Origin of the sequence: Aeromonas salmonicida subsp. salmonicida (genome assembly GCF_001643305.1) — a bacterium.
GTDB lineage: Bacteria > Pseudomonadota > Gammaproteobacteria > Enterobacterales > Aeromonadaceae > Aeromonas > Aeromonas salmonicida.
In genome coordinates, this window is record NZ_LSGW01000049.1 from 57,006 (window position 1) to 170,760 (window position 113,755).

Annotated in this window: 106 protein-coding genes, 2 pseudogenes and 1 riboswitch (2 of these 109 only partly in view); of the genes and pseudogenes, 30 read left to right on the forward strand and 78 right to left on the reverse strand. The window is 60.1% G+C overall.

The genetic code is table 11. From position 1 onward, the window contains the following. On the reverse strand, positions 1–404 hold the start of the coding sequence (locus tag AXW79_RS07220) for an NAD+ synthase (protein ID WP_005313432.1). Its footprint begins 1,219 nt before the window's first position; the window shows 404 of its 1,623 coding nt (coding positions 1–404); it begins with the start codon at positions 402–404; its stop codon lies beyond the left edge, outside the window. Positions 405–550: 146 nt separating this feature from the next. On the opposite strand from AXW79_RS07220, the gene tppE reads away from it, so the two are divergent. Beyond that, the gene (tppE, locus tag AXW79_RS07225) at positions 551–1,048 is read left to right on the forward strand and encodes a type IVa pilus pseudopilin TppE (RefSeq protein WP_005313436.1); all 498 of its coding nucleotides are present in this window, start codon (positions 551–553) and stop codon (positions 1,046–1,048) included. Positions 1,049–1,051: 3 nt separating this feature from the next. Here tppE and tapY2 read toward each other — a convergent pair whose 3' ends face one another. The 12 genes from tapY2 to murJ all read right to left on the reverse strand — a co-directional run bounded on the left by tapY2 (position 1,052) and on the right by murJ (position 14,891). Further along, positions 1,052–1,327, reverse strand: coding sequence for a type IVa secretion system protein TapY2 (gene tapY2, locus AXW79_RS07230; RefSeq protein WP_043151118.1), 276 nt, complete (start codon positions 1,325–1,327; stop codon positions 1,052–1,054). Further along, a complete protein-coding gene (locus AXW79_RS07235; RefSeq protein ID WP_011898353.1) occupies positions 1,324–4,935 on the reverse strand; it encodes a pilus assembly protein in 3,612 nt (1,203 codons plus the stop codon). Before AXW79_RS07235 ends, tapY2 begins: the two co-directional genes overlap by 4 nt. 11 nt (positions 4,936–4,946) lie before the next feature. Further along, positions 4,947–5,384 carry a type IVa pilus pseudopilin TppD gene (gene tppD, locus AXW79_RS07240; protein ID WP_005313446.1) on the reverse strand — a complete coding sequence of 146 codons (438 nt, stop codon included), beginning with the start codon at positions 5,382–5,384 and terminating at the stop codon, positions 4,947–4,949. Next, complete coding sequence (gene tppC / locus AXW79_RS07245; protein WP_073531764.1) at positions 5,381–6,367, reverse strand: type IVa pilus pseudopilin TppC; 987 nt, start codon at positions 6,365–6,367, stop codon at positions 5,381–5,383. Before tppC ends, tppD begins: the two co-directional genes overlap by 4 nt. Further along, a complete protein-coding gene (tppB, locus tag AXW79_RS07250) occupies positions 6,364–6,930 on the reverse strand; it encodes a type IVa pilus pseudopilin TppB (RefSeq protein WP_155602333.1) in 567 nt (188 codons plus the stop codon). The genes tppC and tppB overlap by 4 nt, the downstream gene beginning before the upstream one ends. A 3-nt stretch (positions 6,931–6,933) precedes the next feature. Beyond that, on the reverse strand, positions 6,934–7,341 hold the full coding sequence (tppA, locus tag AXW79_RS07255; protein ID WP_005313456.1) for a type IVa pilus pseudopilin TppA: 408 nt from the start codon (positions 7,339–7,341) through the stop codon (positions 6,934–6,936). A gap of 110 nt (positions 7,342–7,451) precedes the next feature. Continuing rightward, a complete protein-coding gene (gene ispH / locus AXW79_RS07260) occupies positions 7,452–8,387 on the reverse strand; it encodes a 4-hydroxy-3-methylbut-2-enyl diphosphate reductase (protein ID WP_005313459.1) in 936 nt (311 codons plus the stop codon). Beyond that, positions 8,387–8,839, reverse strand: coding sequence for an FKBP-type peptidyl-prolyl cis-trans isomerase (gene fkpB / locus AXW79_RS07265; RefSeq protein WP_005313461.1), 453 nt, complete (start codon positions 8,837–8,839; stop codon positions 8,387–8,389). The genes ispH and fkpB overlap by 1 nt, the downstream gene beginning before the upstream one ends. Next, complete coding sequence (gene lspA, locus AXW79_RS07270; protein ID WP_005313465.1) at positions 8,836–9,348, reverse strand: signal peptidase II; 513 nt, start codon at positions 9,346–9,348, stop codon at positions 8,836–8,838. Before lspA ends, fkpB begins: the two co-directional genes overlap by 4 nt. Then, positions 9,348–12,209 carry an isoleucine--tRNA ligase gene (ileS, locus tag AXW79_RS07275; RefSeq protein WP_005313468.1) on the reverse strand — a complete coding sequence of 954 codons (2,862 nt, stop codon included), beginning with the start codon at positions 12,207–12,209 and terminating at the stop codon, positions 9,348–9,350. The genes lspA and ileS overlap by 1 nt, the downstream gene beginning before the upstream one ends. Further along, the gene (gene ribF / locus AXW79_RS07280) at positions 12,209–13,183 is read right to left on the reverse strand and encodes a bifunctional riboflavin kinase/FAD synthetase (RefSeq protein ID WP_005313473.1); all 975 of its coding nucleotides are present in this window, start codon (positions 13,181–13,183) and stop codon (positions 12,209–12,211) included. The genes ileS and ribF overlap by 1 nt, the downstream gene beginning before the upstream one ends. A 139-nt stretch (positions 13,184–13,322) precedes the next feature. Then, a complete protein-coding gene (gene murJ, locus AXW79_RS07285) occupies positions 13,323–14,891 on the reverse strand; it encodes a murein biosynthesis integral membrane protein MurJ (RefSeq protein WP_021138579.1) in 1,569 nt (522 codons plus the stop codon). Positions 14,892–15,082: 191 nt separating this feature from the next. Here murJ and rpsT point away from each other — a divergent pair, with 191 nt between their 5' ends. Continuing rightward, complete coding sequence (gene rpsT / locus AXW79_RS07290; protein WP_005892298.1) at positions 15,083–15,346, forward strand: 30S ribosomal protein S20; 264 nt, start codon at positions 15,083–15,085, stop codon at positions 15,344–15,346. A 49-nt stretch (positions 15,347–15,395) separates the two neighbouring features. Here the strand turns inward: rpsT and AXW79_RS07295 are convergent, their stop codons facing one another. The 8 genes from AXW79_RS07295 to rppH form a co-directional block, all read right to left on the reverse strand. Next, the gene (locus AXW79_RS07295) at positions 15,396–15,698 is read right to left on the reverse strand and encodes an ArsR/SmtB family transcription factor (RefSeq protein WP_005313481.1); all 303 of its coding nucleotides are present in this window, start codon (positions 15,696–15,698) and stop codon (positions 15,396–15,398) included. A 49-nt stretch (positions 15,699–15,747) separates the two neighbouring features. Continuing rightward, on the reverse strand, positions 15,748–16,680 hold the full coding sequence (gene nhaR, locus AXW79_RS07300; protein WP_005313483.1) for a transcriptional activator NhaR: 933 nt from the start codon (positions 16,678–16,680) through the stop codon (positions 15,748–15,750). Next, complete coding sequence (locus AXW79_RS07305) at positions 16,667–17,071, reverse strand: hypothetical protein (protein ID WP_011898350.1); 405 nt, start codon at positions 17,069–17,071, stop codon at positions 16,667–16,669. Before AXW79_RS07305 ends, nhaR begins: the two co-directional genes overlap by 14 nt. Beyond that, positions 17,068–18,285: a Na+/H+ antiporter NhaA gene (gene nhaA, locus AXW79_RS07310; protein WP_005313489.1), complete on the reverse strand. Its 1,218-nt coding sequence runs from the start codon at positions 18,283–18,285 to the stop codon at positions 17,068–17,070. The genes AXW79_RS07305 and nhaA overlap by 4 nt, the downstream gene beginning before the upstream one ends. Positions 18,286–18,519: 234 nt before the next feature. Further along, the gene (gene thyA / locus AXW79_RS07315) at positions 18,520–19,314 is read right to left on the reverse strand and encodes a thymidylate synthase (protein ID WP_005313492.1); all 795 of its coding nucleotides are present in this window, start codon (positions 19,312–19,314) and stop codon (positions 18,520–18,522) included. Then, the gene (gene lgt, locus AXW79_RS07320; protein ID WP_011898348.1) at positions 19,311–20,138 is read right to left on the reverse strand and encodes a prolipoprotein diacylglyceryl transferase; all 828 of its coding nucleotides are present in this window, start codon (positions 20,136–20,138) and stop codon (positions 19,311–19,313) included. The genes thyA and lgt overlap by 4 nt, the downstream gene beginning before the upstream one ends. 67 nt (positions 20,139–20,205) lie before the next feature. Next, complete coding sequence (gene ptsP / locus AXW79_RS07325) at positions 20,206–22,485, reverse strand: phosphoenolpyruvate--protein phosphotransferase (RefSeq protein ID WP_005313495.1); 2,280 nt, start codon at positions 22,483–22,485, stop codon at positions 20,206–20,208. A gap of 12 nt (positions 22,486–22,497) precedes the next feature. Continuing rightward, the gene (gene rppH / locus AXW79_RS07330) at positions 22,498–23,025 is read right to left on the reverse strand and encodes an RNA pyrophosphohydrolase (protein ID WP_005313497.1); all 528 of its coding nucleotides are present in this window, start codon (positions 23,023–23,025) and stop codon (positions 22,498–22,500) included. Between the two features lie 733 nt (positions 23,026–23,758). Between rppH and mutH the strand changes: the two genes are divergently transcribed. Further along, the gene (mutH, locus tag AXW79_RS07335; protein WP_005313499.1) at positions 23,759–24,433 is read left to right on the forward strand and encodes a DNA mismatch repair endonuclease MutH; all 675 of its coding nucleotides are present in this window, start codon (positions 23,759–23,761) and stop codon (positions 24,431–24,433) included. A gap of 83 nt (positions 24,434–24,516) precedes the next feature. Further along, positions 24,517–24,840: an isoamylase early set domain-containing protein gene (locus AXW79_RS07340; protein ID WP_005313501.1), complete on the forward strand. Its 324-nt coding sequence runs from the start codon at positions 24,517–24,519 to the stop codon at positions 24,838–24,840. 128 nt (positions 24,841–24,968) lie between these two features. Here the strand turns inward: AXW79_RS07340 and rplS are convergent, their stop codons facing one another. The 5 genes from rplS to ffh form a co-directional block, all read right to left on the reverse strand. After that, entirely contained in the window at positions 24,969–25,316 is a 348-nt protein-coding gene (gene rplS / locus AXW79_RS07345) for a 50S ribosomal protein L19 (RefSeq protein WP_005313505.1), read from the reverse strand. Between the two features lie 32 nt (positions 25,317–25,348). Continuing rightward, on the reverse strand, positions 25,349–26,098 hold the full coding sequence (trmD, locus tag AXW79_RS07350) for a tRNA (guanosine(37)-N1)-methyltransferase TrmD (RefSeq protein ID WP_005313508.1): 750 nt from the start codon (positions 26,096–26,098) through the stop codon (positions 25,349–25,351). Between the two features lie 34 nt (positions 26,099–26,132). Beyond that, positions 26,133–26,654, reverse strand: coding sequence for a ribosome maturation factor RimM (gene rimM, locus AXW79_RS07355; RefSeq protein WP_005313510.1), 522 nt, complete (start codon positions 26,652–26,654; stop codon positions 26,133–26,135). Between the two features lie 24 nt (positions 26,655–26,678). Then, positions 26,679–26,927, reverse strand: a complete 249-nt coding sequence (rpsP, locus tag AXW79_RS07360) for a 30S ribosomal protein S16 (RefSeq protein WP_005313512.1) — start codon at positions 26,925–26,927, stop codon at positions 26,679–26,681. 179 nt (positions 26,928–27,106) lie between these two features. Beyond that, positions 27,107–28,486 carry a signal recognition particle protein gene (gene ffh, locus AXW79_RS07365; protein WP_005313515.1) on the reverse strand — a complete coding sequence of 460 codons (1,380 nt, stop codon included), beginning with the start codon at positions 28,484–28,486 and terminating at the stop codon, positions 27,107–27,109. Between the two features lie 298 nt (positions 28,487–28,784). Between ffh and AXW79_RS07370 the strand changes: the two genes are divergently transcribed. Both AXW79_RS07370 and AXW79_RS07375 read left to right on the forward strand, forming a co-directional pair. Further along, entirely contained in the window at positions 28,785–29,576 is a 792-nt protein-coding gene (locus tag AXW79_RS07370) for a cytochrome C assembly family protein (RefSeq protein ID WP_011898346.1), read from the forward strand. A gap of 45 nt (positions 29,577–29,621) precedes the next feature. Beyond that, positions 29,622–30,902, forward strand: coding sequence for an HlyC/CorC family transporter (locus AXW79_RS07375; RefSeq protein WP_005313520.1), 1,281 nt, complete (start codon positions 29,622–29,624; stop codon positions 30,900–30,902). Between the two features lie 31 nt (positions 30,903–30,933). Here AXW79_RS07375 and AXW79_RS07380 read toward each other — a convergent pair whose 3' ends face one another. Continuing rightward, positions 30,934–31,407 (reverse strand): Rrf2 family transcriptional regulator, encoded by a 474-nt coding sequence (locus AXW79_RS07380; protein WP_011898345.1) that lies wholly within the window; start codon positions 31,405–31,407, stop codon positions 30,934–30,936. Positions 31,408–31,518: 111 nt separating this feature from the next. Here AXW79_RS07380 and hmpA point away from each other — a divergent pair, with 111 nt between their 5' ends. After that, on the forward strand, positions 31,519–32,712 hold the full coding sequence (gene hmpA / locus AXW79_RS07385) for an NO-inducible flavohemoprotein (RefSeq protein ID WP_005313528.1): 1,194 nt from the start codon (positions 31,519–31,521) through the stop codon (positions 32,710–32,712). A 96-nt stretch (positions 32,713–32,808) separates the two neighbouring features. Here the strand turns inward: hmpA and AXW79_RS23185 are convergent, their stop codons facing one another. The 7 genes from AXW79_RS23185 to AXW79_RS07415 form a co-directional block, all read right to left on the reverse strand. Next, a complete protein-coding gene (locus AXW79_RS23185) occupies positions 32,809–33,399 on the reverse strand; it encodes a tetratricopeptide repeat protein (protein ID WP_005313532.1) in 591 nt (196 codons plus the stop codon). 451 nt (positions 33,400–33,850) lie between these two features. Further along, positions 33,851–34,786, reverse strand: coding sequence for a malate dehydrogenase (gene mdh / locus AXW79_RS07395; RefSeq protein WP_005313534.1), 936 nt, complete (start codon positions 34,784–34,786; stop codon positions 33,851–33,853). Between the two features lie 220 nt (positions 34,787–35,006). Further along, complete coding sequence (artM, locus tag AXW79_RS07400) at positions 35,007–35,669, reverse strand: arginine ABC transporter permease ArtM (protein WP_005313537.1); 663 nt, start codon at positions 35,667–35,669, stop codon at positions 35,007–35,009. 2 nt (positions 35,670–35,671) lie between these two features. Next, positions 35,672–35,797 carry a hypothetical protein gene (locus AXW79_RS23945; RefSeq protein ID WP_276326307.1) on the reverse strand — a complete coding sequence of 42 codons (126 nt, stop codon included), beginning with the start codon at positions 35,795–35,797 and terminating at the stop codon, positions 35,672–35,674. A 2-nt stretch (positions 35,798–35,799) separates the two neighbouring features. After that, on the reverse strand, positions 35,800–36,438 hold the full coding sequence (locus tag AXW79_RS07405) for an ABC transporter permease subunit (RefSeq protein ID WP_043151121.1): 639 nt from the start codon (positions 36,436–36,438) through the stop codon (positions 35,800–35,802). A 3-nt stretch (positions 36,439–36,441) separates the two neighbouring features. After that, positions 36,442–37,179, reverse strand: coding sequence for a transporter substrate-binding domain-containing protein (locus AXW79_RS07410; RefSeq protein ID WP_005313547.1), 738 nt, complete (start codon positions 37,177–37,179; stop codon positions 36,442–36,444). Positions 37,180–37,204: 25 nt separating this feature from the next. Further along, positions 37,205–37,945 (reverse strand): ATP-binding cassette domain-containing protein, encoded by a 741-nt coding sequence (locus tag AXW79_RS07415; protein WP_005313549.1) that lies wholly within the window; start codon positions 37,943–37,945, stop codon positions 37,205–37,207. A 201-nt stretch (positions 37,946–38,146) separates the two neighbouring features. On the opposite strand from AXW79_RS07415, the gene argR reads away from it, so the two are divergent. Beyond that, a complete protein-coding gene (gene argR, locus AXW79_RS07420; protein WP_005308670.1) occupies positions 38,147–38,617 on the forward strand; it encodes a transcriptional regulator ArgR in 471 nt (156 codons plus the stop codon). A gap of 103 nt (positions 38,618–38,720) precedes the next feature. On the opposite strand, the gene AXW79_RS07425 is transcribed toward argR, so the two are convergent. From AXW79_RS07425 to glnK, 5 genes are all read right to left on the reverse strand, one after another. Next, complete coding sequence (locus AXW79_RS07425; protein WP_005313552.1) at positions 38,721–39,626, reverse strand: Dyp-type peroxidase; 906 nt, start codon at positions 39,624–39,626, stop codon at positions 38,721–38,723. 88 nt (positions 39,627–39,714) lie between these two features. Continuing rightward, the gene (locus AXW79_RS07430) at positions 39,715–40,749 is read right to left on the reverse strand and encodes an ABC transporter ATP-binding protein (RefSeq protein WP_042467599.1); all 1,035 of its coding nucleotides are present in this window, start codon (positions 40,747–40,749) and stop codon (positions 39,715–39,717) included. Positions 40,750–40,822: 73 nt separating this feature from the next. Then, entirely contained in the window at positions 40,823–42,448 is a 1,626-nt protein-coding gene (locus AXW79_RS07435; protein WP_005313557.1) for an ABC transporter permease, read from the reverse strand. A gap of 39 nt (positions 42,449–42,487) precedes the next feature. After that, positions 42,488–43,495 (reverse strand): Fe(3+) ABC transporter substrate-binding protein, encoded by a 1,008-nt coding sequence (locus tag AXW79_RS07440; protein ID WP_005313559.1) that lies wholly within the window; start codon positions 43,493–43,495, stop codon positions 42,488–42,490. A gap of 251 nt (positions 43,496–43,746) precedes the next feature. Continuing rightward, complete coding sequence (gene glnK / locus AXW79_RS07445; RefSeq protein ID WP_005313561.1) at positions 43,747–44,085, reverse strand: P-II family nitrogen regulator; 339 nt, start codon at positions 44,083–44,085, stop codon at positions 43,747–43,749. A 201-nt stretch (positions 44,086–44,286) separates the two neighbouring features. Here glnK and arfB point away from each other — a divergent pair, with 201 nt between their 5' ends. Then, the gene (arfB, locus tag AXW79_RS07450; protein WP_005313563.1) at positions 44,287–44,703 is read left to right on the forward strand and encodes an alternative ribosome rescue aminoacyl-tRNA hydrolase ArfB; all 417 of its coding nucleotides are present in this window, start codon (positions 44,287–44,289) and stop codon (positions 44,701–44,703) included. 43 nt (positions 44,704–44,746) lie between these two features. Further along, entirely contained in the window at positions 44,747–45,241 is a 495-nt protein-coding gene (locus tag AXW79_RS07455; RefSeq protein ID WP_005313565.1) for a methylated-DNA--[protein]-cysteine S-methyltransferase, read from the forward strand. A 321-nt stretch (positions 45,242–45,562) separates the two neighbouring features. On the opposite strand, the gene AXW79_RS07460 is transcribed toward AXW79_RS07455, so the two are convergent. The 7 genes from AXW79_RS07460 to AXW79_RS07490 form a co-directional block, all read right to left on the reverse strand. Further along, complete coding sequence (locus AXW79_RS07460) at positions 45,563–46,759, reverse strand: NupC/NupG family nucleoside CNT transporter (RefSeq protein WP_005313567.1); 1,197 nt, start codon at positions 46,757–46,759, stop codon at positions 45,563–45,565. A gap of 182 nt (positions 46,760–46,941) precedes the next feature. After that, on the reverse strand, positions 46,942–47,877 hold the full coding sequence (locus AXW79_RS07465) for a LysR family transcriptional regulator (protein ID WP_011898340.1): 936 nt from the start codon (positions 47,875–47,877) through the stop codon (positions 46,942–46,944). A gap of 82 nt (positions 47,878–47,959) precedes the next feature. Beyond that, the gene (locus tag AXW79_RS07470) at positions 47,960–48,493 is read right to left on the reverse strand and encodes a glutathione peroxidase (RefSeq protein WP_005313573.1); all 534 of its coding nucleotides are present in this window, start codon (positions 48,491–48,493) and stop codon (positions 47,960–47,962) included. 67 nt (positions 48,494–48,560) lie between these two features. Further along, entirely contained in the window at positions 48,561–49,124 is a 564-nt protein-coding gene (locus tag AXW79_RS07475) for an NnrU family protein (protein WP_005313580.1), read from the reverse strand. 212 nt (positions 49,125–49,336) lie between these two features. Next, on the reverse strand, positions 49,337–50,470 hold the full coding sequence (locus AXW79_RS07480) for a glycerate kinase (RefSeq protein WP_005313582.1): 1,134 nt from the start codon (positions 50,468–50,470) through the stop codon (positions 49,337–49,339). Positions 50,471–50,479: 9 nt separating this feature from the next. Further along, entirely contained in the window at positions 50,480–51,511 is a 1,032-nt protein-coding gene (locus tag AXW79_RS07485; protein WP_005313589.1) for a GntP family permease, read from the reverse strand. A gap of 119 nt (positions 51,512–51,630) precedes the next feature. Next, positions 51,631–52,746 (reverse strand): sugar diacid recognition domain-containing protein, encoded by a 1,116-nt coding sequence (locus tag AXW79_RS07490; RefSeq protein WP_005313593.1) that lies wholly within the window; start codon positions 52,744–52,746, stop codon positions 51,631–51,633. A gap of 208 nt (positions 52,747–52,954) precedes the next feature. Here AXW79_RS07490 and AXW79_RS07495 point away from each other — a divergent pair, with 208 nt between their 5' ends. The 6 genes from AXW79_RS07495 (at position 52,955) to AXW79_RS07520 (ending at position 58,815) form a co-directional block, all read left to right on the forward strand. Further along, entirely contained in the window at positions 52,955–53,329 is a 375-nt protein-coding gene (locus AXW79_RS07495; RefSeq protein WP_005313595.1) for a YacL family protein, read from the forward strand. A gap of 50 nt (positions 53,330–53,379) precedes the next feature. Then, on the forward strand, positions 53,380–53,679 hold the full coding sequence (locus AXW79_RS07500) for a hypothetical protein (protein ID WP_005313598.1): 300 nt from the start codon (positions 53,380–53,382) through the stop codon (positions 53,677–53,679). A 176-nt stretch (positions 53,680–53,855) separates the two neighbouring features. After that, positions 53,856–54,686 (forward strand): CPBP family intramembrane glutamic endopeptidase, encoded by an 831-nt coding sequence (locus AXW79_RS07505; protein ID WP_005313601.1) that lies wholly within the window; start codon positions 53,856–53,858, stop codon positions 54,684–54,686. A 241-nt stretch (positions 54,687–54,927) separates the two neighbouring features. Beyond that, entirely contained in the window at positions 54,928–56,487 is a 1,560-nt protein-coding gene (locus AXW79_RS07510) for a methyl-accepting chemotaxis protein (RefSeq protein WP_005313603.1), read from the forward strand. Positions 56,488–56,710: 223 nt separating this feature from the next. Continuing rightward, positions 56,711–58,027, forward strand: coding sequence for a sphingomyelin phosphodiesterase (locus AXW79_RS07515; RefSeq protein WP_005313608.1), 1,317 nt, complete (start codon positions 56,711–56,713; stop codon positions 58,025–58,027). After that, positions 58,024–58,815 (forward strand): hypothetical protein, encoded by a 792-nt coding sequence (locus AXW79_RS07520; protein WP_005313611.1) that lies wholly within the window; start codon positions 58,024–58,026, stop codon positions 58,813–58,815. The genes AXW79_RS07515 and AXW79_RS07520 overlap by 4 nt, the downstream gene beginning before the upstream one ends. 75 nt (positions 58,816–58,890) lie before the next feature. Here AXW79_RS07520 and AXW79_RS07525 read toward each other — a convergent pair whose 3' ends face one another. Then, entirely contained in the window at positions 58,891–60,375 is a 1,485-nt protein-coding gene (locus AXW79_RS07525; protein ID WP_011898339.1) for an alkaline phosphatase D family protein, read from the reverse strand. A gap of 90 nt (positions 60,376–60,465) precedes the next feature. Continuing rightward, a complete protein-coding gene (locus AXW79_RS07530; RefSeq protein WP_005313617.1) occupies positions 60,466–61,686 on the reverse strand; it encodes a DEAD/DEAH box helicase in 1,221 nt (406 codons plus the stop codon). Between the two features lie 148 nt (positions 61,687–61,834). On the opposite strand from AXW79_RS07530, the gene AXW79_RS07535 reads away from it, so the two are divergent. Beyond that, positions 61,835–62,647, forward strand: coding sequence for a type 2 periplasmic-binding domain-containing protein (locus AXW79_RS07535; RefSeq protein WP_034284079.1), 813 nt, complete (start codon positions 61,835–61,837; stop codon positions 62,645–62,647). 69 nt (positions 62,648–62,716) lie between these two features. Here the strand turns inward: AXW79_RS07535 and tpx are convergent, their stop codons facing one another. Beyond that, complete coding sequence (tpx, locus tag AXW79_RS07540) at positions 62,717–63,217, reverse strand: thiol peroxidase (protein ID WP_005313625.1); 501 nt, start codon at positions 63,215–63,217, stop codon at positions 62,717–62,719. Between the two features lie 238 nt (positions 63,218–63,455). Between tpx and AXW79_RS07545 the strand changes: the two genes are divergently transcribed. After that, positions 63,456–65,879 (forward strand): zinc/cadmium/mercury/lead-transporting ATPase, encoded by a 2,424-nt coding sequence (locus AXW79_RS07545; RefSeq protein WP_005313642.1) that lies wholly within the window; start codon positions 63,456–63,458, stop codon positions 65,877–65,879. A 207-nt stretch (positions 65,880–66,086) separates the two neighbouring features. Here the strand turns inward: AXW79_RS07545 and pulA are convergent, their stop codons facing one another. Continuing rightward, positions 66,087–70,121: a pullulanase-type alpha-1,6-glucosidase gene (pulA, locus tag AXW79_RS07550; RefSeq protein WP_005313646.1), complete on the reverse strand. Its 4,035-nt coding sequence runs from the start codon at positions 70,119–70,121 to the stop codon at positions 66,087–66,089. A gap of 267 nt (positions 70,122–70,388) precedes the next feature. On the opposite strand from pulA, the gene AXW79_RS07555 reads away from it, so the two are divergent. Next, entirely contained in the window at positions 70,389–70,799 is a 411-nt protein-coding gene (locus AXW79_RS07555) for a hypothetical protein (protein ID WP_005313651.1), read from the forward strand. 69 nt (positions 70,800–70,868) lie between these two features. Here the strand turns inward: AXW79_RS07555 and dmeF are convergent, their stop codons facing one another. Next, the gene (gene dmeF, locus AXW79_RS07560; protein ID WP_005313654.1) at positions 70,869–71,843 is read right to left on the reverse strand and encodes a CDF family Co(II)/Ni(II) efflux transporter DmeF; all 975 of its coding nucleotides are present in this window, start codon (positions 71,841–71,843) and stop codon (positions 70,869–70,871) included. A gap of 71 nt (positions 71,844–71,914) precedes the next feature. Here dmeF and AXW79_RS07565 point away from each other — a divergent pair, with 71 nt between their 5' ends. The 3 genes from AXW79_RS07565 to AXW79_RS07575 all read left to right on the forward strand — a co-directional run bounded on the left by AXW79_RS07565 (position 71,915) and on the right by AXW79_RS07575 (position 74,653). Then, positions 71,915–72,190, forward strand: coding sequence for a metal/formaldehyde-sensitive transcriptional repressor (locus tag AXW79_RS07565; RefSeq protein WP_005313657.1), 276 nt, complete (start codon positions 71,915–71,917; stop codon positions 72,188–72,190). 189 nt (positions 72,191–72,379) lie between these two features. Then, positions 72,380–73,576 (forward strand): amino acid aminotransferase, encoded by a 1,197-nt coding sequence (locus AXW79_RS07570; RefSeq protein ID WP_005313659.1) that lies wholly within the window; start codon positions 72,380–72,382, stop codon positions 73,574–73,576. Between the two features lie 153 nt (positions 73,577–73,729). After that, complete coding sequence (locus AXW79_RS07575) at positions 73,730–74,653, forward strand: LysR family transcriptional regulator (protein ID WP_005313661.1); 924 nt, start codon at positions 73,730–73,732, stop codon at positions 74,651–74,653. A 111-nt stretch (positions 74,654–74,764) separates the two neighbouring features. Here the strand turns inward: AXW79_RS07575 and AXW79_RS07580 are convergent, their stop codons facing one another. The 6 genes and pseudogenes from AXW79_RS07580 to AXW79_RS07605 all read right to left on the reverse strand — a co-directional run bounded on the left by AXW79_RS07580 (position 74,765) and on the right by AXW79_RS07605 (position 79,416). Continuing rightward, positions 74,765–75,088 (reverse strand): DUF1820 family protein, encoded by a 324-nt coding sequence (locus tag AXW79_RS07580; RefSeq protein WP_005313662.1) that lies wholly within the window; start codon positions 75,086–75,088, stop codon positions 74,765–74,767. Between the two features lie 199 nt (positions 75,089–75,287). Next, positions 75,288–76,014 (reverse strand): annotated as a pseudogene (locus AXW79_RS07585) (radical SAM protein). Between the two features lie 91 nt (positions 76,015–76,105). After that, positions 76,106–77,632: a YjjI family glycine radical enzyme gene (locus AXW79_RS07590; protein ID WP_005313665.1), complete on the reverse strand. Its 1,527-nt coding sequence runs from the start codon at positions 77,630–77,632 to the stop codon at positions 76,106–76,108. 116 nt (positions 77,633–77,748) lie between these two features. Then, on the reverse strand, positions 77,749–78,081 hold the full coding sequence (locus tag AXW79_RS07595) for an AzlD domain-containing protein (protein WP_005313667.1): 333 nt from the start codon (positions 78,079–78,081) through the stop codon (positions 77,749–77,751). A 2-nt stretch (positions 78,082–78,083) separates the two neighbouring features. Continuing rightward, complete coding sequence (locus AXW79_RS07600; protein WP_005313669.1) at positions 78,084–78,803, reverse strand: AzlC family ABC transporter permease; 720 nt, start codon at positions 78,801–78,803, stop codon at positions 78,084–78,086. 136 nt (positions 78,804–78,939) lie between these two features. Continuing rightward, the gene (locus tag AXW79_RS07605) at positions 78,940–79,416 is read right to left on the reverse strand and encodes a L,D-transpeptidase family protein (protein ID WP_034284004.1); all 477 of its coding nucleotides are present in this window, start codon (positions 79,414–79,416) and stop codon (positions 78,940–78,942) included. A 265-nt stretch (positions 79,417–79,681) separates the two neighbouring features. Here AXW79_RS07605 and AXW79_RS22115 point away from each other — a divergent pair, with 265 nt between their 5' ends. Beyond that, on the forward strand, positions 79,682–79,987 hold the full coding sequence (locus AXW79_RS22115) for a PD40 domain-containing protein (protein ID WP_017412594.1): 306 nt from the start codon (positions 79,682–79,684) through the stop codon (positions 79,985–79,987). Further along, positions 79,915–80,958: pseudogene (locus tag AXW79_RS07610) on the forward strand (S41 family peptidase); the annotation flags it as partial. The gene AXW79_RS22115 and the pseudogene AXW79_RS07610, both read left to right, overlap by 73 nt. Here the strand turns inward: AXW79_RS07610 and AXW79_RS07615 are convergent. The 9 genes from AXW79_RS07615 to AXW79_RS23690 all read right to left on the reverse strand — a co-directional run bounded on the left by AXW79_RS07615 (position 80,941) and on the right by AXW79_RS23690 (position 91,924). Continuing rightward, positions 80,941–82,194, reverse strand: coding sequence for a ferredoxin reductase family protein (locus tag AXW79_RS07615; protein WP_005313675.1), 1,254 nt, complete (start codon positions 82,192–82,194; stop codon positions 80,941–80,943). The pseudogene AXW79_RS07610 and the gene AXW79_RS07615 overlap by 18 nt on opposite strands. Next, positions 82,181–83,431 carry a poly-beta-1,6-N-acetyl-D-glucosamine synthase gene (pgaC, locus tag AXW79_RS07620; protein ID WP_005313679.1) on the reverse strand — a complete coding sequence of 417 codons (1,251 nt, stop codon included), beginning with the start codon at positions 83,429–83,431 and terminating at the stop codon, positions 82,181–82,183. The genes AXW79_RS07615 and pgaC overlap by 14 nt, the downstream gene beginning before the upstream one ends. Next, positions 83,428–84,672 (reverse strand): poly-beta-1,6-N-acetyl-D-glucosamine N-deacetylase PgaB, encoded by a 1,245-nt coding sequence (gene pgaB / locus AXW79_RS23675; protein WP_063639045.1) that lies wholly within the window; start codon positions 84,670–84,672, stop codon positions 83,428–83,430. The genes pgaC and pgaB (AXW79_RS23675) overlap by 4 nt, the downstream gene beginning before the upstream one ends. Then, the gene (gene pgaB / locus AXW79_RS23680; RefSeq protein WP_063639044.1) at positions 84,653–85,429 is read right to left on the reverse strand and encodes a poly-beta-1,6-N-acetyl-D-glucosamine N-deacetylase PgaB; all 777 of its coding nucleotides are present in this window, start codon (positions 85,427–85,429) and stop codon (positions 84,653–84,655) included. Before pgaB (AXW79_RS23680) ends, pgaB (AXW79_RS23675) begins: the two co-directional genes overlap by 20 nt. Further along, entirely contained in the window at positions 85,429–87,813 is a 2,385-nt protein-coding gene (pgaA, locus tag AXW79_RS07635) for a poly-beta-1,6 N-acetyl-D-glucosamine export porin PgaA (RefSeq protein WP_005313682.1), read from the reverse strand. Before pgaA ends, pgaB (AXW79_RS23680) begins: the two co-directional genes overlap by 1 nt. Before the next feature lie 575 nt (positions 87,814–88,388). After that, positions 88,389–89,438: an HlyD family secretion protein gene (locus tag AXW79_RS07640; RefSeq protein ID WP_005313685.1), complete on the reverse strand. Its 1,050-nt coding sequence runs from the start codon at positions 89,436–89,438 to the stop codon at positions 88,389–88,391. Next, positions 89,438–90,778, reverse strand: a complete 1,341-nt coding sequence (locus tag AXW79_RS07645) for a glycosyltransferase family 2 protein (protein WP_005313689.1) — start codon at positions 90,776–90,778, stop codon at positions 89,438–89,440. Before AXW79_RS07645 ends, AXW79_RS07640 begins: the two co-directional genes overlap by 1 nt. Further along, the gene (locus tag AXW79_RS23685; RefSeq protein WP_227534403.1) at positions 90,771–91,217 is read right to left on the reverse strand and encodes a diguanylate cyclase domain-containing protein; all 447 of its coding nucleotides are present in this window, start codon (positions 91,215–91,217) and stop codon (positions 90,771–90,773) included. Before AXW79_RS23685 ends, AXW79_RS07645 begins: the two co-directional genes overlap by 8 nt. Continuing rightward, entirely contained in the window at positions 91,202–91,924 is a 723-nt protein-coding gene (locus AXW79_RS23690) for a TackOD1 domain-containing metal-binding protein (protein ID WP_227534402.1), read from the reverse strand. Before AXW79_RS23690 ends, AXW79_RS23685 begins: the two co-directional genes overlap by 16 nt. A 734-nt stretch (positions 91,925–92,658) precedes the next feature. On the opposite strand from AXW79_RS23690, the gene AXW79_RS07655 reads away from it, so the two are divergent. After that, positions 92,659–94,848 carry a glycoside hydrolase gene (locus tag AXW79_RS07655; protein WP_005313692.1) on the forward strand — a complete coding sequence of 730 codons (2,190 nt, stop codon included), beginning with the start codon at positions 92,659–92,661 and terminating at the stop codon, positions 94,846–94,848. Between the two features lie 68 nt (positions 94,849–94,916). Here AXW79_RS07655 and AXW79_RS07660 read toward each other — a convergent pair whose 3' ends face one another. Then, positions 94,917–96,767 (reverse strand): M3 family metallopeptidase, encoded by a 1,851-nt coding sequence (locus AXW79_RS07660; RefSeq protein ID WP_005313694.1) that lies wholly within the window; start codon positions 96,765–96,767, stop codon positions 94,917–94,919. A gap of 281 nt (positions 96,768–97,048) precedes the next feature. On the opposite strand from AXW79_RS07660, the gene AXW79_RS07665 reads away from it, so the two are divergent. Then, the gene (locus AXW79_RS07665; RefSeq protein ID WP_005313698.1) at positions 97,049–98,746 is read left to right on the forward strand and encodes a methyl-accepting chemotaxis protein; all 1,698 of its coding nucleotides are present in this window, start codon (positions 97,049–97,051) and stop codon (positions 98,744–98,746) included. A 263-nt stretch (positions 98,747–99,009) separates the two neighbouring features. Beyond that, a riboswitch (cyclic di-GMP riboswitch) is annotated at positions 99,010–99,095 on the forward strand. A 66-nt stretch (positions 99,096–99,161) separates the two neighbouring features. Next, positions 99,162–100,586, forward strand: a complete 1,425-nt coding sequence (gene gbpA, locus AXW79_RS07670; RefSeq protein WP_005313702.1) for an N-acetylglucosamine-binding protein GbpA — start codon at positions 99,162–99,164, stop codon at positions 100,584–100,586. Between the two features lie 437 nt (positions 100,587–101,023). Here gbpA and AXW79_RS07675 read toward each other — a convergent pair whose 3' ends face one another. The 11 genes from AXW79_RS07675 to AXW79_RS07725 form a co-directional block, all read right to left on the reverse strand. Further along, on the reverse strand, positions 101,024–101,860 hold the full coding sequence (locus AXW79_RS07675) for a transporter substrate-binding domain-containing protein (RefSeq protein ID WP_005313704.1): 837 nt from the start codon (positions 101,858–101,860) through the stop codon (positions 101,024–101,026). Further along, entirely contained in the window at positions 101,857–102,618 is a 762-nt protein-coding gene (locus tag AXW79_RS07680; RefSeq protein ID WP_005313713.1) for an amino acid ABC transporter ATP-binding protein, read from the reverse strand. The genes AXW79_RS07675 and AXW79_RS07680 overlap by 4 nt, the downstream gene beginning before the upstream one ends. Next, positions 102,615–103,277, reverse strand: a complete 663-nt coding sequence (locus AXW79_RS07685; protein WP_005313715.1) for an amino acid ABC transporter permease — start codon at positions 103,275–103,277, stop codon at positions 102,615–102,617. Before AXW79_RS07685 ends, AXW79_RS07680 begins: the two co-directional genes overlap by 4 nt. A gap of 204 nt (positions 103,278–103,481) precedes the next feature. Continuing rightward, positions 103,482–104,147: an amino acid ABC transporter permease gene (locus AXW79_RS07690; RefSeq protein ID WP_005313720.1), complete on the reverse strand. Its 666-nt coding sequence runs from the start codon at positions 104,145–104,147 to the stop codon at positions 103,482–103,484. Then, positions 104,144–105,355: a threonine synthase gene (locus tag AXW79_RS07695; RefSeq protein ID WP_005313721.1), complete on the reverse strand. Its 1,212-nt coding sequence runs from the start codon at positions 105,353–105,355 to the stop codon at positions 104,144–104,146. The genes AXW79_RS07690 and AXW79_RS07695 overlap by 4 nt, the downstream gene beginning before the upstream one ends. Positions 105,356–105,565: 210 nt before the next feature. Further along, positions 105,566–106,513, reverse strand: coding sequence for an HTH-type transcriptional regulator Cbl (gene cbl, locus AXW79_RS07700; protein ID WP_043151125.1), 948 nt, complete (start codon positions 106,511–106,513; stop codon positions 105,566–105,568). 185 nt (positions 106,514–106,698) lie between these two features. Further along, positions 106,699–107,766: a sulfate/molybdate ABC transporter ATP-binding protein gene (locus AXW79_RS07705; protein ID WP_005313723.1), complete on the reverse strand. Its 1,068-nt coding sequence runs from the start codon at positions 107,764–107,766 to the stop codon at positions 106,699–106,701. A gap of 85 nt (positions 107,767–107,851) precedes the next feature. Beyond that, positions 107,852–108,745 (reverse strand): sulfate ABC transporter permease subunit CysW, encoded by an 894-nt coding sequence (gene cysW, locus AXW79_RS07710; protein WP_005313724.1) that lies wholly within the window; start codon positions 108,743–108,745, stop codon positions 107,852–107,854. Further along, the gene (gene cysT / locus AXW79_RS07715; RefSeq protein WP_005313726.1) at positions 108,742–109,581 is read right to left on the reverse strand and encodes a sulfate ABC transporter permease subunit CysT; all 840 of its coding nucleotides are present in this window, start codon (positions 109,579–109,581) and stop codon (positions 108,742–108,744) included. Before cysT ends, cysW begins: the two co-directional genes overlap by 4 nt. Positions 109,582–109,858: 277 nt before the next feature. Beyond that, the gene (locus AXW79_RS07720; RefSeq protein WP_005313728.1) at positions 109,859–110,434 is read right to left on the reverse strand and encodes an RBBP9/YdeN family alpha/beta hydrolase; all 576 of its coding nucleotides are present in this window, start codon (positions 110,432–110,434) and stop codon (positions 109,859–109,861) included. Between the two features lie 68 nt (positions 110,435–110,502). Continuing rightward, a complete protein-coding gene (locus AXW79_RS07725; RefSeq protein WP_005313731.1) occupies positions 110,503–111,504 on the reverse strand; it encodes a sulfate ABC transporter substrate-binding protein in 1,002 nt (333 codons plus the stop codon). A 208-nt stretch (positions 111,505–111,712) separates the two neighbouring features. On the opposite strand from AXW79_RS07725, the gene AXW79_RS07730 reads away from it, so the two are divergent. The 3 genes from AXW79_RS07730 to AXW79_RS07740 all read left to right on the forward strand — a co-directional run. Further along, positions 111,713–112,975, forward strand: coding sequence for an MgtC/SapB family protein (locus tag AXW79_RS07730; RefSeq protein WP_005313733.1), 1,263 nt, complete (start codon positions 111,713–111,715; stop codon positions 112,973–112,975). A 79-nt stretch (positions 112,976–113,054) separates the two neighbouring features. Continuing rightward, positions 113,055–113,645, forward strand: a complete 591-nt coding sequence (locus tag AXW79_RS07735; protein ID WP_005313735.1) for a sugar O-acetyltransferase — start codon at positions 113,055–113,057, stop codon at positions 113,643–113,645. Then, on the forward strand, positions 113,642–113,755 hold the beginning of the coding sequence (locus AXW79_RS07740; protein ID WP_005313737.1) for a DUF1294 domain-containing protein. 228 nt of this gene lie beyond the right edge of the window; only the first 114 of its 342 coding nucleotides appear in the window; its start codon is at positions 113,642–113,644; the stop codon falls past the right edge of the window. Before AXW79_RS07735 ends, AXW79_RS07740 begins: the two co-directional genes overlap by 4 nt.

Below are 113,755 nucleotides of genomic sequence, written 5' to 3' on the forward strand. Positions count from 1 at the left end.
ACGCAGGTATCCGTGCCTGCGGTGAAATAGCGCTTCTCGTCAAATACGCCGTAGTTGGGCAGGTCTTGCTTGAAGTAGCGGGCGACCAGCTTGCCCTGCTCATAGAGGGAAGCGGCGTTATAGAGCGCCGCCCCTTCACGCCAGGGATGCCCCACCAGAATGGCGCAGCGGCCCTGCCAGGTCGCGATGCGAGCCAGCGCAGCGTCGACACGGATCATCAGGTCGCTGCGCAGCAACAGGTCTTCCGGCGGATAGCCGGTCAAGGCCAGCTCGGAGCACACCAGCAGGTCGGCGCCTTGTTGCTCGGCCTGAACGGCCGCAGCCAGCACCTTGTCACAGTTATCTTCGATGGCGCCTACCGTCAGATTCAACTGGGCAAGCATCAGAGAGAGGGCTTTTGCCATGGCGATACATCTTAAAATCGAAAATGATGGGGAATGATAAAGAAAAGGGGGGCAATCTGCCAGTTCAAGACGGGTGTTAGCATGTGACAGCAACCACAGGGAGGGATAAGCTGTAAATAGTCACGGAACGACAGGCCCAAGTTCATATGAAACAAGCCGGATTTACCTTGCTGGAGCTGATGATTGCGATTGCCCTGGCCGTCATTCTGCTCGGCATAGGCATTCCTTCCCTCGGCAACCTGCTTCAAGATAACCGCGCCAATTATGAAAGTGAGCGACTCATGAAACATCTGCGTTTTGCTCGCAATCAGGCAATCAGTGATCAACAAACCGTGACAGCATGCCTGGTCAACACCGGCAATCAATGTGTCACAAACAGTCCAAGCCAATTGCTGGTGTTCACTGACAGCAACAGCAACGCCAGACTGGATAATGGCGAAACCGAGCTATCCAGAACCCCTGTGTTTTCAGCCGATACCGTACTCAGTTCGACAAGAACCCGCGTCTTGTTCGCCACTGATGGCACCAGCCTTGGGACAAATATGACCATTTCAATATGCGTCAGCGGGGAACCGACCATTAACCTCGTTATTGCCGCATCAGGGCGCAGCAGCAAAACAGATACCGCCGTCATCTGCCCCTAGCCATTATCTCGGCTGTGACGCCTCCTGCTGTCTGGCGGCCTCCTGGCTGAATGGCTGTTCTGTTGGCTGGCACTCCACTACCCTCCTGACCATTAAAAGCTGCCCATCCATTTCAAACCCTTTCTTTTTAAAAGCGATTTCAGCCCTCTGGCTATCCGTTATCGTCCCCTGAATAACGACATAGATACCATTCTCCAGCTCGACATAGCATTTTCTATCCACTCCAGCATGAACACTGGCGGCGCTCAACAAGGCAATCAGCCACAGGATCATTTTCATTGGGGCTCATCCTCATACAGGTATATTTTCTTGGGCGTCATATCCATTTCAGCCTCATCCGCCCCCTCCGAACACTCGCCCTCTCCAGTACAGCGCTCAGGCACACCCTCGCCCTCGTCTTTGAGAATGACCTCTTCACCCGGTGCGCCACCAATAATCCGTATCTTCGAATCGTCACCCGCATGGATAACCAGATCGTCGGCTACCTTGTTGTTTACCTCCACATAGCGCTGAGGGGTTTCGTTACCATCCTGGTCCACCACGTATTTGAAAGACGTACCGTAATGCATGTCGACCATATACTGCCGCATGGCACCAATGGACTGGATAGTACACTCCTCGAATGACTGGACCTGCGGCAAGAAAGAAGTGAAATAGAGCTTGCCTTGCAGCACTACCCCTGCCCCCATGGACTTCTCTCCTGACTCCGCCAGCCAATACTTCCAACCCGATTTACTGGTGATAGCCGCTCTCAGGCTGAGCAAGTCATTGGTCGCCGTAACACCGGCCAGAGGATCCACCGATACATCATACAAGTCCGTCATCGTGATGGGAGCAGGAGCCCCGGTGTTGTAGTTCTTGGCAACGACCCCGTAGTCACGCAGCATAAAATAGGCGTTTTGTACTGTAGACTCGGACGATGGACGGTTTCGATCACCAGAACCAATCAGCACGGCATCGAATGGCCTCTCCTTGAACGAGAAATAGTCTTCGCCACTGATCACCGTCTTGGTCACTTGCTTGTTAATGGTCCGCACCACCACCGGCTGGGTAAAGAAGCGGCGGTCATTCGCCTGCACATCGTCAGACCCCAGGCTGGCGAACTTGAAAACGCTCCAGGCGCTGGTGCTGGTTGAGGGCATATCCAAACGCCAGATATTACCGCCCGTATCCCCGGCATAAATCCGGTCGGTTCTCCCGTCACCGTCACTGTCGAGTGTGGAAACCGGCCCCGGCATACTGTCGACCATTCCAGTCACCTGCTTATTGGTACTTGAGCCCGTTCCCGGTGTTGCACTGAATACCAGAGCACCACTATCGGCATCGACCATGTAGAGCCCCATCCCCTTGCTGTCGGAGCTACCGATCCCGACCTTGCTCTTGTTGGCGTCGTAACCACCGGAAAATACCATCACCAGTCGCTTGTTACTCGGGGAGGCATCCCAAGGTACATAGGCTACCTCCGGCACTGACCAGGTTTCGCCGAGCAATGAGAAGCCAGTTGTCTGGCTATTGATCACCCATTTCAAGCTGGGCGCATCAGGATTGGTGATATCGAGTGCATAGTAGCTACTGCCGCCAGCACGCAAACCGAAGAACAGCCAGACAAAGTCCCCCTCTGATGCCTTGAGGACACCATTGCTATTGGCATCCTTGATCAGCGCCACCGGAGAAGCATCAACGCCGTAGAGATGATCCGCAGACTCGGCATTGAGACGCAGAGCCTCCTGTTTTGGCAGCAGCTCGTAAGGGATCATGGCCCAGCTTTCATCAACCGTACTGCCGAGATCCTTGAACATGTGCAGGAAACCGGCGTTGGTTCCCATCAAGATACGCAAGTCAGGCGTACAAGTGCTCTGGCCCGAAGGAATGGCGCAGCCATAGTTGACCACCAATGGACGGGAATGCAGCGGATCTCCCACTATGTATGGGCGGATAGTGGTGCTGCCATCATAATCCTCATCATCCACATCGAGCCCTTTGGTCCAGTCGATCTGGCCGTCGAGTTCGGTGGAACTGGCCAACTGCATGTAGCTGGCAAGGTTGTCGGCAGAGCCGGCAATCGACACAAGGTTGGCTTTGTTAAAAACGTCCAATCGCTTGGGTGATGCAACTGAATTGACCACATAAAGGTTGCGATTGGTCTTCTCGGCCAACATTGCCTGCACACCGCCCTTGGCAACCAGATTGCCATCCCGCTCCGATGACCAGTAGGTCTGAGCCTGCTCCAGAATGGAACCATCCGCCTTGATGGCGGGCAGGCCGTTAACATCCGCTACATACCCATCGCCAGACAGAGTCAGCTTCTTCAAGTTGCCCTTCCAGCGCGGCCCGGTATCTGGCTCGAACATGGCGTAATAAATATTGTTGAGGCTGCGAGTCCGGTCAAAGTTGTTGGTGGTAATCGCCGGAGACACCAGAGAGGTGTTTATCCGCAAAATGGCCAGCAGGGAAGATCGCAACGCCTGCGTGAGCGCTTCAGCGCTGACCGCCGGGTAGTATTGACCACCTCCACGTCTCGCCGTCTCTGCCAGCAGATTGCCAGCCCCGGAGATGGCTTCATCACCAAAGCCCACGGTAAACGTGGTCACAGTCTGCTTGCCGGGCGATGAGGTATTCACATCCTTGTTCTTCATGTAACCGGCCATCGCCGCCAGATAACTCTTGGCACTACCAGAACCGTATCCCACTGTCGAGCCGTAGGCAGCCCGCTCATCTGTGCTTAACGAGTCCATCAACGCCTTTACTGCGCTGTCAGCATCCGTATCGCTGGTCGGCGCACCATCAGTAACATAGATGACATAGCCATTGTTTGAACATTTGTCATAAGGCGAGGTGTAAGTACCTTCAGGGTCTTCGGCAAGCTTGTCCCGCGTACCGCCTTGTTTGCCATAGAGTACGGGTTGCCCCCCGTAGAAACGGTAGGCTTCATAGAGGGTTTCACACAGTGGCGTATTGGTCGTGGCAGAGAGGCCCTCCACTGTATTGAGCAAATTCTGCTCGGCGGTGATGGTGCCGACCATATCGTCATTGCTGAGGATGCGACGTACAACTCTGCCGCCATTGGTACTGGTACTGTTGTTGGTATTGAAGATGGCCAAACCGAAATCAACCCCGGGAGTGGAGGAGATCACAGACTTGACCGCATCCTTGGCGATGCGCAGACGTGACTCGACGGCGTAACCCGTTGGCCCGTAATACCAGCGGATATAGTTGGCCGTGTAGAGGGTTACACTGGTGTTGCTACCCGATGTTGCGTCGTTTGCGTTACCGGTGTAGTACCATTCCCCGCGCGTATTGCTGGTTTTGTCGACCGGATAACCATCACTGACCGACCCCACCTCCAGCGTCCCGCTGAAAGGATTGGCAGGAGTGCGGTTCTGAATATCCTGCTTGCAGTCGACGATGGTGATGTCATCTTCGTTCTCGCCCGAGATGGTCTCCCAATCCCCCTGACGAGGCACCCCATTGCGATAGCTTGAATAGACATAGGTCCAGACTTGGGATTGAAAGTAACCTACAGTGCCAAGAGGAGTCTTGGATGAAGCACAAGCATTGATACTGTCGCGAAAGCGCCGATTGCTGTTGATGGCTGGCACAGAACCGTCGGTCGAGTAATAGACATAATTACGCGAGTTGCCGGTATCCGGATCCCGGCTCAACGATGGATAGACAGTGGCAGGATTGTACTTCTCTCGCTCCAGCTCCATGGTTTCTGCCATACTGCCGGAGTTGTCGAAGATGACCAGCACCTTGGGCCGATAATCCCCCGCTTTCGAGAAGTCATAGATGAACAACTCGGTATCATCCGAGTAGGCATCACCGGCGACGGCAGGCACACTCAGTGCACACAGGGCCATCAACCACAGTTTTCCATGATGTAGCATCGCTGCCGCTCCTATTCAGCCTTCTTTAACAATGGCTGTTCGACCCCAACAATCCAGGTCATGGGACGTCCCTGTTTCCCGTACGCCTGGCTTGCCTCGAGCTCCACATAACGGCAGGCGGGTATGACGTTCTTGCTGGTTGCGTCAAAGCGTCGCTTGCACACGGTTTCACTTCTATATTGCATGATGGCATTACCCATGGAGCCGCTCACTGTTGACGTAGCAGTCGAAACAGAAGGCATTTGAGCAATCTGGGTGGCGAGCCCTGTTTGCTGCATGGCGCCACCTATGATGCCCTCCACCCTGTGCTCGGCCTGCTGTAACGCTGCCGCCGCCCCACTGGCACGCAGATCCATGCCCCCAGATTGCATCAACACCACGGCGATCAGTGTCAAAGGAGCCAGGATCACCAGCGCCACTATCAATGCCACGCCACGTGAATGCCTCATTGCCCACCTCCCGCCATCATCATGGGATTGCGCAGCACCACAGTGCTTTCCAGAAGCAGGCGGCGAAACCCATCCCCATTTCCGGCCACACTGACATTACCCAGTTGATAGACATTGTTATTGGTGTAGCGGCTGGATGCCTGCAGCGAGCGCACCAGCAAAAACACACGGACTGCTATCACCCGCCCTTCACCCCACTCTTGCGAGGTGACTGCATCTATGGCAGAAAACTTGTCGATACGACCATCCGGCACATTGCTGGTGTCGACCCCGAACAGCAGCACCATGCGCTCAATACCATCCACCAAGGCCCCTGATATCAACCAAGAGCCACCATCAGCAGTGAGCATTCGCTTGCGCAGTTCAAAACCACCGCTGCCGTTAGGAGAGAGATAATAGACGTGGTGCTGGTACTCCCAAATCTGGCGCATCGGCATGGTTGTCTCGGAGGGAGCTGTCTCATTACCTCTGAACAAATGAGCCAGTTGAGTATTGGTAGCCATATAGAAGCGATTGGCATCCAACCCTCCCATCACCGGATTGCCAATCAGGCGCTTGATGCTGATGACGTCCGTGTTGGCCACGCGAGTAGGGGATGAAATACAGGCAAAACCGCTCATGGTGCCTGCCGTGCTGATATGGGCAACCCAGAGTGGGCGCACCGGGAAGAGGCTGGAGGGAAGGCTCCCTTCATTTCGCTCATCCAGACAATCATTTGCCACGGTAGCCCCGGAAGACAAGGTCAGCTCATCGCCCACAGTCAAAGCCCCCCCCGTGAAATCCCCCCAGAATCCGGCCCAGCGTAAATCCTGGGTGATGAGACGCATGGCAATGCGGCCGTTCTCGAGCAGCTCGCTCTGATCAAAGGACTCATTGGTAGTAGAGCGGGAGGCAACAAAAACAGCCAACACGCCACCCAGCAAAAAGACGCCGATGACCATGGCGATAAGCCATTCAACCAAAGTAAAACCACGACTGTTCACAGGGTGGTCGTCAGAACAAACTGACGCCTCGTCAAATCCAGACCAGCAATTCCGCAAGAAGCGGTAATGGCGGGGTCAACAGCACCGGCAGCCGCACCATCATGGGACGATTCGCGACCCGCCCAGAAGATGGAGACGGTCAAGCCATTGTTTGCACCTTTGATAATGCAGCCGGTGGGATTGCGCAGGGTCGTTCCAGCCCCGGATGCCGCACTACCCAGTAGCGACTGTCGCCAATAATAAAGGTCAAGCGCCAGCAAATCGGCATTGCTGCAACCGCTCATGGTGCCATTCTCATTGGCACAAGATGGCAAAGATGAGGTGCCGCCACTGACAATCCAGGTATTGCTGGCCTGAAGCTCCCATGCCCCACGGTTTACCTTGAGACGCTCAACCATGTCATTGGCCAGCCAGCTGGCAATGGTTCTCTGTCTTGCCTCATAACTGGAAAACTTTGCTTGTACCTGCATGGCAACCAGCCCCAACAGACCAAACGAAAGCACTACTGCCGCTATCATTACTTCCAGCAGACTGAATCCAGCCAGGCAAGTTAGCCGTCTCATCACTCAATCCCAACAATCGTTGTTGGTACTGTCGCTGCTATCCAGAGCGCTCCTCGTACCATTTTGATCGATTGAAAACACCACGCAGTCACTATCAGCCCCTTGCGCACCGGATGCTGTTGCTGACAACCGGAAAGAGTTGCCAGCGGCAGACAAAACCAGATGATAATGGCCAGCATCCGAATTTTCAGAAAGATTGAGGTCTGCTGCCGAGGAGGTGTATTGATTGAAATCCATGAAGTAGGTTTCCTGCCGGTTGGCAGCGTCCAACAGCATCTTTTTGGCATCGACACGGTGGCTGGTCAGCAGGTACTGCTGATAAGAGGGGTAAGCGATGGTGCCAAGGATCGCCACAATGGCGACGACAATCATCAACTCAACAAGAGAAAAGCCTCGAAAGAACCCAATCATATCCCATCCTTGGTGATTGACCGCGTTACAAGTTTAACGCCGAGCCTGTCACCACGACAAACTCGGCGTCAATATCATCATACTTTATTCTTAAGCCTTCCTGGCTGCATTCAAATAATTCTAAGCTCCGGCGGCACTTCAAACACCACGTTCTCTTCACGACCCGGGTGTTCGACGACCATATTGCCACCCAGCTCGCGCAGGCGGGCGATGACGTTCTGCACCAGCACGTCCGGCGCGGAGGCACCCGCAGTGACGCCGATCGCCTTGACCCCCTCCAGCCAGACGGTTTCGATCATGGAAGCATCGTCGATAAGATAGGCTTTGCTGCCCACCTTCTCGGCCAGCTCGCGCAGGCGGTTGGAGTTGGAAGAGTTGCGTGACCCGACCACCAGCATGACGTCTACCAGCCCCGCCATCTCCCGCACCGCATCCTGGCGGTTCTGAGTGGCGTAGCAGATGTCGTCCTTGCGTGGCCCCTGGATCTTGGGGAACTGCTTGCGCAGGGCGTCGATCACATCCGAGGTCTCATCGACACTCAGGGTAGTCTGGGTGACGAAGCAGAGATCATCCGGATTCTTCACCTTGAGCCTGGCCACATCATCCGGCGTTTCCACCAGATACATACCACCTTCACGGTTTTCGTATTGGCCCATGGTGCCGATCACCTCGGGGTGACCCGCGTGACCAATGAGCACGGCTTCTGAGCCCTTGCGACTGGCGCGATGGACTTCCATGTGTACCTTGGTCACCAGCGGACAGGTGGCATCAAACACCTTGAGGGCACGGGACTTGGCCATCTCGCGCACCGTCTTGGCCACGCCGTGGGCGGAGAAGATGACGATACTGTCATCCGGCACCTCGTCCAGCTCCTCGACGAACACGGCACCCGCCTCTTTCAGCTTGTTCACCACATAACGGTTGTGCACCACTTCATGGCGGACATAGATGGGAGCCCCGAACTTCTCAAGCGCGCTCTCGACAATGCTGATGGCGCGATCAACACCGGCACAAAAGCCACGAGGATTAGCCAGCAGTATATCCATCAGATCACCTTTTCCTCGTCATCAACGCCCAGGATCTCCACCTCGAAGGTGACGGTATGGCCGGCCAGGGGGTGGTTGAAATCGACCGTCACCGACATGCCTTCCACCGCCCGTATGATACCGGGCAGCTCGCTGCCATTGGGCTGGTCGAACAGAATGATGGTGCCGATCTTGGGCTCCACATCGGCGCCGAACTTGGCTCTGTCCAGATGGTAGATGTTGTCAGGATTGGAGAGACCAAACGCCTGCTCAGGGGTCAGCGTGAAGCTCTTGCTCTCCCCTGTACGCAACCCCAGCAGACACTGCTCGAAGCTGGCTGTCAGGCTGCCATCACCCATCCGCAGGCGTGCCGGTTTGCCTTGCAGCGCAGTGCTGTCAGCAACTGAACCATCTTCCAGCTTGATGGCAAAGTGGAACAGCACACTGCTGTCAGCGGCTATCTGCTGGCTCATGGCGCCTCCTTCTTCTTTTCGGAGCGGAAGCCTTCCAGCACTATCATGACTGCACCGATGAAGATGAAGCTGTCGGCCAGGTTGAACGCCGGCCAATGGGAACGCTGCCAGTAGAAATCGAGGAAATCGACCACATGGCCCAGTACCAGTCGATCAAACACGTTGCCAAGGGCACCGCCGATGATGAGCGAATAGGCGATACCGCTCCAGCGTTGGGTGACGGATTGCTTGCGCAACCAGTGGATCAGCAAACCACAGATGGCAAACGCCAGCACGGCGAAGAACCAGCGCTGCCAGCCACCTTGATCGGCCAGGAAGCTGAATGCCGCCCCCTTGTTGTAAACGTGGACCAGATTGAAAAAGGGGGTGATCTCCACCCCCGGGTAGCCAAATGGCAGCATCTTGACCACGGCGAGCTTGCTCGCCTGGTCCAGTACGAATGCCAGCACCGCCAGCCACAGCCAACGCAGGCCTGTTTTGTTATGGATCGCGTTATGAGTCATCTTCATCAGGCAAATTGACGTGTTTCACCGTCACCCTCGACGTTGGTGGCGCAGCGGCCACAGATCTCTTCGTGACCGGCAATGGTGCCAACGTCTTCCACATGGTGCCAGCAGCGGTCGCACTTGGCGGCGGCGGACTGGGCCACGCTCAGCCAGAGGTCAGCACGCTCCGTCGCAACGGAACCTTCCGGTGCGGTGTCAGCAGTGACGACCTTGGCCTTGGAGGTGAGCAGCACGAAGCGCAGCTCATCGGCCAGGGCATTCAGGCGCTCGGCCAACTCCGGCTTGGCGAACAGGGTCAGTTCGGCCTGCAGGGAGCCGCCGATGCGTTTCTCGCCCCGGGCCGCTTCCAGCGCCTTGTTCACTTCACCGCGCACTGTGAGGATCTCGGCCCAGAAGGCATCGTCCATCTGCTCGCCGGCATCCAGCCCGAACAGGCCGTCATACCACTCCTCGGTGAACACGAACTCGCTGCGCTCGCCGGGCAGCAGGGCCCAGATTTCATCAGCGGTAAAGCTCATGATGGGCGCCATCCAGCGCACCATGGCCTGGGCGATGTGATAGAGCGCAGTCTGGCAGGAACGACGAGCCAGGCTGTCTGCCTTGGCGGTGTACTGCCTGTCTTTGATGACGTCCAGATAGAATGAACCCATCTCGATGGAGCAGAACTGCATCAGCTTCTGGGTCACGCCGTGGAAGTTGTACTCTTCAAAGGCCGTCACTATCTCGGCTTGCGCTGCCTTGGCACGACCCACTGCCCAGCGATCCACCACCACCATGTCGGCGGCAGCCACCATGTCGGTTGCCGGATTGAAACCATTCAGGTTGGCCAGCAGGAAGCGGGCTGTGTTGCGAATGCGGCGATAAGCATCGGCAGAGCGCTTGAGGATCTCGTCGGAGACCGTCATCTCGCCGGTGTAATCGGTACTGGCGACCCACAGACGCAGTATGTCGGCTCCCAGCTTGTTCATCACATCCTGCGGGCTGACCACGTTGCCGATGGACTTGGACATCTTGCGACCCTGACCATCCACGGTGAAGCCGTGAGTCAGCACCTGGTTGTAGGGAGCCTTGTCTTTCATGGCCACGCCGATCATGAGCGACGACATGAACCAGCCGCGGTGCTGGTCGGAGCCTTCCAGATAGAGGTCGGCGGAGTGACCGTTGAACTCGGGACGAGCATCTACCACTGAGGAGTGGGTCGAGCCTGAGTCAAACCAGACGTCCAGGGTGTCAGGCACCTTGTCGTACATGTCGGCGTCGCTGCCCAGCAGCTCGGCCTTGTCCAGATCCCACCAGGCCTGGATGCCGGACTGCTCGACCCGCTTGGCGACTTCGTGCATCAGGCGCACGGATTCCGGGTGAAGTTGCTGGGTCTCCTTGTGAACGAACAGGGAGATTGGCACACCCCAGGTACGCTGACGAGAGATGCACCAGTCAGGACGGTTCTCGACCATGGCCTGAATGCGGTTCTTGCCCCAGGCAGGTACCCAGCCGCTCTGTCCGTGCTGGGTGATCCCGTCTTTCTCAATGCGCTCTATCTCTTCCAGCGCGCGCTGACGTAGCCCCTTCTGTTCCATGCTGATGAACCACTGCGGGGTGGCACGGAAGATAATAGGAGTCTTGTGACGCCAGCAGTGCGGGTAGGAGTGGTTGAACACCATGTGGTGCAGCAGGGCGCCGCGCTCGGTCAACACCTCGACCACGGCCGCATTGGCCTTGAACACGTGCTGGCCGGCAAACAGTTCGGTATCCGGCAGGTAAACGCCGTTGCTGCCAACCGGGTTGGCCACTTCCAGACCGTACTTCTGACCGACCACAAAGTCTTCCTGACCATGGCCAGGGGCGGTGTGGACGGCGCCGGTACCGGCATCGAGGGTGACGTGATCACCCAGTACCACAGGCACATCGAAGCTATAGAAGGGGTGGTTGAAGCGCAGCAGCTCGAGCGCTACGCCCTTGGTGTAACCCAGATTGTGGAACTTCTCGATACCGGCCCTGTCCATCACATCCTTGACCAGCTCGGCGGCCAGGATCAGGCGCTCGGGGTGCTCACCTTCGACTTGCACCAGGGCATAGTCCAGATCGGCGTGCATAGCGATGGCGCGGTTGGCGGGCAGAGTCCAAGGAGTCGTGGTCCAGATCACTGCAGAGATCGGGCCCTTGCCAAGGTGGCCTTCAGGGCAATCAAACTTGGCGGCCACGGTCGCCTCGTCAACGGCCTTGAAGCGCACGTCGATGGAGGGGGAGTTCTTGTCGTAGTACTCCACTTCCGCTTCTGCCAGCGCAGAACCGCAATCGGTACACCAGTGCACCGGCTTGGAGCCTTTGTGCAGGTGGCCATTTTCAACGATCTTGGCCATGGAACGAATGATGTTGGCTTCGGTGCCAAAGTCCATGGTCAGGTAGGGGTGTTCCCAGTCACCCAACACACCCAGACGGATGAAGTCGGTCTTCTGCGCTTCGATCTGGGTTTTGGCATATTTGCGACACTCAGCGCGAAACTCGGCAGCGGAGACCTTCTCACCCGGCTTGCCAACCATGCCTTCCACTTTCAGCTCGATAGGCAAACCGTGACAATCCCAGCCAGGCACATAGGGAGAATCGAAGCCGGAGAGGCCCTTGGACTTGATGATGACGTCTTTGAGGATCTTGTTGACCGAGTGACCGATGTGAATGCTGCCGTTCGCGTAGGGGGGGCCATCATGCAGAATGAAGGAGGGCTTGCCCGCTTTGGCGCGGCGAATGGCGCCGTAAAGATCCTGATCGTACCAACGTTTCAGCATGTTGGGTTCGCGTTTGGCCAGATCGCCACGCATCGGAAACTCGGTTTCCGGCAGATTCAGGGTGTGTTTATAGTCGCTCATCAGTCCTGGGTTCCCTTCTTTTCTAAAAGAGTGCTGGGTAAATTGAGTAGTGGCAGCCCGAACCAGGCTCGGGCCGCCAAGGCATCTCGTTCGATCTGCTCTTTCAAGGCGATGAAAGAGGCAAACTTCTGCTCTTCGCGCAGCTTGTGGCGAAGCAGCACCTTGACCTGCTGACCATATAGATCACCAGAAAAATCAAATAGATGTACTTCCAATCTGGCTTGTGTGCCATTCACTGTCGGCCGTACACCCACATTGGCTACGCCGGGGAAGGTCTTGCCGGAACATAACACTTCCACTGCAAACACGCCACCGACCGGGATGACCTGGCGCTTGAGTGCCAGATTGGCGGTGGGAAAACCTATGGTGCGGCCCAGCTTGTCACCGTGGGCCACCCGACCGCTGATGGTATAAGGGCGGCCAAGCATCATCTCCACCTCCGCCATCCGGCCAGCTTTGAGGGCCTCGCGTACGAGTGTGCTGCTGACCCGCTGCCGTTCGAGCTGGAAGCTCTGGGTACTGATCACCTCGAAACCGAAGCGATGGCCCGCCTCCTCCAGCAGGTGGAAGTCCCCTTCCCGCCCCTTGCCGAAGCGAAAATCATCGCCGACCACCAGATAACGCACCCCCAGTTTTTCGACCAGCAACTGCTCGATGAAGCTGTTGGGGGACTGCTCGGCGAAACGATGGTTGAAGCGCACGCAGAGCATGCGGTCGATCTGCATGCCCTTGAGCGCTTCGTATTTCTCCCGCAGCCGGCTGAGGCGAGCAGGCGCAGCCGATCCGGCAAACAGTTCCAGTGGCTGGGGCTCGAACAGCATGACGCAGGCTGGCAGACCGAGTTGGACGGCTTTTTCCTGCAAGCGTGCCAACACGGCATGATGACCCTGATGGACCCCATCAAAGTTGCCTATGGTCAATACACATCCCCGGTGACGGGGCTTGATATTGTGAATACCGCGGATAAGCTCCATCAGTGCCTTGTGCGTTGCTGCCATGGAAATCGGCGGATTATATATCAGCCAGCTGGCAGGGTCAGCCCTCATGGCCCGATTTCAGGCATCTTGCCCAGATCCCCTGCCCGCCGAGGCAATCCCGGATGGTGCAGCAGGGTCAGTCCTGCTGCTGACCTGCTTTCAGGTGTCTTGGCCGAATGCCAAGTACCAGCAGGATGACCCCGTACATTCCCCCTCCCAGGCAGAGCAGCATGGTCAGCTGCAAGCTGGCCTTGCCCATGCTCCAGGCAGCCCACTGGGCGAGATCCGGTGACAGATAGGCAAGCACGCCTCCCATCAGCACGGTCGCCACCAGCAACTTGAGGCAGAACAGCCCGGTATTGCGGGACGGACGGTAGACCCCTTGTTGATACAAGCCCTTGAACAACAGAGCCGCATTCAACGAACCTGAGCAGGCGGTGGATAGTGCCAGCCCCACATAGCCAAGGGGGAAGATGAAGATGAGGTTGCACACCATGTTGGCGATCATGGACATCACCCCGATCCGCACTGGCGTCCTGGTGTCCTGGCGAGCGTAGTAGCCCGGTGCCAGCACCTTGATCAACATCAGCGACAACAGGCCCGTGGTGGAAGCCAACAGACTGGCACTGGACATGCTCACCTCATGCATACCGAACTCGCCGCGCATGAAGAGCACTCGCAGTATGGGCTCACGCAGCACGGCTATCCCCACCATGGCCGGCAGGCCGAGCAGCATCACCATCCGTACCCCCCAGTCCATGGTACGAGAGAAGTCAGCCGGGTCCGCATCCACATGCTTCTTGGCCAGCGCAGGCAGGATAACGGTACTGATGGCCACAGCGAACAGGCCGAGGGGGAACTCCAGCAGGCGATCCGAGTAATAGAGATAGCTGATGGCGCCGGTGGCGAGGAAGGATGCGAGCATGGTGTTGATCAGCAGGTTGATCTGACTGACCGACACCCCGAACAGCGCCGGGATCATCAGGGTGCGGATCTTGACCACCCCTGGGTGGCGCCAACCCCACTTGGGCCACACCAGCATGTTGATCTGACGCAGAAAGGGATACTGGAACAGGAACTGCACCAAACCACCCAGAAAGACACCGATCGCGAGAGCAATCTCGGGTCTCTCCAGCAGGGGCGCTATCCACCAAGCCGCCCCTATCATGGTGAGGTTGAGAAACACAGGGGTGAACGAGGATACCGCGAAACGGCCAAAGGTGTTGAGGATGGCCCCCGCCATGGCGGTAAAAGTGATGAACCAGAGGTAGGGAAAGGTAATTTTGAGCATCAGGCTGGCCAGCTCGAACTTCTCGGCAGCGGGCCCGCCATGCAACCAGTCCCAGAACCAGCCCCAGCCGAACAGCGCAGTCAACACGCCAGAACCCAACACGCCCAGCAGGGTCACGACGGTCACTATCCCCCCCAGAGTACCCGCTACCGCAGCCAGCAATTCGCGCACTTCACGCTCGTCGCCATTTTTCTTGTACTCCGTCATCACGGGAACGAAAGCCTGGTTGAAAGCACCTTCGGCGAACAAACGACGCAAAAAGTTGGGAATGCGATTGGCAAAGAAGAAGACATCTGCGGCTACCCCGGCACCAAGCAGATTGGCGATGACTACATCGCGAACCAAGCCCATCACACGGGACACCAGCGTCATTCCGGACACTATCATGCCGGATTTGATCAATTTCTTACTCAAGACGAGGCCTCTGGAACTGTCAGAATGAAAAGAATGCTGCTAGAATCGGCCGACAGTTTAACCGCCTCCCAACTGACACACCACCGGGGGGCGGTGTTTATTTGCACAAATCATTTGACAATATGTGGTTGAGAAGGCATATTTCCGGGCCTTTTCAATACACTCGCTAAGACAGTTTTAGGAGTTTTACCTTGGCTAATATCAAATCTGCTAAGAAGCGCGCGATTCAATCAGAGAAACGTCGTCAACACAACGCCAGCCGTCGTTCAATGACCCGTACCTATCTGAAGAAAGTAATTGCTGCCATCGCTTCTGGCGACAAAGCTGCTGCCGTTGCTGCTTTTGCTACCGCTCAGCCGATCATGGATCGCATGGCTACCAAAGGCCTGATCCACAAGAACAAAGCTGCTCGTCACAAGAGCCGCCTGTCTGCCCAGATCAAAGCTATGGCTTAATCAGCTCCGGCTGAATAACGCTAAAAAAACCGGCCTTAGTGCCGGTTTTTTATTTATCTGCGCTGCAATACAGTCTGTGCAGCAAACCTATCATCTCGCGCACCTCGTGGCTGCGCAGCGAATAGTAGACCGTCTGGGCCTCTTTTCGCGTCTCCACCAACTCATCCCGCCGAAGCACGGCCAAGTGCTGTGACAAGGCTGACTGGCTCAATCCGAGTACCTCATTAAGCTCCCCTACAGACAGTTCCCTGTCCAGCAGCTGGCACAGAATAAACAGTCTTCGCTCGTTGGCCAGCGCCTTGAGCAGTGCCACAGCACGGCTTGCATTCGCCTCCATCTCTTCCAGTTGCATCTCATCCCCTTTCGCTCGAGGCAAGAATCATACTCTGTGAGCCGTCGATTTAAAATGACAGGGTTGCCGGTTGAATCGTGGCAAAGTCCTCCTGACCTGCAAACAGGAAGGAGAAGTCACTCTCGCACACCCGTTTTACCGCCGGATGCTGGATCATGCGCTCGGCAAAGATGACGTAATACTCTTCCATCAGATCCTGGGTCTCCCCAATCAGCATCACCTCTTCCCCTTCCAGGATCTCTTCCCGGTAGATGGTTGGCGCCATAAAGATACCCTGATTGAAGAAGCCGAACGCCTTCATCAGGGCCGCATCATCGAACTCGCCGAGAATGCTGGGGGAGATCCCCTGCTGCTCGAACCACTGGGTTAACTGGCGACCCATGGCGGTGCGGCGACCCGGGATCAGCAACTTACGCTCCTCCAGACAGGCCGGAAAGGCTTTCTCAGGCAAAGGCGCCTTGCAGAAGAAGCTGACTCCACAACCGCCGAGTCGCTTGGAGAGCAGGCCTGCATGCTGGCTGGAGTCAACCGGACAGTCGGAGAGGATCATGTCGAGCTTGTGCTCGCTCAGCTGCTCCAGCAAGAGCTCATGGGTCGATTCGAAACAGCGCAGGTGGATGGAGCCATCGTTGGGAATGACAGAGAGCAATACCCGACTGGCGAGGCGCTTGGAGAGTGCATCGGCGATGCCGACGTCAAACAGGATCTGGCTCTCCTTGCGATAGTTGACGATATCCAGCATCTCGTAGGAGAGGCTGAACATTTTGTCGGCGTAACGAAATACCAGTTGACCGAGCTCAGTGGCTTCAAGAGTTCGCCCCTTGCGCATCAGCAGCTTGCCGCCAAGACGTTGCTCCAGCAGCTTGATCTGACCGGTCACTGTCTGTGGTGTCAAAAAAAGGGCTTCCGCCGCCTGGGTGACAGAGCCCTTCTTCTGAGTCATCCAAAAATAGTAGAGGTGATTGTAGTTAAGGTGTGACATCCGATGGGGTTCCCGCAGTACGCGGACTCCGGTAGCAGCTGAGTTCAGCCGCCAGAATGTCATACATGTCGCTGATCGAGTCAACCTTGTTTGCAGTGAAGTTCGCCTGCAGTGTGCTTTTGAGATGGGCCTTGTCCGGCATCCGCTCACCGCAATAACGCTTGTTGGACTGCTTGACCATCTCACCAGCCCGGCTGCTCAGCGCTCGCTCGGCGAAGGTCTCACCAAACTTGGCCTTGGCCTGCTTGTCTCCCAACATGAGTGCGCTGTCGACCACACCGTTCAAATAGGCAGAGCAGCTCGCCGATACTGCATCCTGCTTGCAATCCTCCAGACTGCCAGCCCAAACAGCCGGACTCATCAGTATCATTAACCACCCGTATTTTCTCATAACCCCTCCGTGCTTTGATCCGCTTCCCTGTTGGGAAGCGACATCCGCAAGGCGAGATAACCGACGACTGCCGCCAGCGTGGACCCCACCAGGATCCCGAGACGTGAATAGCTGCCGTAATCCAATCCGCCATGCTCGAACGCCAGCGATGCAATGAACATCGACATAGTAAAACCGATACCACACAAAATGCTGACGGCAAAAATCTGCTTGAAGTTGACCCCGCTCGGCAATTGAGCAATGCCCAGTTTGACCGACAGCCAGCTGATGGTGAATACCCCAAGCGGTTTGCCCACAAACAACCCGAGCATGATACCCATTGGAACCGGACTCAGCAGGGAGGACAAACCGATTCCATCAAGGGAGACCCCGGCGTTGGCAAAGGCAAACAGCGGCAGGATCAAATAAGCACTCCAGGGATGCAAAGCATGCTCCAGATGCTTGAGCGGTGAGGCATAACGCTTGCCGTTGAGCGGTGAGGCATAACGCTTGCCGTTGAGCGGGATCATGAAGCCCACGACCACGCCAGCCAGGGTCGCATGGACGCCAGACTTGAGCACCGCAACCCAGAGTACCAATCCGACCAGCATGTAGAGGCCAATCCTGTCCTCGCCACGACGATTCATCCACAGCAGAGTCAGGGTCGCAAGGATGCCAACTGCCAGTGCCTCCAGCGACAGCTGCTGGGTATAGAAGAGCGCTATGATGATGATGACCCCAAGGTCGTCCATGATGGCCAGAGCCAGCAGGAACACCTTCAGACTGACCGGAACCCGCTTGCCCAACAATGCCATCACGCCGAGAGCAAAGGCGATATCGGTCGCAGCCGGAATAGCCCAACCGGCACGTGCAGCTTCATCCGAGTAGTTGAAAAAGGTGTAGATGAGTGCCGGTGCCAGCATGCCCCCGACTGCAGCGATGGCAGGGAAAGTCGCCTGCACGCGGGAAGATAGTGCTCCTTCCAGCATTTCCCGCTTGACCTCAAGCCCGACCAACAGGAAGAAGATGGCCATAAAGCCGTCGTTGATCCAGAGCAGCAGCGGCTTGTTGATATCGAGAGCTGCGATTCGCACCTGTACCGGCGTATCCAGGAACGCCTGATACCCACTCGCCAGACCCGAGTTGGCCAGTATCATCGCCAGCACGGCCGCCATGATCAGAATGATTCCGGAGGCGGCCTCCAGCTTAAGAAATTTTTTGAATACATCACTCATGGTTAAATTATCCTCGGCATTGCTTTGATTTGATTTGATTTGAGTCTATATCCCATAACAATTAATGGAAAATCGTTTCTTACTGCTAAATACAACGGGAAAACCGAGAATATAATGGAGAGGCATCTGCGATTTGCCGGTTCTCGCCGTCCTCTGTACGACAACGGCTCAACCGATGAAATGAATTTCAAATTGTATTGATATATGAAAAAGGCGCCCTGGGGCGCCTTTCGATCAGATGGCGACGGGCGCCTTGATACCGGGATGAGGGTCATACCCCAGGATTTCGAAATCCTCGAACCGATAGTCGAAGATGGAATCGGGCTTTCGCTTGATCGCCAGCTGAGGCAAGGGCCTCGGCTCACGAGAGAGCTGCAGCGCAGTCTGCTCCATATGGTTGGAGTAGAGGTGCACATCACCCCCGGTCCAGACGAAGTCGCCCACTTCCAGATCACACTGCTGAGCCATCATGTGAGTTAGCAGAGCATAGCTGGCGATATTGAACGGCAGGCCGAGGAAGACATCACAGCTGCGCTGGTAGAGCTGACACGAGAGCTTTCCATCTGCCACGTAGAACTGGAAGAAGGCGTGGCAGGGAGCCAGCGCCATTTTGTCCAGTTCACCTACGTTCCAGGCTGAGACTATGATGCGGCGCGAATCCGGATTGTGCTTGATGTCATCCACAGCACGCTGGATCTGATCGATGACAGCACCATCGGCCGCCGGCCAGGAGCGCCACTGAGCGCCATAAACCGGACCCAGATCGCCATTCTCGTCTGCCCACTCATCCCAGATGCTGACACCCTGCTCTTTCAGATAGGCGGTATTGGTGTCGCCATTGAGGAACCAGAGCAGCTCGTGAATGATGGAACGCAGGTGACATTTCTTGGTGGTGACCAGCGGGAAACCCTGCGCCAGATTGAAGCGCATCTGATGGCCGAACAGGGAGACGGTACCAGTACCAGTCCTATCGGACTTGACGGTGCCCTCATCCAGGATCTTCTGCATCAGGTCGAGATAAACCCTCATTGCTTGACCTCCTTCCCGGCATTACCGAACAACTGCGGACGCTTGTAAGCAGCCCAGACCATCAGAGCTCCGGCGACGATCATGGGCATAGACAGGATTTGGCCCATGCTGATCTCCTGGAAATAGAGACCAAGCTGGCTGTCCGGTTGGCGTACGAACTCCACCAGGAAGCGGAACAGGCCGTAGCAGAACAGGAACAGGCCTGAGATGGCGCCACGGGGCGGGTTCTTGCGCCAGAACAGGTTGAGGATGATAAACAACACCACACCTTCCAGTGCGAACTGGTAGAGCTGGGAGGGATGGCGCGGCTCCGGGCCAGCCTCAGGGAATATGATGGCCCAGGGCACATCAGTGACCCGGCCCCACAGCTCGCCGTTCAGGAAGTTGCCGATGCGACCCACGCCGAGGCCAAACGGGATCAGCGGTGCCACAAAGTCGGCCACGGTGAAGAAGTGGCGCTTGGTCTTGTGGGCGAACCAGATCATGGCGGTGATGACCCCGATCAGGCCACCGTGGAACGACATGCCGCCGGTCCAGATCTTGAACAGGTAGATGGGATCGGCCAGGAACATGTCGAAGTTGTAGAACAGCACGTAACCGACCCGGCCACCCAGGATCACCCCGAGGAAGCCGTAAAACAGCAGATCGGAGACCTCGTTGCGGGTCCAGCCGCTGTTCGGTGTATCGGCGCGACGCCCCGCCAACCACATGGCGAAGGCGAAACCAAACAGATACATGAGACCGTACCAGCGTACCGATAGTGGCCCCAAACTGAATGCTACAGGATCAACCTGCGAGAAAACCCAATATCCATCGTGCTGCATATGCGGCCCCAGTCATAAGAAAAGCCGCATTTTCCGATCATTCGTCAGCAGGGACAAGGCATGATTATCAATCAGTCTGTTTCGTTTTGTGACCGGCTCGCAGCAAGCCGCCCAGACCGTGCTCTTCCAGGTAACGGGCGAACAGGCCGCGCAGCACGTGAGGATTGTCGTGCTTGAGGCCGTCGGCCATCAGCGCGGTCAGCTCGCTCAGGGTGGATTGACGCAGCACGTACTTGATGCGGGCAATGTTGTGGGTGTTCATACTGAAGCGGCGATAGCCCATGGCCAGCAGCAAGAGCACACCGACCGGATCGCCGGCCAGCTCGCCACACACGGAGACAGGTTTCTGGTAGCGATGGGAGGCATCGACCAGCAGTTGCAGGGCGCGGATCACCGCGGGATGGAAGGCATCGTAGATGTTGGCGACGCGGGCATTGTTGCGATCCACTGCTAGCAGATATTGGGTCAGGTCGTTGCTGCCCACCGACCAGAAGTCGATGAGCGGCGCCATCTCGGGCAGTATATAGAGAGCGGACGGCACCTCTATCATCACCCCCAGGCTGGGGTAGCGGATCACCGCATCGCGGCTGGCCGCCTCTTCCGACACCTCTCGCCAGGCCTGATCCAGCAGCCGGCGGGAGGCCCTGATTTCGCTGACGCTGCTGATCATCGGCAGCATGATGGCCAGGTTGTCCAGCCCCTCGCTGGCCCGCAGCATGGCCTTGAGCTGGACCAGGAACAGTTCGGGGTGATCCAGGGTGAGCCGGATCCCCCGCCAGCCAAGGAAGGGATTTTCCTCGACGATGGGGAAATAGGGCAGCTGCTTGTCGCCCCCCACATCCAGCGTGCGCATGCAGACAGGACGATTGCGATAGGTTTCCAGGATGCCGCGATAGCGCGCCGTCTGCTCCCACTCGGAGGGGAAGCTGTCCTGCAGCATGAAGGGGATCTCGGTGCGATAGAGCCCGACCCCGTCCGCCAGATGATTGAGGGAGATCTCGGTGTCGGCACTCAGGCCCGCGTTGAGCAGCAAGGAGACAGGAGTACCGTCGGCGGTTTCCGATGGCTGGTTGTCGACGCTGCGCACCAGGGTATCGAGCGCCCGCTCCTCGTTGAGCAGTTGCCGATACTCGGTCAGGATCACCTGATTGGGCTCGATGAAGAGATCGCCGCTGTAGCCGTCGACGACCAGCATGCGACCGCCTATGTCGCCGAGTGGCAGATCCACCCCCATGATGGCCGCCACCCCCATGGCACGGGCCAAAATGGCTGCGTGGGAGTTGGTGCCCCCCTTGAGGGAGACAACCCCGGTCAGGAATTCCCGCGGCACCTCGGCGAGTATGGTGGCCGTCACCTCGTCGGCGACCAGCACCACGGGCTCGCCGACCGTGATGTGTTCAGGTTCATTCTGCACCAGCCGGCTAATGAGCCGCTGGGCTATGTCCTTCACATCGGTGGAGCGCTCCTGCAGGTAGGGATCCTTCATCCCCTTGAACTGATCGATCAGCCGGTCGCTGATGAGCTTGACCGCCGACACGGCCGTCCAGTGCTCCTTGCTCACCTTGTTGCGGATGGGCTTGATGTAACCGGGATCGTTGAGCAGATGCAGATAGATGTCGAAGATGGCGACCGAATCCTGGCTGTAGCTCTCGCGAAACCGCAGCGCCAGACTCTCCAGATCGTGGCGCACCACTTCCACTGCCACGTTCAACCGTTCCAGCTGCTTGGCGTGCTCCTCATCCTTGCGCGGTGTGATGGCACTAAGTTCCTTGCGAGGCCGCCACACCCAGGCCTTGGCCATGGCGATGCCACTGGCACCGGCGATACCACGCAGTGGCTTGCTCCAGTCGGTTTTCTGCAACCAGCCCTTGGCCTGGGCCTGGGCGATGCGCGCGGCCAGCTGGGCTGCCAGCGTCACCATGAAGGACTCCTCCCCCTCATCGAAACGGCGGCTCTCTTTTTGTTGCACCACCAGAATGCCCACCACCTGGCGCTGATGCATGATGGGAGCACCAAGGAAGGAGCGGAACGCCTCTTCCGCGACATCCGGCAGAAACTTGAAACTGGGGTGGGAGGGGGCATCGGCCAGGTTGATCAGCTCTTCGCGCTGGCCCACCAGACCGACGATACCCTGCTCGAACGGCAGGGTTGCCTTGCCCACCGCCGACTCGGCCAGACCATCGGTCGCAGCCAGTCGGTAGCGGCGCATGTCCGGCTCAGACACATAGACGGAACAGCAGTCCACTGTCATGGCCCGCCGGGTCTGGCTGACCAATGCCTGCAAAGCCAACTCCAGAGTGTTGGCTTCGGCCATGCTTTCGACGATGCGTCTGAGATCCGTCAGCAACGAATGTGCTCCTTAGCGAGAGCGGTTGCGCCGCCCATCTTTCCGATTTACTTGCACCACAGGCACTGGCATCGCCAACGGGGCAAACTCCGTCATCACCCGTCGATAGACTTCCCGTTTGAAGGAGACAACCTGGCGTACCGGGTACCAGAAACTGACCCAACGCCAATCATCAAACTCGGGGTGACCATGACAGCCGAACTGGATCCTGGACTCCCTGCCCGGATCCAGCTGTAGCAAGAACCATTTTTGTTTTTGGCCAATACAGACCGGTGAACTGTCCCAACGAACAAGGCGTTTTGGCAAGCGGTACTTCAGCCAGTTGCGACTGGTGGCCATGATGGTCACATCCTCGGGCTTGAGGCCTATCTCCTCATACAGCTCACGATACATGGCCTGTTCTGGCGTCTCACCGTCATCAACTCCTCCCTGCGGAAACTGCCAGGAGTGCTGCCCATAGCGCTTAGCCCACAATACTTGCCCGTCACGGTTACAGATCACGATTCCGACATTGGGACGAAACCCGTCGCCATCTATCACGTGATCACCTTATAAAGGCTGAATCTATAAGGAGATTGTTCCACATTCACTCCGTGGCAGCAAACAAGGACTGCAATCCCCCACGCATGAATAACTTTCAATTTCAAGCCGACTTATAAACAAACCCCAGGATCAAGCCCCGCAAGTTGCCCACCCAGACTGTGCATAAGCCTGTTAGCAAGCGGGTATATACAGTAGTTTTGGTTATCTACTCTAAATTAAGCATCAGCATACAGCATGGTGATAAAAACAAAATATGTATTTAAATACATAGTGTTAAATGAACAATGCTGGATCAAGATCCATGTCTTTCCCCGCCGGAGATCCGGGATCCCGATTGTGAACAAGTTCAACTGTTCAAAGATCCACCACGGCCAATTTATCCACAGGAGTGGCACACTATCTGCCCTGCCATCGCAGCAAAAATCGGTGCAGTTTCACATTTTTTTGTAACAACACCCTGACTATTACCACTTTACGGCAGTTATCCAAGATTTCTGTGGATAACTGTGTGCAACAGCATGAGCAAACCCTTGGACAACTATTTCAACTCGGGATCCTGTGCCGGGAAGATCTGCGCTATAAAGACAAACTCTTTAAAAATCATTATGATAAGTCCTCACCTACAAAACGTCCCCCCCTGTGCAGCCCCCTGCCAGGAACGGTTATAAAAACAGCGATCCTCATCAAGGATCAGACTTGCTAAAATAATTCCCCTTTGCAGGAGTCATTCATGCCCACCAATCCCCAGTCAGAACAGGAACTGCTGGCCCGTGCCGACGCCATGGCTGGCTTCTCGCTGGCACAGCTGGCCAGCGATGCAGGCATTGCTGTCCCTCGCGATTTGAGGCGGGACAAGGGCTGGGTCGGTCAACTTATCGAGTGGCAACTAGGGGCCAGCGCAGGCAGCAAGCCGGAGCAGGACTTCCCCGAGCTCGGCATCGAGCTCAAGACGATCCCCATCGATCCTTATGGCAAGCCGCTGGAAACCACCTTCGTTTGCGTAGCACCACTGATCGGCGTCAGCGGTCAGCGCTGGGAAGAGTCGAATGTGCGCAACAAGCTCTCGCGAGTACTCTGGATCCCGGTGGAGGGTAGCCGTGATATCCCCGTAGGAGAGCGCCGGATCGGCATGCCGCTGATGTGGAGCCCGAGTGAAGAGGAAGATAAATTGCTGCGCCAGGACTGGGAAGAGTTGATGGACATGATAGTGCTGGGAGAGGTCGAGCAGATAAGTGCTCGCCATGGTCAGGTGATGCAGTTACGCCCCAAGGCAGCCAACAACAAGGCGCTGACCCGTGCCATCGGCCGCAATGGTCAGCCAATTTTGACACTGCCACGAGGCTTTTACCTCAAGATAGGGTTCACTCATGGCCTGCTGCAACGACACTTTGCCCTGCCCCTTTGATCTCCGTTATAAACATCCTTGCCATAAAGTGATATAAAAATAGACAGTAGCTATTTCTTCGCAATCAATGACAAGGAGGCGTCATGCCGATCAACAAGCAATTTCTCAAGTCCCGCCCCGAGGTCAAGGTGACCTTCGCGGTGGAAAAAGAGGCTGCAGGTGAAGCTGAGCAGGTATTGCTGCTGGGAGAGTTCAGCCAGTGGCAACCCATAGAGCTCAAACGGATGAAGAGCGGGGAGTTCAGGACCACTCTCAACCTGCCCACCGATGGCCCCAGCCATTTCGAATACTGCTACCAGCTGGTGAAACCGAACGGAGAGACGCTCTACGACAACGACTGGGAGGCGGACGACTATGTGCCAGGCCCCTTCGGACGGGACAACTCTGTGGTACGGGTCAATCAGTAAGCTGCGGTCAGAACGCTGGCGTACGGTCAGGATCCTGAACAGCGGACACAAAAAAGGCTCGCCATTGGCGAGCCTTTTCACTACCTGTCGAGCTATTTGCCGACATATCGACACCAATTCGAATCGAATTAGTTGAGCTTCTCTTTGATACGAGCAGCTTTACCGGACAGGTTGCGCAGGTAGTACAGTTTGGCGCGGCGAACATCACCACGACGCTTCAGTTCTACACTGTGGATCAGCGGAGAGTGAGTCTGGAATACACGCTCAACACCTTCGCCGTTGGAGATCTTGCGAACGGTGAAAGCAGAGTGCAGACCGCGGTTACGCTTGGCAATAACGATGCCTTCGAAAGCCTGCAGACGCTCTTTGCCACCTTCTTTAACACGAACTTGAACACGTACGGTGTCGCCCTGGGCAAATGCCGGGATGTCGGTACGCAGTTGCTCTTGTTCAAGCTGCTGAATAATCTTGCTCATTGTCTTTCCTTACCTAGGATAAACTGAAAACTCTACTTAACGCTGTCACGCACTTCGCGGACATACTCGGCAAGAAGTGATTCTTGCTCGTCAGTCAGAGCTAGGTTGTTAATAAGTTCCGGCCTTCTTTGCCAGGTTCGTCCGAGCGACTGTTTGAGACGCCAGCGTCGAATCACTTCGTGATTGCCGCTTGTCAGCGCCTCGGGCACCGCCAATCCATCCAACAACTCCGGCCGAGTGTAGTGGGGATGATCCAGCAAGCCATCCGTGAAGGAGTCTTGCTCGGCACTGGCCTGATCACCCAAAACCCCAGGAACCAGACGCGAAACCGCATCGATCAGGGTCATGGCAGGCAACTCGCCACCACTTAACACGTAATCCCCGATAGACCACTCTTCGTCGACCTCGGTTTGTATCACGCGTTCATCGATACCTTCGTATCGACCGGCTACCAGAATCAGTTTCTGATTCGTCGCCAACTCGGTTACGCCCGCTTGAGTCAGCTTGCGTCCCTGAGGAGAGAGATAGATGACTTTCGCCCCGTCTCCCGCCGCTTGCTTGGCTGCATGAATCGCGTCACGCAGCGGCTGAACCATCATCAACATGCCGGGCCCACCACCATAAGGACGATCATCGACCGTACGGTGTTTGTCGTGGGTAAACTCCCGGGGGTTCCAGCACTCAATCTGCAGCAGGCCACTCTTGACGGCCCGACCCGTTACCCCGTGCTCGGTAATGGCTCGGAACATTTCCGGGAAGAGGCTAATCACCCCAATCCACATAAGAAACCTCCGGCACTCGTGTTACCGCGGGAAACTAGAAACCAGGATCCCAATCAACTTCGATTGTTCGAGCAGTCAGATCAATATGCTTGATCACCTGCTCTTCCAGGAACGGAATCAACCGCTCCTTCGCGCCAAAGGCATCTTTTACATTGGCCTCAACCACCAACACATCGTTGGAGCCGGTTTCCATCAATTCGGTCACCTTGCCCAGGTCGTATCCCTTGGTGGTCGATACCGAGCAACCAATCAGGTCACGCCAGTAAAACTCACCTTCAGGCAACGCAGGCAACAGATCAGCGGGTACGCCAATCTCGACATTGGTCAATGCCAGGGCATCTTCACGCAGATCGATACCATCGATCTTGCAAATCAGACCCTTGTTGTGACGTTTCCAGGCCGAAACCTTGAGTTCACGCCACACCCCGTTCTGATTGATCATCCAGGGGTTGTAATCGAAAATCGCTTCGGCAACATCGGTGAAGGAGTTCACTTTAAGCCAGCCCTTGATGCCATAAACGGTACCCAGAGTGCCCAGAACTACAGGTTTTTCCACCTTAACTCCTTACCGTTGGGCTGATTAAGCAGCTTTGGTAGCGTCTTTGATCAGCTTGGCAACGCGGTCAGAAACAGCGGCACCAGTAGCAACCCAATGCTCGATACGAGCCAGGTCCAGATTCAGCGTTTCAGCAGAACCAGAAGCGACCGGGTTGAAGAAACCAACGCGCTCGATGAAGCGACCGTCACGGGCGCAACGGCTGTCAGAAACTACTACCTGGTAAAACGGACGCTTTTTCGCGCCACCACGTTGTAAACGAATGGTTACCATATCGTCCTCATAAACATCTAATGAACAAGGCCTGCAAATACGCAGACCCTAGCTTAAAATAAGCCGCGTAATTCTACTTGGATTCGTAATAATTGCAACCAAGCCAGCTATTTTTTGCGCAAGGGTTGGCATGAAAAAGGCTCACCTCGGTGAGCCTTTCTGCCTGACAAGCAGGAAAATCAGAACGGACCGCGACCACCGCCACCAAATCCGGGCGGCAGCATGTTCTTCATCTGCCCCATCATCTTGCGCATGCCGCCCTTGCCGGACATCTTTTTCATCATGCGCTGCATTTCGGTGAACTGCTTGAGCAGCTTGTTCACATCCTGCACCTGCATGCCGGAGCCCGCAGCAATGCGGCGCTTGCGGGAACCCTTGATGAGATCAGGATGGGCACGCTCCTTGGGCGTCATGGAGCTGATGATGGCCTCCATCCGCACTGTGAGCTTGTCATCCATCTGATCTTTCACGTTATCCGGCAGGCCGGACATGCCCGGCAGCTTGTCGAGCATGCCCATCATGCCGCCCATGTTGCGCATCTGGGCCAACTGTTCACGGAAGTCTTCCAGATCGAAGCCTTTGCCACTCTTGACCTTGTTGGCCAGTTTGGCTGCCTTCTCCTTGTCGACCGTGCGCTCCACTTCCTCGATAAGCGACAGCACATCGCCCATGCCGAGGATGCGGGAAGCGAGGCGATCCGGATGGAATGGCTCCAACGCGTCTGTTTTCTCACCCATACCGATGAACTTGACCGGCTTGCCGGTGATATGGCGCACGGAAAGGGCGGCACCACCACGGGCATCACCGTCGGCCTTGGTGAGGATAACGCCGGTGAGCGGCAGCGCCTCGTTGAACGCCTTGGCAGTGTTGGCGGCATCCTGACCCGTCATGGCATCCACCACGAACAGGGTCTCGACCGGCTTGATGGTGGCGTGAAGATGGATGATCTCGTCCATCATGTCGCTGTCGACGTGCAGACGGCCGGCGGTATCCACGATCACAACGTCATAGAACTTCTTGCGCGCCTGATCGATGGCTGCGGTGGCGATATCGACCGGTTTCTGGCTGGCATCACTCGGGAAGAAGTCGACGCCGACATCGCTTGCCAGGGTTTCCAGCTGCTTGATCGCCGCAGGGCGATAGACGTCGGCACTGACGACCAGCACCTTCTTCTTGCTTCGCTCTTTGAGCAACTTGGCCAGTTTACCAACCGTAGTGGTCTTACCGGCACCCTGCAAACCCGCCATCAGTATGATGACAGGCGGCTGGGCAGCCAGGTTGAGCTGTTCATTGGCCTCCCCCATCACAGAGACCAGCTCGCCGTGCACTATCTTGATGAAGGCCTGGCCCGGGCTCAGGGACTTGGCCACTTCCTGGCCCACGGCACGTTCTTTCACGCGGGCAACGAAGTCACGCACTACCGGCAGGGCGACGTCCGCCTCGAGCAGCGCCATGCGCACTTCGCGCAAGGTATCCTTGATGTTCTCTTCGGTCAGCCGGCCACGGCCACTGACATTGCGCAAGGTGCGCGAGAGTCGTTCAGTCAAATTCTCAAACATGACGCATTCCGGTTCTTGGCGTAACAACTGGGGGGATTATACCCCAGTCAGCCCTGTGAGGACGATTATTCACCGCTCGTGGCGGTCATCAGCCAGCTAACGGGCAAGCTTAACAAATGGGGGCATTATAATACCTCAGCCAGCGTGAGGTAGCGCTGGAGGACAATTATTCACCGCGCAAAGCGGTAGCCTGCTGCCTATATATGGGCAGATCGGCGGTAGCACAACTGGCGAGCATATCTTGTGCAAGGTATACTGCCACTCCTGTTCCAATCGCTTGTTCAACAACGACCTGGTTATGATCGTGATCTCTATTCTGGCCCTGGCATTCTATCTGCTCGCCATCGTCGCCTCGCTGCACCTGCTGCTCAATGCCAAACAAGTCGGGCAAGCGCCCCTGTTTGCTTGCATAGGACTGGCTCTGGTCGCCCATGGCGCGTCTGTGGCCAGCGAAGTGCTGGTGACCCATTCCGGCCAGAATCTCAGCATGCTCAACGTCGCGTCTCTGGTCAGCCTCATCATCAGTTGCTTCATGACGTGCGTCACCCGTCGCTTCAACGGCTGGATCCTGCTGCCCGTGGTCTACAGTTTTTCAGCCCTGCTGCTGGCCGCCAGTGCCCTGATACCGGGTCGCTATATCACCCATCTGGAAGCGCATCCCCAGTTGCTGCTGCATATAGGTCTCGCGCTGATGGCCTATTCGGTGCTGATGATCGCCTGCCTGTTTGCACTGCAACTCGCCTGTCTGGACCGTCAGTTGAAATCCCGCAAGATCAGCCAGCTACCGTCAATGCCTCCCTTGATGACGGTAGAGAAACGGCTGTTCCAGCTGATTTCGGCGGGCCTGTTTCTGCTGACACTTTCCATCGCCTCCGGTCTGTTCTTTCTGGAGGACATGTTCGCGCAGGGTAAATCCCACAAGGCAATCCTCTCGATCCTTGCCTGGTGCGTCTATGTATTGCTGTTATGGGGTCACCATACTCGTGGCTGGCGTGGTCGCAGGGTCATTACCCTGAGTCTTGTCGGCAGTGTCATCCTGACACTGGCCTATTTCGGCAGCCGCTTCGTCAAAGAAGTGCTGCTGAGCTGATACCCATCTTTTTTACTCATTATCTAGCCCCAACAGGAGCCCTTTTTGGACAGTATCTCAACGAGTACATTACTGATTGTCCTCGTTATCTTGATCCTTCTATCCGCCTTCTTCTCCAGCTCCGAAACTGGCCTGATGTCCATCAACCGCTACAAGCTGCGTCATCTGGCACAGACCAAACACAAAGCCGCACGCCGTGTCGAACAGCTGCTCGCCCGACCTGATCGTCTACTGGGCCTGATCCTGATCGGCAACAACCTGGTCAACATCTTCGCCTCGGCGATCGCCACCATTGTCTGTATCCGGCTGTTTGGCGATCTGGGTGTTGCCATTGCCACCTTTGGCCTGACCCTGGTCGTGCTGGTGTTTGGCGAAGTCACCCCCAAGACCCTGGCGGCCATGTTTCCTGAACGAGTGGCCTATCCAGCCTCCTGGATCCTCAAGGGATTGATGGTGCCTCTCTATCCCTTTGTCTGGCTGATCAACGGCATCACCAGCGGCCTGCTCAAGCTGCTGCGAGTCACTCCCAACAAGAATGACGCTCTCAATACCGAAGAGCTGCGCACCATAGTCAACGAGGCAGGAAGTCTCATCCCCCAGCGCCACCAGGAGATGCTGCTCAGTATCCTGGACCTGGACAAGATGACGGTGGAGCACATCATGGTGCCACGCAGCGAGATCTACGCCATCGACATCAACGATGACTGGAAGAGCATACTGCGCCAGCTGGCCCACGGTGCCCACACCAAAATATTGCTCTATCGCGACAACATCGATGACGTGGTGGGCTTTCTGCACGCCCGCGATGCGCAGCGGCTGATGGCCAGGGATCAGTTCAACAAGTCGAGCCTGCTGCGGGAAGTGGACGAGATCTACTTCATCCCGGAAGGGACGCCGCTCAATGTGCAGCTGGCCAAGTTCCAGCGCAACAAGGAGCGGATCGGCCTCATTGTGGATGAGTACGGTGACATTCAAGGGCTGATCACCCTGGACGACATCCTGGAAGAGATAGTGGGTGATTTCACCACCACTATTACTCCCACCCCCAGCGACGAGATCCATCCTCAGCCGGACGGTTCTTTCCTGGTGGAAGGCTCGGCCAGCATCCGCGAACTGAACAAGGAGATGAACTGGCAACTGCCCATCGACGGGCCGAGAACCCTCAATGGCGCAATTCTGGAATATCTGGAGGAGATCCCCCAGCCCAACATCAGCCTGCGGCTGGCTGGCTATCCCATCGAGATCATGGAAGTAGAGAACAACATGGTGAAGATGGCGCGGATCATGCCAGACTTATACCGCAACGTATCGGGTTTCGAAGATTGAAAAAAGGCTGCCGATGGCAGCCTTTTTTATCTCACTCATTCTCGTCGTCGAGCTCTGGTTCCAGCACCAGGGTCGGGATCAGCTCACCGAACACCTTCTGCAGCTCGTCGCGATTGGCCAGCAGGTCTTGCAGCGTGTAGCTGTCCATCACCGCTAGGAAGGCGTTCATCGCCTCCTTCAGGGCACTTTTCAGCAGACAGACAGAGACGATATGGCAAACGGGCGAGTTGCAGTCGATGCCGTCCAGGTTGCCCTCCAGCGCACGGATCACCTGGCCAATATTGACTGTCTCTGGCGTGCAAGCCATGCGGATCCCGCCATTCTTGCCCCGCTGTGACTGCAGATAACCCAGCTTCACCAGCTGATTCACCACCTTCACCATGTGGTTGCGAGAGACGTCATACAAGGCGGAAACCTTGGCCACGCTCGACAATTCCCCCTGTGGCAAGGTCGCCAGATAGAGCAGGGCTCTCAATCCAAAATCGGTATAGCTAGTTAGTCTCATAGGGCCTGTGTCGCATCACGCGGAAAATTGATTATTGATCCAGATCAAATAAACATCTAGGATGCAGCTTATTAAGTGACATTTTAAATGTTTAATTAGAAAGGACCCCTTATGTTAGATCAAGCCACCATCGCCGTCATCAAAAGCACCATACCTTTGCTCGAATCGGCGGGCCCTGCACTCACCCAGCACTTCTATCAGCGCATGTTCAGTCACAACCCCGAGCTGAAGGATATTTTCAACCTGGCTCACCAGCGCAGCGGCGGCCAACCGCTGGCCCTGTTCAACGCAGTGGCGGCTTATGCCAAGAACATCGACAACCTGGGGGCCCTGGCAGGTGCAGTAGAACGTATCGCCCACAAACACACGGGCTTCATGATCCAGCCGGAACAATATCACATTGTAGGTAGTCATCTCTTGGCCACGCTCAAAGAATTGGGCGGAAGTGAAGTCACCGACGAAGTGCTGGATGCCTGGGGCAAGGCTTATGGGGTACTGGCCAGTATTTTCATCGGCCGGGAGAGCGAGATCTATCAGGAGAAGGCGAGCGAGATCGGTGGCTGGCAAGGCCCCCGCCCCTTCATCATCAAAGAGAAGCGGGTCGAGAGCGAGCTCATCACTTCCTTCATGCTGGCGCCGATCGATAGCAAACCCGTGCTGCATTTCAAGCCGGGCCAGTACCTCAGCATCCAGCTCAACCACCCGGAACTGGAATATCAGGAGATCCGTCAGTACTCCCTCTCCGATGCACCCAATGGTCGCGATTACCGGATCAGCGTCAAGCGCGAGCCGCAGGGTCAGGTTTCCAACCTGCTGCATGACCATCTGCAAGTCGGTGACAAGGTGGATCTGATGCCGCCAACCGGTGATTTCTTCCTGCAAGCCAGCGCCAGCACCCCAGTGGTGCTGCTCTCAGCCGGCGTGGGCCTCACCCCCATGCTGAGCATGCTCAACCAACTGCTGAGCACGGGCCATGATGCCGATGTCTGCTGGCTGCACGCTTGTGAACGGGGTTCGCTGCATGCCTTCAAGGAGGATATCCAGCGCAAACGCCAACAGCATCAGAAGCTGCAGAGCCGGGTCTGGTATCGGGAGCCAAGTGATCAGGATCAGCAAGGGAAGGACTATGACTTCAGCGGTATCATGAACTTGAGTGAGGTATCCGAGTTGCTGGTACCGCAGGCCCACTACTACTTCTGCGGCCCGCTCGGCTTCATGCGGGGGATCAAGACACAACTCGGCGCGGCGGGTATCCCGACCGAACAGTTGCACTACGAAGTTTTTGGCCCCCACCAGGATCTTTAATCGGGGTTGCACCATATAAAGCAGTGAGGACCCGGCCTGTCATGGCACGGCGGCCGGATCCGGACCCACAGGTGAAAACCTGTGGGTCATTTTTATTTAACGCATCGCCTTGGCACGGGCAATGGCGTTGGCAGGCATGCGGTTGCCCAGTCGATTCAGCAGGCTGGTCGCCTTCTGATGCAAGGCCTTGTCACCAATGACAGTGCTGTGCAGCCAGTGATACGCCTCTTCATAATCCAGCGGGCTGCCCAGCCCCTGCAGCAACATCTCGACCCACTCTACCTGTGCCCGTTGAAACCCCAGGCTGGCCGCTTCACGCATCAGGGTTTCGGCCTTGAGCAGATCTTTTTGCACCAGGGTGCCCTTCCAGTAATAACGGCCAAGCTGTTCCAGCGCAGGTGCCAACCCCTGATTGGCTGCCTCCCACATGAATTTGACCCCGAGCTCCGCATTGGGCTTGATGCACACTCCCCAAGCCAGCATGTCTCCCCACAGGAACTGATAGGCAGGCACCTTCATTACCTCGGCCCGCACCTCGATATCCTGGGTGAGCTGGCATCTGTCCTGTTTTACCTGCTGTAAATGACGCCCCTGTTCAATCCAGTTGAGCAGCTCGTCCTGACGATAGAGGGGCACAGCCTGCAGGTTGCCGCTGTCATCTACACCGCTCGTCGGCGTGCTGGTCATGGGTTGACTGGTTGGAGAAAGTCCGCCATCCGACGCTGTGGCAGTCGCAGCTGGCTGCGCCATTGAAGGAGCGACTGGCAGTGGTGCTGCTGGCCCGGCTGCAGAGACCTCAGGCTGATATGACGCGACCGGTCCGGCGGCGGAAACCGCAGGCTGAGACACAGCCACCGGCTCGGCAGCGGAAACCGCAGGCGGGGATGCGATCGCTGACTCTGCCACGGAAACTGCACTGCTTGCCGTAGGTGCGGCGGCGGATACCTGTGGCTCCGCGCCCTGTGCCTGGGTCGTCAGCAAACAAGCAAGGCCAAAAAGGGTAAGGGGTTTCATCATAAGGTTCTCCTGCTGCTCTCTGTTATCGGCAGCCAGGCCCATCCCCTTAGCCCGTCACCGTCAGCACCCTGCAGCAATGACAAAGGGGAGCCGAAGCTCCCCTTGTTGTCAGCCATGCGGCTTACTTGACGAACTCGACACCCAGCTGGATATCGGCTTTCAGAGTGGCCAGCATGCCCTCCATCGCCTCTTGCTCGAAGGCACTCAGCTTGCCGTAGTCCAGTACGGTTTCGACGCCATTCTTGCCCAGCAAGATGGGCTGTGCGAAGAAGGTAGCGTGCTTGCCATCCCCTTCCACATAAGCGCACTCGATGACGTTGGCTTCGCCCTGCAGACCCTTGATGAGCGACAGCCCAAAACGGCAGGCAGCCTGACCCATGGAGAGGGTGGCAGAACCACCACCGGCCTTGGCTTCAACCACTTCGGTGCCGGCGTTCTGGATACGCTTGGTCATGGCTGCCACTTCTTCTGCAGAGAAGGAAGCCCCTTCGATCTGGGACAGCAGCGGCAGTATGGTCACGCCACTGTGGCCACCGATCACGTTGACACGCACCTTGTCGACATTCAAACCCTTGGCATCGGCCACGAAGGTCTCGGCGCGGATCACATCCAGGGTGGTGACGCCAAACAGGCGACGCTTGTCGTAGACACCGGCTTTTTTCAGCACTTCAGCCGCGATGGCGACCGTGGTGTTGACCGGGTTGGTGATGATGCCGATCAGCGCTTTCGGGCAGGAGGCGGCACATTTTTCGACCAGATTCTTGACGATACCGGGGTTGATATTGAATAGATCGGAACGATCCATGCCGGGCTTGCGCGCCACACCGGCGGAGATCAGCACCACATCGGCGCCGACCAGAGCCGGGCTCGGATCTTCACCGCAGAAACCTTTTACTTTCACGTCAGTCGGGATATGGCTCAGATCGACCGCCACACCCGGAGTGACCGGGGCTATGTCATACAGGCTCAGTTCGGAACCAGCAGGAAGGCGATTTTTCAACAGCAGAGCGAGGGCTTGGCCGATGCCACCGGCGGCACCCAGAACGGCAACTTTCATGATCAACTCCATGTTTAAGCGTAGGTTTAAGGTTGTTTCTTGTTGTGGGCCCAACCTTAATGGATCCCCCCATAAAAAACAATCTGATAACAGTTGCAATCACGGGTTCTGTGAGCCAATAAACAGGCGGCGCATAAAAATGGGGGGAAATGCAAAAATCAGAGGAGAAGCACAGATTTCCCGCATTTACACCTACCACAAAGAGGTAGATCTACCGTGCTCAGGCCTGGAATGCCAGGGCTCGCCGTTCACACCAGCGAAACCCAATTGTTAACAATCCGTTCATGGTCAGGTAAAGCGCACCGGCCACAGTAAACACAGCCAGGGTGTCATAGGTCTGGGCGTTGAGGCGCTGGGCCAGGCCCATCACATCCATGATGGTGATGGTGCTGGCGAGTGAACTCCCCTTGAGCACCAGGATCACCTCGTTGGAATAGGCAGGCACCAGTCGCCGCGCAGCATGGCGCACCTTCATCCACAGGGTCTGTCCAGCCGAAAAGCCGAGCGCGCGGCACGCCTCCACCTCACCGGACGGAATGGCATCGAGCGCCCCCTTGAACAAGCGGGTTGAATAGGCCGCGGTGTTGAAACCAAGGGCCAGCACGGCGCAGAACCAGGGCTGCTTGAGCAGAGGCCAGAGCGGCCCGGATTTGAGCCACTCAAACTGTCCCGGCCCGTAGTAGATGAGGAAGATCTGGATCAGCAGCGGCGTGCCGGTGAAGATCAGTACCCACAGCTGTACCAGCTGGGTCGCCACCGGAATGCGCTGCTCCAGCACCCATGTCATGGCAGCCGCCATCAGTACGCCGAGCAGCAGACTGAGAGCAGTTAATTGCAAGGTGATCGCCAGACCACCAAGCAGAGTCATGAAATAGTCCTGCATGGTCAACCTCCGTAGCCGCGGGTATAGCGGGCTGTCTGCTTAAACCCGAATTCACTCAGCTGACTGAAGACGGTCGGTTGCAGGGTGATCACTAATCCCCCCAGCAGAGTCGTGAAATAGTCCTGCATGGTCAACCTCCGTAGCGGCGGGTATAGCGGGCAGCCTGCTTGAGTCCGAATTCACTCACCAAGCTGATGGCAAGATAGATGAGGGCCGCGGCGGCATACCAGGTAAAGGGTTCATAGGTGCTGGCCGAGGCCATCTGGGCCTGACGCATCATCTCGTTCACCCCTAGCGCAGTATCCTTGAGCAACACCAGCCACTGATTGCCGAGGCCCGGCAGGGCATGACGCCAGGCTTGGGGCAACACGATGCGAAAGAAGATATGCCCCTTGCCAAGACCGAGCGCCAGCGCCGCCAACCGCTGTCCGGCGGGCACCGCATTGAGTGCCGCCCGCAGAGTCTGGGTGGCATAGCTGGCAAACAGCAGAGAGAGCGCCAGCACGCCACAGGCGAACGGGCTGAACTCCACATACTCGCCTGTGATGAGAAACAGCACCTGGGTCGAGCCGAAGTAGATGAACAGCACCACCAACAGCTCGGGCAAGCCACGGATCAAGGTGGTCAGTGTAGCCACAGGCCACACCAGCCAAGGCTGTTTACTCAGCTCGGCGGCGCTCAATCCCAGCGCCAATACCATGCCACCGACCAGTGATGCCAAGACCAGCCCGAGGGTCATCCAGGCTGCATCCAACAACAGGCTCAACATGGCTTACTGCGCGAAGTATTTGTCGAAGATTTTCTGATAGGTGCCGTTGGCCTTGATTTCGGCCAGCCCCTTGTTCAGCTGGGTCAGCAGCTCCAGGTTACCCTTGGCCACTGCGATGCCAAAGCCGGTACCGAAGTACTTGGCATCGGTTACAGGCGCACCGATCACGACGTACTCCTTGTGCTGCTTGAGCCAGTCGGCCGCCACGGCAGTATCGGCAAACACACCATCGGTACGGCCATTCATCATGTCGAGGAAGGCACTCTGGTAGCTGGCATAGGGCACTGTCAGCAAGCCTTTGCTGATCCAGTTATCCACCAGATAGGACTGATGGGAGGAACCATTCTGCACGCCGACCGTCTTGTCGACCAAGTCTTCCGGCCCCTTGAAGGTCCCTTTCTTGGCCACGAACACGGCTGAGTTCTCGTAATAGATGTCGGAGAAGTCGACCTGGGCTGCCCGCTCCGGGGTCACATCCATGGCTGCGATGGCAGCGTCATAACGACGGAACTTGAGGCTGGGGATCAGGCTGTCGAAGGCCTGGTTGTGGAAGCTGCACTCCAGCTTGACCTGGGTACAGATGGCACGGGCCAGGTCGATGTCAAAGCCCTGAAACTCGTTTTTGTCGTCCAGGTATTCGAACGGTGCATAAGTCGCCTCGGTGGCGAACTTGATCTCTTTGGCCAGCACTGAGGTGCTCAGCAAACCCATGGCAGCAACCAGCAACAGACTCTTTTTCATGACAGCTTCCTTATCGATTTGAATATCAATGCATCAAGAATTCGGCAAACCGGCTGGTTTGCGGGGATTGGAAAATAGCGGCGGTGCCGGACTCGATGATCCGCCCCTTTTCCAGATAAATCACCTGACTGGCCACCTTGCGGGCAAACTCCACCTCGTGGGTCACCACCACCTGGGTAATACCTGTCTGGCCCAGATTGCGGATGATCTCGGCCACCTCTTTAGTGATCTCGGGATCGAGTGCAGCCGTCGGCTCGTCAAACAGCAGCACTTGCGGATCCATCATCAGGGTACGGGCAATGGCCACCCGTTGCTGTTGACCACCCGAGAGGCGGGCAGGCCAGGCATCACGCTTGTCGGCCAGTTGCAACTGGGTCAACAGGTAGGCGCCCTTCTCGATAGCCGCGGCCTTGCTCATGCCGAGCAACTTGACGGGTGCCTCTATGAGGTTCTCCATCACGGTCAGATGTGGCCAGAGATTGTACTGCTGGAACACCATGCCCACCTTGCGACGCAGTGCCTGCGCCTGGCGGTTGAATTCGGCAGCAGACAGGCCGGACGGGAAAGAAAATTCACTTTCACCGATGCGCAATACGCCGGCATCCGGCGTGTCCAGCAAGTTCATCATGCGTAGCAGCGAGCTCTTGCCAGCACCGCTCGGGCCCAGCAGCACCAAGGTTTCACCGGGCTCAGTCCGAAAGCTGACATCTTGCAGTACCGGCACCTTGTGCCAGGATTTTGCGATACCGATTAGTTCAATACCCATACAGCCCAATTGAATAAGTTTTCAAAATTTCGTCCCGATTTTAGCCCCAACATGGGGGGATGCAAGCTAATTTTGAATCAATATGCAGAACAACCGCCGCTTCCTTGCAAAAATAGGCACATGAATGCAAAATGGGCACGCTGTTCATATCTGCCGCCTGAGCGTGACAGGCAGCCACACCTCCTCATTCGTGAGTCCAAGATGAAACACAACGACAAGCAAGAAAAACTGGCCAAGGCCTTTAAAGCCTTGCTGAAAGAAGAACGATTTGGCTCCCAGGCAGAGATAGTGACTGCCCTGCAAGAGATGGGCTTCGAAAACATCAACCAGTCCAAGGTATCGCGCATGCTGAGCCGCTTCGGCGCCGTTCGCACCCGCAATGCCAAGATGGAGATGGTTTACTGCCTGCCGGTGGAACTGGGTGTACCCACCACTTCCAGCCCGCTCAAGAACCTGGTACTCGACGTCGACCACAACGGCGCTCTGGTCGTGATCCACACCAGCCCGGGTGCAGCCCAGCTGATCGCCCGCCTGCTCGACTCACTCGGCAAGGCAGAAGGGATCCTCGGCACTATCGCCGGTGATGACACCATCTTCATCACTCCGACCAGCGACACCGATATCGAAGAGCTCTATCTCTCCGCCCTCGAGCTGTTCGAACAGACCCCTTAATGTCAGCCAATGCGCAGGCCAACGCCTATTAGCGGTACCGCCAGAACGCAAAATCCCGGCCAAGGCCGGGATTTTTGTTTTCTGCGCACAGGTAAATGCTGACTTATTGACCCTGTGCCACCAGAAAATCTTCCGAGGGGGCAAAGAAGGCCGCACCAGTCACTGCCGTGGTGAAGCGCAGCAGGTGATCGAAATGGCCGCCCTCCCCCTTGTACATGCTGGCCATCATGGCATTGAAGTGCAACGGCGTGCGGCAGCAGGAGATGAAATAGAGTCCCTGCTCCGTCATGGTTCCCCAGGGCATGCTCTGACGCAGTATCTCCATGGATTCACCCTTGGGCGTCTTGAGGTTGACCCGCTTGATATGGGAGGTCAGCGGCTTGTCGGCCGACTCGTATTCGATGTTGTCGCGCTTGGTGCGGCCAATGATATCTTCCTGTTCCTTCAGGGCGAGCTTCTCCCAGTCGCTCATGGCATGTACCCAACGCTGCACATGGACATAGGAGCCACCGGCAAACTCGCCACCCTCAAGCAAGGCCACCTCAGCGCGGTGTTCATCTTGCGGGTTCTCGGTGCCGTCGACGAAGCCGGTCAGGTCCCGGCAATCCAGATTGCGGAAACCACGCACCTCTTCCACCAGCGCCACCAGTCCGGCCAGCAGCGCCATCACCCTTTGACCGGCGTGATGCAAAACATCGACCCGATCGGCACGCAATTGCACGAAGAGGTCGAACGGCGTATTTGGCGCCTGCTGACCGTTGGCTGATTGCGTCATAAAGCCGCGAAACTGGGGCGGACGGGCCACAGGGTAGAGGTCATCCCAGGCATCGGCGCCGACGGCAACCAGGCCGGTGAAACCGGCATCGGGGAAATCGGCGGCAACCGCTTCCCACAGGGCAGGCACGCTGGCCAGACGGGCAACCAGTGCGGTCGCCTCTCCTGTGCGATTGAACATCAGATAGAGGGCGTGCAGATTCGGCTCTGCGCAGATCCCGGCTTGGGCTTTCATTTGTCTCTCCCCTGTATAGGCATTAGCGTGGCGCGATTATAAACCAGAGTGAATTCAATTCATTGATTTCATAACGATATCAAGTTGTTCACTGCACTGGTTCAAACAACACCAACCCATGGGGCGCGACCTTGACCCGAGCGCGATCCCCGCCGAGTGGCTCACCTATGCTAGCCTCCAGTCGCTGACCGCCACACTCGAACAACACCCGACAGTGATGACCGAGAAACTGCTGCTCCAGCACAGTCAGTTCGCCGTCCACGACGGCCTCCAGCAACAGTTGCTGGGGTCTGAGCATCAGTTGCAGCAGCTCGCCCAGGTTGCGACCATGAGGCTCACTGCCACAGATAACCCCGAGCGCCGTCTGCACACAGTGACTGTCCACCACCTCGGCGGCCAGATAGTTCACCCCGCCCAAAAACTCGGCAACGAAGCGGTTCTGCGGGCGGCGATAAAGCTGCTCCGGCTGTCCTACCTGCTCGATATGACCAGCCCGAAACAGAGCCAGCCGGTCGGCGAAGGCAAACGCCTCCTCCTTGCTGTGGCTGACGAAGATGGCGCCGATCCCCTGCTGCTTGAGCAGGGTGCGGATCTCGAGGATCAGCTTCATCCGCACCTGGGTATCTATGTTCGAGAAGGGCTCATCCAGCAACATCAACTTCGGCTTGCACACCAGTGCGCGAGCGATGGCAACCCTTTGCTGCTGCCCGCCAGAGAGTTGATGGGGATAGCGATCTCCCAGCCCCTGCAGCTTGACCAGCGTCAGCGCCTCCTCCACCTGCTGCTGACGGGCGGGGCGATCAAGGCGAGTCAGCCCGAAACCGACGTTGTCGGCCACCGTCAGATGGGGGAAGAGGGCATAATCCTGGAAGATCATGCCGATGTTGCGCGCCTCGGGTGGCACGCTGACGCCCGGCCCATCCAGCAGGGTAGCACCGAGGCGGATCTCCCCTTCGGCCAGCGGCAACAGGCCTGCAATGGCCTTGAGCAGCGTGGTTTTACCGCAGCCACTGGCCCCCAGCAGACAGACAATCTCGTTGTCGGCCACCGACAGAGACAGCTGTTCCAGCACATTGCGACCGTTATAACGGCAACTGACGTTCTCAACCTGCAAGCAAGACACGGCTGACTTCCTCATATTCTTTTGATTCAGACCGACCTGCGCCGGACAACAATTCAGGGAGTGATCTGCAGACTCAGTGCCCCTGACTATCCAGGCTGCGGTTGACCCAGATAAGCGGCAACAGCCCTACCAGCACGATAACGATGGCCCCCAGGGCGCCGCGCTCCAGCATCTCGTCCGAGACAAATTGATAGACGTGGGTCGCCAGGGTATCGAAGTTGAACGGCCGCAGCAGCAGGGCGGCGGGCAGCTCCTTCATGGATTCGATGAATACCAGCATGGCACCGGCAAACAGACCCCGTCGCACCAGCGGCAGATGAACCCGCCGCAGCATACCGCCATCTCCCTGTCCCAGGGAACGGGCCGCCATGTCGAGGCTGGGGGAGATCTTGCCCATGCTGCTCTCCACCGAACCGATGGCAATGGCCACGAAGCGCACCAGATAGCCGAATACGATGGCAGTGAGGGTACCGGTCAGCAGCAAGCCAGGCCCCTGCCCCCCAAGCCACTCGGCCAGATCATTGATACCAAAATCGAGGGCTGTCAGCGGCACCAGCACGCCGATGGCGAGCACGGTACCCGGCATGGCGTATCCCATGGCGGCAATGCGCAGGGGCAGCAGGCTCTTGACGCCACCATCAAGGCGGCGGAAGAAACCGAGCAGCAGGGCGATGGCCATGGCCAACAGGGCGGTCAGCGCCGAGATGAGCAGACTGTTGCCGGCGAAGCGGACAAACTCCGGCGTCCAGGAGAGTTCGAAATAGCGCACGCCGTAATCGAGCAGGATGACAAATGGCAGGCCGAAACCGGCCAGCACCAGTCCCCAGCACCAGAGTCCGGCCAGAATGCGACTCATCCCCTTGAGTGGATAACGCAGCGGCTGCTCATGACCCATGGATTTCTGAAACACCTGCTGACGCTGGCGGGAGCGGCGCTCCAGCGCGATGAGCAGCACCACGGCCAGCAGCATCATGCAGGAGAGCTTGGCAGCGGTGGCCAGGCTGCCATAGCCGAGCCAGGTATCATAAACCGCCGTGGTCAGGGTGTTGATGGCGAAGAAGTGGACAGTGGCAAAGTCGGCCAGGGTCTCCATCGCTACCAGGGAAACCGCCACCATGATGGCGGGGCGTGCCAACGGCAAACTGAGGCGGCGAAAGCTCTGCCAGGGGGTGCAGCCGAGCAAGCGGCTGGAGTGAATGAGGCTGACCGACTGCTCCAAGAACGAGGCGCGGGCCAGCAGATAGACGTAGGGAAAGAGCACCAGCGCCAGTACCCAGGCGGCGCCCCCCAGGGATCGAATGGCCGGGAACCAGTAATCCGCCGGTCTGCTCCACTCAAACAGGGTGCGCAGCCCCGCCTGCAGCGGCCCCGAGTAGTCAAGCAGGTCGGTGTAGACGTAGGCAACGATGTAGGAGGGCATGGCCATGGGCAGCATCAGCGCCCACTGCATGGCACGGTGCCCCGGTACCTGACACATGGCTACCAGCCAGGCGGTAGGTACGCCGAACAACAGGCTGAGCAGCACTACGCCCACCACCAGTCCCAGCGTATTGGCCAGATAATCGAGCAGCACAGTATCGGCGAGGTGGCGAAACAGGTCTCCGTCTGCCGAGAAGGCTGAGAAGATAAGGGCGAGTACCGGCAAACCCAGCAGGAGGGCGGTGGCCCAACTGCTGACAATCCATCCACAATTTTTCATGAGACCACAGAAGTGGATGGGGCCCTTGGCCCCATCTGATTACAAGTCGAATTTTACTTCATCCAGCAACTGCAAGGCATCCTTGCGGTGCTTGGCGTACTCGCTGACCGGCATGGGATCAGACTTGAAACTGCCCCAGGACTTGACCATGGCGGAAGGCTCGACCCCGACCTTGACCGGGTACTCGGCATTCACGTCCGCATACATGTGCTGTGCAGTATCGCCAGCCAGGAACTCCATCAGCTTCTGGGCGGCTTCCTTGTTCTTGGCATGCTTGGTCATGGCCACGCCGCTCACGTTGACGTGGGCGCCACGGTCAGCCTGGTTCGGGAAGTTGATGTAGACCGCATCAGCCCAGGACTTCTGAGCCGGATCTTTCAACATGGCACCCAGGTAGTAGCTGTTGCCGAGGGACAGATCGCAGATGCCATCCTTGATCGCCTTGACCTGATCCCTGTCGTTGCCTTGCGGCTTGCGCGCCAGGTTGGCCTTGACCCCTTCCAGCCAGGTTTTTGCATCCGCCATGCCGTGATGGGCGATCATGGAGGAGACCAGCGCCACATTGTACTCATGCTTGCCGCTACGGGTACAAATTTTCCCTTTGAATTCAGGCTTTACCAGATCTTCGTAGCGGATGGTGTCGAGTTTGCCGAGGCGTTCCTTGCTCGAATAGATGGCACGCACCCGGGTGGTCAGGGCAAACCAGCGATTCTCCGGGTCACGATAGATGGAAGGGATATTCTCCTGCAGTATCTTGCTGTCTACCGGCTGCACCAGCCCCTTGTCCACCAGATCGGTCAGACGGCTGATGTCTACGGTCAGCATCAGGTCAGCCGGAGAGAGCTTGCCTTCCCGCTCCAGACGCTCGTTCAGCCCCTCTTTGGCGAACACCACGTTGACCTTGATGCCCGATTCCTTCTCGAACTGCTGGATGATGGGCTTGATCAGTTCATCCTGACGGTTGGAGTAGACATTCACCTCTCCTGCCGCCAACGCCCCCTGAGCAGCCAGGGTAGAAAAAGCCAGTGCCAGCATCTTCATTTTCATCATCCATTCCTTGAGTTGCTATATCGAGTGATAACCATTGCTGTTTGTATTTTGCATTGGCCTCGCCAACCGGATCAAGAAAACATCGAGTGCGGGATCACATATTTAAACGCCGTGCAAACAAAAGGGCCGGATAGAATCCTATCCAGCCCCACCATGGAGTCAATCAACGACTACCTATCGGCAACCCGTCCGGTCTGGCAATCCGAAACAGGGTTACCCATGCTCAAGCCGCCAGGGCACCCGAGCGATCAGAGCGCCTCGTCATCGCTTTCACCGGTACGAATGCGCACCGCCTGCAACAAATCGTAGACAAAAATCTTGCCATCGCCGATCTTGCCAGTGTACGCCGCCTTGCAGATCGCCTCTATGACCCCTTCGACGTTGTCATCGGCCGTCGCAATTTCCAGCTTCACTTTGGGTAAGAAGTCGACCTGGTACTCGGCTCCCCGGTATAATTCGGTGTGCCCTTTCTGGCGGCCAAACCCCTTGACCTCGGACACTGTCAGTCCTTCGACTCCCAGACTGGCGACGGCTTCACGCACATCGTCCAACTTGAAGGGTTTGATAATCGCAGTAATCAGCTTCATCTGGTTGCTCCCAATCCATGGTATGTGGTGAATTGGGTATCAATTCTTGTGCCAAGTCTTTTTATTGTTTAATTTCAAAAAGATAGCATTTATGCCCTGGATGAATCCCCCCCGGCATCACCAAGGGAGCACATCTCGCCCCATAATGAGGCACCAAGCTGAACCAGCCTCTCCCTATGCACCAAACAAGAGCACAGCAGTATGCTAGTCATCTCCAACAGCGTCACCCTCCCCTGGCATGAGCTGCAGTTTCAGGCCATGCGGGCCCAAGGGGCCGGCGGCCAGCACGTCAACAAGACTGACTCCGCCGTCTGGTTGCGCTTTGATTACCGCAGCTCTCCCAGTCTGCCCCCGCTCTACAAAGAGGGGCTCGACAAGCTGAGCGACAGCCGGGTACACGATGGTTTTATCCAGATCCGCGTCGAGACCCATCGCAGCCAGGACATGAACCGAAAAGAGGCCATGAGCCGCCTGGTGGAGCTGCTCAAGAAAGCCGCCTGGCGCCCCAAGGCCCGTCATGCCACCAAGCCGACCCGCAGCTCCCAGCGCAAGCGGATCGACGCCAAGAAGCGCAAGGGCGACATCAAGTCGGCCCGCGGCAAACCCGTGCTGGAGTGATACTGCCAGCCTTACGACTTGCCCACGCCAAGGATGAGAGAAGATGAGATACAGTTTTTGCGACAGCGCCCACGGCCCCCTGCTCATCGCCATCGATCAGGATGGCCTGCGCCACGTGGAGTTCATGCAGGGAGAGCGCCCCATAATGCCAACCCAGCAGTGGCGTCAGGATGATCTGGCTCTGGCCCCTTACGTCGAGCAGTTCGCCGCCTATTTCGCCGGCCGTCTGCAACGCTTCGATCTGCCGCTCGCCGCCAAGGGAACCCCCTTCCAGCAGTCGGTGTGGCGCGCTCTGTGCGACATTCCCTATGGCAAGACCGTCAGCTATCTCGAAATAGCCCAGTCCATCGGCAACCACAAGGCGGTGCGAGCCGTGGGTGCCGCCAATGGCCGCAATCCTCTCAGCATCATAGTGCCCTGTCACAGGGTGATAGGGCGCAGCGGCGAGCTGACCGGTTATGCCGGCGGCATCCCCATCAAGCGCTGGTTGCTGGCGCTGGAACAACAGAACGCCAGTTCGTTCGAGTTGACCCCTTGATAGTGGCTCCATCCCTGTAAAACACTCACTTCAGCCATTGGCACAACAGAGATCAGGATTGTTCGATTGGAGCCGTTTTGCGTTTATAAAAATGAACATAGTATGAAGAATCGCCTCAGAAGGGCTTCAGACAGGGTCAGGCATCATGGCTTCACACTTGGATGGCATGGCTCATCCCTCATTCAAGTGGCACCCATGTGACGCTTCCAATCTGTCTTTTTCCCCGCGCCTCCTCTGAGGCGCTTTTTTTTGTCTGAAAAACAGCCACAAAAAAGCCCGCCGAAGCGGGCTCTGACCGGAAGGTGCAAGCTTCGAGGTCAATCAGAGGGCGAGGAACAGCCCCGCCAGCGAGGCGCTCATCAGGTTCGCCAGCACACCCGCCAGTATGGCGCGCATGCCGTAACGGGCGATGAAGGATTTGCGCTCCGGCACCATGGCGCCCAGGCCACCGATGAGGATCGCCATGGAGGAGATGTTGGCGAAACCGCACAGGGCGAAGGTGACTATGGCCTTGCTCGATTCGTTCAGGGTCTGATCCTGCACCAGGGCGATGAAAGCGACGAATTCGTTGATGACTATCTTGGTCCCGATCAGGGCGCCAGCCGCCTGGGCCTGATCCCAGGGCACGCCGATCAGCCAGGAGACGGGGGCGAACAGCAAGCCCAGTATGATCTGGAAGCTCAGCTCCAGTCCCACCAGATCACCGGCCCAGCCGAGCAGGCCGTTGAGCATGGCGATCACCCCGACGAAAGCCAGCAGAGTCGCGCCGACCGCGACCGCTATGTTGAGGCCTGCCATGGCGCCATCGGCCGCCGCTTCGATGACATTGGTCGCACGGGGGATCTCCACGTCCTGATGGTGATCCACCTCGCCGATTCCGGGCGGCACCAGGATCTTGGCCATGGCCAGACCGGCAGGTGCCGACATGAAGGCCGCCGCTATCAGGTACTTGAGCTCAACCCCGATACTGGCGTAGCCCACCAGGGTGCCGCCAGCCACGGAGGCGAGACCGCAGCTCATCACGGCGAAGAACTGGGAGTCGGACATCTTGGAGAGGTAGGGCTTGACCACCAGCGGCGCTTCCACCATGCCGACGAAGATGTTGGCGGTGGCGGAGAGGCTCTCGGCACGGCCGGTACCCAGCAGCTTCTGCAGACCGCCGCCCAGCAGGGCGATAACCCGCGGCATCAGGCCTATGTGATAGAGGATCGCGATCACCGCAGAGAAGAAGATGATGACCGGCAGCACGTTGAACGCAAAGATGAAGCCCAGCTTGAACTTGGCCAGATCCCCGAACAGGAAGGCGATCCCCTCCTGACCGTAACCGATCACGCTGCTGACGCTCTCGCTGACCCCGTTCAGCACGTGCTGACCGGCAGGCAGCCAGAGCACCAGACCGGCAAAAAGGACTTGCAGGCAGAGGGCGAGACCCACTGTTCGCAAAGGGATACGACGACGATTATCAGAGCAGAGTACGGCCAGGGCCAGGATACTCAGTATGCCGAGCAGGGCAATCATAGGGACTCCATCAGGTGAGGCAAAAGATGGGCGCGGATTCTGCTCTCCCCGCCCCTCCACTGCAAGCCCGCCTGGTTACAGCCCTGTTAGCAAAAACGTTTGCACGATATCGGTTGCGCCAACCCGCTGATTTGGTTCAATTTTGGTATCATGCGAAAGCCAGTGTTCTTATATGGAAACGATTATTCCTCTGTACCGGACAATTTGCCGCCGAGCCAGGGGGCAAGTCGCAGCTCCCAATAGGGATTGGGGCCGAAGCTCTCCTTGAGGAAATCGATGAAGAGACGGATCTTGGGATCCAGATGTTCGCGCCTAGCGTAGACGGCGTGCACCGCCATCTTCTGGTTAGGCCGCCACTGGGGCAGCAGGGGGATCAGTTGACCGGACTGCAACTCCTTGTCCAGCAAGTAGTTGGCGACATAGGCGATGCCGAGCCCGGCCAGGGCGGCATCGCGCACCGCCTCCGCCAGATCCACCCGGTAGTTGCCTGCCACCTGCACCGTCTGGCGTTCCTTGCCCTGGCGAAACGACCACTCGTGGTAGCGCCGCTCCCGGCTCTGGTAGGTGATGCAGTTGTGCTGGGCCAGATCTTTCGGGTGCAAGGGTGTGCCGTGGCTCAGCAAATAGTCAGGCGAGGCCACCAGCACGAAGTGGATATCCGCCAGCCGCTGCCCCACCAGCGCTTCAGGCTTGTCTTCATAGGTGGTGATCCAGAGATCCAGCCCCTCGTCCACCAGGTTGGTTCTGTGGTCAAACAGGGAGACTTCCAGCTCCAGCTCGGGGTAGCGATCCTGAAACGCCTTGAGGCGCGGGATCACGTGCAGCCGGCCAAACGACTGGCCCACCCCAAGATGAAGCACGCCACTCACCTTGCCACGGCGCTCCGCCACCATGGAGTCCGCCTCCAGCGCCACCGCCATCAAAGCGCGGCAGTGACGGGCATACTCCTGACCGAGTTCGGTCAGGGAGAAGCGGCGAGTGGTGCGCTGCACCAACTGGGCACCGAGTTCGGCCTCAAGCTGGGCCAGCTGTTTGCTGATGTGGGATTTGGAGACGCCGAGCCGCCGTGCGGCCGCCGAGATGCCCTGTTCACGGACCAGGGCATCGAAGATCACCATTTGGGGCAGACGTTGCAGCACAGAGTTACCAGACAGGAAAGCGGGCCTCCATTATTCCAGAGCAGCCCGCAGCGGGGTAGACCTAAAGCCCGAGCGCCCGTTTGACCTCTTTTTGCAGGGGATCGTCGGCCGGATTCTGGTTCGCACCATAGCTTGCTATCAGCTTGCCATCGCGCCCTATCAGGTACTTGTGAAAGTTCCAGCCCGGCGCCTCGCCCGCGGCCGCGGCCAACCCCTTGTAGAGCGGGCTCGCATCGTCACCGCGTGCCGCCAGCCGGTTGAACATGGGGAAGGTCACCCCGTAGTCACGGCGGCAAACAGCGGCAGTTTTGTCCTCATCCCCCGACTCCTGCCAGAAGTCGTTGGACGGAAAACCCAGCACTATCAGCCCCTTGTCCTTGTAGGTCTGATAAAGCGTCTCCAGATCCCCAAACTGGCCGCGATAACCGCAATAAGACGCCGTGTTTACCACCAGCACCACCTTGCCTTCGGTCAGCTGGCAGAGGTTGTGGCGCTGGGTGCTGTTGAGCTCCCGTTGCTCCACATTGAAATAATCAGGGCAGGCAGCGGAGGCCGTCCCGACACCAAGCAGCAATAACAAAGTGAACCATTTCATCGGGCAACTCCTTTTGAACAGATGAGCGTCATACGCACAGGTGGCGCAGCCGGTTCATCCCCATCATTTAGCGCAAGGGTATGCCGGTCAGCCAGCCATGACCCCAGAAGATCAAGATAGCCGTGACCGCAAGTCCAGCTCCCACGCTGATACCAGTACCAACCCAGTTCGCTGCGGGACGGGGATGACACTGCCAGTCCCGCACCGAAATCCAGATGATGCTGACCAGGGCCCACAGACCGATACCGCCGAAAAGCACCAGGGAGCGGGCCTCGCTGTTGACCGCAAGATGGGTGCCAGCCCAGAGCAGGGTACCAAGCAGCTGGGGATGAACCAGCCAGCGCCGTAAGTGGTTGGGCCCCTGGCCCGAGAAAAACAGAATGAGCGCGACTGGCATCACGCCTATCACCAGAGCCGGGCCCCAGGCGGGCGGAAAATAGAGTGGCATGGGGCTGGACGAACGCCAGCCAGCCAGAATCAAGCCGAAAGCGACGAACACCAGCAGCGAGAAGAGTCCCTTGTAACGGTTCTCCCCCAACCGGTCGCGCAGGCGGGTTCGATGGGCCGCAGCGAAGCAGGGATAGAGATGGATAAGGGTAAACAGCAGTACCCCCAGGGTCAGCAAGATCATGGGTGGCTCCTTGTACTATGGGGGATCACTATGCCGTAAAGTGGTCAGCCAAAATATAGAAACCGTAGAAAAGCGATGGAGATACAGCAAGATAATGAAAAAAGCCGATCGGGAGATCGGCAAGGTATTGCGGTCAGATCTGCAACAAAGACAGGTCATCACCGCGACACGGGGCAGGGTAAAGCCGGTGCCCGGCACCGGCCAAAAGAGGATCAGCGTCGCAGCATATAGAGCGCGGCCACGTTGCGGGCCGTGAGCTGCAGGTTGGTGGTGGCTGTCGCCAATGCCTCCGGCAGGGACATGGCGCGGTTGACCACGGCGAACACCGCATCCAGCCCGTGCTCATGCACCACACCGTAGTCGTCGGTGAGACACCCTGAAATACCTATCACCGGCTTGCCAAACTGCTTGGCACAGCGTGCGACACCGATTGGCGTTTTGCCGTAAATTGTCTGGCTGTCGATACGCCCCTCCCCCGTGATGACGAGATCCGCATCGGCCACAGCCTCGGCCAGTTTCAACGCCGCTATGACGATCTCGATGCCGGGCTTGAGCTCGGCACCGAGCAGGCCCACCAGGGCCGCCCCCATGCCACCGGCGGCGCCCGCCCCCGGGATTTCCCTCACCTGTTTGCCAAGCGCCTGCTCGATGCAGTCGGCGTAGCGGGAGAGGTTGGCATCGAGCTGGGCCACCATATCGGCGTTGGCCCCCTTCTGCGGGCCAAACACGGCGGAGGCACCTGTCGGGCCGCACAGCGGATTGTCCACGTCACAGGCCACCTCTATGGTGATCCTGCTCAGACGGGAATCCAGATCGCTCAGATCTATGGTGGCCAGATCCGCCAGCCCGGCGCCGCCCGGCGCTATGGGAGTGCCATCGCGTTTGAGCAGCTTGCCGCCGAGCGCCTGGATCATGCCGGCACCGCCATCGTTGGTGGCACTGCCGCCTATGCCGAGGATCAGGTGCTTCACCCCCATGTCGAGGGCCGCCAGGATCAGCTCACCGGTACCGAAGCTGGAGGTGTGCAGCGGATTGCGCAGCTCGGGGGGGACAAGATGCAGGCCGGAGGCCGCCGCCATCTCGATGACGGCGCGCTCGCCATCCCCCAGCAGGCCGACGAAGCCCTGCACCTGATTGCCGAGCGGCGCTGTCACATAAAACGGCAGTATGCGACCACCGGTGGCATCCACCAGGGATTGCACTGTGCCCTCGCCGCCATCGGCCATGGGCAGCTTGATGTAGGTAGCCTCTGGCAACACCTGCTTGAAACCCGCCTCGATGGCATCAGCCACCGCCATGGCGCTCAGGCTCTCCTTGAATGAATCCGGTGCGATAACAATTTTCATATCAGTTCCTCAGGCGAGACCAAACACGCCAAACATCAGGGTGGAGACGGCTGCGATGGTCAGACCGACGGCTGTTTCATAAGGGATGAGCTTGAGGCGCTCCCCCACGCCCATGTGGACGCTGCCACCGGTGGCATGGAAGAAGGAGCCGTGGGGCATGTGGTCAAACACGGTAGCACCGGCATGGATCATGGCGGCCCCCGCCAGACTGCTGATGCCGAGCTCAATCAGGGTGGAGCTGAACACGTTGGAAGCCACCACGGTACCGGCCGTGGTCGAGGCGGTCGCCAGCGACATCAAAGCGCCCGAGATGGGGGCCAGCAGGTAGGAGGGCAGACCGGAGGCGGTCAGGCCGCTTATCAGCACATCCTTCAGACCCGAGTTGGCGATGATGCCCGCCAGGGTACCGGTACCCAGCAGCATGATGGCCACCGGCGCCATGCGGGCCAGACCCGAGACCGCAAACTGGTTCACCTTGCTGAACTTGCCCATCATAAGGGCCCCGACCAGGCCGCCAAGGGGCAGGGCAATGAGCGGATCCACCACTATACCGGCCAGCGGACGCAGGGCCAGCAGCAGTATGGCAACCAGGGGCGCACTGATGGCGGCGCCAAAGCCGGGCAGCTTGCTGCCACTGAAGCTCACCACCTCGTCGGCGGCGACCTTGCTGCCCTTGTTGTTCAGACGCTTGGCCAGCCAGTAGGCCATCACCAGTCCAAACAGGCCAGGTATGATGCCGGCCGCCATGACGGAGGTGAGCGGCAGGTGGAAGGCGTCGGACGCGGCGATGGTGGTGGCGGCGCCCGATTCGATCAGCACGCCTGCCAGCACACCGGCCGCGAGGATCCGCATCACGGCCGTGGTGATCCCCTGGGCGCCACCTATCATCAGGGCGACGGTCTGGGTCAGATCGGCCCCGCCAATCAGGCCACCGGCCAGGGCGCCGACTATCATGCCGTAGGCGGGCGGCACCTTCTTCAGAATGAGGAAGATGGCGATGGAGAGCGCGGCGAGAGCGCCGAGCGCGGATACAGGGATCATGACGGGCACCTTGAATGGGAGTGAGTGGTGGCCATTATGGTGATCCGGGATCGGAATGCGTTGGCTGAAAAGCCAAATAAGGTCTCTTTAAAGAGAGGTTTTTTGTTCATTACAACAAATCAGCTGTCGAGATTGAGCCCGAGGTAGAGCAGGAACTTGTCGTCTAACTTGTTGAAATTCAAACCGGTTATCTGCTCGATCCGGGTCAGCCGATAGCGCAGTGTATTGGGGTGAATGAAGAGCGCCTCGGCACAGGGATGCAGATCACAATCCTGCAAGAAATATTGGCGCAGCGTCTTTTGCAGCGTTCCCTTTGTGTCCTCCTGCGCCAGCCTGAGCAGGGGCGCCCGCAGCTGATCCGCCTGCCAGGAGTCCGCCAGACTGCCGAGCAGTACCGGCAACCGGTAATCCTCGAAGAAGTAGACCTGCTTGCGCGGCGCCTGCCGCATGCCCCGGCGCAGAGTATCCCGCGCCGTCTGGTAGGAGCGCGCCAGACCATCTATGCCGCCGAAGTAATCACCCACCCCTATCCGTACCTTGAAGTGGGGAATGCGGGCCAGCAACTGCTTGATGCGGCTGCGCTCCTGCTCAGATTGCCAGACACCCTCGCTCAGCTGGGCCGGTTTGAGCACCACTATCTCGTCGAGGCCGTTGATGGCCACCAGATTGTCCCGCTCCGGATTTTCCAGCAGATGCACCAGCTCCCGCAGGCGCGCGGGATCCGCCTCCTCCAGCGCCAGTACCGCCACCACCCGAGGCTGGGCCAGATCCAGCTCGAGGAAACGGGCCGCCTGTTGCAGTTGATCGACCCGCCCCTCGCCGCGAATGAGCTGCAGTACCAGCTCCTCCTTGTGGCGCTTGTCCCACTGCAACTGCTCGGTGAGCGCCGCCTGCTCCAGAATGAGCTCGGCCGTCATGCGCACCAGCTCGGCGTAAGCACGCACTATGTCCGGATCGCCCGAGATACCGATGACCCCGAGCAATTCCCCCTGATAGGCAATGGGCAAATTGATGCCAGGGCGCACCCCCTTGAGCTGCTGGGCGGTCGCCTCGCTTATCTCCACCACCCGGTTCTCGGTCAGCGCCAGCACGGCACCCTCGTGGCGCTGATGGAGGCGCTCGGGATTGCCGGAGGCAATGATCAAACCGTGTTCATCCATCACGTTGACCGAGAACGACAGTATCTTCATCGCCCTGCTCACTATCTGACGGGCCAGGGTATCGTTTAGCTGCATAACATCTCCGGACAACAAGCTGGCATGACGCCTGGTGGCCCACAATCACACGGGCCGACGTGCAAAGATCCCACATCATCAAGACAAGCGCGGGAGGGATCGCTAGAATAGGCCACTTTACGCTATGTGTGACCCACCATGGATCATGGATCTGACGCTATGCCAGTCCGCTTTGTGGTGGCCTCATCCTTCCGATATGGACTCCGCTATGGACTATGAATTTCGCCGCGACCCGTTCGGTGGCTATCGCGCCCGGTTCTCCATGGGTCATGAGGCCATCGGTCAGTGGTTGATCGATGAAGTTGGCAAGGATGAGGAGAAGCTCGATGAGCTCTTCTCCATCATCGACCAGCTGTCCAATCGCACCCGCACAGAGTACCAGCTGCACGGCGGTGACTATTCACTGCTGCTCACCCATGAGGAAGCCGAGGTGAAAGCCAACGTCCTCAATATCGAACAGGATGAGGATCTCGACGATCTCGCCTACTACGATGATGAGCAGCTGGCCATGTGCGGGCTGGAAGACTTTGCCCAGGTGCTAGGCTCCTGGCGCGCCTTTATCCGCAATGAGGATATGGGCTGAATACCCACATTTAGGGCGAGCATGCCCCTTGCAACCCAACAGGATTGACTATGTCTATTTACGATTTTGACGGCGAACAACCAGAACAGCCGGAAGACGAGCAGGACCAGACCAAACAAGCCGTGCCTGCCAAGAAGAAAGGCAAGCAGGTGATGAACACTCAGGTCAACCTGAGCCCGCGCGATGCCAGCCGACTGAACGGTCTGCACGTCGAAGCCATCACCACCCTGGACGATGTCAGCCTGCCGAAGAACGTCATCTTCAAGGCCGGCCTCATCGCCCTGGGCGAGCTGGAAGCCACCAAGCGCGCCGACATCATAGCCCGCGTTATCGCAGAGTCTGGTCGCTAAAAGGCACCGGTACTGGCAACACAGTCTCAGAAAAGCCGGAGCCTCAGCTCCGGCTTTTTCATGGCTGCGCCCCCCAGCGGACTCGCCCTTGCAGGGATCCGACCAGCCTATTAAGGCTTGTGTCATGATGTGACGACTTGTTAAGGTGCGGGACTTTTATCGGCCTTGGAGACTCAATGTTACCTCTACCTGATTCGCTCATCTGGGGAGCACTGGCGCTGGCCGTCTTGCTCTGTCTGGTCCGTCAACGCATGCCCGGCCTGATCCTGCTGGGGGTCGCCCTGCTGGCCGCCCTCTACCTAGACCACCTCAGCCCTTCCACTCTGCTGATCACGCTGGCGGGCCTGCTGCTGGCCTGGCGCACCCCCAGCCTGCCCCAGCCCTGGCGTGGCGCCGCCCTGACGCTGGTGCTGCTGTGGGCCATAGCGCTGATGCTGCACCTCATCCCCGGCTTCAACAATCTGAAGGTGCTGGACCAGGCACAGGCAGGCCCCGCCAGCGTGCCCTTCAACATGTACCTCAATCTGGACAAGCCGCTGGTCTTCTTCGGCCTGCTGCTGGCCTGGCCCGCCTTGCTCGGCCAGGGCGGTGCGATCCGCTGGCGAGCGCTGGCCCTCTTGCTGTTGCCGCTGGCGGCCCTGCTGATCACCGCCTGGCAACTGGGTGCGCTCAAGCCCGAAGCGGGTCTGCCCCACTGGTGGTGGCTGTTTGCCCTCAACAATCTGCTGTTCACCTGCGTGGCGGAAGAGGCGCTGTTTCGCGGCTTCATCCAGCAAGGGGTGGCCGCCCGCAGCCGACTCTGGCTCGGCATCCTGGTCGCCAGCCTGCTGTTCGGCGCAGCTCACCTCGCCGGTGGCCCGCTGCTGATGCTGTTTGCCGCCCTGGCGGGCGCCTGCTACGGCCTGGCGTTCCACGTCAGCGGTCGTCTGAGCGTCGCCATCGTCATCCACTTCCTGTTCAACTTCGCCCACCTGGCCCTTTTTACCTACCCATTGGCCAGTCGCTGATCCCTGGCGCCCCGGTCGGGGCGCCATCACATTCCCCCTTGTCTGCCACCCGAAGTCCCTTGTTCCCATGACAGCAACCTGAACCCTGCGGGCTTTCTATTTGCACTATTTCACCAGGCTAGAGTGTCGATTAATTGACCCAAGCCAAGATAGTGTCATCTCCGCCCCATAGAATGAGCCGGTAACCATCACAAAAATAAAAACAAAACTATCAGTTACTTGACTCACTCAGGATGCTCACATGACCACAAGCCAACGGGAGGGGGAGATACGCTTCCCCGACCACCTATCCCTGATCTCGACCACGGATCCCACCAGCCACATCACCTATGCCAACCAGCACTTCTGCGAGGTAGCCGGTTACAACGCCGCCGAGATGGAAGGGGTGCCCCACAATCTGGTACGTCATCCCGACATGCCCAAGGCTGCCTTTGCCGACATGTGGCAGCGACTGCGCCAGGGCAAGAGCTGGATGGGACTGGTAAAGAATCGCGCCAAGAGCGGCAGCTTCTACTGGGTCAACGCCTACGTCACACCGATCCTCAACGAACAGCGGCAGATCATAGAGTACCAGTCGGTGCGTACCCGCCCGAGCGAACAGGACATCGCCTGGGCGGAGCAGCTCTACGCCCGCATCCGGGCGGGCAAGGCGCTGCCCTGGTTCAGCCGGCTCACCCTGGAGCCGGGCCAGCTCACCCTGCTCCTCTCCGGCACGGCCCTGCTCGCCCTGCTGGCAGCCCTCGCCACCGGCAATCCCCTTTGGGGAGCGCCCGGTGCAGCGGCGCTGCTGGCTCAGATGATCCACGGCTGGCGGCTGCAACAGCGGCTCAACCGCCTGGCCACCACGGCAGGCGAGGAGATGGGCACCCCGCTCTGTCAGGTGCTCTACACCAAACGGCGGGACACTCTGGCGGCTCTCGAGCTGGCCCTGCGCATGAAGCGGGCCGAGCTCAAGGCGGTGGTGGGGCGCAGCGCCGACACCAACCAGCAGATACTGCAGGCCGCCGAGGATGACAGGGGCAATATCCAGACCATAGACACCCACCTGCAACAGCAGCGGGCCCAGAGCGAGCAGCTGGCCGCCGCCATCACGCAAATGAGCCAGTCGATCCGTGACGTGGCCAACAGCGCCCATCAAGCCAACGCCCTGGTGGGCGAGGTACAACAGGTATCGGCCGAGGGATTGCAGGCGCTGGCGACCACACAATCATCGGTCAATCAGTTGCATGAAGAACTTGATGCCAACCACCAGGTGCTGGCGCAACTGACCGGTGACAGCCAGAAGATCAGCGGGATCCTGGCGGTTATCAGCCAGATCGCCGATCAGACCAATCTGCTCTCCCTCAATGCGGCCATAGAGGCGGCGCGGGCCGGTGAGCAGGGGCGTGGTTTTGCAGTGGTGGCCGACGAGATACGGGCACTGGCCCAGAAGACCCGCAGCTCCACCGGCGAGATCCACGAGATGATCCAGGCGCTGCAGCAGACCACCCGCCAGCTGGCCGATGGCATGACCCAGGGGGCCCAGACCTCGGAGCGTTGCCAGCAGCACGTGAGCACCACAGCCGAGGTGCTCAACCAGATCAACCGCATGCTGACCCAGGTCACCCACACCAGCGACGAAATTGCCCAGGCCGTCGGCCAGCAGGCGGATGTCACCAGTACCCTGGATCACGGCATCCACCAGATCCACCAGCTGGCCAGCCACACAGCCGACAACAGCAGGCAGGCCCTGGACGGCATCACGCTGTTGGTGGAGCGGCTGCATGCCCTCTCCCGCCTGATCAACCAGTTCCGCCACTGACCCGTCACCCGGGGTGCGTGCCGACCGGTACGCGCCCCCTTGATTGCCAAGCCTGATCTAGATCCTCCGCTTGAACGGCCACTGACCCGCAGCCTTCCCCTCAATGTCCCCCTCTCCCCATATGGGGCCTTTCATTTATTTGTAACAAAAATGTAAATGAAATGACCTCTATGCCCGCCATAACAGTCACTTTCAATCGTGCCTCAACCAAAAGGACTTAATGATGCACAAGCCCCTCAGTTATGCCGCCCTGCTGCTGGTCAGCCAGTTTCCATTGCAGGCGCTGGCCGATACCGATGTCTACCTCACCAACAACGGCCCGGAACCCCTGCAGCTGGCAATCAGCCAGAGCGGCAGCGGCCAGCTGCAGGCGGGCAGCCAATGGATCCAGCACAGAACGGAGCTGGGCCCCTGGGAGAGCGCCATGGTGCTCAGCTTCAATCGCTACGAGGGGGTGAAGGCGGGCAAAAGCTATCTGTTCGAAACCCGTGTCACCACGGCCAGCGGCGACACCTATCGCCTCAACCAGTTAATGGAGGGCACCTGGTGGAACACCACATTGCAGCACGGTGGCGACACCCCAACCGTCAGCTCGGGGTGGAAGAGCGACCGCGCCCTGCATCGCACCCAGGGGCCGCAGGAGCTGGCCTTTGCCGCCAAATTCACCGGCCGTTACGACGATCTGCACTACATGCTGACCCCGCCACAACCACGGGAACAACTGGAGCCTTCGGAGAGCAAGCTCAAGGTGGCCAGCTACAACGTCTGGGCCCTGCCGGTGATCGCCTCCAGCATTGGCGAACGGTTAACCTTGCTGCCCGATTACCTCAAGGGCTATGACGCCCTGCTGCTGCAAGAGGTGTTCGACGGCCGCCGCGAGGGCTTCCTGCAGGCGCTGGCCAAAGAGTACCCCTATCAGACCAAGGTGCTCGACAAGCCGGGGGTCAACATCCACGACGGCGGCGTGGTGATCGTCAGCCGCTACCCAATCGTGCGGGAGGCCCAGCTGGTCTATCCCCAGTGCACCGGCACCGACTGTTTCGCCGACAAGGGGGTCATGTATGCCGAGGTGATCAAGGGGGGCAAGGCCTGGCATCTGTTCGCCACCCACACCGCCAGCTTCGACACCGACGAGGCGAGACAGCTGCGCCAGATCCAGTTCGGCCAAATTCGTACCCTGGCCGCCAGCCTCAAGATCCCGGCCAGCGACACCGTCATCTATGGCGGCGACTTCAACGTCAACAAGCGCAAGTTCGCCGACGACTACGCCAGCATGCTGGCCAACCTTGACGCCCATGAACCCGGCTATGGCGGCTATACCGAAGCCACCTTCGATCCCAGGATCAACCCCTATGCAGGCGGCCCCCTCTCCGGTGGTGCCAACGTCGAGTATCTGGACTATCTGGTGGTGAGCCGGGAGTACGGCGCCGCCAGTCATAACCTCAACAGCGTCTGGATCCCACGCAGCAGCGATGGCAGCCTCTGGCCCGCCAGCAACCTCTCCGATCACTTCCCGGTCAAGGGCGAGATCAGCCGATGAAGCGCCGCTACGGGATCCTGGCCCTGGCAGTCCTCTCGCTCTTGCTGCTCAACCTCGGCTGGCAGAATGAGCCAGGGTCTGCCCCGGCAAACGCCGAGGTTAATCAGCATGGGGGAAGTCAGCCGCAGCAGACGCCAGCCGCGCCGATGACAACCCTCATACCCCGGCTCACCCCGGCGGTCAGCGGGGGCCAGTCCACCAAGCCGCCTCCCAGCTGGCGAGAGATGCCTGCGGAGCTGAGCCAGCGGCTCGCCAGCGAGATAAGCGACACCGACCAGCCGCTGAGCGAGCGGCTGGTCAATCTGATCGCGCTGGAATCCCAGTGGATGAGTGAGGGGGAGAGCCTGACCCGGTTGCAGGGGCGTTACGCCCAGGCCCTGGATCAGTTGGCCGACGACAGCGAACAGCTGGCGCTGGCCGAACGGCTGGCCGCCCTGACCCGGCTGCAGGATGAGTGGGCGGCGGATCACCCGGATCTGGCGGCGGATCTGTTCAACCCGGATGCCCGCCTCTTGCAGGCGCGCCAGTTGTGGGGGGATGAGGAGCTGGAGACATTGGCCCGCCACTTCCTGCCTGCCGACCGGGCCGAGGCCAGCGTGGCGTTTGCCGGTGTACGCCAGCAACAGCTGGATCAGCGCGGCCGCTACCAGCAGCAGCTGGCCGAGCTGGAGCAGCAACTGGCGGCCAGTCAGGGGAGCATGGATCCTGAGCGCTGGCAGCAGCACAGAGAGGAGGTGCTCGGCCAGTTTAGGCGCGACTTCTTCGCCCAGGCACAGGACAAGCCCTGAGCATGAAACGGCCCGGGGAGCCTGACGTGGAAAAGAAAAAAGGGCCCGCCGGGGCCCTTTGCGTTTGCCCGACCATCAGGCCAGCGGATAGCTGGCGGCCAGCCCGTTCTCGCAATGCCAGTTGGCCCACAGCTTGTGGTCACTGCCCATCAGCAGGGTGGCGAAGTTGCGGGTGCGCAGATAGACGGGGGCGCCGAACGGCTTGATGAGCTCGGCGCGTATCAAGCGGTTTTCGTCGAGGTATTCGGGATTGTCGTTGGTCATGGCGAGGATCCCCATCCACTGAAACTGGGTGGGGCAGGGATGGACTATGCCGGAGGAGACCAGCTGGTGCACATTGGTGACCCCTTCCCGCTTGTCCTGGATGACGCCCAGGCAGCCCACGTGCACGTCGCCGGAGAGGATCAGGGTCTTGCAGGCAGAATCCTTCTGACGCCGGCTCTTGGCATTGTCCAGCAGCCGCATGATGAGCCGGGCCCGCTCTCCCTGATGATCCTTGGCCCGCCAGTGATCCTTGAGATCGTCGGTCAGCTCCTCTTCCCAGGGGGTGGCATCCAGCGCAGCCTCTGTGAAGGAGAAGTCCCGATAAACCACGGGCACGCCAGCCATGACCAGCAGGTGGCCCGCGTCGCATGCGGCCAGCGCACCGTTGACCTGCTCCCACTGGGACTGGCTCATCACCTGGGCCTGGGTGCGGGTTGCTCTGTTGTCCAGCGCCAGGATCCGGTAACCCCGAAACGTCAGCAGCCAGGAGTGGTGATTCAAATTGACCGGGTCCAGCAGGGAGGCATTGGCGCTGCTGCGCAGCTGGAACAGCCGGAAATAACGGGACGCGGCAGCATAGATGGCCCGATAGACATTACAGCCCTGCAGATCCTCGGGATAGCTGCCCCAGCCATCGAAGATGTCGTGATCATCCCACATCATGGCGCTTGGCACCCGGGCCAGCAGGCGGGCCACCTCGGGCCGGCTCCACTGCTTGCAGTAGAGATCGCAATAGAAGCGATCGAGCTGCTCCTCCATGGTGCGGGTCGCCTTGCGTTTGACCTTCTCCGTCCTGTCCAGCTCGTTCCAGGCCTTGAGGCTGGGAACCGTGGTCCAGAGAGAGTCGGCATAGACCTGATCCCCCCCCATCAGCAACAGCGAGAAGGGATGCGCGGCGTGTTCGGCAGCAAGCCTGCCCCACATCACATAGGGCTGAGGCGTGGAGGTGAGCAGCTTGAAGTCGGAAAAACCGTTGCAAGAGGCGTAACCGATGCGCACCGGCTCCGCCAGCCCCGGCAGATGAAACTGCCAATGGTCGTCCCCGGCCAGATCCCGGGCGGGTTCCCCATCCAGCAGGATCCGGTACTCCACGCTCGTCCCCTCGGCGGCCGGGCTTGCCGTCCAGCTGGCCCGCCACAAACCCCCTCTGGGGGTATCCGCCTGCTTGCTGGCAGGCAGCAAGGTGCCGTTGATCCTGATGCTGGCGCCCTTGCAGCCGGGCCCCGCCAGAAAACAGATGCTGTACTGCGCCTCAGCTTCGAGCCCCAGCAGGGGCCCCATTAACAGGCTTGTCATCTTCTATCCCTCCATGGTTAAACCCATGGAGCATAGTGAAACCGGCGTCCTTTGATACTGCCCAATCGGGCAGTCCAACTCAGCCTTGAACTAGACCTTGCCCTTGAACTGCTTGACGCTGCGCTTGTTGGCGGTGCGACGGTTAGCCTGCTTGTCGCGAGGTGGGCGCTTGCCCTCCCCGCTGGCGGGCAGGTCGGTCACCGGGAAACCTGCGAGTTCCCCCAGCGGCAGCTCACGGCCGGTCAGGGTGCGGATCGCCGCCAGGATATCGCTCTCGCCGTGACACACCAGCGAGATGGCCAGCCCCTCGCACCCGGCGCGGGCGGTACGGCCGATACGGTGAACATAAACGGGGGCGCTGGCGGGCAAGTCCAGGTTGATCACCACAGGCAATGCCTCCACATGTATGCCCCGCGCCATCAGGTCGGTGGCCACCAGCACCAGCACCTTGCCAGCCTTGAAATCGTCGAGCGCCTGCTCTCTAACCGCCTGTTCCTTCTCCCCATGCAGGGCGGCAACCGGGATCCCCGCCCTGGCCAGCTTCCTGGCCACGCCGTCGGCATCGTCCCGCGCGCTGATGAACACCAGCACCTGCGGCCAGGCCTGCTCCTTGAGCAAGCTGATCAGCGCAGGCACCTTGCTGCTCTTATTGACCAGATAGAGTCGCTCCTCGATCTCGTTCACCAGGCTGTTGAGGGGATTGGCCTCAATGCGAGTCGGTTCTGTCAGCAGGCTATGGGCAAAGGCATTCAGCTCGGCAGGCAGGGTAGCGGAGAAGAGCAGGGTCTGACGCTCGGCGGGCATCTCATTCATCAGCCACTGGATATCGGGCCAGAAACCCATCTCCAGCAGGCGATCCGCCTCATCCAGCACCAGCTGTTGCAGGCCATCCAGCCCCAGCACTTGCTGAGTGAGCAGATCCCGCAGTCGCCCCGGCGTCGCCACCAGCAGTTGCGGCCCCAGCGCCAGCTCTGCCTGTTGTCGCTCCTGTGCAACGCCACCGCACAGGGTGAGGATCCGCAATCCCAGAGCGTCAGCCATCCCTTGCAGCGCAGCGCTCACTTGCATCGCCAGCTCGCGGGTCGGCACCACTACCAGTCCCTGCACCAGGCTGGAGGCGGGATCCAGCCGTTGCAGCAACGGTAACCCGAACGCCAGTGTCTTGCCGCTGCCGGTCTGGGCCAGCGCCAGCAGATCCTGCCCCGCCAATACCACGGGTATTGCAAGCTGCTGGATGCGAGTCGGCGTGTGCAGGGTGGCAGGCAAGGCAGCCAGCAAGGCGGGATGGAGATCGAGTTCGCTAAAGGTCATGGGGGTACGCGGATAAAGAAGTGGGAGGCGAAGTCTAGTTAGCGGGGCATAAGAAGTAAAACCCTATCCGCAAGCGGCAAGAGGAAGAGCACTGTGCCAGGTCATGGCTGTCTACAATGGTATTATTCACCTCGAAGGCAGACAGACCATGCTCAGACATATCCCCATGCTACTGCTCAGCCTGCTCGGTATCGCGACCATAGGTCTCTCCCAGACCTCGTCGACCACCTCCAGCCCCCCTGCCCAGCCGGTCCGCGTCATCAAGGCCCACCTTGGTGAATTGCCAGGCCTTATCAACGCCGACAAGACAGGCCCCTTCGTCGATCTGGTCCATGGGATTGATGCGCTCTACCCCGATATGACTATCGAGATCACCATCTACCCCATTGCGCGCGCCATGGCGGGCGTGATCAATGGCAAGGCCGATTTCAGCCTGCCCGCCATTCGCAATCTGCACGATGCAGACATGCTGCCCTATCGCTTCAGCACCCGCAGCTTTGGCAAGGTAGCCCATGTCATCTACAGCAACACAGCGAATCCTGTCTCCACCGACATGGCCTATGGCATCGAAGCAACGCAACGGGATTTGTTAATCGAGGCCGTACCCGGTGAGCTCCCCTTTCAAGTACAACGTTCCATGAGTATCGAGCAATCCCTTCGCAAGCTCTCCCGTGGCCGTATCGATGCCTTTATCTGGGCACAGGAGGAAGCGGACCTGATGCTGCGCCAGCTGGGGCTGACCAATATCCAGCGAGAATTTTTTGGCGACTTTGAAGATGTTTTTATTATTCAAAAGGGCGCAGCCGGCAATGAGATGGATGCGTTTTTGGCACAGGCCATAGAAAGGTTGGCGGCGTCAGGCAAGCTGGAGGAGATATACAGCAAGATCCACAGACCCTACGAACACTGGCAGCCACACCCTGAGCCATTACCCGCCACCCAGCCTGTAAAGACCCCCTGATAACCGGGTTCCATCCATAAAAAAATCCCGCCACGGGCATGCCGTGGCGGGATTTTTGCGCTCAGAAGCTTACAGGGCAGCCAGGGCGGCCGCGTAGTTCGGCTCATCGGCTACTTCGGCTACCATCTCGCTGTGCAGCACCTTGTTATCTGCATCCAGCACCACGATGGCGCGGGCAGTCAGGCCCACCAGCGGACCGGAGGAGAAGGCCACACCGTAATCCTGCATGAAGGCAGCACCACGCAGGGTGGAGAGGGTCACCACCTTGTCCAGACCTTCGGCGCCGCAGAAACGAGACTGGGCGAACGGCAGATCGGCGGAGATGCAGAGCACGACTGTGTTCTCCAGCGCGCTGGCCTGTTCGTTGAATTTGCGCACCGAGGTGGCACAAGTCGGGGTATCGACGCTCGGAAATATGTTCAGGATCTTGCGCTGACCGGCGAAGCTCGCCAGGGTCACGTCAGACAGATCCTTGGCAACCAGGGAGAAAGGCTTGGCCTGCTCACCGGCAACGGGGAAGTGACCGGCTACGGAAACGGGGTTGCCTTGCAGAGTAACGGAATTGCTCATGTTATGTCCTTGATTATCGAGGGAGGATAGGGCCCCCCAGTATAGGCGCGCCGGGCGAGGACAAACACCCGCCAATCACAAGGATATAGCGGCACTTGCTCCTGGACCGAACTGGCAGCCCCTCTCAAACGAGAGAGGGAGATAAAGAGGCTTGACCTTGGACTTAACACCAAGGTTTACACTCGGCTCAGTTATCCAAGGTTCCGCACCGGCGGGACCCATCCAAGAGGGACTCATCATGAGCAAATCCTGCTGCAGCCATCAACACACAGCGGCCACCGGCAAGGCCGTCACCAGCCAAGTCGAACATCAACACGACAGCCACTGCTGTGACAATGTCGAACAGGTCAGTTGCTGCGCCAGCAAGGCACCCCATGATCATCAGGATCAGGGGGTGAGTGAATCACCGGGGGATGAAGAGCCCCCCAGAGGAAGTTGTCAAAGCCAGGGCTGCTGCAGCCCGCAGCCGCCTCATGACCATGACCATGACCATGACCATCATGAGCATGATCACCATGAGCAAACCACCGACACCGCCGAGCCGTTAGTCGCGCCGGAGCAGGACAGCCGCCGCCACAGCTGGCAGGTGCTGGGGATGGATTGCCCCAGCTGCGCCCGCAAGATAGAGACCGCCGTCAGCCGGGTGGCGGGCGTGCAGCAGGCCCGGGTGCTGTTTGCCACCGAGAAGCTGGTGGTGGATCTCGCCCCCGGCCTCTCCCCCGACCCCGTCACCGCCGCCGTGCTGGCCGCGGGTTTCCGGCTCAAAGGCGCAACTCAGCCCGGGGACGACAACGCCAGGCGCCGCAGCCCGCAGATGGCCCTGCTCGCCAAGTATTGGCAGCCCCTGTCGCTGGCCGGCCTGATGCTGTTGGCTGCCCTGCTGCCGAAAGAGTTCGGCCAGCCGCTGTTTACCCTGGCCACCCTCTGGGGCCTGTGGCCCATCTCCCGCAAAGCCTGGGCCCTGACCAGGAGCGGCTCCCCCTTCGCCATCGAGACCCTGATGACGGTGGCGGCGCTGGGCGCCCTCTTCCTAGGTGAAACCGCCGAGGCGGCCATGGTGCTGCTGCTGTTCATGCTGGGGGAGCATCTGGAGGCCTACGCCGCCGGCCGTGCTCGCGCCGGCGTCACCGCCCTGATGGCGCTGGTGCCCGACAAGGCACTGCGGATCCGCACCAGGGTTGACGGTGACGTTCGGGAAGAGGTGGCGGCCGACCAGCTGCGTCCCGGCGACATCATAGAGATCGCCCCGGGCGCCCGCCTGCCGGCAGATGCCCGCTTGCTCGACGCCCTTGGGGCGTTTGACGAGAGTGCCCTGACCGGTGAGTCCATTCCGGTGGAACGTCGCCAGGGTGACAAGGTGCCCGCCGGCAGTCTGGCGGCAGATCGGGTGCTGCGCCTCGAGGTGGTGTCCGAGCCCGGCAACAACGCCATCGACCGCATACTGCACCTGATCGAGGAAGCCGAGACCCAGCGCGCCCCCATAGAGCGCTTCATCGACCGCTTCAGCCGCTGGTATACCCCTGCCATGATGCTGGTTGCCCTGCTGGTGGTGATAGTGCCACCGCTGGCCTTTGGCCAGAGCTGGGACGAGTGGGTCTATCGCGGACTGGCGCTGCTGCTCATCGGCTGCCCCTGCGCCCTGGTGATCTCCACCCCGGCGGCTGTCACCTCCGCCCTGGCGGCGGCAACCCGCCAGGAGGCCCTGATCAAGGGCGGTGCCGCGCTGGAGCGACTGGCCCATATAGACACAGTCGCCTTTGACAAGACAGGCACCCTGACCCTGGGCAAGCCGCAACTGACCGAACTTGTCAGCCTCAATGACCAACCGGAGGACGAACTGCTGGCACTGGCCGCCGCCATAGAGCAAGGCTCCCATCATCCTCTGGCCCGCGCCGTGGTGGCCGCCGCCCGTGAGCAGGGGCTGACTCTGGCCGCAGCCCAGGATCTGCGCGCCCTGCCAGGCATGGGGGTGGAAGGACGCGTCGACGGCACCCTCTGGCAACTGCTGGCACCGAGCCGGATTGACTCGCTGAGCAATGCCCTCAACGCACAAATAGCCACCCTTGAGCAGCAGGGCAAGACGGTGGTCGTGCTCGGCCAGCCGGGCGCAGCGCCGGCGGCCCTGTTGGCCCTGCGGGACCAGATCCGGCCCGAAGCGGCAGCGGCCCTGGCGGAGCTCAAGGGGCTGGGACTGCGCAGCATTATGCTGACCGGTGACAACCCCCGCGCCGCCGAGGCGATTGCCAACGAGCTCGGCATGGGCTGGCGCGCCAGCCTGCTGCCGGAAGACAAGGTGGAAGAGATCGCCAAGCTGGCCGCCAGCCAGAAGGTCGCCATGATAGGGGATGGCATCAACGACGCCCCCGCCATGAAGCGGGCCAACATTGGCATCGCCATGGGTGGCGGCACAGACGTGGCGCTGGAGACGGCCGATGCCGCCCTGACCCACAACCAGCTCGGTGGCATCGCCGCCATGATCCGCCTGTCGCGGGCGGCACTGGCCAACATCCACCAGAACATAGCGCTGGCGCTGGGACTCAAGGCCATCTTCCTGGTCACCAGTCTGCTCGGCATCACGGGCCTGTGGATTGCCGTGCTGGCGGATACCGGAGCCACCGCCCTGGTGACGGCCAACGCCCTGCGTCTGCTGCGCAAGCGCTGATCCAGCCAGCAAGCGAGACCTCCATATGCAAAGCCGTCCCCCGACAGGGACGGCTTTTCTCTTTCCCCCCACCTCACACCTGCAAAGAAAAAGCGCGGCTGCCGGTTGGCAGTCGCGCTTTGTTTACTCTCTCGGAGTTATCCCACCCTTGGCAAGGTGGAATTCAACCCGGGGCTGCCGAGCCAGCCCCGGACTCTATGGGTGTGCTTACTTGGCACGGCACTCCTGAATGACGGCGGTACCGGCCTTGGTACCAGCCGGGTCAACTTTCACCAGCACGCTCCACAATCCTTGCGGTAATGTGATGCTGTTGTTCGCACTGCCAGCCTGGGAGAAGCCGAGAGAGTAGCCCGTCTCAGCAGTGACAGCGCCACCGCCGTTGAGCAGGTACTCCTTGCTCCAGTCTTCATTGGCGACCTTGAACTCGCTGGTGCCCATGTAGTTGAACGCGGCCTGATAGATGGCGAGGTCGCCGTCCATCCCCTTGTAGCTCAGCTGATACTGGGGCTGGGCAGCCCAGCCGGACAGCTCACCCTTGACGAACAGGTTGTAGCCGAGCGGATTGCCCGCCACCGTATCCAGCACCTTGCAGCTCTGCACCGGCTCGGTGAAGCTGACGCTCAGGGTCGGTTTGTCCTTGTTCATTGCCGTGAACACAAACTTGTAGCTGCCCGCCTTGTCAGCATTGAACGGCAGATCTCCGCCATTGGCGCAGAGCACGCTGACCTGGCCTGTCGCCAGCTGGTCGGTGTCACTGCACTTGCCGTAGTTGATCGGGCCGTCCCACTCACTACCGGCAATCTTCACCTGAGTGGTGCCAAGCTGATCGGTCGTCACTTCGGTGGTGAACTCGTAGGTAAAGTTGCCACCAAAGATCATTTTGTTGACCGGATCCCACTCGTTCAGGAAACCACGCACGAAGACATCGGTGTCACCAAACGGCGGAACCGTGCTCAGGTCTATCTTCTTGCTCACCGGCAGACCCGCGCCCTGGGCTCCGGCCTGCGGTTTGACGAACACGGCGGCAGACCAAGCTCCCAGGGTCAGTTGACCACCACTGGCAAGGGCGCCATCGGCGATGCTGCTACCGGCATGGTGGGCCGGGCTCAGCTGCAACGTGCTCAGATCGATGGGCTGATCCTTGCCATCACGGAAGTCGCCGATGCTCTGGGGCTGGTTGGTGGCGTTGATCATCACCACCAGGCCCTCGATGGCGGGATCCAGATCCGCACCGGCGTTGACGCCATCATCCACCGTCATCACGATAAGCCCCGGCACCTGGTCAGGCCCGGTATTGCGGAAATCAACCCGCTTGATCACCTCGGCGCCGCTGCCAAGGCGCAGCAGACGGGAGGATTGACGCAGCTCGGCCAACTCCTGATAGAAGCCTACCATGGTCGCCATGTCGGCCCCGCTCGGCTTGACGTGCTTGCCAAGTACCTGCTCGATCAACGGGTAGTTGTCCCCATCCTTGTCCTTGCGCGGCAACCCCTTGTCGAAGTTGTTGTCGGCAAGGGTGTAGTCGACCCTGTTGTACCAGTCACCCGAGTCATAGCTGTCCCGCTCCATGGACTTGGAACGCAGCAGCTCGACACCTGCGTGGGTAAAGGGAATGCCCTGCCCCAGCATGGCGGTGGCCAGCGATACCCCCTGCATCCGCACCAGATCGGCTCCTTCCGGCGCCTTGTAGATCAGGTTGTCGAACAGGGTCTGGTTGTCGTGCTTGTCGACATAGTTCTGGATCTCGGTCGGATCCTGGGCATAACCCGCAGGTTGACCGTTGTAGTCGATGTCGGAGCCCTTCTTAGGCATGCCGTCCTTGTCGGTCAGCACGAACTCCTTGAGGTTGCCGGCCATGCCGAGGCGCACCAGGTCGGATTGGTGCAGCGCGGTGGCCAGCTCGACGCCGTCCATCTCGTTGGCATCCACCAGGGCGCCGTTGCCAAAGCCCTGGGTCTTGCGAATGGTATCGCCGCCGTCAAACGGACTGCCGCCGCGCACCGCATCACGCAAGCGGTCGGAGAAGGAGCCGATGCCGGTGCCGGCCAGGTGCTTCTGGGTCGCCTGCACGAAGCGCTTGTCATCCTGCACCTCGCCGAAGTTCCAGCCCTCGCCGTAGAAGTACATCTCGGGGTTGACCTGCTTCACTGCGGCCAGCGCCTGCACCACCTGATCTTTCGGGTGGTGACCCATCAGGTCGAAGCGGAAGGCGTCGATCTTGTAGTCGCGGGCCCAGGTCACCAGGGAGTCATCCATCAGCTTGGCGAACATGGCGTGTTCCGGCGCCGTGTTGGAGCAGCAGGTGGAATTCTCGACCGAGCCGGTCTCCGGATTGAGGCGCTGGTAGTACCAGGGCACTATCTTGTCGAGCACCGACTTAGGACCAAGGCCGGCTTCGTTGGTGTGGTTGTAGACCACGTCCATCACCACGTTCATGCCGATGTTCTGCTTGATGGCCTTGACCATCTCGCGGAACTCCAGGATCCGCTGGCTACCCTCGGCATCGGTGGCGTAGGAGCCTTCCGGCGCCGTGTAGTGATAAGGGTCATAACCCCAGTTGAAAGAGTCAACGCCACGCAGATAGCCGGAGAGCTCCTGCACCTGCGGGCTCTCCTTGCTGTCGGCCCCTTGCAGATCGGCCAGCACGGCTTCTATGGTCTGGCCACCGCCGCAGTAACCACCAAACTTGGAATCCTTCACCTCGGCATTGACCTGACACAGCTTGCTGAAGTCATCCTGGAGGTTGGCTACCTTGGCCGGATCCTCGTTGACGGTGGCGATGTCGAACACAGGCAACAGGTGCAGATGGCTGACGCCGCTCTGGGCAAGGGATTGCAGATGCTTGACCGGCACACTGTCGCTGTCGGTCAGGCCGAGGAACTTGCCTCTGTGTTCCGGCTTGGTGGACTCATCGTTGCCGGTCAGATCCCGGACATGGGCCTCATAGATGGTGATGTCGGCAGGGTTCTGCTGGCTGTGGGGCGCCTTCAGGCTGTCCCACCCTTCCGGCTTGAGGGCCGGATCATCGAGATCCACCACCTGACTGAACTCGGAGTTCATCGCCAGGCTCAGGGAGTAGGGGTCTGTTACCTGATAGGATTCCAGCTTGCGACTGAGCGGGTGATAGACCTGGATATCATAGCGGTAGAATTTTCCGACCAGCTCGCTGCCACCCTGCACGCTCCAGCTGCCGCTGGCGTCGTCTTGTGTCATGGTGCGCTCGCCGAGGGCCTTGTGCTGCTCGTCGAACAACGCCAGCTTGACCGACTTGGCGGTTGGCGCCCACAGCCGGAAGGTGACATTGCCCCCCTCAACGATGGCGCCATAGGCCAGCTTGGTGGCTTCCTCTGCGTAGAGGGCATCGAGGGCGCCGGCGCTCTGCACCAGGGTCGCCCCCTGCAAAATGCCGTCGGCATCCGTGCCAATGGCCACCAGCTCGCCCTTGAGCAGGGGCTTGAGATCTTTGCCGGATGGCAGGGCGAAGGCCGCTGCATCCTTGAGGTGCGGGTACTTGGCCTGCTGCTCGGCGGTCAGGCTGGTCGCGGTCAGGCTGAGATAGGGGAAGTCGAACACCCCCTCGGCATTGGCCTTGATGGTGCCCGACTCCGTGTAATAGAGGCGCACATGGGGCTTGTCCTTGCCCCCTTGCCAGATCAGGGTGTTGCCATCGATCAGATGGGCGCTGGCCCCGGCCACGCCAAAGGCGGCGGTAAAGGCATCGGCACGACTGTCGAAGACTTCGCTCTTGCCCGCGACTATGGCCACGGTGCGATCAGGGTGATCGCTGAAAACCACCTTCATGTCGGCGCCGGTCAGGTTGGCGAGATCGCCGTTGCGGGCAATAAAGTTGATACAGCCTTCCAGCTTGGCCAGGGGAACCACCCAGCTGGGGCCGAAACTGTCGACCGCCGTCGGGGTATTGGCCTTGTCATCCCAGCCCGCATTCAGACCGCTCTCGGCGGTAGCGTTACAGGCGTCGTTGTTCCACAGATGCAGGCTGTGGCTGGCAAAGGGCCCTTCTATCCCGCGCGCGGCGCTGGTCTGGGTATCCACCAGGGCGATCACCGCCTGATCTGGGCCGGCAACCAGTTGCTCGGCAGGGGGTTGCACATCGGGCAGACGGGCGACAGGCCCATCCGTGGGTTCAGGGGTGGAGGGTGAAGAGCTGTTGTCATTGCAGCCGGACAAAAGCGCGAGCAGTGAGGCTGTTACCAGCGCCACTTTGGTCTTTTTCATATCCATTTTTTTATAATTCCCGCTGTAGTTAGTCTCGATATCCGAGTACCCGGTCATTGCCGAGCGATGCCATATTAATCAGCGGCAATCGTTTCAAATGTGAGCAGCAGGGCAAAAAAACCAACCCTTTTCAACAAGATAACGTTTTCATAACGAAAGTTGGATCCGGCTCACAGACCCGGCCACCATTTGGCGCCATATCTGGTCGAACCCGCTGGCACCTTGAAAAAAACCAGTTTTCAATCAGCCAGATAGCGTGAGCAGGAGCAGCAGATGAAAAGGATTGAAGAGCAGGCCAAACGGCTGGATCAGGAATATCAGGGGATTGCGCAGCTGTTTGACCAGTTTTGCCAGCAGGCGGGCGGGCTCGCAGAGCAGTATCACTTCTTCAATTGGCCCGACTTTGAAGACACGCCGCCCCTGAGTCGGGCCTTCACCCTGCTGGGAGAACCCCGTGAGCTGCGGCTGCGCTGCCTGCCGGGAGAACGCGGCACCTTGAGCGGCCTCATCCAGGTGCGCGGTGAGGATGGCACAGTGCATGCCAGCCTGGGTTTTCGGGCGGATGGTCACCTGTTGCTGGAGTCGGGACACTTGCTGGACAACCCGCCAGGGCTGCTGCTCAAGCTGCTGCTGGGGGCCATCTGGCAGCACAAGCCGGACGATGACCACAGCCAGCATCACTGACGCGCACCACAGAAGGGGCCTTGGCCCCTTCTTCACATCCTGTCTTGAGCATCCATCCCACGCGTCTGCTTATGGCTGGGCAATCTCTATGGTGACGTGGACCAGCTCCTCGTGGATGGCGAGCCGCTCACGGATCTGGCCAGCCGGGATGGGCGTCGCCATCAATAGAGAGAGTACGCAGGCATACTGCTCCTGCCCCACCCGCCAGACGTGCAGATCGCGGATCTCGGCGTCCGGCAAGTCGGCTATCACCTCGCGGATCTCCGCCACCAGCGGGGTATCCATCTCGGCATCCAGCAGTACCCGGCCCGAGTCGCGCAGCAGCCCCCAGGCCCACACCGCCACCAGCACGGCCCCCGCTATGCCCATCAGAGGATCCAGCCAGTCGGCTCCCCACAGCATGCCACCCACCAGCGCCAGGATGGCCAGCACAGAGGTGGCCGCATCCGCCAGCACATGAATGTAGGCGGCACGCAGGTTGAGATCCTGATGGCCGTGATGATCAGCATGGTCATGATGAGAGTGGTCGTGACCCTGGTGACTGTCATGGTTGTGATCATGATGACCATGGCTGTGACCGTGATGATGACCCTGATCATCCTTGAGCAGCCAGGCACAGGCGAGGTTCACCAAGAGGCCCACCAGCGCGATGGCGATCGCCTGCTGATAGTGGATCGGACTGGGATCCAGCAGCCGGAACACAGATTCGAACAGCATCAACCCGGCCACCCCCACCAACAACAGGGCGCTGGTGAAGCCCCCCAGCACCTCTATCTTCCAGGTACCGAAGCTGAATCTGTGGTCGCGGGCAAAATGACGTGCGGCACGATAGGCCAGCACGGAGAGGCCGAGCGCCAGCGCGTGGGAGCTCATGTGCCAGCCGTCCGCCAGCAGTGCCATTGAGTTGTAGAACCAGCCGCCGCTGATCTCCGCCACCATCATGATAACGGTGAGCAGCACGGCCCAGCGGGTTTTCTGTTCCGCCAGCGGATTACCCTGGTGCACGACGGGTTGATGGCAGTGGGATGAGACGAGGAATGACATGGATTTCTCCTGAGAGCGATGATGCAATATACTATACCCCAGTATAGTTTTATTGATCGAGAGGATCCTCCATGTCACACACCATTCACGGCAAGAAGAAGTTGCTGGCGCGGGTGCGCCGCATCAAGGGCCAGACTGGGGCGCTGGAAAGCGCACTGGAGCAGGAGGGTGACTGCGCCGCCATTTTGCAGCAGATCGCCGCCATCCGCGGTGCCGTCAACGGCTTGATGCTGGAGGTGCTGGAGGGTCATATGCGGGAGCATCTCGGCGCCGAAGAGGCCACCCCGGCCGAGCGGCTGGAGGATCTGGATCAGGTGGTGCGGGTACTGAGATCCTACCTGAAGTAAAGGCTCCACGGCCTGCTCGCTACTGGCGTCAGCCATGGGAGCAAGTCCGGACCCTAACCCTTTACAGCAAAGGGGGCCATGGCCGTGCACGGCAGGTCCGTTTCAGACTTGAGCCCTCGCCCGCTTTACGCCATCATGACCGCCGATCATTGATCCCTTACCCTGGATTCCACTTCGCAAGGACCCCCCATGTTTGAACACGTCGATGCCTACGCTGGCGACCCCATACTGACCCTGGTCGAGACCTTCCACAAAGACACCCGTGAGCAAAAGGTGAATCTGGGGATCGGCCTCTATTACGACGAACAGGGCCGCATTCCGCTGCTGGCGTCCGTGCAACAGGCTGAAGCCCAGCGCGCCGCTGCACCAGCTCCGCGCCCCTATCAACCGATGGAAGGGGCCGCCAACTACCGCACAGCAGTGCAGCACCTGCTGTTTGGCGCCGACCATGAAGCAGTCAAGGCCGGCCGCATCGCCACCATCCAGACCATAGGCGGCTCCGGCGCGCTCAAGATCGGGGCCGACCTGCTCAAGCGCTACTTCCCGACCTCAGAGGTGTGGGTCAGCAATCCGACCTGGGACAACCACAAGGCCATGTTCGAGGGGGCCGGCATCCAGGTGCACGACTACCCCTACTACGACGCAGCCACCGGCGGCGTCCAGTTTGATGCCATGATCGACTGCCTGAGCCAGCTGCCAGCGAAAAGCATCGTGCTGCTCCACCCCTGCTGTCACAACCCGACCGGCGTGGATCTCTCCTCTGCCCAGTGGGACAAGGTGATCGCGCTCGTGGTGGATAAGGGGCTAATTCCCTTTATGGACATCGCCTATCAGGGCTTCGGTGATGGTCTGGAAGAGGATGCCTACGCCATCCGTGCCATGGTGGCCGCCGGCGTCAGCTTCTTCGTCAGCAACTCGTTTTCCAAGAACCTCTCCTTCTACGGCGAACGCTGTGGCGGCCTGTCGGTCATCTGCAAAGATGCCGAAGAGGCGGGCCGGGTGCTGGGCCAGATGAAGGCGACAGTGCGTCGCAACTACTCCAGCCCCCCTACCCACGGCGGCCAGATCACAGCGGCCGTGATGAACGATGCCAGCCTGCACGCCCTCTGGGTCGATGAAGTGAGCGAGATGCGCATCCGCATCAAGGCCATGCGCCAGAAGCTGTTCGAGGTACTGAGCGCCAAGGTGCCTGGCCGTGATTTTGGCTACTTCATCAGCCAGCGCGGCATGTTCAGCTACACCGGCTTCACGCCGGAGCAGGTTGACCGCCTGCGCGAAGAGTTCGCCGTCTATCTGGTGCGCTCGGGTCGCATGTGCGTGGCGGGCCTCAACAGCCGCAACGTCGACTATGTGGCCGACGCCATGGCCGCCGTGCTCAAGGGCTAACCCGTGCAAACCCCGCTCAAGCGGGGCTTTTTGTTTGTCCCTATGTTGTGGAGCTGTCATGGATCTGATTGCACTGTCATGTTTGACGGTGAGGGGCCGCCATCTGGTCAATCGACCTCCCCTGCCCGCGCTTGTCTCGCTGCAGGAGGCACAGTGGATCTGATTGCACTGTCCAGGCTGGGAGGCCGTCATCTGGTCACCCTGCATCTGCTGCTCGACAGCCAGAGCGTCACCCGCACGGCCGAGCGGCTCTGCACCACCCCCTCCACCGTCAGCAAGACCCTCAACCAGCTGCGGGATCTGCTCGGCGATCAGCTGCTCTACCGCCAGGGCAACCAGCTGTTGCTGACCCCCTTTGCCGAGCGGCTCGGCCCTACCCTGCACCGACTGCTGAGCGAGCTGAACAATCTCACCAGCCAGGACGGTTTTGACCCCCAAACCTGGCAGGGACAACTGAGGTTTGCGCTGCGGGAAAGCAGCATGGTCTGGCCGATGGGGCCCATTCTGGGCCAGCTGATGCAGGAGGTACCGGGCCTGGAGCCCAACGTCTGGAACAAGGATGAGCAAGGTCTGACGGCACTGGCAGCGGGCAAACTCGACTTTGTTATCCTGCCCCACGACCAGAGCCAGCCCCTGCCCCGCCAGCCGGGTCTGGTATGGGAAACGCTGCGGGAAGACAGGCTGGTCTGTCTGCTGCGGGCGGACCATCCGGCGCTGGACAAGCCCTGGGATCTGGATGCCTACCTGAGCTGGCGCCATATCGCCATTCGCGATCAGGAACTGGCCAACCCCTTCTTCGAGCAGAGCCTGGCCCAGCTGCAGGTACGCCGCCAGATCGGTGCCACTCTGCCGGATTTTGGCAGCGCGTCAGCCCTGCTGCGCCAGAGCGATCTCATCCTGACCGCCATCGAGGGTTGGGCGTTACAGAGCGCGGCTTTGGGATTAGCGATCCGTCCAGTCCCGTTCGACTATGGCGCCGTCACCCACAGCCTGGTGTGGTATGGGCCGGCGGGCGAAGAGCCGGCGCTGCGCTGGTTCAGACAGCGGATCCTGACACTGGCCAGGGAGCTGGGTTAACGCCCCCGGGCTGCACGCATTGCAGATCCTGCGGGCGCCATTACCGACCCGAAGAGGAGATGGCCCCACCAGGGGAACTCCCATGGCAAGGCTCGCAGAGAGGAGAAAGCCTCAGGGCTTCCTGGTATAGATGGGGTTGGGGAAGGGCGCGATGTTGTTGCCCAGCTCAGTGATGCGGGCGGCCCCCTGTTTGCGCACCTGATCGACCCGCAATACATGGTGCATGGGGATCATGGTGCGGTCGACGTCGGCAAATTCACTCTTCAATTTCTCGTGGCTGGGATCGACGATCAATGCCGTGTGGTTATCCCACACGAAGTGAGCGATCTCGATAAAGCCGAACAGCTGACCCTGACTCACTTCCCTGACATAGACTTCATAACGCTCGCTGTGGCAAATGAACTGCACTCGGTATAAGGCGTTGGATTCACTCATGTTCGTCTGTTGATTGTGGGCGAATGCCCCATTCTAGCCGCCCCCTCGCAGAGCTCAAATAGACAGCAATCACAGTTACGTCATCTTCAGACTCAGACTGCAAAAAAGCCGCCACCAGACTCAACATCAGAGCAGGGTGCTGGCAAAAGCATCCCATCAAATTGCTTTGCGATCAGTTAATTAGCCAGCAAACACAGGGTCAGATAATGGCCGGCAGTGAAACGGGTCCAAGTCCCCTGTCGCTCACCGCCCTGGCAAGGCGAGTCAGCTCATCTCTGCCCGCCTCCGGCCAGCTCGTCGCCACTCCGCGCACACCATGCTGACGAAAGCCGTTGAGGCGGATGGGCACTGGCCCCAAGTTCTGCAAAAAGCTGGCCAGACCCGTTTCCAGCTTGCCATCGGCATCCAGAAAATCGCTGCGTCCCGGCACGTGGAGCAACCGCAGCTCGGCCAGCTTGCCATGACTCGCCAGCAGGCGCAGCGAGGCCAGCACCCGCTCGCGGCCAACACCTGTGAGTGAATGGTGCACCGAGTCGCGCCACCCCTTGAGATCTATCATGGCGCCGTCCAGTACCGGCAGCAGCCGCTGCCAGCCCGTCTCGGCCAGGGAGCCGTTGCTGTCGAGCAGACAAGTCAGGTGCGAGAGATCCTGTGCCTGCCTGATGGCCGTGAACAGGGCGATCACGAACGGCAGCTGAGTCGTGGCCTCGCCGCCGGAGACGGTAATGCCGGTGAGCAGAGGACCGTAGCGGCGCAGCAGGGCCAGCACCTCGGCAACCGATATCTGGCTGGTCTTGGGGCTGGCATGGCGCGGGCAGCCGTCGATGCAGCGATCGCAATCGGTGCAGAGCGCCGCCTGCCAACGCACCCTGCCCTCGATGAGCGTCAGGGCAGCGAAAGTTGCACCCCTGCAGGAAGAGCACCAGCCGATTGCCGGGGCCGTCCACGCAGGAGAAGGGCAGCCAGCGGCTGACCGTTGCGGTGCGCTCCGTTGGCTCCCTCCTTTCCTTGCCGCATTCAGTAGTCACACAGGGTCGCCTCACGGCCAACCACTCTCGGCGCTCGCTGACGAATGGCCGTCAGTTCACTCGCCTCGGCACCGAGACAGGTGGTCTGCAGCCGCGACCCTTCGGTCGCGAAACGGGCCACGTCGCTCTTGCGGATCATGTAGCCGGTCACCCGTACCAGATCGCTGTCCGCCACGTTGGCGGTAAACTCACGCATGCCGATGGCGAGGGCCCCCTTGCAGAGCTGCAGCAGCGCCTGCGGGTTCTGGCGTATGGTGGGATCCAGGGTCAGGATCTCGCTGATCCCGGAGTGATAGAAACCGTGGTGCGGCGCCAGGGCCAGCACATGGCTGGCGGGATCCGGCTCCTGACCGTAAGGGATCCGTACTCCGGGGGTCACATCGCGATCCACGCTGAGCCCGCCCTGAGAATGGAGCAGGGCGCGACCGCCCCAGGCGTGTACCTGTGGCGTCTCGCTCACATGGCGGGAGAGCTGGGCCGAGATGCGATAGCCAAGCTGGTTGGCCTCCTCGTCATGTCCGTAGCGCTCGGGCAGATTCTCCTTGTCCATCAGCAAATTGACCGCCTCCGCCATGCCATAGATGCCGAACATGGGTACGAAGCGGTCTTCGTCGATCAAGCCCTCCTGCACCAAAAAGCTGTCGAAGAAGCCGGACTCCTGATGGAGGAAGGCGGCGCGTGCCCCGATCAGCTGGGAGGCGAGACGGCAGTAGTGGGGTAGCAGACAGCCCATGAAGTCGTCTATGCCGTGGGCCTGCTCGGCCACCCGCTTGAGGGAGAGTCGCACCAGGGTATTCGCGCCACCGGCCTGGGGCAGAGCGTTGTAGCAGCTGACGATGCCAAAGCCGCGCTGGTCGAAGGTGTTACTATGGAGCGGATAGTTGGCGATGTGCGGCTTGCTGCAGCTGGCTATGTTCTGCACCGCCAGCATCAGCAGGTTGTCCGGGGTCTGCGCCGGATCGTGAAACAGGGTCAGGTTCGGCGCCACCTGCTTGAGCTCGCCGTCGATGCGCAGGATCAGGCGGCAGAGACGGTTGTCATCGGGACCTATATTGACGTGCATGAAGGCGTCCGGCAGTACCCGATCCAGGTAGATCCAGAACCCTTTCAGCTTGCGATGGAGGGCTTCGTCATCCAGCTCACCCACAAAGGGCAGCAGCAGATGATCGAGGCGCCCCAGCCAGACCGGCATGCCGGTGACGGAGGGCACATGGTGATAGAGGATGCGAAGGGCATCGAGCGCCTCGTCAAAATCCTTGGGGGGCGCCAGCTCCAGCCAGGCGGATCCCTGACTCAGGAACTTTGCATAATCCGGCAGCACGTAGCGCGGCTTGTAGGGGGCATGTCCCTCGAACATGTCACAGAGAAACCCCTGCGCCAGCGCCTCGGCGACCGCCGGTGGCAACTCTGGGTAAGGCAGCGCATTTTCGGCGGCCAGCGCCAGGGCATGGTTCTTCTGAGCGGGCGAGAGCAGGGGATCGCGCACTATGCGCTGACAGGTTTCGGTGAAAGACATGGGGAGCTCCTTGGCGGATAGTCCCTAAATCCTCACACTTGAGAGGTGTTTTTTGAAGTGACATTCACAACATGGCGGATATCCATAAAGGACATCCACCATGCCAGATCACGGACCTACCCCAGCCAGGGCAAGAGGGCGGCCATGCCCCCCTGCCAGCGCAGCAGGAAGAAGCCCCCCATGCCCACCAGCAGGGTCGGCAGCCGCAGCAGGGTCAATGCCGTCACCAGCAGGGTAGCGGCCAGGTAGTCCGGATCCCAGTCCAGCCCCTTGCCCGGCTCATAGCTGAAGACGATGGGCAACCAGATGGCGGTCAGCACCGACTGGGCCGAGAAGCTGAGGAAGGCCCCCATCTCGGCACCGGGTTGATAACGGGTCAGCCGCGAGAAGAAGGCGAAGCGATTGAAGAAGGTGATCAGGGCCAGCAGGCCTATCATCAGCCAGCTCATTGTCATCTCCTCATCCGGTGCAGCACATAGCCCACCACCATGCCGGCCAGCGCCGATATGATGATGTAGACCTCCGCCAGCAGCGGCTTGGTGAGCAGTGCAGTGCCGCCGCTGACTAGGGTCGCCGCCACCATGGGCAGGTTCTTGAGGGCGGGTATGGTCATGGCGATAAAGGTGGCCGCAATGGCGAAGTCCAGCCCCATCTTGTCCAGGCCGTCTATGTACTGACCGGCGGCGATACCGAGCAGGGTCGCCAGATTCCAGAACAGGTAGAACACGAAGCCCGCGATCAGGGCATAACCGGGATGGAAGCGGCCGCTGCGCTCCCTGTCATTGAGCGCCACCGCAAACATCTCGTCAGTCAGAAAGAACGCCAGACTGGCACGCCAACGCAGGGAGAGCGGCAAGACATCGCGACGGAAGGTAAAGCCATAAAGCAGATGCTGGGAGGTGATGACGAAGGTGGATCCCATGATGGGCAGCAGGGGCGTCCCCGCACCGAACAGTGTGGTAGCCGAAAGCTGGGCAGCACCGGCATAGACCAGCAGGGACATGCATTGGGCCTGTAGCGGGCTCAGCCCCACCTGCAATGCCAGGGCGCCGCACAGTATCCCCCAGGGGATGACGGAGATGGAGAGCGGCAAAATATCGAGGGTGGCGCGCCACCAGAGCGCGCGGGCGCTCTCGGTACCGGCGGGAAGGGCACTCGTTGCTGACGGCATGGGGTCATCCTTGTTGCATCCACGGCGAGCGGGAAAAACTAGCACGACACAAGGCCGCAGACCAAGGACTAAAACGGATACTGCAAGGGTTCAGAAATGCAGTGCGCCCCCATGAAGGGGGCGCGCAGAGAGGCAATCAGGGCTGGATGATGATGGGGGTGCCGGGCTCGATGGCGTTCCACACTTCGTCCAGATCATGGTTGAGCATGGCGATGCAGCCATTGGTCCAGTTGGACGGCTGCAAACGTGTGTTGCCTATGCTGTTGCGCTGACCATGGATCATAATCATGCCACCCGGATTCACGCCCATTTCGTTGGCCGTCTTGATGTCGTCCAGATTCGGGTAGTTGATGTGGATGGCTTTGTAATAGTTGGAATTGGTTTTCTTGTAGTCGAGGATGTAACGCCCTTCCGGCGTACGCTGATCCCCTTCACGCTGCTTGTGTCCCTTTGGGGCTGGCCCCAGGGCAATCCAGTAGCGTTTGACCTCCTTGCCATCCTTCATCAGGGTCAGGCTGTAGGAAGACTTCTTCACCACTATCATGTCGGCAGACAAGGTGGCAAAACTCAATGCGGGCCACAGCCCCAGCAAACACAGTAATACGGCTCTCATTCCATCCCTCGACAAGCCTCTGGTTAGGGCTTTTCTTGTTACCAAATCATCTGAATGGCACCACCCCGTGGGGCGGGCGAGCGCCATCATATTGGATCGCCATCAATACTCAATATATCCAGAGAAACATATCCCGTGCCATCTTTTATAAATTGTTACAATTAACAGCCAAAACAAGGGGATACCCCCCCTATATCGGGATAGTGCCCCCCGGGCGATTGGGGGGAAGATAAGGCGCTTTTTCACCTACTTGGAAACTTCCATCATGCGATGCCGACTCTCCCTGCTGATCCTGCTGATCTGCTCCCCCTTGCAGGCGGCCGAACCGCTCTGGCTGCGCGAGCCTGCGCTCTCCCCCGATGGCAAACAACTTGCGTTCACCTGGCAGGGCCGAGTCTACCTGAGCGCAGGGGATGGCGGACTCGCCATGCCGCTCACCGACAGCGACTACCTGAGCCAGCGCCCGCTCTGGTCACCGGATGGCAAACAGATCGCCTTCGCCGCCAACTGGCCGGTATCAACAATGGCAGGGACTTCGGTCATCTGCTGGCGGAGCTGGCCGGTGAACTGAACGTTTCCCACACCTGGGGAGTGGGTCCGGCGTCATCCCCGCGAATGCCCGACAACACCGCCAGCCTCGGCGGCTACTGGCAAGATGGCAAGACGGGGGTTGAACTGGTCGCCCTGCTGGCCGGCGGCCCGCTGGAACAGGAGACAGACCTGACACCGGGAGCCCGTCTGCTGGCCATCAATGGCACCGAGGTTCCTGACCTGAACGCGCTGGATGCCCAGCTCAACCACCAGGCCGATCAGCGGCTGGCCCTCACACTGCTGCCCAAGGGGAGCAAGGCGCCGGTGCAGCTCGACGTCACCGCCATGGATTTGCAGCAGGAGTACAAGTTGCAACTGGATGGCTGGGTCGCCAAGCGCCGTGCCCGGGTGGCGCAGTTGAGTCAGGGTCGGGTGGGATATGTCTATCTGCCGGAGATGAACAGCGCCGTGTATGAGGAGATGGTCGCCGATGCCCTCGGCCGTCAGCGAAACCGCGAGGCGCTGATCGTGGACGTGCGCTTCAACAAGGGGGGCTATCTGGCCAATACCCTGGTGGAGTTCCTGACCGGCAGCGGCAGTGACAAGGGAATGGCGCGCAGCTGGCCACGCCACGGCAAGGGGGAGACAGACGCCGCCACCCGCCAGTGGACCAAGCCCTCAGTGGTGCTGGCCAATGCAGGCAGCTACTCGGAAGGCTCGGCCTTCCCCCAGTACTACCGCACACTCAAGGTCGGCCCCATCATAGGTGAGCCAGTCCCGGGCACGGGCACCATGGTCTATGCCCATGACTCCAGACTGATCCCCGGACTCGCCTACGGCATCCCGACCCTGGGGCTGCGCAACCCGGATGGCAGCTTCTACGAAAATCAGGAGCTGATCCCGGATCTGCAGGTAGCGCTCACACCAGCCGACATGATCAGCGGACGAGATCCCCAGCTGGAGGCAGCCGTCGAGGCTGCCCTCGCCCAGCGGTCAACGAAAGCGAAATAGCTCGCGATGCAGGCGCCCGCCCGGCAACAGCCGGGTCAGGGCGTCTGCCATTCTTTCCGGCCCGCAGAACCAGACGTCACCGGGCTTGCCCTGTGCAAGGCCGGCCAAATCCAGCCGCCCCGCTTCCTTGTCCAGATGCAGCCGATAACGCACCCCGGTACGCTGACACAACTCGGCCAATCGCTGGTGATAGACGGCGCCGGCCAAGTCCGGCGCACACTGGATCAATGTGATCCCCTCCCCCCGTTCACCACGGACCACCAGCCCCTCCAGCCAGGCGACAAAAGGGGTAATGCCGATCCCGGCGCCAAGCCAGAGCGACTGCCCCTGCCGGGCGGGACAGACAAAGGCGCCATAAGGCCCCGTCACTGTCACTGGGCCATCAACCCTGGCCGCCTCGACCAGCTGGCGGGTATGATCCCCCAGCGCCCGCACCGCAATCACCAGCTGACGCTTGTCGGGCGACACCCGCACCAGGGTAAAGGGGTGCGGCCCCTCCTTGGCATCAAACTCGAAGAAGGCAAACTGGCCTGGCCTGTAGTGCGACAGCGGCGTCGCCAGCTGCAAGGTGAATTCACGGGTACTGTCCGCCAGGGTGCGAAGTGCCACTATGCGGCCCTGATGGCGATCCCGCTGACCGGTCAAGCCCAGCAGGGAGTAAACCGCAGCCACAGCCCCTGCGCCGCCCAGCAGCGAGATCCCGAGCCCCACCGGTGTCAGCAGGCCAACCTGGGGCAACAGGCAGAGACCGTGTACCCACCCCGCCAGATAGATGAGCGGCGCCAGACGGTGGATCACCCGAAAGCGGCCATAGCTCACCAGCGACAACAGGCTCACCACCACCAGGGCTATCAGCAGATAGAAGCTCCACTCCCCCAGTGTATTGCCAAGGGCATGCAGGGAGAAGCCATTGCCAGCCCCTGCTCCCGCCCCGCCGCCAGCACCCCGGCGGGCAGGCCGGGTCAACCAGCCGGCCGTCACCGCCCACTTGGGTGCTTCCACCAGCAGCCAGTGACTGGTCAGGGCCAGGGTCGCGGCCATGGCGCTGTGACGATGGAGCCGCAACATGCGATCCAGCCCGCCACACCAGACTTCCAGCCTCGGCAAACGCAGCGCCAGCAACAACCAGCCAATCCAGGTCACCAGCAGGATCAACAGATCCCGCAGTCGGTACTGCCAGCTGCAACGGGCACCGTTGCGTATGATCATCTCGTTGGCGAACTTATTTTTTGTCACGGAAGGACTCTCCTCTGTCAGGGCTTTCCCATACGGCAAGCTGGCCACGGCGACGCAGGATCGCCTTGGGCACGGCAACGATCACCGTCACCAGGTTGAGCAGCCAGTAGATAAGCGGATACCAGATACACCAGACGAAGCTGCGGGCCATTGTCTTGTCATAGTGGTTGTCGATGAAGATGCTGACCCCGAACTGCAGCAGGCAGATGGCGGTCATGATGACTCCGGTCCACTGGAACAGCTGACCTTCGGCCAGCTCCCCCAGATCGGGCCGGATCAGCCAGATCAGCGCCAGCAGCAGCATGCTGTAGCACCAGAGGACACTGGAGAGATACTCCAGCAGCAGCAACCAGAAGTGGCGGTTGCGCCAGCGCATTGCCTGCAGGCCGTAACGCAGTATCACTTCGGCCCCGCCCTGCGCCCAGCGCAACCGCTGTTTGTAGAGGCCGCGCACCGTCTCCGGCATCAGCACCCAGCACAGTGCCTGGGGCTGGTAATGGATGAGCCAGCCCGCCAGCTGGAGTTTCCAGCTGATGTCGATGTCTTCGGTGACCATGTCCGTGCTCCAGCCACCCACCGCCTCCACCGCCGACTTGCGAAAGGCCACCACCACCCCGGACACGGTAAAGACAGTGCCATAGATGCGCTGGGCCCGCTTGATGAGACCTATGATGGAGCTGAACTCGCCGGTCTGGATCTTGCCGATGATGGTGGAGCGGGTACGCACCCGCGGGTTGCCGGTGACGGCCCCCACCTTGGGGCTCTCGATGAAGTGCTTCACCATCCAGCGCACAGCGTCATGGTCGAGCACAGCATCGCCGTCTATGCCCACCAGTATCTCCCCCTTCGCCCGTTCGAGACCATTGTTGAGGGCCATGGCCTTGCCCTGATTGTGCTGGTGCAGCACGGTAAGGCGCGCATCCTGCGCCGCCAGCCGATCCAGTCGCTGCCCAGTGTCATCCTTGCTGCCATCGTTGATGGCCAGCACCTCTAAATCGGGATAACGCTGGCGCAGCAGGTGGCTGATGGTCTCCTCCACATTGGCCCCCTCGTTGTAGCAGGGCACCATCAGGGTCACCTTGGGATAGCGAGGCAACACCAGCCCGGTTCTGGCGAGCGCTATGTCCCGCTGCTCCCACTGGAAGTAGTAATAGAGGCCGCCACAGATCCACACCATGGCCATCATGCTGGGGTAGGCCAGGGTAAAAATCGCAATGCCTGAGAGAAATCCGCTCACCGTGCCGCCCCCGCTTGTGTGGCCATGGCCGCACTGACGGGCACGGCGGGAGCCACCGGCAGCTGGACTGGCTGAGGCTGGGTCTGCACCGAGAAGACGGGCTTCAGCACGGCGGGATCCGGCTGATTGTTGTGAAAATCGTCCGGGTAGTAGCCGAAGTTTTTCACCCCCTTGCGCTGGATGATCTGCATCCAGCGCGCCAGCTCCTCATCCGGGATCGGCTGATCGGTGCGCCAGTTGCGGCTTTGCAGCTCGAACACCAGCCGCTCGGCCGGCACCTGGGCCAGGGATGTTTCCGCCAGCCGGGCCAGCCACTCATCCGGATTTTCTGCCTGCTCCATGTAGGGCATGGCCATCACGGCCGTGTAGTCATAGGCCTTGGCGAACGCCGCCATGCTCTGGGCAAACCACTGCTGGGCGTCAGGCTCGGTCACCAGGGCCGCGTAGATGTTGCGGGCTGTCTTGAGGCCGTCAGCCCCTCCCTGGCGATAACGGGCGGCGGTGTCGCGCAGCGCCAGCGTAAAGTCGATCAGCAAATCAGTCTTGTGCTCACCCTGAGCCCGCAGGGCCCGGGTGGAGCGCGCCAGCGGCATGGGCCCTTCGTAATCGCTGAGGAAGGCGTCATCGTGGAACAGCAGGCCGTCGAACTTGGTGTAAAAACCGAGATCCTCGTAGATATCCAGCAGCAGCTGACGGCTGGCGGCATCCCAGGGCGAGAGGCGCAGATACTGACCTCTGGCGGGGGCGCCGGTGCGACTGTCGGTCACATAGGTGTGATTCGGCCCCATGTCATAGGCCATCACCGGCATCCAGGCATACACCTTGACCCCGACCCGGGTCTTGAGCTGCCAGGCGACCCGATTGAACAGATCCGCCCTGACCGGCATGTGGCGATTGGGGAAGTAGAGCGCCTCCGCGACCCCGTCACCGTTGTCATCGGCATAGGCCTGCAGATAGACGGTGGTGATGCCGTATCCCTTGATCCGCTCCAGCAGCAGGTCGATGTTCTTGTTCAGCTGCAGCGGATCCTTGTCATAGACATAGTCCAGATCCACGTGCACCAGTCGCTCCTCCTGCCGCTCCCAGGTGTTGCCCCCCATGATCTCGTCCAGAGTCTCCAGGCTGGTGTCCTCCTCCAGCAGATAACGGCGCACAGTGGCTCCGGAATCCCCCAGGGTGTTGAGCCCCTCAATCAGGGTGAAGCTGTAGGGCATGCCGCTGTCACGGGCCAGGTTCAGCACCGTCTGGTTGAAGGCACCATAGGGCCAGGTTCAGCACCGTCTGGTTGAAGGCACCATAGGGCCAGACCATGATGCGCGGTGCCCGGCCGGTCTGCTCCTTGAGCTGGCGGGCAGACGCATCGAAGTCGGCTTTCACCCGCACCTGATAGGCCGCCATGGTTTCGTAACCGGCCGGACTCCAGCCCGCCGTGGTCACCGCCGGCTGCACATTGCCCTGGGGATTGGCGAGCAAGCCGTAGTGGGAGGCGAAGGTGTGGGAGGCTATCTCCACCAGTCCGGAGGCCTGCATCTCGCGGATCTGCGGCCAGCCGACGAAGTAGCTGCGCGGCAGCCTGTCGTTGCCATAGGGCACCAGCTTGTCGTCAGGCACATCCAGCCAGCTGCCCACCAGGGCATAGACGGCCGGGTAGTTGTAGAGCTTGAGCAGCGGGTAGACCAGCCGGTAGAAGCTCTCGTAACCATCGTCGAAGCTGAGCAGAATGGCCTTCTCCGGCAGGGCTGCCTTGCCAGCCTTGGCATCCAGCACCTGCTGGAAGCTGACCGGGTGATAGCCCTGCTGCTTGATCCAGTTGAAGTGGCGGATCAGGGTGTCGCGCCGTATGGTCTGGGGATAGAGCTTGAGGTTGGGGGTCAATTTCAGATCGACGATGTCGTGGTAGCAGAGCACCACATAGTCATCGGGTTGACGGGCAGCCTGTGCGGCCAGCGGCATGAGCACGGACAACAACAGGAAAAGAGGGGCAAGCCAGCGTCTCATCACATGAAACTCCATTGCAGATTGGCGAAGACGAAATTTCCATATTCGGGGTTGCCGTCGTAGACGGCCTGGCGCCGGCCCAGGCCATAGCCCAGGCTCAGCGCGGGGGAGAACACCCAGTCGTGGCGATAGCTGAGTTGCCAGCCCGGGTCGCCGCCATACTCCTGCTGCCAGTACTGATTGCCGCCGATGACAAGGCTCTGCAGCAGGGCGCGACGGCCATCCAGCGGCAGCCGGTAACGCCCCGCCAGTTCCAGCTCCAGATTGCGATCCCGCAGGGGATTGAAGTAATCCACCGCCACCGCCTCGTTGCGGGAGGTGGCAGCCCGCAGCGTAGTGTCGAACCACCAGCGATCCCGACGCCAGAGATCCTGACGCAGCCAGCCGGAGGCGGTGAGCCGCCGATTGCCATCGCTGATGTCCATTCGTTCCAGCCGCAGGCCCGCCTCCCGGGTCTCATCCTGGCGCCAGCCCAGATCGAGCTGGTATTGATCGGCGTAGTTGCCGCGCGCCAATGCCCGCAACGGGGTGTCGGCACTGTTGAGGTTGATGGCAAAGCCCTGCGTCCAGTGATCGCCCAGCCGCCAGTCGAGGCGGCTCCACAGATAGCCCTTTTGATTGAGCTCACTGCCCATCCCCCCTTCCAGGGTCAACAGCAGCGGATAGAAGGAGACTTCGGCCCCGAGCCCGCTGTAGGCGGCACGCTCCGGCTGCCCGTCAAATTCACCGAAGCTGCCCTGACGACGGGCAAACAGCCGATCGCCGCCGTCGCTGCGAGCGCTGTAAAAGCGGCTGTCGTAACTCCAGTCACGACTGGCCTGTACCGAGCCCCCTTCATTGCGACCATGGGTCAGCTCAGTGGTCAGCATGGGGGCCTGCTCCAGTGCCAGCCGCTGTTGCAACTCCCGGCGATCCTTGGTCAGGTTGCCGAGGGCCCGCACCGCCTGCGGTGTCTGTTGCCACTGCCCCTGATCGAGGCGGGCGTGGAGGAGACCCTGCTCGGCGAGTCGGGTACGGCCAGTCGGCAGCCAGCGCACCGCCTGCTGATAGGCCTGCTCGGCGCCATCCGGGTGACCGCGCCAACGACGGATGTCCCCCAGCTGCAACCAGAGCCAGGGGTTGGCAGGGGCCGTTTTCAGCCAGCCTTCCAGCTGCGCCTCAGCCATCCCGGCCTGACCCCGCCAGGCCAGCAGCAGGGTTCTGAGCTGCAGCACCTTCTCGTAGTCATCGTTGGGCATGCGCATATTGCCGGTGAAATCCCAGCGGGTCGGCGGCTCCTGCCAACCCGCCAGCAACCCCTGGGCGGCGCCGTAACGCTCCGCATCCGAGTAGGCGTAGAAACGCTTCTCCAGCAGCGTCTTGTCTTTGGCCCGCTGCGGGGTCGCCAGTTGCCGATAGATAAGGGAAGCCTCGTCCACCCGCCCGAGCCCAACCAGCGCATCGGCCCGCGCCTCCTGCACGTATTCCGGCAGCGGCCCCTCGGCTTGCAGGGCGGCAGACTCCCGCTCCGCCTGGGCAAACTCACCGAGGGCCACCAGGGTCACCACCAGATCACGGCGGGCACTGAGGTAGAGCACATGATCGCGGGGAGCCCGGGTCAGGATCTTGTCCTGCAGGGCCAGGGTGTGAGTGAGGGAGGTGCGAGCCAGCGCCGGATCCTCGGTCTGCGCCGAGATCCGCAGCAAATTGACCGCCTGGTAGTAGTCGAGCCAGAGCCGATCCACCGGCTTGAACAGGGCAGGATACTGCCCCATCAAGTCGGCAGCGGCGGGACCCGCCCCCAGGCTCACCGCTACCCGATAGAGCGCCAGCACCTGTTCACTGTTGCCGGGTCCCAGCGCCAGCCACTGCTGGCGGGCCAGCATCTCCCCCATGGGGTCCTCGGCCTGACGGGCGGCATAGATACGCGCCTCCAGCACGGCCCGATCGCGACCGAAACGGGCCTCGTACTCTCCTGCCGCCTGATGGGCCAGCACACGGTTGCCCTGATCGCTGGCGGTGAGAAACAGGCCAAGCCAACCGGTGGGATTGCCCGGGTCACGCCCCTGCAACACCCGGTAATAGCTGATCGCCTCAAAGTAGCGCTTCTCGTCCCGGGCGGCGCGGGCCACCCCTTCCAGCGTGCTGTTGGCAATGGGACTGAACTCGCAGGGGGCGCAGGCTGCCAGCGCCCCCTTGCGATCCCCGCGCCACAGCTGCACGGCGATCAGATCGTCCAGCACCTTGCCGTCGCCGGTTTGTCGATAGAGGGCATCCAGTCCTTGCGCCGCGGCATCAAGCTCCCCTGCCCTGCCTTGGATGACCCAGGCTTCCCGTGCTCTATCCACCCCGCCAGCCAACGCCAGCAGGGGCAAGAGCGCCAATAACCAAAAGATGCGATTCATTCGCAACATTCCACCTTTGACACGCGCCGGGCAGATCGGTCCTTGAATGCCCTGACGATTACGCACATATGTCCGACCCTGCTGCCGTGGCAACGCAGGGTGACTTCCTGACGGATGTGCGGTTGTGATGGTAAAAGGCGAGGGATGAACCAACGCCTTCCTCAATGCGCGGTCCAGCTGTCTCCGGGAAGAGACCTGTGACTTTCCGAACCCGATTCGCATCGGGGGTGGCGAGGCGGCCAATTCTGCAGCGGTGGGCGAGTTAGTCAATCGAGTCAGACAGGAACCATTGTCGATAAGAATCCCTGGCCCCTCTTGGCAACCGCATGCCAGAGAGGGTGTACCTTATTGACACCACACACAGAATCTTGTGCCTGATGGGTTTGCGGCGGATCGCCGGAAAAAACAGAGGGGCGGGTTCTTTTGAGCCAGACTCCTGCCCCTCACCGTGTGCCTCTGTTGCCAGGCTGCTGGCCCACGACAAGGGGCGTCGTTGTATCAGGCGCCATCACACTTTTGCACTGCGCCGCCCATCTATGGCTGGTACGCCAGCCTCCCGGAGCAGGGGCTATGGCTCAATCAAACAGCACGGTAACCGGCAGTCCCTCCACTTGCAGATTGGGCGGCAACTTGTCATCCAGTGACAAGGCGACCTTGAGCGTCGCCTTCTCCCCTTCAAACGGGGCAGCCAATTGCGCCGGCAACTTGCCGGCCAGCTCGACCGGCCTGGCCACTCTGGCTGCCAGCCGCTCGCCACTGGGCAACTGGACTATGGCCCTGTGCCCCGTCTCCATGGAGGACAAATACCTGGGCTGCACATAGGCAATGACCAGGGGATCCTCACGCTTGGCGATCAACGCAAGCGGTGCCCCCGAGAAGACCCAGTCCCCCGCCTGCACCAGCACATCGGACACCTTGCCCCTGGCCGGCGCCAATGGCTGCTGCTGCCTCGACATGGCTTCCATCTCCGTCAACTCCTGCTCCAGAGAGTGGCGAGCACTGGCCAGCGGCCCCGTCAGGTGATCTTCCCTGACCTGCAACCCCTGCTGCGCTTTCTCGACCCTGGCCTGTTGCAGGGCGATGCGTGACTGGGTCCAGCTCAGCAGGGCACTGGCATATTCGGCACTGGATACCAGTTTCTGCTGCCGGTAGTTCGCATACTCCTGATAGATGCCCTCCTGCTCACGGGAGCTCCGTTCGGCAATGCTGATCTGTCCATCCAGGATGCGCACTATCTCCTGCTCGGCGAGCTGCTTGTTGAGCTCAATCGCCTTCAAGCGGGCCTTGCGCGCCTCAATGTTGGCATTGAGCGTCGGGGATTCGAACCGCATCAATACATCCCCCTGTGAGACGGATTGTCCGGGCGCCGTGTAGATATTGCGGATAAAGCCATCGCCATTGGCCACCACCAGCAGGGGCTCGGTCGTGATAATGGCTGGCGCCTGAGTCAGCCACCACTCTTGCCCCAGATACCAGAGCAGTATGATGACGGGGCTGAAGGCCAGCAGCAGGATCAGATACCAGCGCGCCCTGAATGCCATCCGCCTGGCGGGTGCATACAATACGCGGATCCCCTGTTCCGAGGTCGCATCCTGCTTTTTAGGGGTGTTGAATGTCACTTTCATCAGAATTTGTTTCCTCGTTTCAGAACCCACCATGGCGCCATGCTGCTCTCTTCGTGGCTGCGCCGGAATATTTCATTAAGCAGTGCCACGGCACACCACAAGCGCATCAGCAGGGTGTAAACCGGGTAGAGACACAACCAGGGCAAGAGCCCGAGATCGGCCCTGGGTCGCTCGGATATGGCGAGCAGGAACACCAGGAAATTGACCAGAGTGAGAAACAGGTAGACCAGATAGAGACAGAGCATCATGGCCGTCACAAACTGGCCCGGATAACTGAAGACCAGCCACCAGCTATAGCCCATGACCAGCAGCGGCAACACCACGTTTTGCGCCACCCCGTAGACGAGGGTGAACAGGAAGGTTTTCCATCCCAGTATGCGGGGTGTCAGCGACAGCTTGTGTTTGCGCAGATAGAGAAAAAGCAGGTCGCCATCCCAACGCAGACGCTGTTTGGCCAGCGTGACCAGATCCGGGGGGGCATCCGTGTGACCTATGGCTCTGGGCGCGAACCCTATCTTCAGACCGGGATGGCGCTTGAGGTAGTGCTTGATCCGCAACGTCAGATCCAGATCTTCCGCCGTGTGGGTATCCCAGCCCCCAATCTGGCGCAGGAAATCACGACGAAATGCCCCGGATGCCCCCGAAATGTTGTTGATCAGATTCCACTCGCTCAGACCCGTCTTGCCCCCCTGCATGGAGATCATGTATTCGATCCCCTGCATCCGGGTCAGCAGCCCGGCGTGCAGGTTGCGCACCCGCAATGCACCGCCCACCGCCGGCATATCAGGGTCGTCAAAACAGGCGACAATCTCGTCGATCATGTTGTTGTCAAAGGAGGTATCCCCATCGGCGTTCATCACTATCTCACCGGTCGCCGCCGACAGACCCGCATTCAGGGTCGATACCCGCCCACCGCGCTGCCACTTGGGCAACAGCACCAGGGTTCGGGTCTGGCATCCCTGAAACTCGCGGACACAGTTCAAGGCCGCCTGGTAGGTATGAGCGTTGGCATTGGCGCCATCGATGACAGCGATGATCTCCAGATGCCCGCGGTACAGCTGCTCCTTGAGGGTCAATATGGTGGAGCGGATCGCGTCACCCTCTCCATAGCAGGTGATGATGCAGGAGACGCTCGGGCAGCGTCGTGACAGCGGCAGGTCCGAGGCCTGGGGCACCTGGCGGGCATACCACTTGAGGATACCGGTCAGGGTCAGCGCCATCAGCGGCACCTCAATCAACAGCAGCATGGGCAACAGCAGCAGTATCATACTGGGGGACACCGACAGGCTGCCCAGTATCTCCATCAGGATGTAATACACGGTTCTCAGCCAGTCATGCATGCTGGATGCTCCCATCCAGCCAGCGACTCAGCCACAGGCTGGCATCGTCCCCCAGGCTGGCAGGCAGGGGTTGCACCTTCACATCGAGCGCCAGTGTGTCCAGCCCCTCGATATGGTTCAGCTCCAGGATCCGGCTCTGCAACATCGCCCTGTCTTCTGCATCCGTGTATGGCAGCAACAGCAGCAGTTGATCATCTGCGTACTGGCAAACCACATCCGTGTCCCGGAACAGTGCCTGCAGACGGGCGAGCAGGGCGGCCAGCCGCTGCAACGCTTTCAGCAAGCCCAGCTCAGCCCGAAACTCGGCCAGGTGCTCAACCCGGATCGCCAGCAGGGTATGACTGCCACCGTGGCGCTGCAGCAGGCTGTTGCTCCACTGCAACAACCAGGGGAAGTGATCCATCGCCATGGGGGTGCCCCAGGTCAGGGGCAGATGCAACCGCTGGGTGCCCTCACGGGCAACATGATGCGCCAGCTTGCCGATGCGGTATTCATGGATGGGCGCCACCACAAGGTCATCCGGCTTGCCTGACCGCACTCATGACAGCGCGCCAGCACGGCCGCCTCCATGAAACGGGCGTGACAGGAGAGACAAAGGTACTTCTCCAGCGGCCGATCATAGTCCACTCCTATGTGGCGCAAGGTGGTCACACACTTGGGACAACGCAATGCCCCCTGCTGCATGAAGGCATCCTGGTCATCCACGTGACCACAGGTGAAACAGTGCACGGCAGGCTTGGCCTCAAGGGCAATGTGGGCACATTCCGGGCACACATCGACGAAGTTGAGGTGGGCCGAGTGACAGCGGTTGCACAGGCGCACGCGATCCACCAGTTGCTCGCTCTGCAGCAGACGTTCGGAAACCAGTTGCGGCAAGGAGCCAGCAGCCTCGCTGCCCAGCAGACAATCGAGCAGAGGATACGCCAGCATGGGGGAGAGCGGGCTCTTCTCCAGGCAGAAAACGGGGTGCAAGTAACGGTCAGGATCACGGCGAACTGCCTGCAAGACCCTGTCTTGCTCGTCGGCGGGCAAATTGAGCAGCAGTACGGCGTGTTGTGCCGGGTTCCACTGGGACCAATCGGCGAGAGGCTGGGTGGCACGATCCACCGGGGCCCCCCAGCAGGGCAATCCGGCTGGGTTGTTCACTTGTACTCATCATGAGGAAATAACCTCTTTCCACAGACTGAAATATAGGGAGCCGCCCTGCAGGAGGGCTGGCGTACCGGTATCAACAACGAGGAATGAAGAGGCCACGCACGGCGCACTCTCCAGCCAGGTTTGATACCAACGGCATGGCCGGTTCAATCGACAGACGTCATGGATATGGCGGGAGCGGGCAGAGGGTTGAACACTGATAGCTGACGCCGTATTCAATATGCGGCTCAGCCGTCTCGGGGAGAGAGACCTGTAGCTTTCCCAACCCGATTCGCATCGGGAGTGGCAAGGAGGATAATTGTGGTGTTGCATGACATTTAGTCAATCGAGCCAGACAAGAACCCTTATCGATACCCCATGCCGGACGGCCTGCCATTGGGGGCCCGGTCGCCCCAACCACTATTGAGGCAATAAACAGCACTGCGTCTTGCTTGGCCTGCACCCGGGGACCAACAAAAAAGGGGACTGCGCAGCGCCTGCAAGCCCCATGCTGTCGACGTTGACGCACAAGGATGCGCGGCGCACTGACTACGACAGATAGCGTCATGACCCAAGAAAACAAGCATCATCTGACATCCCCCTGACCGGGCGTCATCAACCCGAGCCTGCCCACGGATCCAGTGCAAGGGCCTATGACTTGCCGCCGCTGGTGCGGGCAAATTTGGCTGTACCGCAGAACGGGCAAGGGCGTACCCTGATGCCATCGACTTGGCCAAGGATCTTGAATGAAGGGTTTACGGATAAAGGCGCCAGTACTGGGCTGCCTGCTGATTTCACTGCTGGCGGCACCTCTGGCCGCCGCCCCCCTGATACTGCAAGGGGAGACGCTGAGCTATCGCATCGCCCCCGATACCCTGGCCATCTCGGTCAACAAGATGCCGGTCAGTGACGGCCAACCCGCCCGTCAGGTCGACAAGCTGACCCGGGGGGAGCAAGAGGCCAACTGGCACTGGCCTGCCCAAGACGCCAGGGTCGAGGTCAAACTGGACGGTGATGATCTGCTGCTGACCCTTGCCAGCGACACGCCCCGTCAACTGGCCTGGTACAGCCTGCCGAAAAACCAGACCCACCTCTCCATGGCCTTTGGCGAGGGCAGCCGCTTCTCGGTGCGTGACAGCGACTGGCTCGGCTATGTCGGCGACGAACTGGCCGAACTCAACACCCATTACGACCTCAAGCTGCCGCTGTGGAGCCAGGATGCGGGCAAACAGACCTACAGCTGGATCCTGCAAACCCCCTACGACAACCAGCTCAACTTCACCCGCAAGGGGGGGCGCCTGCAACTGAGCGCCCGCCACGAATTCAGCAGCTTCAACCAGCAGGCTCCCATGGTGGTGCGTCTGAGCGTGGGGGATGACTGGCTGGCGGGGGCCCGTCGCTATCGGGAGTGGTTGCAGGCCGAGGGGGAGTGGCAATCCCTCGCTGACAAGTTTGCCCGGATCCCCGCTGGCCGCCGCCTGATTGGTGCCAGCCATGTCTATCTGTGGGGAGATGCCCTGCTGGATCGACAGGATGTGAAGGATTGGCCAGGCCTGCGGGCCAGACTCAATCAAAAGCCGGCCTGGCTGCAAGCGTTCAGCGGCGAGGAGCGGGAAGCGCTGGCCGCAACGGCTCCCGAGCCCTGGCAGCAGACATTGATCATGGCCGGGCTCAACCGGCTGATTGCCAGCCAGTTGCCCCTGCCCGCCCAGCAGGGCCCCGTCAGCCAGAGCAAGGTGCTGGCCCTGCGCCAGCAGTGGGTCAGGGGTCAGCTGGGAGATCTGCTGGTTGCACAGACTCGCTGGGGACAGGGCCTGTCACTGCCTGTGATAGAGGCGCTGCAACAGGCGGGACTGAACAAGCTCTGGCTCGGCACCCCGCAATGGACGGCGGCCCTGCAACAGAGTTATGCCGTCACCGCCGCCCAGCGCCTGGGCTATCTGGTGGGCAGCTATGACTCCTACGATACCGCCATCCTCCCCGGCAGCAACGACAGCTGGCTCACCGCCCAGATCCCCCCCAAGATCGGCAAGCGCTGCGCCATCATGGAGGCCAACGGCAAACCCAAACCCGGCTTTGGTGGCGAGGGAGCCTACCTCAATCCCGGTTGCACCCTGCCCTTCGCCAAGAGCCGCATGAGCGAGCTGGCCAAAGCCAGCGGCATCAACAGCCTCTTCCTCGACGTGGATGGCACCGCCATGGCCTCCAACGATTACAACCCGGCCCATCAGCAGGGCAGCCAGGCCATGATCGCCGCCCGCAATGCCCGCATGGCCTGGGTGGGAGAGCGGCTCGGGCTGGTGCTGGGCTCGGAGGATGGCAATGCCCTCACCAGCAAACCACTGATGTTTGCCCACGGCATTCAGAGCTGGGGGTTCGGCTGGCAGGATGCCAGCATGCGCAAGCAGGCCAAGTCCTCCTATTACCTCGGCAAGTGGTGGCCGGACGAGGCGCCGCAGGTCTTCTTTCAGCCCGCTCGCCTCAAGCCGCGCTACCTGAAAACCGTGTTCAATCCGGCGGACAGGTTGCCCCTCTATCAGGCTGTGTTCCACGACTCTGTGCTCAACAGCCATCACTGGCTGCTGGACAACCTCAAGTTTCCGGGCATCAAGGAGGAGCGTGCCCTGCTCGGCCTGCTTTACAACACACCACCGCTGGTCAACCTGAGCCGCAGCACGCTGGAGAGCCGCCTGCCCGAGCTGGTCAGACTGAGCGATCAATTCGCGCCGCTGCACGAGGCATTGTGGGACAAGGCGCTGGTGGGATTTCGCTGGCGCGACGGGGTGGGCCGGGTGCAGGAGACCCGCTTCTCGGATGGCAGCCGGCTGGTAGCCAACTTCAGCAACAGCTCCATCATGCTCGATGGCCAGAAACTGCCGGGCAAGCACCTGCTCGTCGCCCTCAAGGGCAAGCCGGTCACCCTGCTGACGATGTGATCAACTCGCTCACCATATAAAGAGAGAGCCCTGCCAATTGGCAGGGCTCTTTTGCAGGCGGGGTTCATCTAGCCCTGGGTGGCGGGCTCGACTTCGCTCTGGCGCCGGATCCAGCCCTCGAAGTCCGCCAGCATGCGCGCCTCCGACTCGCTGTTGTCGGCAATCAGCTCACTGCCATGCACCACCCGGATGCGGGCATTGAGGGGCGCCCCCTCACCGGCCGGCGGCCTTTGCTGCGCCGCCGCCATGCAGGCTTGGGCCTGCGCCCAGGCGTCGGCCACGCTCTGGTTGCATACCTCGGCCAGCGGCACGGCGCTGAATCCTTCGCCGGTCAGGCTGCGCAGCGTCTCATCGTGGGTCATGCCGTTGCCCGGCCCCCAGTAGTGAGCCGCCAGATCCGGACCGATGCGCGGGTTGTCGGTGAGATAACCATCGCGCTGAAGGAAATAGGCGCGGGTCTGTTCCACCGCCATCAGTGCCAGCAGATAGCCGTGATAGGCACAAGCCGACTCCTGATTCAGCAGATGCGGAATGGCCAGCAGCGGCCTAGGGCTCTCTGTCCCCAGTATCTTGCGCTCCCACTGACGGGCCAGCGCCAGCACGGCGTCCGGAGTGCGATCGATCTCCTCCATGGCGTAGAGATCCCGCTCGAAGTAGGAAACCAGCGCTATCTGGCGCTCGTTGAAGGCACGAAACGGCTGACGCGCCGCTATCATGGCCTTGATGAGCGAATCTGGGATCACCTCTCCCGCCGCGTTCCTGGCATAGTGCTTGAGCCAGTCCGCATCGTCCAGCAGGCTGTCGCAGAACATGGACTGGGTCTCGGCATAGGCCATGGAGGTGGGTGGAAACTCCTGAGAAAAGCAGGGGGCGTTGCCGGTCACATTGGCAAAGTGAGCGGCGTGGCCCCCCTCGTGGAACAGGGTATTGAGACCACTCCAGCCGCTGCCCACCTGAACCGGGTTGGCCAGACTGGTGAAGTTGACCACGGCGGGGACCCACTTGTCCTCCTGCCAGAAGCTGGGCACAGGGCCGTGGCAGAAGCCGTTCTCGTATTTCCCCTCCCAGGTCAACAGATCCAGGGTCAGGGTCGCATCCCGATACTGGATGCCGAGCCGGCGGAAGCTCTCGACCCAGTCCTTCAGCGCCCGCGAGAAAGGCACATAGGGGTCGAGCTGGCGGGTCACGTCGCCGCTGACGAAATAGCGCAGGTTGTGGGGCTGCAGCGCCGCCTCTCCCTTGGCGCTTTTCAGCTCTGCCAGACTCTGCTGCACCCGCTGCTCGGTGCGGGCGATAAAATCATCCAGCACGGCAAACAGCTGTTCCGGGCTCATCTGCTCGTTCTTGCGCACCTTGTAATCGAAATAGTCGCGATACCCCATGGCACGGGCGAAGCGGTTGCGGATCGCCACTACCTCGAGAAAGCCGTTGTCGACCACCCACTGTTCCAGGGTATGGAACATGGCCAGCGCGCTCTGGCGCACCGCCTCGTTCGGGCTGGCGGCAAGGGAGGTGCTGGCGGCGGGCAGACTGCCGGCGACCTGCTGACCCTGCTCATCCAGCAAGCTGAGTTTCAGCTCCCGGCGACGGGCAAACAGCGCAGCCTCGGCCGCCACCAGCTCGTCCATCAGGGCGGCGGCAGCCGGATCCTCGATGACGTTGCACTCGAAGAAGGCAATCCAGCCCCCCAGACCACGCTTGAGATCCGCCTCTTCGGCCCGGGACAGCATCTCTCTGAGCTCCGGCAGTCGGGCCGGGTTGGCGCAAAACGCCTTGTAGGCCTGCTCGGCGGCGGTGAAACCTGCCTGATCGTCACTGGTGCCCATGTAGGTGGACCAGAACAGGTCCTCCTTGCGCCTGTGTACCTGCAGGTAATCGGCATTGAGCTGATTCAAATAATTCCTGGCAATGGAATGCATAAATTCCCTCTTGTATGGGGCTGACCCGTACGGGTGCCCGCTCCTTTTTGGTGAAATGCCAAGCCATTCACATTTTTTGGCAAATGATGCGCCGGGATGCGCACAACCACGCTACCAAAAGCGACGGTTTCTGTCTGCTGGCTATACTGGTTGTCAAAACACTCAATTAGCATTCAGTCACCACAAGTTATTGAAAGTTAATTAAATGTTAATAACCAAATAATCAGGGCCATCGTCATGTCTGGCCACAGCAAGACCCACAGGGAAATCAGGGAGACCTTATGTTCAAGCTTGGTGATATCGCCGTGAGCCGCAAATTGATGTTGCTGCTCTCACTGGCGCTAGTCGGTTTCATCGCACTGCTGCTTATTTCCGCCAGTGCCTTGCATCGCAATCTGATGAGTGAGCGGGAGGCCCGGCTGCAGGCCGTGCTGGATCTCGCCATGAGCCGCATCCAGTCACTCGCCACCACCTTGCCCGCCGCACAGGCTCAGGCAGAAGCCAAGGCCATGCTCAACAGCATGCGCTTCGATGGCGACAACTATCTGTTCGTACTCGATGAAACTCGCCACGTTGTGGTACACCCCGTCAAACCGGAACTGGTTGGCCAGCAGATGGGCCAGAGCGGCACCGAGACAGCCGGGGATCACTGGCAACGCATGGTGGAACTCGGCAAGGGGGGGCAGCATGGCCGCCTTGAATACCAGTGGATAGGACCCTCCGGTGATGCCGCCCAGAAGATGTCGCTGGTCGCCGGCTATCAGCCCTGGGGCTGGATCCTGGGCTCTGGCGTACTGCTGCAGGACATTCAGGCCACCATCTGGTCCCAGTACCAGCTGATGGGCGGCGCCACCCTGCTGGTGATCCTGCTGATGGGGCTGCTGGGGTTTGCCATCAGCCGCTCCATCGTCAATCCCCTGGCCGAGATAAAGCGAGCCATGCAGCAGGTGGCGGCCGGGGATCTGGTGATCAGCATACCGGTACACGGCAAGGATGAGATGGGGGTCGTCGCCGCCTGTACCAACCAGGGGCTCGACGCCATTCGTCACGCCCTGATCGAGGCCAGCCAGGGGGCCCGCAACGTGGCAGATGCCGCCCTGAGGATCGCCTCCTCGGCAGAGGAGACCAATCAGGCGGTCAACAGCCAGCGGGATCAGCTCTCCCAGCTCGCCACCGCCATGAACGAGATGAGCGCCACCATTGCCGATGTGGCGGGTCACGCCGAAAATACCGCCCGGGATACCCAGGAAGCCACCAGCGAGGCCGGGCTGGGCAACCGTGACGTGCATGCCAGTGTCAATGGCATACAGGCGCTGGCCACCGAGGTGGAACAGGCCACCCAGCAGGTCAATCAGCTCAAGGAGGGAGTGATGCAGATAAGCGAGGTGACAGCCGTCATCAGCGCCATCTCCGAGCAGACCAACCTGCTGGCCCTCAACGCCGCCATTGAAGCAGCCAGGGCCGGGGAACAGGGACGCGGCTTTGCCGTGGTCGCTGACGAGGTACGCCAGCTGGCGAGCCGCACCCGCCAGTCCACCGAGGAGATACAGAGCACCATAGCCCAATTGCAGCAGCGGGCAGTGACCGCCGCCAGTGCCATGGATGCCAGCCGCAAGCTGGCGGAGAGCAGCGTCAGCCAGTCCGAAAAGGCAGGGCAGGATCTCTCCCTCATCGTCAACCACATCCAGCATGTGAGCGACATGGCGATCCAGATAGCCACAGCGGCGGAACAGCAGAGCGTGGTGGCCGAGGATATGAACCGCAACGTCAGTGGCATCAATGATTCGGCCCAGGAGATGTCACAATCCGCCACCTATCTGGCGAAAGAGAGCGAGCTGCTGGCAGACCTCTCCCGCAGTCTGGATGAGCGGCTGTCGGTGTTCAAACTGGGCACTGCCATCGATCAGACCCTGGCACAGCGGCTGGCCCCGCTGCATCAGCAATCACATCAGGCCGAACGCCCCCGCGCTCGCCACTGATCCGTCTTGCACTGTCGCAATTCATCCTCTGCCAGCCCGCTGGCAGAGGATTTTTTCATTGATGAAAAATGTCGAATTTTTGCATGTTATCGACATGATGGGCGACATTCAGCCTAGCTTATCGATTAAATACACCATTAAAAACATAACGTTAAGTTTTAGCTCTACTCCGATGAGTCAAGCTGTAAACATTTACACTTAATTAACTAATCAAAATTAGTCATGATGGTAGTGTCGCAAGATGCGACACCATGACCCTTTATGTAGTCATTTGGCAAACTGGTTGAAAGGCCAGGACGCAAAGCCTCCGGTCTAAAGACATGTCGTCCAGGATAGCGGGGTTGCCACACTCAGGTGTGTATCGGGGAACTCCCCTGCCAACTTGACTGCCCACATCTATCGAACAGAGGAATGTATGGCAGCAAAAATCCAACTCAATCACGTCGCGGCAGCGCTGGCGCTGCTGGCCAGTGGTGGCGTACTCGCCCACGGCTACATCAGCCAGCCCGAGAGCCGCAACTACCTGTGCAACAAAGGTGGCAACAGCCAGTGTGGCGCTGTGCAATGGGAACCCCAGAGCGTGGAAGGCCCCTCCGGCTTCCCGCAATCAGGCCCTCAGGATGGTCAGATTGCCTCGGCGGGCAGCTCCCGCTGGAGTGAGCTGAACGCCCAGACCAGCGATCGCTGGACCAGGCGTGAAGTACAGGCCGGGCCATTCGCCATCAGCTGGACCTTCACCGCCAACCATGTCACCCGCAACTGGCGTTACTACCTCACCAAACAGGACTGGAACCCGAACCAGCCGCTGACCCGTGCCGCCTTCGATCTCACCCCTTTCTGCGTGGTGGATGGCAACATGGTACAGCCGCCCAAGCAGGTCACCCACAATTGCAACCTGCCGGAGCGCACCGGTTATCAGCTGATCCTGGGGGTGTGGGAAGTGGGTGATACCAGCAACAGCTTCTACAACCTGATCGATGCCAACTTCAAGGGCGGCAGCCAGCCCCCCTTGAGCTGGAGCCAGGGGGGCACCATTTATCCCTCCACCGATCTGGCGGCCGGTGACAAGGCCAGAGCTCTGGTGTTCGACGCCAGTGGCGTGCGCCCCGATCTGCAGACCGAGTTGACCATCACCACCACGGAACAAGGCCAGAAGAACAACTGGGCCCATGCCCTGGCCAGCAAGATCAATGCGGAGCAGAGCCAGATCCGCGCCGGTCAGCAGAACGCCGACAATCAGTTCAACCCCGTCTACGGCCAGAACCCCGTCTACCTCAAGTCAGGCAGCACACTGGAACGGGTCGAGATCCAGCTCGAACAGCTGCAACCGCCGGTGGGCAACGACATCAGCGTGAGCGGTCTGGAGAGCGAATACCTGCTCGACGACGGCAAGGTGACCCTCGACTTCACCATCACTGCCCAGGGGGACCTGACTGTCACCAATACCTTGTATGACCATGGTGGTGTGGCCAAGGGCCAGTCTGCCGCCGACATCAAGGACAGCAGCCAGAGCTTCACCATGCCGCTCACCGGGCTCAGCGCAGGTCACCACCAACTGGTGATCGAGGCCAAGCCGAAGGCGGGTGGCGAAGCCCTGCAACAAACCCTGGACCTGATGCTCAAGGACTCGGCAGGTGGCGGTAACTACCAGTTCACCTTCCCGCAGGGACTCACCTCCTACACGGACGGCACCAAGGTGTTGCAGCCCAAGAACGGCAAGGTCTATCAGTGCAAGCCCTTCCCCTACCGAGGCTGGTGCAGCCAGTGGTCGGCCAGCGCCACCCAGTATGAGCCGGGTATTGGCACCAACTGGCAGGACGCCTGGATTGCGTTGAACTGAACCAGTTCTGAAAGTCGAGAGCGGACCTTGATTCTGCCAGCGCCAGCCCGAATAAGCCGGGTATCGGCACCAACTGGCAGGATGCCTGGATTGCGCTGAACTGATCCGGCACAGAGTGATAACGCCATAAACAAAACGGGGAGCCAATGGCTCCCCGTTTTACGTACTCTGGCAAGGCTCGGATCGGGTAGTCGATGGCGGGCTTGCCGACCTGACGTCGGCCAGCTCCCGCCCGGATAAGCCGGGTATCGACACCAACTGGCAGGATGCCTGGATTGCGCTGAACGGATACTTACAAGCGCGGCAAATAAAAAAATCGTCCCCCGAACGGGGACGCCTGAAAGGTCAAACCTTGCGGTTTGCGGACCAACGGAACCAGGACTTCACGCTTCACACACTTCACTTTTCTCAGCACACTTTTCACTCTTTCAACAGGATTACCCCTGCCACTTTCCCCCTTCCACTATCACGTCGTTGGGGTCGGTATCGGCGCTCAACTTGTCACGTACATACTGGTCGTAGAGCTTGAGCAGGTACTTCTCTTCACCCAGCTTGGCGAGGCGCTCGTTGACCCAGTCACGCAGCTCGATATTGCCCTTCTTCACCGCTGGCGCGATTGGGTCTTCCGCCCCCAGCTTCTCGGGCAGCACCCGGTAGCCCGGATTCTCCTTTGCCCAGCTGAACAGCACCAGATTGTCCTGGGCGTAGGCATCACCACGGCCCTGAGCCAGCGCCTGCAGGGATTCGGTATTCTTCTCGAACTTGAGCACCTTCCAGTCTGGATGATTGCGGGTCAGCCAGATGTCGGCCGTGGTGCCAGTAGTGACAATCAGGGTCTTGTCCGCCAGATCGCCTAATCCCTTGGCCGGGCTCCCTTCCGGCACCAGCACCTGTACCGCCACTCGCAGGTTCGGGTTGGTGAAATCCACCACCTCGCGCCGCTCCGGCGTCACCGTCATGTTGGCGAGGATCAGATCCACCTTGTCGCTCTGCAGGAAGGGGATGCGGCTGGCGGGCTCCACCGCCACGAACTCTACCTTGTTCTCGTCTCCCAGCAGATCCTTGGCGAAACGGCGACCGAGATCGGTATCGAAGCCCACGTAGCTTCCCTTCTCATCCACGTAGCCGAAGGGGGGCTTGTCGGTGAAGACGCCGACGATGAGCTTGTCGCGCGCCTTGATCTTGTCGAGGGAACCGTCCGCTGCCTGGGCTGCGCCGCTGGCAAGGCCCAGGCCGATCAGGGCACTGAACAGAACCGAGGTGATTTTTTTCATGCTGACTCCTTTCGTTTGATGACATCTGTATAAGAAAACTTGGCGAGGAACTGGCGCGCACGCGGGCTCCTGGGGTTGTCGAAAAAGACGCGGGGGGCGGCCTGCTCCAGAATGTGGCCGCCATCCATGAAGACGATGCGATCCGCCACCGCCCGGGCGAACGCCATCTCGTGGGTCACGATAAGCAGTGTCATGCCGCTGCCGGCGAGATCCCGCAACACTTCCAGCACCTCTTGCACCATTTCGGGATCGAGGGCGGCGGTCACCTCGTCAAACAGCATCACCTGGGGGTTCATGCACAGGGCCCGCACTATGGCGATCCGTTGCTGCTGGCCACCGGAGAGCTCGCGCGGATAGGCGTGGCGCTTCTCCCACAGACCGATGCGGGTCAACAGCTGCTCCGCCTGCAGCAGGGCCTCCTGCCGCTCCCGTTTTTGCACCTGAAGGGGGCCTAGCAGCACGTTCTCCAGCACAGTCAGGTTGGGGAAGAGGTGATAGCTCTGGAACACCATGCCGATACGCTGGCGCACCCGCTGCCAGTCGGTGGCACCATCCAGCAGCACGCCGTCGAAGCGGATCTCGCCCCCCTGAATCGGCTCGAGCCCGTTGAGGGTGCGCAGCAGTGTGCTCTTGCCGCAGCCGCTCGGCCCCAGGATGACGATCACTTCCCCGGGGTTCACCGCGAGGCTGACCCCGTCCAGTACCCGGTTTTGGCCAAATTGTTTGCTGACGAGCTCAAGTTCAAGCAGAGGTGTCATACCGCATTACCCCATTTTTGCTCCAGCCGGCGCGAGGCCAGCGAGAGCGGATAGCAGACCAGAAAGAAGAACAGAAACAGCAAGCCGTAGATGAGCACGGAGGCATAGGTGCGCTCTATGATCTGCTGGCCCACCTTGATCACCTCCACCACCCCGATCAGCACCGCCAGCGAGCTGGTCTTGATGATGCGGGTGTAGATGTTGATGGTCGGCGGCGTCAGCCGCTGCAACGCCTGGGGCAACAGCACGTGGCGATAGAGCTGCCAGGTCGAGAGTCCGAGCGCCAACCCGGCCTCCTGCTGACCACGGGCCAAGGATCCCAGGCCGCCGCGCACCACTTCCCCCACCTCGCTGGCGCCCCATAGCGCCAGCACCAGCACGGCGCACCAGAAAGCCGGAATATCGAGGCCGAAGAAGATCGGCAACCCGAAGAAGAAGAGGTAAAGCCACACCAGCACGGGCACCACCCTAAACAGCTCCAGATAAACCCGCAGCAAGCCCAGAGTCAGTCGTCCGCCCTGTTGCGCCAGCACGCCGTAAGCGACACCGCCGAGGGTTGCAAACAGGATGGCGAGCAGGGAGATGGCAAGGGTCTGACCCGCACCAATTGCCAGCAGCGGCAGGGCTTGGCCCAGCAACTCAGTGACCGAACTGGCCATATTGAACCCTCCTTTCTACGGCTCGCAGGGCCGGTGACGACGATGACAGGGCGCTCCGCTCGCTCATCAGGAGCCATGCTTGCTCAAGTGACTCAGTGACCGAACTGACCATATTGAACCCTCCTTTCTACAGCTCGCAGGGCCGGTGACGACGATGACAGGGCGCTCCGCTCGCTCATCAGGAGCCATGCTTGCTCAAGTGACTCAGTGACCGAACTGACCATGTTGCAGCCTCCTTTCCAGAGCCCGCAGGGCCAGTGATAACGGCAGAAAGATCAGCACGCACATCAGGGTCAGCACAGCCAGCATCTCGTAGGTCTTGTAGTAGAGGGCAATGTAGTTCTTGGTGGTGTAGAGCAGCTCGGGCACCGCCACCGCCGAGGCCACTGTCGTCTCTTTCAGCAGGAAGATGAAGTTGGCAAACAGCGCCGGCAGGCTGGCAAGCCAGGCCTGGGGCAGTTGCACATGGCGCAGCAGTTGCCAGCGGGAGAGGCCAATGGCCCGGCCCGCTTCCAGCTGGCTGGTGGGCACGGCCTGGATACCTGCTCTCAGCGCCTCGGTCAGATAACCACCGCCGAGGAAGGTCATGGCGATCACCGCAGTGGCAAAACCTGACGGCGATAGCCCCAGCGCCGGCAGCCCGAAGTAGAGAAAGAACAGCTGGATCAGCAGCGGTGTGTTGCGGGCCAGCTCCACATAGCCGCGGATGAACGCGGCGAGCAGTGGCTTTTGCAGGCTCAGCAGGGTCACGTTGAGCAGGGCCACCCCCAGCGACGTAAAGATCACCATGGCGCCCAGTTGCAGTGTGACCCAGACCGCCTTGCCGAACGCGGGCAGGGTGCCGAGGATAAAAGACCAGTCGAACGTCATGCCGGTATCCTCCCGTCACGGCGTAGTCGCTGGGGCAACACAGTGATTGCATCCGGGTACTTGATCCCAGCCCCCGTATTGAGCACCACTACCTGCTCACCCCCCTTGATCCAGCCACTCTCCCGCAGTTGGCGGGCGGCGGCGAAAGCCGCAGCCCCTTCCGGGCAGACAAAGCTCCCCTCCAGGGACGCGAGTTGGCGGATCTCTGCCTTAATCGCCCTGTCATCCACAGCGATGGCACAACCATTGGTACGATAGAGTGCATCGAGCACCAGAAAATCTCCCAGCGCCTTGGGCACATTGATGCCGAAGGCCAGGGTCTGGGAGTCCGGCCAGAAGCTCGACTCGCTGGCCCCTTGCTGCCAAGCCTGCACTATGGGTGCGCAACCACTGGCCTGCACCGCCACCAGCCGGGGAAGGTCCCCTTTGACCCAGCCCAATTCCTGCAACTCACGGAGCGCCTTGTAGATGCCGATGAGGCCGACCCCGCCGCCTGTGGGGTAGATGATTACATCTGGCAACTTCCAACCCAGCTGTTCGGCGATCTCCAGCCCCATTGTCTTCTTGCCCTCGATCCGATAGGGCTCCTTCAGGGTAGAGGCGTCAAACAGGGATTGATCCACCACAGCCTGAGCGACTTGACGGCCCGCATCGCTGATCAGGCCATCCACCAGATAAAGGCGAGCACCCGCCAGGGATGTCTCCAACCGGGTAATGGCCGGGGCTTCCTGTGGCATGACTATGGTGCTGCGCAGGCCTGCACGGGCACCATAAAGAGCCCATGCGGCTCCAGCATTGCCGTTGGTGGGCATGGCAAAATGGGTGACACCGAGTTCACGAGCACGGGAAATGCCAACGGCTGCGCCACGGGCCTTGAAGGATCCGGTGGGGATGATGCTCTCATCCTTCATCCAGAGATCCGGAATGCCGACCTGCTTGCCCAGTGCGCGCAAGGGCAACAAGGGTGTCAGTCCTTCCCCCAGTGTCACCACCTGGGCGGGGTCACGCACCGGCAGCAGCTCGTGATAACGCCACAGGGTGGCAGGACGTCCTAGCAGAGCGGCCGGATGCCAAACCTTCTTCAGGGCCTCGAGATCGTAGCTGGCCAGCAGGGGTGCCCCCACCTGGCTCAGTTGCTGGGGCTGATCGGCATCATGGATATCGCCGGTCTTGCTGCAACGCAGATGTGATAGGTAGCTGTACGGCATGCTTTATCCTGAATATGTCGGCTGTTGTCAGTCACTTGTTCCATCCTGTAACCAAAGTGCGTGATAACAAACGAAGTAAAGCGGCAAACCTAAGCGAAAAAATTCATATGAGGCCCTTGGTGACCGCCATGTATGTCGCTGTCCTGCGCGCCCTCGCCGCCAACAAAACGGGGAGCCACTGGCTCCCCGTTTCACATCGTCTGGCAAAGTTCAGATCTGGTAGTCGATGACAGGCTCACCGCCCATGGCGCGGGCCTGAATGTCTGCCAGCGCCAGCTCCGGATTGCAGAGCTGGATAAACTGCCAGGCGAAATTGTGCTGGAACTGCCCCTGCTTGAGCCCGATCCAGGCGGTGTGTGGCGCAAACAGCCGGCTGCCGTCAAGCTGCACCAACCCCCTGTCGCGCTGGGTATCGAATGCCATGTCCGCCAATATGCCGACCCCCATCTCCAGCTCGACATAGGTCTTGATGACGTCCGAATCCTGGGCGGTCAGCAGTATCTGCGGCGTGATCCCCGCTTCGGCAAACGCCTCATCCACCCGCGCCCGTCCGGTCAAGCCGGCCTGATAGGTGATGATGGGCCAGTGTGCCAACGCCGCCAGGGTCAGCTCCCGCTCGGCGGTGAGGGGGTGCTGCTCGGGCACCACTATGTTGTGGTGCCAGCGGTAGTAGGGAAACGCCACCACCCCTTCGCTCTTGTCGAGCTGCTCGCTGCTGATGCCGATATCCACCTCGCCGGTCTGCACCAGCCGCACTATCTCCTCAGGGCTGCCCTGACGCAGCTCCAGTTGCACCTGCGGGAACTGTTCGCGAAACGCCTTCACTACCCGCGGCAGGGCGTAACGGGCCTGGGTGTGAGTGGTGGCCACCAGCAGCCTGCCGGACTCGCGGTTGGCAAAGGTGCTGGCCAGTTTGCGGATATTGTTGGCGTCATTGAGGATGCGCTCGGCGATCACCAGCAACTCCTTGCCCGGCTCCGTCATACCGAGCAGCCGCTTGCCATAGCGGATGAACAGCTCTATCCCCAGATCCTCCTCCAGCTCGCGAATATGGCGGCTGACCCCGGACTGAGAGGTAAACAGGGCATTGGCCACCTCGGTCAGGTTGTAATCCCGCCGCGCCGCTTCCCGTATAATGCGTAACTGCTGAAAATTCACGCCATCGCCTCCTGCGCTGACTGGCCGGTCGGGTGGGTCCCGCCGCCGTTTTTGTTATTGCCAGCCCGACCCTGTGCCGGACTGCAAGCCTGATACGGTCATCGCGATAAAAGGGTCACGCCCTGATCCTGTCGGTTGGCAAGGGTGGCGGCGAGTCGCTCTCGCCTGGATGCAAACCCTGGCCATCAAATCTGGTAGTCCGGATAAAGCTGGGCCTGCCTGGCCACCAGCCGCACCCCCTGCCCCGGGGCAAATGCCCTGGCCGCCTCTTTGCTCAATTCGGCCTCGAAGTGTGCACCGTTTGTATCCCCAATGCCACGCAACTCCACCCGGATACGGGGCCCCATGGGCAGCAGTCGGGTGATGGTGGCGCGGATCCCCCCGCTTGCATCCGCAGGCACTATCTCCAGCTCGTGGGGACGCACATAGGCGATCGCAGCGCTGCCCTCCGCCAGATGGGAGCTGATGGGGCCTCCCAGCCACTGTTCGCCAATGCCGAGCCCCTGACCTGCCACCCGACCGCGAAACAGGTTCACGCTGCCGAGAAAGCTGTGCACAAAGGCACTGGCGGGCTGGTCATAGACCTCGGCCGGTGTGCCTATCTGCTCGACCCGGCCGGCGTTCATCAGCACCACCCGATCCGCCACCTCCAGCGCCTCCTCCTGATCGTGGGTCACGAACAGGCTGGTGACATGCAGCTCGTCATGCAGTTCGCGCAACCAGCGGCGCAGCTCCTTGCGTACCTGGGCATCGAGGGCACCGAAGGGCTCATCCAGCAGCAGCACCTTGGGTTGCACCGCCAGGGCGCGGGCCAGAGCGACCCGCTGGCGCTGACCGCCGGAGAGCTGGGTCGGGTGGCGATCGGCCACATGGCTGAGCTGCACCAGATCCAGCAGCTCCTTGACCCGTGCGCGGATGACAGCCTCGGTGGGACGCTCTGACCTCGGCTTGACCCGCAAGCCGAATGCCACGTTCTCGAACACCGTCATGTGGCGAAACAGGGCGTAGTGCTGGAACACGAAACCCACGTTGCGCTCACGCACATCAAGGTCGGTTGCATGCTCACCGCGGATGATGACGCTGCCGCTATCGGCCTGCTCCAGCCCGGCTATGATGCGCAGCAAGGTGGTTTTGCCACAGCCGGAGGGGCCCAGCAGCGCCACCAGCTCGCCATCGTGAAAGTCGAGGTTGATGTCGGCCAGCGCCGCGTACTGATTGAAATGCTTGTTGAGCCCTTGAACCTGAATGCTCATAGATGCCTCTTTTCAATAATCGTTATATCGAGATCAATGGGGTATGGGGCCCGGCAGGTCGCGCAGCCGGGCCTCTCTCGCAATATCAGTGGGGCTTGTCAGGCTGCCCACGTAGCCGGGCCAGCAGGGTTTCTCCCAGTAGGGTGAAGATCCCGAACAGGGCCAGCAGGCTTGCCACCGCGAAGGCGGCGCCGGTCTGGTACTCGTTGTAGAGGATCTCGATATGCAGCGGCAGTGTATTGGTCTGGCCGCGAATATGGCCGGAGACCACTGAGACAGCCCCAAACTCCCCCACAGCCCGGGCGGTACAGAGCAGCAGGCCATACATCAGGCTCCAGCGGATGCCTGGCAGGGTCACTCGCCAGAACATCTGCAGGCCGCTCGCCCCCAGCATGATGGCCGTCTCCTCCTCTTCCGGGCCGCGCGCCTCCATCTGGGGCAACAGCTCGCGCACCACGAAGGGCACGGTAATGAAGGTGGTGGCCAGAATGATGCCCGGGGTGGCGAAGATGACCTTGATGTCGTGCTCGCTCAGCCAGTCGCCAAACCAGCCGCGACTGCCGAACAGCAGCACCAGCATGAGCCCGGCGATCACCGGCGAGACAGAGAACGGCAGGTCGATGAGGGTGATGAGCAACTGCCGACCGGGGAAGCGGAAGCGGGCTATGGCCCAGGCCGCCGCCAGCCCGAACAGCAGGTTGAGGGGCACGGCGCAAAGCGTGACCAGGGCGGTCAAGCCCAGGGCGCTCAGGGCATCCGGCTCGCTGATGGCGTGCCAGAAGAAGGTGAGGCCCGGGCTCAGCGCCTGAATGAAGACGGTGGCCAGCGGCAACAGCAGCAGAGCGGCAAACCAGCCCAGCCCAAGGGCAATGAGCAGCCATTTGACCCAGACGGGCTCACGCGTGACGGAAGGGTGGCGGGCCAGCGGGGCTGGCGCCACACCCTGGACCAGATCCAGTGTCGAGTTGGATGCGCTCATACGCGAGTCCCTCCTATGCGTGCCCAGCTCCAGGCCTGCAACTTGTTGATGAGCAATAACAAAATGAATGAGACCAGCAGCATGACCACGGCGATGGCAGAAGCGCCTGCATAGTCGTACTCCTCCAGATGGCTCATGATCATCAGGGGGGCAATCTCGGAAACCATGGGCAGATTGCCGGCGATAAAGATGACGGAGCCGTACTCCCCCACGCCACGGGCAAACGCCAGGGCAAAACCTGTGAGCAGTGCCGGGATCAGGGTTGGCCACAGCACCCGCAAAAAGGTTTGCCAGCGGTCGGCCCCCAGGCTGGCGGCGGCCTCTTCCTGTTCCGTCTCTGCCTCCCGCAGCACTGGCTGCAGGGTGCGAACCACGAAGGGCAACCCGATGAAGGTGAGGGCAATCACCACGCCGATGGGGTTGTAGGCAAGCTCTATGCCCAGTGGGGCGACCCACTGCCCGATCCAGCCGTTGGGGGCGAAGATGGCGCACAGGGCAATACCGGAGACGGCGGTAGGCATGGCGAACGGCAGATCGATCAGCGCATCCACCAGCCGGCGACCGGGGAAGCGGTAACGCACCAGTACCCAGGCGAGGATCAGGCCAAACAGGCTGTTCAGCAGCACCGCGATGAAAGCGGCACCGAAACTCAGGCGAAAGGAGGCAAGCACCCGGGGTGAGCCGATCACCTGCCAGAATTCCCCCGCAGTAAGATTGTTCACCGCGAACAACACCAGCGCCGAGAGCGGCAGCAGCACCAGGATGCCGAGATAGAGCAGGCTGAAGCCAAGGGTCGGACCAAAGCCTGGCAAGACGGAGTAAGAACCAAATCGCATAACGCTTCCGTTTGTTATGAAAAACATTCGATACAGCGATTCTGCGCACGCCTGTTTGAGACAACAAACACCAATAACGCCTTTGCTAAGCACTTTTTTATCTAACCAGGGCGGCACTGGTTTTTAGCGCCATAAAATGAAAAAAAGGTCTTTTATATAAATAAAAGACCTAAAAAATGGAGCGTCGTGCAATGTACCAAGCAATCAAAATCAGGCTGTTGTTATGTCGGGTGCTCTCTCTCCTTCTCTGCAAATTGAACGGGTATTGGCAACACTTTCACCGAAAACTGAGGGCCGCACGTCGCTCCCACACGGCCGGCGCAGGCTCGACCACCATCTCGGCCCGGCGATAGAGGGTGCCGAGCAGGTTGAGTCCCTGACTCCACTCCCCATGACCGGACTGGGCATTGATATGGCTCACCTCACCGGCATCGAACAGCGGCACCTGCCACTGGCGACTCCAGTATTCGGCTCGCTCGAAACTGAGCCAGGGATCGTTGCGACTGGCGATCAGCTGGGCCGATACCTTGAGCGAACCGGCCAGCGCCTCATCCACTATGCCGAAATGGGCAGGATCGGCTGGCGCCACGATAAAGAGCGAGGCCACCTTGTCAGGCTGCTGGCGCGCCGCCGTGATGGCCGCCAGGGCGCCGAAGGAGTGGGCCACCAGATGGGCACGGCCGCGCCGGCTGCGCAGCTTGCTCGCCAGCTTGGCGCTCCAGACCGTCAGGTCCGGTTTATCCCATGGCAGGCCAACCATGCGCTGCCAGTGGGGGAAATATTGATGCCAGCGGCTCTGCCAATGATCCGGCCCACTGTTGTGCAGACCGGGAACCAGGAGGATCTTGTTCATCTTGGTGCTCCTATCAGCTGGCACAGGGGCCAGTGCGGGGTGAACATGCCACAAGGAAGCAGGGGGCCTTAGCCGCCCGGCTGGTAAATCTGGTCAAACAGGCCGCCTTGGGCGAAGTGCTTCTGCTGGGCCTTGTCCCAGTCCCCTTCCAGATCCTTGACGGTAAACAGGGTCAGTTGCGGGAACTGGGCTGCCGTCTCCTTCTGGATCGCAGGATTGCTGGGGCGGTAGTGATACTTGGCGATAATGCGCTGCCCCTCGTCCGAGTAGAGATACTCAAGGTACCCCTTGGCGACAGCCTCGGTGCCATGCTTCCTGGCCACCTTGTCGACCACGGCCACCGGCGGCTCCGCCAGGATGGAGACCGACGGCACCACCAGCTCGAACTTGTCGCGGTTGCCTGGCTGATTGAGCACCAGCAGGGCTTCGTTTTCCCACGCCAGCAGCACGTCGCCGAGACCGCGCTCGATGAAGCTGGTGGTGGCGCCACGGGCCCCTGAATCCAGCACCTTCACGTTCTTGTAGAGATCGCCGACGAACTGTTTGGCGCCCTCCTCACTGCCACTTTTCTTCAGGGCATAGCCCCAGGCAGCCAGGTAGTTCCAGCGTGCCCCGCCGGAGGTCTTGGGGTTCGGCGTCACTATGGCGATGTCCTTGCGAACCAGATCGCCCCAATCCTTGATCTGCTTGGGATTGTCCTTGCGCACCAGGAAGACGATGGTGGAGGTATAGGGAGATGCGTTGTTGGCAAGGCGACTCTGCCAGTCGGCGGCGATCAAACCCTGCTTGGCAACGGCGTTGACGTCATAGGCCAGCGCCAGCGACACCAGGTCCGCTTCCAGCCCGTCCACCACGGCACGCGCCTGCTTGCCGGAGCCACCGTGAGACTGGCCCACCACAACATCGTCACCCGTCTTGGCTTTCCACTCCTTGGCGAAGGCGCCGTTGTACTCCTGGAACAGCTCGCGAGTCGGATCGTAGGAGACGTTGAGCAGACGGATCTCGGCAGCATTGGCCTGGCCGAGGGCCAGCAGAGAGAGCAGGGTGAGGGCGGTCATTCGCAGTTTCATGGTGATACTCCATATCGTTGGGTTGAATGCAGCATGCCGCGGGCTTGTTATGCCGAGAACCAAGAAATAACGCTTTGCTTATCTCTTTTGCTCATATCAATCCGCCGTACGGCCACACTCGCACACTCTGTGAGCCATGCCTCTCTGCCCCGGTACAGCCTGTGCCATCATGGGTTCAAGGCAATCACACAGCGAAAAGGAAGTCGTTATGTGGATCAATGCAGACCCCGTCAATGGCGCCCTGGTGTCGCTGGCCATCGGCCTCATCATAGGACTGGAGCGTGGCTGGCAGGTGCGCCAGCTGGGGGACAACCAGCGCATCGCCGGGATGCGCACCTATGGCCTCATCGGCCTGCTCGGCGGCGTCTGCGCCCTGCTGTTGCCGACCCTGGGCCCCTGGCTGCCGCTGCTCGGTCTGCTGGCTGTGGTCATGGGCTGCGGCCTCTCGGTCTGGCTGGCCCAGCGCTGGCAGGGGGAGTTCGGCCTCACCAGCTCGGTGGCCATGCTGCTCACTTATCTGCTGGGGCTGATGTCCGTGCTGCTGAGCCCGAGCGAGGCGGTGGCCTGCGCCGTGCTGGCCGCTCTCTTGATGGGGCTCAAGGGCAAGATCCAGCAAGGGATGCTGTTTCTGAGCGAAACCGAATTTCACGCAACCCTGCGCTTTCTGCTTATCTCCCTGGTGCTGCTGCCGGTGCTGCCCAACAAGGAAATGGGGCCCCTCGATGCCTTCAACCCCTTCAAGATCTGGCTGATGGTGGTGGTGATCGCCGGCATCTCGTTTTGTGGCCACTTCGCGGTGCGTCTGCTCGGCACCCGCGCCGGGCTGGTGCTCACCAGCATGCTGGCGGGACTCGCCTCCTCCACCGCTCTCACCTTGCAGTTTGCCCGCCTCAACAAGGAGCAGGGCGGGCTGGAGCGGCTGCTGGCCACCGGCATACTGCTGGCGGGAGCCACCATGTGGGTGCGGCTGCTGGTGCTGGTATTGCTGCTCCACAAGGAGCTGGCGATGCGCCTCGCCGCTCCCCTGCTGCTGCTGGCAGTCATTGTCTACGGCTTTGCATTCTGGTTCTGGCGCCAGCGGGAAGCGCTGACCGACGGGCCAGTGCAGCCCCGAACCAGCAATCCGCTGGATCTCGCCACCGCCATCAAGTTCGGCCTGCTGCTGGCGCTGATAGGCTTCATGGCAACACTGTTGCAAAGCCGGGTGGGTGACTCGGGTGTCTATCTGCTGGCACTGGTGTCGGGGATCACGGACGTGGATGCCATTACACTTTCGCTCTCCCAGCTCTCCCACAAGGAGCTGGGGCTGGAGGTCGCGGCCCGGGGCATACTGCTGGCAGGGCTGGTCAACTCGCTGGTGAAAGGCGTGTTGGCACTGGGTATCGGCGGGCGCCGGCTGGGACTCATGGTGCTGCTGCCCTATCTGGTTTCTGCCCTGCTGATCCTGCCGCTCATCTGGCCAAGCGCCTGATCTTGCAGCAAGTGACAGCCTGACGCTGCAAGACGGGTGGCGTATACTGGCTCCTCTTGGCACATGAGGAGAGACGAGCATGGCAAGCGACTGGGACAAGATACTGGCGGGCGGCGCCCTGGATAGCCAGAGCGAGGAGATAGCGAATGACAGGATCCGGGGTCAGGCGCTGCTGGCACAACTCAATGCGTCATCCGCCGGGGATCACCCCCTGCGCCAGCGCCTGTGCGGCGAGCTGTTCGGCCACTGTCCCGCTTCCAGCTGGATAAGCACTCCCTTCACCTGTGAATTTGGCCGCAATATCCACATAGGCGAGCAGACCTTCTTCAACTTCAACGTCACCATTCTCGATGTGGGTGAAGTGCATATCGGCAACCATGTGCTGCTGGCCCCCAACGTGCAGATCTACACGGCCACCCACAGCATGGATTACCTGGAGCGCCGCAACTGGACCGCTTACAACAAGCCGGTACACATAGGCGATGACTGCTGGATTGGCGGCGGCGCCATCATCTGCCCCGGCGTCACCATAGGGGCGCGCTCCATCATAGGGGCTGGCGCCGTTGTGACTCGCGACATCCCCGCCGACTCGGTGGCCGTGGGCAACCCCGCCAGGGTGATCCGCAGTCTGAGCCCTGACGCCCCACGTGGCTGGGAGCTGGCACTGTGATCTGGCTCGCCCTGTTTCCCCTGCTCTGGACCGCCTGGCTTGGCCTGGTTGACGCCAACTGGTGGCCGCTCGCCATCGTCACTACCATGAGCCTGCTGACGGTACTGGCC

Excerpts from the sequence above, each read along its gene's own strand:
- ileS (WP_005313468.1), bottom strand. The coding sequence starts at position 12,209 with ATGAGCGACTATAAACACACCCTGAATCTGCCGGAAACCGAGTTTCCG.
- AXW79_RS07470 (WP_005313573.1), bottom strand. The coding sequence starts at position 48,493 with ATGAAATGGTTCACTTTGTTATTGCTGCTTGGTGTCGGGACGGCCTCC.
- AXW79_RS07605 (WP_034284004.1), bottom strand. The coding sequence starts at position 79,416 with ATGAGAGCCGTATTACTGTGTTTGCTGGGGCTGTGGCCCGCATTGAGT.
- AXW79_RS07570 (WP_005313659.1), top strand. The coding sequence starts at position 72,380 with ATGTTTGAACACGTCGATGCCTACGCTGGCGACCCCATACTGACCCTG.
- ribF (WP_005313473.1), bottom strand. The coding sequence starts at position 13,183 with ATGGAGCTTATCCGCGGTATTCACAATATCAAGCCCCGTCACCGGGGA.
- pgaB (WP_063639044.1), bottom strand. The coding sequence starts at position 85,429 with ATGAGACGCTGGCTTGCCCCTCTTTTCCTGTTGTTGTCCGTGCTCATG.
- AXW79_RS07380 (WP_011898345.1), bottom strand. The coding sequence starts at position 31,407 with ATGAGACTAACTAGCTATACCGATTTTGGATTGAGAGCCCTGCTCTAT.
- AXW79_RS07485 (WP_005313589.1), bottom strand. The coding sequence starts at position 51,511 with ATGATCCCTGTATCCGCGCTCGGCGCTCTCGCCGCGCTCTCCATCGCC.
- tppE (WP_005313436.1), top strand. The coding sequence starts at position 551 with ATGAAACAAGCCGGATTTACCTTGCTGGAGCTGATGATTGCGATTGCC.
- AXW79_RS07665 (WP_005313698.1), top strand. The coding sequence starts at position 97,049 with ATGTTCAAGCTTGGTGATATCGCCGTGAGCCGCAAATTGATGTTGCTG.
- argR (WP_005308670.1), top strand. The coding sequence starts at position 38,147 with ATGAAACACAACGACAAGCAAGAAAAACTGGCCAAGGCCTTTAAAGCC.
- AXW79_RS07415 (WP_005313549.1), bottom strand. The coding sequence starts at position 37,945 with ATGGGTATTGAACTAATCGGTATCGCAAAATCCTGGCACAAGGTGCCG.
- AXW79_RS07590 (WP_005313665.1), bottom strand. The coding sequence starts at position 77,632 with ATGTCTTTCACCGAAACCTGTCAGCGCATAGTGCGCGATCCCCTGCTC.
- AXW79_RS07545 (WP_005313642.1), top strand. The coding sequence starts at position 63,456 with ATGAGCAAATCCTGCTGCAGCCATCAACACACAGCGGCCACCGGCAAG.
- tppA (WP_005313456.1), bottom strand. The coding sequence starts at position 7,341 with ATGATTGGGTTCTTTCGAGGCTTTTCTCTTGTTGAGTTGATGATTGTC.
- mdh (WP_005313534.1), bottom strand. The coding sequence starts at position 34,786 with ATGAAAGTTGCCGTTCTGGGTGCCGCCGGTGGCATCGGCCAAGCCCTC.
- AXW79_RS07690 (WP_005313720.1), bottom strand. The coding sequence starts at position 104,147 with ATGACGTTCGACTGGTCTTTTATCCTCGGCACCCTGCCCGCGTTCGGC.
- ispH (WP_005313459.1), bottom strand. The coding sequence starts at position 8,387 with ATGGATATACTGCTGGCTAATCCTCGTGGCTTTTGTGCCGGTGTTGAT.
- AXW79_RS07640 (WP_005313685.1), bottom strand. The coding sequence starts at position 89,438 with ATGAAAGTGACATTCAACACCCCTAAAAAGCAGGATGCGACCTCGGAA.
- AXW79_RS07490 (WP_005313593.1), bottom strand. The coding sequence starts at position 52,746 with ATGCAGCTAAACGATACCCTGGCCCGTCAGATAGTGAGCAGGGCGATG.
- hmpA (WP_005313528.1), top strand. The coding sequence starts at position 31,519 with ATGTTAGATCAAGCCACCATCGCCGTCATCAAAAGCACCATACCTTTG.
- AXW79_RS07370 (WP_011898346.1), top strand. The coding sequence starts at position 28,785 with ATGATCGTGATCTCTATTCTGGCCCTGGCATTCTATCTGCTCGCCATC.
- dmeF (WP_005313654.1), bottom strand. The coding sequence starts at position 71,843 with ATGTCATTCCTCGTCTCATCCCACTGCCATCAACCCGTCGTGCACCAG.
- AXW79_RS07720 (WP_005313728.1), bottom strand. The coding sequence starts at position 110,434 with ATGAACAAGATCCTCCTGGTTCCCGGTCTGCACAACAGTGGGCCGGAT.
- nhaA (WP_005313489.1), bottom strand. The coding sequence starts at position 18,285 with ATGAGTGATGTATTCAAAAAATTTCTTAAGCTGGAGGCCGCCTCCGGA.
- AXW79_RS07475 (WP_005313580.1), bottom strand. The coding sequence starts at position 49,124 with ATGATCTTGCTGACCCTGGGGGTACTGCTGTTTACCCTTATCCATCTC.
- AXW79_RS07680 (WP_005313713.1), bottom strand. The coding sequence starts at position 102,618 with ATGACACCTCTGCTTGAACTTGAGCTCGTCAGCAAACAATTTGGCCAA.
- AXW79_RS07705 (WP_005313723.1), bottom strand. The coding sequence starts at position 107,766 with ATGAGCATTCAGGTTCAAGGGCTCAACAAGCATTTCAATCAGTACGCG.
- AXW79_RS07410 (WP_005313547.1), bottom strand. The coding sequence starts at position 37,179 with ATGAAAAAGAGTCTGTTGCTGGTTGCTGCCATGGGTTTGCTGAGCACC.
- tapY2 (WP_043151118.1), bottom strand. The coding sequence starts at position 1,327 with ATGAAAATGATCCTGTGGCTGATTGCCTTGTTGAGCGCCGCCAGTGTT.
- tppB (WP_155602333.1), bottom strand. The coding sequence starts at position 6,930 with ATGAGACGGCTAACTTGCCTGGCTGGATTCAGTCTGCTGGAAGTAATG.
- AXW79_RS07455 (WP_005313565.1), top strand. The coding sequence starts at position 44,747 with ATGAGATACAGTTTTTGCGACAGCGCCCACGGCCCCCTGCTCATCGCC.
- trmD (WP_005313508.1), bottom strand. The coding sequence starts at position 26,098 with ATGTGGATTGGGGTGATTAGCCTCTTCCCGGAAATGTTCCGAGCCATT.
- glnK (WP_005313561.1), bottom strand. The coding sequence starts at position 44,085 with ATGAAGCTGATTACTGCGATTATCAAACCCTTCAAGTTGGACGATGTG.
- AXW79_RS07440 (WP_005313559.1), bottom strand. The coding sequence starts at position 43,495 with ATGAAAATGAAGATGCTGGCACTGGCTTTTTCTACCCTGGCTGCTCAG.
- lgt (WP_011898348.1), bottom strand. The coding sequence starts at position 20,138 with ATGCAGCACGATGGATATTGGGTTTTCTCGCAGGTTGATCCTGTAGCA.
- thyA (WP_005313492.1), bottom strand. The coding sequence starts at position 19,314 with ATGAGGGTTTATCTCGACCTGATGCAGAAGATCCTGGATGAGGGCACC.
- AXW79_RS07600 (WP_005313669.1), bottom strand. The coding sequence starts at position 78,803 with ATGCCGTCAGCAACGAGTGCCCTTCCCGCCGGTACCGAGAGCGCCCGC.
- AXW79_RS07645 (WP_005313689.1), bottom strand. The coding sequence starts at position 90,778 with ATGCATGACTGGCTGAGAACCGTGTATTACATCCTGATGGAGATACTG.
- AXW79_RS07730 (WP_005313733.1), top strand. The coding sequence starts at position 111,713 with ATGTGGATCAATGCAGACCCCGTCAATGGCGCCCTGGTGTCGCTGGCC.
- arfB (WP_005313563.1), top strand. The coding sequence starts at position 44,287 with ATGCTAGTCATCTCCAACAGCGTCACCCTCCCCTGGCATGAGCTGCAG.
- AXW79_RS07520 (WP_005313611.1), top strand. The coding sequence starts at position 58,024 with ATGAAGCGCCGCTACGGGATCCTGGCCCTGGCAGTCCTCTCGCTCTTG.
- AXW79_RS07595 (WP_005313667.1), bottom strand. The coding sequence starts at position 78,081 with ATGAGCTGGCTGATGATAGGCCTGCTGGCCCTGATCACCTTCTTCAAT.
- AXW79_RS07675 (WP_005313704.1), bottom strand. The coding sequence starts at position 101,860 with ATGAAAAAAATCACCTCGGTTCTGTTCAGTGCCCTGATCGGCCTGGGC.
- AXW79_RS07535 (WP_034284079.1), top strand. The coding sequence starts at position 61,835 with ATGCTCAGACATATCCCCATGCTACTGCTCAGCCTGCTCGGTATCGCG.
- AXW79_RS23945 (WP_276326307.1), bottom strand. The coding sequence starts at position 35,797 with ATGCAGGACTATTTCACGACTCTGCTGGGGGGATTAGTGATCACCCTG.
- AXW79_RS07340 (WP_005313501.1), top strand. The coding sequence starts at position 24,517 with ATGCCGATCAACAAGCAATTTCTCAAGTCCCGCCCCGAGGTCAAGGTG.
- AXW79_RS07525 (WP_011898339.1), bottom strand. The coding sequence starts at position 60,375 with ATGACAAGCCTGTTAATGGGGCCCCTGCTGGGGCTCGAAGCTGAGGCG.
- AXW79_RS07510 (WP_005313603.1), top strand. The coding sequence starts at position 54,928 with ATGACCACAAGCCAACGGGAGGGGGAGATACGCTTCCCCGACCACCTA.
- pulA (WP_005313646.1), bottom strand. The coding sequence starts at position 70,121 with ATGGATATGAAAAAGACCAAAGTGGCGCTGGTAACAGCCTCACTGCTC.
- tpx (WP_005313625.1), bottom strand. The coding sequence starts at position 63,217 with ATGAGCAATTCCGTTACTCTGCAAGGCAACCCCGTTTCCGTAGCCGGT.
- ffh (WP_005313515.1), bottom strand. The coding sequence starts at position 28,486 with ATGTTTGAGAATTTGACTGAACGACTCTCGCGCACCTTGCGCAATGTC.
- AXW79_RS22115 (WP_017412594.1), top strand. The coding sequence starts at position 79,682 with ATGCGATGCCGACTCTCCCTGCTGATCCTGCTGATCTGCTCCCCCTTG.
- AXW79_RS07580 (WP_005313662.1), bottom strand. The coding sequence starts at position 75,088 with ATGAGTGAATCCAACGCCTTATACCGAGTGCAGTTCATTTGCCACAGC.
- AXW79_RS07500 (WP_005313598.1), top strand. The coding sequence starts at position 53,380 with ATGTCTATTTACGATTTTGACGGCGAACAACCAGAACAGCCGGAAGAC.
- AXW79_RS07435 (WP_005313557.1), bottom strand. The coding sequence starts at position 42,448 with ATGAAAAATTGTGGATGGATTGTCAGCAGTTGGGCCACCGCCCTCCTG.
- AXW79_RS07685 (WP_005313715.1), bottom strand. The coding sequence starts at position 103,277 with ATGGCCAGTTCGGTCACTGAGTTGCTGGGCCAAGCCCTGCCGCTGCTG.
- AXW79_RS23185 (WP_005313532.1), bottom strand. The coding sequence starts at position 33,399 with ATGACCAGCACGCCGACGAGCGGTGTAGATGACAGCGGCAACCTGCAG.
- AXW79_RS07565 (WP_005313657.1), top strand. The coding sequence starts at position 71,915 with ATGTCACACACCATTCACGGCAAGAAGAAGTTGCTGGCGCGGGTGCGC.
- artM (WP_005313537.1), bottom strand. The coding sequence starts at position 35,669 with ATGCAGGACTATTTCATGACTCTGCTTGGTGGTCTGGCGATCACCTTG.
- AXW79_RS07725 (WP_005313731.1), bottom strand. The coding sequence starts at position 111,504 with ATGAAACTGCGAATGACCGCCCTCACCCTGCTCTCTCTGCTGGCCCTC.
- rplS (WP_005313505.1), bottom strand. The coding sequence starts at position 25,316 with ATGAGCAAGATTATTCAGCAGCTTGAACAAGAGCAACTGCGTACCGAC.
- AXW79_RS07530 (WP_005313617.1), bottom strand. The coding sequence starts at position 61,686 with ATGACCTTTAGCGAACTCGATCTCCATCCCGCCTTGCTGGCTGCCTTG.
- fkpB (WP_005313461.1), bottom strand. The coding sequence starts at position 8,839 with ATGAGCCAGCAGATAGCCGCTGACAGCAGTGTGCTGTTCCACTTTGCC.
- gbpA (WP_005313702.1), top strand. The coding sequence starts at position 99,162 with ATGGCAGCAAAAATCCAACTCAATCACGTCGCGGCAGCGCTGGCGCTG.
- AXW79_RS07515 (WP_005313608.1), top strand. The coding sequence starts at position 56,711 with ATGCACAAGCCCCTCAGTTATGCCGCCCTGCTGCTGGTCAGCCAGTTT.
- nhaR (WP_005313483.1), bottom strand. The coding sequence starts at position 16,680 with ATGTCACACCTTAACTACAATCACCTCTACTATTTTTGGATGACTCAG.
- AXW79_RS07405 (WP_043151121.1), bottom strand. The coding sequence starts at position 36,438 with ATGTTGAGCCTGTTGTTGGATGCAGCCTGGATGACCCTCGGGCTGGTC.
- AXW79_RS07660 (WP_005313694.1), bottom strand. The coding sequence starts at position 96,767 with ATGCATTCCATTGCCAGGAATTATTTGAATCAGCTCAATGCCGATTAC.
- AXW79_RS07655 (WP_005313692.1), top strand. The coding sequence starts at position 92,659 with ATGAAGGGTTTACGGATAAAGGCGCCAGTACTGGGCTGCCTGCTGATT.
- AXW79_RS07465 (WP_011898340.1), bottom strand. The coding sequence starts at position 47,877 with ATGGTGATCTTCGATGCCCTGGTCCGTGAACAGGGCATCTCGGCGGCC.
- AXW79_RS07495 (WP_005313595.1), top strand. The coding sequence starts at position 52,955 with ATGGACTATGAATTTCGCCGCGACCCGTTCGGTGGCTATCGCGCCCGG.
- AXW79_RS07235 (WP_011898353.1), bottom strand. The coding sequence starts at position 4,935 with ATGCTACATCATGGAAAACTGTGGTTGATGGCCCTGTGTGCACTGAGT.
- mutH (WP_005313499.1), top strand. The coding sequence starts at position 23,759 with ATGCCCACCAATCCCCAGTCAGAACAGGAACTGCTGGCCCGTGCCGAC.
- AXW79_RS07505 (WP_005313601.1), top strand. The coding sequence starts at position 53,856 with ATGTTACCTCTACCTGATTCGCTCATCTGGGGAGCACTGGCGCTGGCC.
- AXW79_RS07695 (WP_005313721.1), bottom strand. The coding sequence starts at position 105,355 with ATGCCGTACAGCTACCTATCACATCTGCGTTGCAGCAAGACCGGCGAT.
- AXW79_RS07735 (WP_005313735.1), top strand. The coding sequence starts at position 113,055 with ATGGCAAGCGACTGGGACAAGATACTGGCGGGCGGCGCCCTGGATAGC.
- AXW79_RS07460 (WP_005313567.1), bottom strand. The coding sequence starts at position 46,759 with ATGATTGCCCTGCTCGGCATACTGAGTATCCTGGCCCTGGCCGTACTC.
- cysT (WP_005313726.1), bottom strand. The coding sequence starts at position 109,581 with ATGCGATTTGGTTCTTACTCCGTCTTGCCAGGCTTTGGTCCGACCCTT.
- AXW79_RS07555 (WP_005313651.1), top strand. The coding sequence starts at position 70,389 with ATGAAAAGGATTGAAGAGCAGGCCAAACGGCTGGATCAGGAATATCAG.
- cysW (WP_005313724.1), bottom strand. The coding sequence starts at position 108,745 with ATGAGCGCATCCAACTCGACACTGGATCTGGTCCAGGGTGTGGCGCCA.
- AXW79_RS07305 (WP_011898350.1), bottom strand. The coding sequence starts at position 17,071 with ATGAGAAAATACGGGTGGTTAATGATACTGATGAGTCCGGCTGTTTGG.
- AXW79_RS07425 (WP_005313552.1), bottom strand. The coding sequence starts at position 39,626 with ATGAAAGCCCAAGCCGGGATCTGCGCAGAGCCGAATCTGCACGCCCTC.
- pgaA (WP_005313682.1), bottom strand. The coding sequence starts at position 87,813 with ATGAATCGCATCTTTTGGTTATTGGCGCTCTTGCCCCTGCTGGCGTTG.
- lspA (WP_005313465.1), bottom strand. The coding sequence starts at position 9,348 with ATGAAGATGACTCATAACGCGATCCATAACAAAACAGGCCTGCGTTGG.
- AXW79_RS07295 (WP_005313481.1), bottom strand. The coding sequence starts at position 15,698 with ATGCAACTGGAAGAGATGGAGGCGAATGCAAGCCGTGCTGTGGCACTG.
- AXW79_RS07480 (WP_005313582.1), bottom strand. The coding sequence starts at position 50,470 with ATGAAAATTGTTATCGCACCGGATTCATTCAAGGAGAGCCTGAGCGCC.
- tppD (WP_005313446.1), bottom strand. The coding sequence starts at position 5,384 with ATGAGGCATTCACGTGGCGTGGCATTGATAGTGGCGCTGGTGATCCTG.
- rpsP (WP_005313512.1), bottom strand. The coding sequence starts at position 26,927 with ATGGTAACCATTCGTTTACAACGTGGTGGCGCGAAAAAGCGTCCGTTT.